General features: G+C 62.2%; 74 protein-coding genes and 6 pseudogenes. 30 read left to right on the top strand and 50 right to left on the bottom strand.

Going from position 1 to position 85,600, the window contains the following annotated elements:
• Window positions 1–71 precede the first annotated feature (71 nt).
• From BGI01S_RS27385 to BGI01S_RS27350, 9 genes and pseudogenes are all read right to left on the bottom strand, one after another.
• Window positions 72–638: a phosphonate degradation HD-domain oxygenase gene (locus BGI01S_RS27385; protein WP_042329506.1), complete on the bottom strand. Its 567-nt coding sequence runs from the start codon at window positions 636–638 to the stop codon at window positions 72–74.
• A 246-nt stretch (window positions 639–884) separates the two neighbouring features.
• A pseudogene (gene phnA / locus BGI01S_RS27380) lies at window positions 885–1,800 on the bottom strand (phosphonoacetate hydrolase); the annotation flags it as partial.
• Between the two features lie 72 nt (window positions 1,801–1,872).
• Window positions 1,873–2,658, bottom strand: a pseudogene (locus tag BGI01S_RS27375) (phosphonate utilization associated transcriptional regulator).
• A 79-nt stretch (window positions 2,659–2,737) separates the two neighbouring features.
• The gene (gene phnV, locus BGI01S_RS27370) at window positions 2,738–3,601 is read right to left on the bottom strand and encodes a 2-aminoethylphosphonate ABC transport system, membrane component PhnV (RefSeq protein WP_042329504.1); all 864 of its coding nucleotides are present in this window, start codon (window positions 3,599–3,601) and stop codon (window positions 2,738–2,740) included.
• A complete protein-coding gene (gene phnU / locus BGI01S_RS27365) occupies window positions 3,591–4,541 on the bottom strand; it encodes a 2-aminoethylphosphonate ABC transporter permease subunit (RefSeq protein WP_042329502.1) in 951 nt (316 codons plus the stop codon). Before phnU ends, phnV begins: the two co-directional genes overlap by 11 nt.
• Window positions 4,519–5,619, bottom strand: a complete 1,101-nt coding sequence (gene phnT / locus BGI01S_RS27360) for a 2-aminoethylphosphonate ABC transport system ATP-binding subunit PhnT (RefSeq protein ID WP_042329501.1) — start codon at window positions 5,617–5,619, stop codon at window positions 4,519–4,521. The genes phnU and phnT overlap by 23 nt, the downstream gene beginning before the upstream one ends.
• Before the next feature lie 112 nt (window positions 5,620–5,731).
• Window positions 5,732–6,823: a 2-aminoethylphosphonate ABC transporter substrate-binding protein gene (gene phnS, locus BGI01S_RS27355; RefSeq protein WP_042329499.1), complete on the bottom strand. Its 1,092-nt coding sequence runs from the start codon at window positions 6,821–6,823 to the stop codon at window positions 5,732–5,734.
• Window positions 6,820–7,137, bottom strand: a complete 318-nt coding sequence (locus BGI01S_RS30415; protein WP_157004272.1) for a hypothetical protein — start codon at window positions 7,135–7,137, stop codon at window positions 6,820–6,822. The genes phnS and BGI01S_RS30415 overlap by 4 nt, the downstream gene beginning before the upstream one ends.
• A gap of 601 nt (window positions 7,138–7,738) precedes the next feature.
• Window positions 7,739–8,494 carry a DeoR/GlpR family DNA-binding transcription regulator gene (locus BGI01S_RS27350; RefSeq protein WP_042329497.1) on the bottom strand — a complete coding sequence of 252 codons (756 nt, stop codon included), beginning with the start codon at window positions 8,492–8,494 and terminating at the stop codon, window positions 7,739–7,741.
• A gap of 230 nt (window positions 8,495–8,724) precedes the next feature.
• On the opposite strand from BGI01S_RS27350, the gene BGI01S_RS27345 reads away from it, so the two are divergent.
• Together BGI01S_RS27345 and BGI01S_RS27340 are read left to right on the top strand one after the other, a co-directional pair.
• Window positions 8,725–10,284, top strand: coding sequence for an ABC1 kinase family protein (locus tag BGI01S_RS27345; protein ID WP_042329496.1), 1,560 nt, complete (start codon window positions 8,725–8,727; stop codon window positions 10,282–10,284).
• A gap of 306 nt (window positions 10,285–10,590) precedes the next feature.
• Window positions 10,591–11,460, top strand: a complete 870-nt coding sequence (locus BGI01S_RS27340; RefSeq protein ID WP_042329494.1) for a DMT family transporter — start codon at window positions 10,591–10,593, stop codon at window positions 11,458–11,460.
• Window positions 11,461–11,635: 175 nt separating this feature from the next.
• Here BGI01S_RS27340 and BGI01S_RS31230 read toward each other — a convergent pair.
• A pseudogene (locus BGI01S_RS31230) lies at window positions 11,636–12,558 on the bottom strand (L,D-transpeptidase).
• A 653-nt stretch (window positions 12,559–13,211) separates the two neighbouring features.
• On the opposite strand from BGI01S_RS31230, the gene nadE reads away from it, so the two are divergent.
• Window positions 13,212–14,036 carry an ammonia-dependent NAD(+) synthetase gene (nadE, locus tag BGI01S_RS27330; protein ID WP_303621174.1) on the top strand — a complete coding sequence of 275 codons (825 nt, stop codon included), beginning with the start codon at window positions 13,212–13,214 and terminating at the stop codon, window positions 14,034–14,036.
• A 108-nt stretch (window positions 14,037–14,144) separates the two neighbouring features.
• Here the strand turns inward: nadE and BGI01S_RS27325 are convergent, their stop codons facing one another.
• The 5 genes from BGI01S_RS27325 to BGI01S_RS27305 form a co-directional block, all read right to left on the bottom strand.
• Window positions 14,145–14,408, bottom strand: coding sequence for an RNA-binding protein (locus BGI01S_RS27325; RefSeq protein ID WP_042329492.1), 264 nt, complete (start codon window positions 14,406–14,408; stop codon window positions 14,145–14,147).
• Window positions 14,409–14,846: 438 nt separating this feature from the next.
• The gene (locus tag BGI01S_RS27320; RefSeq protein ID WP_042329491.1) at window positions 14,847–15,197 is read right to left on the bottom strand and encodes a hypothetical protein; all 351 of its coding nucleotides are present in this window, start codon (window positions 15,195–15,197) and stop codon (window positions 14,847–14,849) included.
• 106 nt (window positions 15,198–15,303) lie between these two features.
• The gene (locus tag BGI01S_RS27315; RefSeq protein ID WP_042329490.1) at window positions 15,304–15,957 is read right to left on the bottom strand and encodes a hypothetical protein; all 654 of its coding nucleotides are present in this window, start codon (window positions 15,955–15,957) and stop codon (window positions 15,304–15,306) included.
• 255 nt (window positions 15,958–16,212) lie between these two features.
• Window positions 16,213–17,874 (bottom strand): S10 family peptidase, encoded by a 1,662-nt coding sequence (locus tag BGI01S_RS27310; RefSeq protein ID WP_042329488.1) that lies wholly within the window; start codon window positions 17,872–17,874, stop codon window positions 16,213–16,215.
• Between the two features lie 218 nt (window positions 17,875–18,092).
• On the bottom strand, window positions 18,093–19,658 hold the full coding sequence (locus BGI01S_RS27305) for a S53 family peptidase (protein ID WP_042329487.1): 1,566 nt from the start codon (window positions 19,656–19,658) through the stop codon (window positions 18,093–18,095).
• 325 nt (window positions 19,659–19,983) lie between these two features.
• On the opposite strand from BGI01S_RS27305, the gene BGI01S_RS27300 reads away from it, so the two are divergent.
• Complete coding sequence (locus BGI01S_RS27300) at window positions 19,984–20,493, top strand: DUF1993 domain-containing protein (RefSeq protein ID WP_042329486.1); 510 nt, start codon at window positions 19,984–19,986, stop codon at window positions 20,491–20,493.
• 61 nt (window positions 20,494–20,554) lie between these two features.
• On the opposite strand, the gene BGI01S_RS27295 is transcribed toward BGI01S_RS27300, so the two are convergent.
• Window positions 20,555–20,875, bottom strand: a complete 321-nt coding sequence (locus BGI01S_RS27295) for a YnfA family protein (protein ID WP_042329484.1) — start codon at window positions 20,873–20,875, stop codon at window positions 20,555–20,557.
• A 137-nt stretch (window positions 20,876–21,012) separates the two neighbouring features.
• Between BGI01S_RS27295 and BGI01S_RS27290 the strand changes: the two genes are divergently transcribed.
• Window positions 21,013–21,186 carry a DUF1289 domain-containing protein gene (locus BGI01S_RS27290; RefSeq protein WP_042329483.1) on the top strand — a complete coding sequence of 58 codons (174 nt, stop codon included), beginning with the start codon at window positions 21,013–21,015 and terminating at the stop codon, window positions 21,184–21,186.
• Window positions 21,187–21,238: 52 nt separating this feature from the next.
• Here BGI01S_RS27290 and BGI01S_RS27285 read toward each other — a convergent pair whose 3' ends face one another.
• Window positions 21,239–21,889, bottom strand: a complete 651-nt coding sequence (locus BGI01S_RS27285) for a LysE family translocator (protein WP_042329482.1) — start codon at window positions 21,887–21,889, stop codon at window positions 21,239–21,241.
• 156 nt (window positions 21,890–22,045) lie between these two features.
• Between BGI01S_RS27285 and BGI01S_RS27280 the strand changes: the two genes are divergently transcribed.
• Both BGI01S_RS27280 and BGI01S_RS27275 read left to right on the top strand, forming a co-directional pair.
• Window positions 22,046–22,513: an Lrp/AsnC family transcriptional regulator gene (locus tag BGI01S_RS27280; protein ID WP_042329481.1), complete on the top strand. Its 468-nt coding sequence runs from the start codon at window positions 22,046–22,048 to the stop codon at window positions 22,511–22,513.
• Window positions 22,514–22,588: 75 nt separating this feature from the next.
• On the top strand, window positions 22,589–22,822 hold the full coding sequence (locus BGI01S_RS27275; protein WP_042329480.1) for a hypothetical protein: 234 nt from the start codon (window positions 22,589–22,591) through the stop codon (window positions 22,820–22,822).
• A gap of 253 nt (window positions 22,823–23,075) precedes the next feature.
• Here the strand turns inward: BGI01S_RS27275 and BGI01S_RS27270 are convergent, their stop codons facing one another.
• Window positions 23,076–23,552 carry an OsmC family protein gene (locus BGI01S_RS27270; RefSeq protein WP_042329479.1) on the bottom strand — a complete coding sequence of 159 codons (477 nt, stop codon included), beginning with the start codon at window positions 23,550–23,552 and terminating at the stop codon, window positions 23,076–23,078.
• 100 nt (window positions 23,553–23,652) lie between these two features.
• Window positions 23,653–24,003, bottom strand: coding sequence for a hypothetical protein (locus BGI01S_RS27265; protein WP_042329477.1), 351 nt, complete (start codon window positions 24,001–24,003; stop codon window positions 23,653–23,655).
• Between the two features lie 162 nt (window positions 24,004–24,165).
• On the opposite strand from BGI01S_RS27265, the gene BGI01S_RS27260 reads away from it, so the two are divergent.
• A complete protein-coding gene (locus tag BGI01S_RS27260) occupies window positions 24,166–24,810 on the top strand; it encodes an HD domain-containing protein (protein ID WP_042329476.1) in 645 nt (214 codons plus the stop codon).
• Window positions 24,811–25,145: 335 nt separating this feature from the next.
• Entirely contained in the window at window positions 25,146–27,158 is a 2,013-nt protein-coding gene (locus BGI01S_RS27255) for a bifunctional DedA family/phosphatase PAP2 family protein (protein ID WP_042329475.1), read from the top strand.
• Between the two features lie 294 nt (window positions 27,159–27,452).
• On the opposite strand, the gene BGI01S_RS27250 is transcribed toward BGI01S_RS27255, so the two are convergent.
• Genes BGI01S_RS27250 through BGI01S_RS27230 form a run of 5 tightly spaced genes read right to left on the bottom strand, consistent with a single transcriptional unit; the run spans window position 27,453 to window position 34,175 of the window.
• Entirely contained in the window at window positions 27,453–27,752 is a 300-nt protein-coding gene (locus tag BGI01S_RS27250; protein WP_042329474.1) for a PAAR domain-containing protein, read from the bottom strand.
• A gap of 52 nt (window positions 27,753–27,804) precedes the next feature.
• Window positions 27,805–28,437, bottom strand: a complete 633-nt coding sequence (locus tag BGI01S_RS29075; protein WP_052400528.1) for a hypothetical protein — start codon at window positions 28,435–28,437, stop codon at window positions 27,805–27,807.
• Window positions 28,438–28,478: 41 nt separating this feature from the next.
• A complete protein-coding gene (locus BGI01S_RS29070; RefSeq protein ID WP_052400527.1) occupies window positions 28,479–29,054 on the bottom strand; it encodes a lysozyme inhibitor LprI family protein in 576 nt (191 codons plus the stop codon).
• 4 nt (window positions 29,055–29,058) lie between these two features.
• A complete protein-coding gene (locus tag BGI01S_RS27235; RefSeq protein ID WP_084585519.1) occupies window positions 29,059–31,800 on the bottom strand; it encodes a lysozyme family protein in 2,742 nt (913 codons plus the stop codon).
• Between the two features lie 59 nt (window positions 31,801–31,859).
• Window positions 31,860–34,175, bottom strand: a complete 2,316-nt coding sequence (locus BGI01S_RS27230) for a type VI secretion system Vgr family protein (protein WP_232624459.1) — start codon at window positions 34,173–34,175, stop codon at window positions 31,860–31,862.
• Window positions 34,176–34,488: 313 nt separating this feature from the next.
• On the opposite strand from BGI01S_RS27230, the gene BGI01S_RS27225 reads away from it, so the two are divergent.
• From BGI01S_RS27225 to BGI01S_RS27200, 6 genes are all read left to right on the top strand, one after another.
• Window positions 34,489–35,286, top strand: a complete 798-nt coding sequence (locus tag BGI01S_RS27225; protein WP_042329472.1) for a sulfotransferase family protein — start codon at window positions 34,489–34,491, stop codon at window positions 35,284–35,286.
• A 143-nt stretch (window positions 35,287–35,429) separates the two neighbouring features.
• The gene (locus BGI01S_RS27220; protein ID WP_232624458.1) at window positions 35,430–36,221 is read left to right on the top strand and encodes a phytanoyl-CoA dioxygenase family protein; all 792 of its coding nucleotides are present in this window, start codon (window positions 35,430–35,432) and stop codon (window positions 36,219–36,221) included.
• Window positions 36,222–36,303: 82 nt separating this feature from the next.
• Complete coding sequence (locus BGI01S_RS27215) at window positions 36,304–36,807, top strand: hypothetical protein (RefSeq protein WP_042329470.1); 504 nt, start codon at window positions 36,304–36,306, stop codon at window positions 36,805–36,807.
• Between the two features lie 443 nt (window positions 36,808–37,250).
• Entirely contained in the window at window positions 37,251–38,561 is a 1,311-nt protein-coding gene (locus BGI01S_RS27210; protein ID WP_084585518.1) for a phospholipase A, read from the top strand.
• Window positions 38,562–39,130: 569 nt separating this feature from the next.
• Window positions 39,131–40,357: a hypothetical protein gene (locus BGI01S_RS27205; protein WP_042329469.1), complete on the top strand. Its 1,227-nt coding sequence runs from the start codon at window positions 39,131–39,133 to the stop codon at window positions 40,355–40,357.
• A 16-nt stretch (window positions 40,358–40,373) separates the two neighbouring features.
• Complete coding sequence (locus tag BGI01S_RS27200; protein WP_042329468.1) at window positions 40,374–42,938, top strand: ATP-binding response regulator; 2,565 nt, start codon at window positions 40,374–40,376, stop codon at window positions 42,936–42,938.
• 40 nt (window positions 42,939–42,978) lie between these two features.
• Here BGI01S_RS27200 and BGI01S_RS27195 read toward each other — a convergent pair whose 3' ends face one another.
• A complete protein-coding gene (locus tag BGI01S_RS27195; RefSeq protein ID WP_042329523.1) occupies window positions 42,979–44,112 on the bottom strand; it encodes a hybrid sensor histidine kinase/response regulator in 1,134 nt (377 codons plus the stop codon).
• A 306-nt stretch (window positions 44,113–44,418) separates the two neighbouring features.
• Between BGI01S_RS27195 and BGI01S_RS27190 the strand changes: the two genes are divergently transcribed.
• Window positions 44,419–45,777 carry an LLM class flavin-dependent oxidoreductase gene (locus tag BGI01S_RS27190; protein WP_232624457.1) on the top strand — a complete coding sequence of 453 codons (1,359 nt, stop codon included), beginning with the start codon at window positions 44,419–44,421 and terminating at the stop codon, window positions 45,775–45,777.
• A 125-nt stretch (window positions 45,778–45,902) separates the two neighbouring features.
• Here the strand turns inward: BGI01S_RS27190 and BGI01S_RS27185 are convergent, their stop codons facing one another.
• The 4 genes and pseudogenes from BGI01S_RS27185 to BGI01S_RS30405 form a co-directional block, all read right to left on the bottom strand.
• Entirely contained in the window at window positions 45,903–46,928 is a 1,026-nt protein-coding gene (locus BGI01S_RS27185) for an aliphatic sulfonate ABC transporter substrate-binding protein (protein ID WP_042329519.1), read from the bottom strand.
• Between the two features lie 156 nt (window positions 46,929–47,084).
• Window positions 47,085–47,924, bottom strand: a pseudogene (locus BGI01S_RS27180) (CmcJ/NvfI family oxidoreductase).
• Window positions 47,925–47,942: 18 nt separating this feature from the next.
• Entirely contained in the window at window positions 47,943–48,698 is a 756-nt protein-coding gene (locus tag BGI01S_RS27175; protein ID WP_042329467.1) for an SDR family NAD(P)-dependent oxidoreductase, read from the bottom strand.
• A 137-nt stretch (window positions 48,699–48,835) separates the two neighbouring features.
• Complete coding sequence (locus tag BGI01S_RS30405; RefSeq protein WP_157004269.1) at window positions 48,836–49,078, bottom strand: hypothetical protein; 243 nt, start codon at window positions 49,076–49,078, stop codon at window positions 48,836–48,838.
• A gap of 262 nt (window positions 49,079–49,340) precedes the next feature.
• On the opposite strand from BGI01S_RS30405, the gene BGI01S_RS27170 reads away from it, so the two are divergent.
• The 7 genes from BGI01S_RS27170 (at window position 49,341) to BGI01S_RS27140 (ending at window position 56,566) form a co-directional block, all read left to right on the top strand.
• Window positions 49,341–49,631, top strand: coding sequence for a co-chaperone GroES (locus tag BGI01S_RS27170; protein WP_042329466.1), 291 nt, complete (start codon window positions 49,341–49,343; stop codon window positions 49,629–49,631).
• A 14-nt stretch (window positions 49,632–49,645) separates the two neighbouring features.
• Entirely contained in the window at window positions 49,646–51,286 is a 1,641-nt protein-coding gene (gene groL / locus BGI01S_RS27165) for a chaperonin GroEL (RefSeq protein ID WP_042329464.1), read from the top strand.
• Window positions 51,287–51,350: 64 nt separating this feature from the next.
• On the top strand, window positions 51,351–52,418 hold the full coding sequence (locus BGI01S_RS27160) for an ABC transporter substrate-binding protein (protein WP_042329462.1): 1,068 nt from the start codon (window positions 51,351–51,353) through the stop codon (window positions 52,416–52,418).
• A 12-nt stretch (window positions 52,419–52,430) separates the two neighbouring features.
• Window positions 52,431–53,294: an ABC transporter permease gene (locus BGI01S_RS27155; RefSeq protein ID WP_042329461.1), complete on the top strand. Its 864-nt coding sequence runs from the start codon at window positions 52,431–52,433 to the stop codon at window positions 53,292–53,294.
• Window positions 53,295–53,319: 25 nt separating this feature from the next.
• Window positions 53,320–54,225, top strand: a complete 906-nt coding sequence (locus BGI01S_RS27150; protein ID WP_084585516.1) for an ABC transporter permease — start codon at window positions 53,320–53,322, stop codon at window positions 54,223–54,225.
• A 42-nt stretch (window positions 54,226–54,267) separates the two neighbouring features.
• Complete coding sequence (locus BGI01S_RS27145; protein WP_042329460.1) at window positions 54,268–55,131, top strand: ABC transporter ATP-binding protein; 864 nt, start codon at window positions 54,268–54,270, stop codon at window positions 55,129–55,131.
• A gap of 58 nt (window positions 55,132–55,189) precedes the next feature.
• Window positions 55,190–56,566, top strand: coding sequence for an LLM class flavin-dependent oxidoreductase (locus BGI01S_RS27140; RefSeq protein ID WP_042329459.1), 1,377 nt, complete (start codon window positions 55,190–55,192; stop codon window positions 56,564–56,566).
• A 250-nt stretch (window positions 56,567–56,816) separates the two neighbouring features.
• Here the strand turns inward: BGI01S_RS27140 and BGI01S_RS27135 are convergent, their stop codons facing one another.
• The gene (locus BGI01S_RS27135) at window positions 56,817–57,473 is read right to left on the bottom strand and encodes a DUF4865 family protein (protein ID WP_232624456.1); all 657 of its coding nucleotides are present in this window, start codon (window positions 57,471–57,473) and stop codon (window positions 56,817–56,819) included.
• Between the two features lie 42 nt (window positions 57,474–57,515).
• On the opposite strand from BGI01S_RS27135, the gene BGI01S_RS27130 reads away from it, so the two are divergent.
• Entirely contained in the window at window positions 57,516–58,367 is an 852-nt protein-coding gene (locus BGI01S_RS27130; protein ID WP_042329458.1) for a LysR family transcriptional regulator, read from the top strand.
• An 80-nt stretch (window positions 58,368–58,447) separates the two neighbouring features.
• Here the strand turns inward: BGI01S_RS27130 and BGI01S_RS27125 are convergent, their stop codons facing one another.
• The 11 genes from BGI01S_RS27125 to catA form a co-directional block, all read right to left on the bottom strand.
• Window positions 58,448–59,146 (bottom strand): amino acid ABC transporter permease, encoded by a 699-nt coding sequence (locus tag BGI01S_RS27125; RefSeq protein ID WP_042329457.1) that lies wholly within the window; start codon window positions 59,144–59,146, stop codon window positions 58,448–58,450.
• Entirely contained in the window at window positions 59,143–59,892 is a 750-nt protein-coding gene (locus tag BGI01S_RS27120; RefSeq protein WP_042329455.1) for an amino acid ABC transporter permease, read from the bottom strand. Before BGI01S_RS27120 ends, BGI01S_RS27125 begins: the two co-directional genes overlap by 4 nt.
• A gap of 95 nt (window positions 59,893–59,987) precedes the next feature.
• Window positions 59,988–60,806 (bottom strand): ABC transporter substrate-binding protein, encoded by an 819-nt coding sequence (locus BGI01S_RS27115; protein WP_042329454.1) that lies wholly within the window; start codon window positions 60,804–60,806, stop codon window positions 59,988–59,990.
• 218 nt (window positions 60,807–61,024) lie between these two features.
• Window positions 61,025–61,810, bottom strand: coding sequence for a 1,6-dihydroxycyclohexa-2,4-diene-1-carboxylate dehydrogenase (locus BGI01S_RS27110; RefSeq protein WP_042329453.1), 786 nt, complete (start codon window positions 61,808–61,810; stop codon window positions 61,025–61,027).
• 91 nt (window positions 61,811–61,901) lie between these two features.
• Entirely contained in the window at window positions 61,902–63,239 is a 1,338-nt protein-coding gene (locus tag BGI01S_RS27105; RefSeq protein ID WP_042329451.1) for an MFS transporter, read from the bottom strand.
• A 271-nt stretch (window positions 63,240–63,510) separates the two neighbouring features.
• Window positions 63,511–63,909: a RidA family protein gene (locus BGI01S_RS27100; RefSeq protein WP_042329450.1), complete on the bottom strand. Its 399-nt coding sequence runs from the start codon at window positions 63,907–63,909 to the stop codon at window positions 63,511–63,513.
• 65 nt (window positions 63,910–63,974) lie between these two features.
• Window positions 63,975–64,751 carry a benzoate diol dehydrogenase BenD gene (benD, locus tag BGI01S_RS27095; protein WP_042329449.1) on the bottom strand — a complete coding sequence of 259 codons (777 nt, stop codon included), beginning with the start codon at window positions 64,749–64,751 and terminating at the stop codon, window positions 63,975–63,977.
• Complete coding sequence (gene benC / locus BGI01S_RS27090) at window positions 64,748–65,770, bottom strand: benzoate 1,2-dioxygenase electron transfer component BenC (protein WP_042329448.1); 1,023 nt, start codon at window positions 65,768–65,770, stop codon at window positions 64,748–64,750. Before benC ends, benD begins: the two co-directional genes overlap by 4 nt.
• 38 nt (window positions 65,771–65,808) lie before the next feature.
• Entirely contained in the window at window positions 65,809–66,297 is a 489-nt protein-coding gene (benB, locus tag BGI01S_RS27085) for a benzoate 1,2-dioxygenase small subunit (protein WP_042329447.1), read from the bottom strand.
• Window positions 66,294–67,652 carry a Rieske 2Fe-2S domain-containing protein gene (locus BGI01S_RS27080; protein ID WP_042329446.1) on the bottom strand — a complete coding sequence of 453 codons (1,359 nt, stop codon included), beginning with the start codon at window positions 67,650–67,652 and terminating at the stop codon, window positions 66,294–66,296. The genes benB and BGI01S_RS27080 overlap by 4 nt, the downstream gene beginning before the upstream one ends.
• 111 nt (window positions 67,653–67,763) lie before the next feature.
• Window positions 67,764–68,699, bottom strand: a complete 936-nt coding sequence (gene catA, locus BGI01S_RS27075) for a catechol 1,2-dioxygenase (protein WP_042329445.1) — start codon at window positions 68,697–68,699, stop codon at window positions 67,764–67,766.
• Between the two features lie 174 nt (window positions 68,700–68,873).
• On the opposite strand from catA, the gene BGI01S_RS27070 reads away from it, so the two are divergent.
• Both BGI01S_RS27070 and galU read left to right on the top strand, forming a co-directional pair.
• Window positions 68,874–69,797 (top strand): LysR family transcriptional regulator, encoded by a 924-nt coding sequence (locus tag BGI01S_RS27070; RefSeq protein ID WP_042329444.1) that lies wholly within the window; start codon window positions 68,874–68,876, stop codon window positions 69,795–69,797.
• 303 nt (window positions 69,798–70,100) lie between these two features.
• Window positions 70,101–70,976, top strand: a complete 876-nt coding sequence (gene galU, locus BGI01S_RS27065; protein ID WP_042329442.1) for a UTP--glucose-1-phosphate uridylyltransferase GalU — start codon at window positions 70,101–70,103, stop codon at window positions 70,974–70,976.
• A 173-nt stretch (window positions 70,977–71,149) separates the two neighbouring features.
• Here galU and BGI01S_RS27060 read toward each other — a convergent pair whose 3' ends face one another.
• Window positions 71,150–73,051 carry a serine aminopeptidase domain-containing protein gene (locus BGI01S_RS27060; protein ID WP_232624455.1) on the bottom strand — a complete coding sequence of 634 codons (1,902 nt, stop codon included), beginning with the start codon at window positions 73,049–73,051 and terminating at the stop codon, window positions 71,150–71,152.
• Window positions 73,052–74,019: 968 nt separating this feature from the next.
• On the opposite strand from BGI01S_RS27060, the gene BGI01S_RS29865 reads away from it, so the two are divergent.
• A complete protein-coding gene (locus tag BGI01S_RS29865; protein ID WP_232624454.1) occupies window positions 74,020–74,493 on the top strand; it encodes a DUF2844 domain-containing protein in 474 nt (157 codons plus the stop codon).
• Entirely contained in the window at window positions 74,490–75,818 is a 1,329-nt protein-coding gene (locus tag BGI01S_RS27055; protein WP_232624453.1) for a DUF3443 family protein, read from the top strand. The genes BGI01S_RS29865 and BGI01S_RS27055 overlap by 4 nt, the downstream gene beginning before the upstream one ends.
• A gap of 58 nt (window positions 75,819–75,876) precedes the next feature.
• Here the strand turns inward: BGI01S_RS27055 and BGI01S_RS27050 are convergent, their stop codons facing one another.
• A complete protein-coding gene (locus BGI01S_RS27050) occupies window positions 75,877–76,557 on the bottom strand; it encodes an OmpA family protein (protein ID WP_042329440.1) in 681 nt (226 codons plus the stop codon).
• A 639-nt stretch (window positions 76,558–77,196) separates the two neighbouring features.
• On the bottom strand, window positions 77,197–77,436 hold the full coding sequence (locus BGI01S_RS27045; RefSeq protein WP_042329439.1) for a hypothetical protein: 240 nt from the start codon (window positions 77,434–77,436) through the stop codon (window positions 77,197–77,199).
• 626 nt (window positions 77,437–78,062) lie between these two features.
• On the opposite strand from BGI01S_RS27045, the gene BGI01S_RS29860 reads away from it, so the two are divergent.
• Together BGI01S_RS29860 and BGI01S_RS27040 are read left to right on the top strand one after the other, a co-directional pair.
• Complete coding sequence (locus tag BGI01S_RS29860; protein ID WP_084585514.1) at window positions 78,063–78,308, top strand: hypothetical protein; 246 nt, start codon at window positions 78,063–78,065, stop codon at window positions 78,306–78,308.
• 92 nt (window positions 78,309–78,400) lie between these two features.
• Entirely contained in the window at window positions 78,401–78,760 is a 360-nt protein-coding gene (locus BGI01S_RS27040) for a hypothetical protein (RefSeq protein WP_042329438.1), read from the top strand.
• A 47-nt stretch (window positions 78,761–78,807) separates the two neighbouring features.
• Here the strand turns inward: BGI01S_RS27040 and BGI01S_RS27035 are convergent, their stop codons facing one another.
• The 6 genes and pseudogenes from BGI01S_RS27035 to BGI01S_RS31440 form a co-directional block, all read right to left on the bottom strand.
• A complete protein-coding gene (locus BGI01S_RS27035) occupies window positions 78,808–79,935 on the bottom strand; it encodes a DUF2827 domain-containing protein (protein ID WP_042329512.1) in 1,128 nt (375 codons plus the stop codon).
• Window positions 79,936–80,072: 137 nt separating this feature from the next.
• Window positions 80,073–80,648, bottom strand: a complete 576-nt coding sequence (locus BGI01S_RS27030) for a hypothetical protein (protein ID WP_255219788.1) — start codon at window positions 80,646–80,648, stop codon at window positions 80,073–80,075.
• A gap of 61 nt (window positions 80,649–80,709) precedes the next feature.
• Complete coding sequence (locus tag BGI01S_RS27025) at window positions 80,710–81,864, bottom strand: DUF2827 domain-containing protein (RefSeq protein WP_042329437.1); 1,155 nt, start codon at window positions 81,862–81,864, stop codon at window positions 80,710–80,712.
• Window positions 81,861–83,021, bottom strand: coding sequence for a DUF2827 domain-containing protein (locus tag BGI01S_RS27020; RefSeq protein ID WP_042329436.1), 1,161 nt, complete (start codon window positions 83,019–83,021; stop codon window positions 81,861–81,863). The genes BGI01S_RS27025 and BGI01S_RS27020 overlap by 4 nt, the downstream gene beginning before the upstream one ends.
• 114 nt (window positions 83,022–83,135) lie before the next feature.
• Window positions 83,136–84,005: pseudogene (locus BGI01S_RS31445) on the bottom strand (YadA family autotransporter adhesin); the annotation flags it as partial.
• 195 nt (window positions 84,006–84,200) lie between these two features.
• Window positions 84,201–85,600 (bottom strand): annotated as a pseudogene (locus BGI01S_RS31440) (hemagglutinin); the annotation flags it as partial.

Here is an 85,600-nt window from a genome sequence, read left to right as displayed (position 1 = left end):
GTGCTTGTACGCGCCGGAACAGAAGACGGCCGGGCTCGCGACCAACCGCGCGCAACCAAAACACCGCTGACTCAGGCACGCGCATCCGCATGCTTACGCATCACCCGCTCGACCAAGCCCAGATAGTGATCGAGGTCCGGCGTCGCGCGATTCTGTTCTTTCGCGCGGTCATCCCATTTACGCAGACGCAAAGCATCTTCCGCATAGGGTTTGCGCAGAAACGCCTCGGCCTCCTCCTTGCTGAAAATGCCGCCCTGCAGTTCCAGACTGCGCACAGAATCGGCGGATAGCTGGCCGAAATACGTCTCGTCGATCGCGCACAGGCAGCGCTTTGCGTCGACGTGCAAACGGATCGGCTCCAACACCGCGTCCGGCAACACCGGCCGCAAGAACGGCAGCGCGAAGTACTGATGCAGATCGTCGATACCCCGCTCGGTCGGCGTATCGCCCTGCAGATTCAGCAAATGCCCAAGGTCGTGCAGAAATGCGGCGGCGACCAGTTCGTCGGCGGCCCCCGCCTCTTCGGCCAGCGCGCCGCTTTGCAACGCATGCTCGAGTTGCGTCACCGGCTCGCCGCTATAAGCCAGCGCCCCATATTGCTCGAACAGCGAGCGGATGTCGTTCAAACTCAATGCCACGCTCTTACTCCCTCAAAATCAAAACGTCTTCAGATTGGAGAAGCTCTTCATCGCTTCCTCAATGCCTTTCCTGTGGCCAGGTCAAAGTCCTCGATCACGCTGGACGGCGTCGGTTCGACCCAGCAGTCAAGCACTTCCCGCACGTTGACCGTGCGCCCACCTGCAATTGGTTGACGAAGCGTGCAATTGCGTCCTGCCGGTTCGTCCACATGCCCAACAACGCGAACGGCCTGCCATTGCCGATGCGAACGGCGTCGCGAACGAACCGAGCGCGCCGTGATGCACGACGTACGGATCGGTGATCGGCAAGATCACGCGCGCCTCTTTCGCGCCGAGCCAGTCGTCCAGCACGTCCTGCAGATAGATCACGTTCGGCTCGCCCGTCTGTGGATCGTGCTTGGCGTTCATGCCCGTGATCAGCGGTCAGGCCAATCACCCACCCGAGCGCGTCGAGCTGCGCCAGGTAGCCGTCCATCGTCGCGAAAAACGCGTTCGCGCCGTCGGTGCCCGGCGCCCATTTGTGCTGGATATAGTCGGTGGTCGACAGATACATCAGGTCGAGCATGCGCGTCTGCGCGAGCCGCACGCCGGCCGCGAACACGAATTCGGACAGCGCCGCGCTGTACACGTCGGGCAGCGGCAAGCCGACCAGAGCAAGCACGTCGTCGATGCCGTTCTCTTCGCGCGACGCCTCGCCCGCCTTTTCCGCCGAGAAACAGACGCCCTCCAGTTGCCAGCCGAGCAGGCGGCGCAGCTTGTCCTTCGCGGTGACCGCGCCGACCGTAGCGCCCGCGTCGGCGGCGGCCGCGAGCAACGTGCCGGCGCGCAGATAAGCCGGATCGTTCATCATGACTTCGGCGCCCGCGCCGTCGTTCGCGTGCGGGTCCCAGAAGTGGTTGCCGCAGATACCGTGCACCGATGGCGGCACGCCGCAGACGATCGACACGTTGTTCGGGTTGGTGAACGACGGCATCACGCAATCACCCCTGAACGCGGCGCCGCCGTCCAGCAGCTTGCCGATGAACGGCGCGACGCCGGCCGCGACCGCCGCGTCGAGATAGGCGAACTCGCAGCCGTCGACGCACACCACGACGGTCGGTTGCGCAGGCAGCCGGTAGCGGCGGCCGTTGACTTCGATCGTGGGTTCGGCTGAGTTCGCCATCGTTGTCTTCCCTGCGTGCCCGGCACGCGTGCAGTCGTCAACGCGTTGCGGGTGCGTTCAATCGCTCGTCGCTCAATCGTGCAGAAGCGGCGTTGCCGGCAACCTCCCGCGGAGGCCGGCGGCCGACGCCGTCGCGTCGCCGGTGGCATTTCCCGCGACATCTTCCGCGCCACCTTGCAAGCACGCATGCGTGCGTTACAAACCGCCGTTCACATGCGCGAGCATCAGCGTCGCGGCATGTCCGGCATCGCGCGACGCGAGCGCCGTCAGAATGGCGCGATACTCGGCCAGCGAGCGCTCCGTCGCATCGGCATCCATCACCCGCGCCGCGCGCCGGCACAGACTTAGCTCGCTCACGAGCCGCCGATACGTCTCATACAGCTTCAGGTTGCCCGACGCCGCCACTAGCGCGTCATGAAACGCGACATCGGCGCGCGCATACGCATCGTGATCGTGCGCGTCGGCAGCGGCGCGCATCGCGTCGAGCCAGTCGCGCAACACCGCGAGCTGGCGAGCGTCGATGCGAGGCGCCAGCATCCGGCACGCCGCTTCTTCGAGTACCGCACGCACCGCATGGATTTCGTCGGCTTCGACCGGCGACACCGTGCGCACGAACACGCCGCGGTTCTTCTCGGTGCGCACGAGGCCGGCCTGCTCCAGCGCGCGAAACGCTTCGCGCACCGGTCCACGCGACACCTGCAGCCGCGTCGCCCAATCGGCCTCGTTGAGCTTGTCGCCCGGCGCGAGCCGCCCTTCGACAATGTGCCGCTCGATCTCGTCGCGCACCAGCGCGGTCAGTGAATGCTGGCGCACAACCTCGATCGGCGCGGCGGAGTCGGTGTGCATATACTCGGTCATTTCGACAACTTTTGCCATATCGATCGATAGCAACGGCATGCGGCCGCCGCACGCCAACACCAACATCGGAAAAAGTTCGTCAGTCCGCCCGGCGGCGAGGGACGCGCGCGGCGATCAACACCAGCGCGGCCAGCGAGACCAGCAGCAGAATCAGCGACAGCGCGGAGGCTGGCAGGTAATAACCGCGCTCCACCTGCCCGACCACGACGATCGGCACCGTCGCGAAACCCGGCGGATACACGGTGAGCGTCGCACCGAGTTCGCCGAGCGACAGCGCGAAGCCGAGCGCGAGACTGGCGCGGATCGCGGGCACCAGCTGCGGCAGCACCACCCGGCGCAACACCATCGACGGCGGCGCACCGAGGCTCGCCGCCGCTTCGCGCAGCACCGTCAGTTCCGGGCGCAACGCCGCGGCTGCACAGCGGTAGCAGAACGGCAGCACCAGCGCGAGCTGAACGAACACGACGATCGCCGCCGAGCTCGACAGATCCACCGGCCGCTTGTGATACGCGATCAGCACCGCGAGCCCGAGCACCACGCTCGGCACGCCGTTGGGCATCATCGCGATGGTGTCGACGATCGCGCCGAGGCCACGCCGGTCGCGTCCTTCGAGCGCCAGCGCGAGCCACAACCCGAGGATCGTGCCGAGCACCGCGACACCCATGCCGACTTCGAGACTGGTGGTGAGCGCATCGAAGTCGCTCGATCCGAGCCGCTCGAACCAGCGCATGCTGAAGCCGTCGGGCAGGATCGTGCCGGACCAATGCGCGGCCACGCTGGAAAGCGCGACCACCAGCACCGGCAGCACGAACAGCCAGAAGCACAGCAGCGCGGCGAATCCGAGAAACAGGCCGCCGAGCATGCGCACCGGCAGACTGTGGCGCACCGGCCGCGCCTTCTTGTGCATGACCGGCAACACGGTCGGGTCGAGTTCAACGGCCATGGCCCGCTCCTTTCACCTTGCGACGGTTGACCTGGCGATACAACGCGTACAGCGACAACGACATCATCAGCATCACGACCGCGCCGGCGGCGGCGGTCGGCAGGTCGAGGTCGACCGTGGCGGCGCTGTAGATCGCCACCGGCAGCGTAATCAGATGCGCGCTGCCGAGCACGAGCAGAATGCCGAACTCGTTGAGCGTCAACAGGAAACAGAGGATCGTGCCCGCCGCGATACCCGGCCACGCAAGCGGCAGAATCACCTTGAACGCGACCATCGTGCCGCTCGCGCCGAGACTGCGGGCGGCTTCGATCAGACGCCGGTCGAGCAGCGCGAACGACGCGAGCGTCGGCCGCACGACGAACGGCGCGTAGAACACCACTTCCGCGAGAATCACGCCGCCGACGCCGAACAGGAAGTCCAGCGGCGGCGCCTGCAGATTGAAGAGCCGCTGCAGGCCGATGCTGACCGAGCCCTGCGAGCCGTACAGAAAGATCAACGTGAACGCGACCAGAAACGACGGGAACGCGACGAACAGTTCGAGAAAGCGTGTGATCAGCCGCGCGCCGGGGAACGGTTTGAAGAACAGGATCGACGCGAGCGCCACGCCGAGCAGCGATGCGAGACCCGCGCTGGCGAACAGGATCCACAGCGTCGTGCCGATCACGCCGCGCGTTTCGGGATTGCCGAAGAAGCTCGCATACGCGTGCACGCTCGGGCCGTGCGCGCCGGTCAGGCTCAGCATTACGAGACGCACGAGCGGATAGACGACCAGCGGTCCGAGCACCACCACCGCGAGAAACAGCAGATGCCATTGCGCCGCGCGTTCGCGCCGCTTCACCGCGGCCGTGTGCGCGGCGGCGCTGGCGCTGCGGCGCGCGTCGGCAGCGGCGTTGGCCGCACCGAGCGCCGCGGACGTATCAGGGGTTGATAAGGACGACATCGTCAGCCTCATAACGCAGGGAAACACGCGCGCCCTTCTCCGGCATCATGCCGTGGGCGCGCTGCATGGTGACGAGCACCGGCTCGTTGGGGAGCGCGTCGAGCACGACCGAGACCGACAACACCGCGCCGTACCATTCGACCGACGCGATCGCGCCATGCAGATGCCCTTCGCCGAGCGGCACGATCCGCAGCGCCTCGGGACGCAAACACGCGACCCGCTCGCGCTCGTTGTAACGCGCGTCGTCCATGCTGAACGCGATCTGCGGCGGCAGCAGATTGGCCGCACCCAGATAACGCGCGACGAAGCCGTCGGCGGGCGTGTCGTACAACTGCTGCGGCGTGCCGAGTTGCGCGATGCGGCCGTCGCGCATCAGCAGCGTGCGGTCGGACAGCACCAGCGCGTCGTCCTGATCGTGCGTCACGCAGACGATCGTCAGATTCGGCAGGCGCTCGTGCAGCGACTTCAGTTCGGAACGCACCGACGCGCGCAGATTGGCGTCGAGTGCAGACAACGGTTCGTCGAGCAGCAGCACGTCGGGCTCGATCACGAGTGCGCGTGCGAGCGCCACCCGTTGCTGCATGCCGCCCGACAATTGCGCCGGCATTACGTGACCGGCGTCGCCGAGTTGCACGAGCTTCAACGCGTCGGCGACGCGTCGTGCGATGTCGCGCGCCGGCGTGCGGCGCGCGCGCAATCCGAACGCCACGTTCTCGAACACCGACAGATGCGGGAACAGCGCATAGCTCTGAAACAGCAGGCCGAGATTGCGCTTATGCGGCGGCACGTGCGTGAGATCGTGACCGGCGACGGTCAGCGTACCGACGAGGCCGTCCGCTTCGATGAACCCGGCGATGAACCGCAGCAACGTCGTCTTGCCGCAACCGCTGCGGCCGAGCACGGTGAGCAGTTCGCCGCGCTGGATGGTCAACGACAGATCGTCGAGCACCGTGCGCGAACCGAAGCGCACCGTCAGATGATCGATCTGCACGCCGCCCGCCGTGTCCGAACGCGCGGCGTCGAGCGCGTCGGGCGAGGCGTCGAGTGCGCCGGGGTGAGCAAGACTGGCCGTATTCACCGGGTTGATCCTCCAACAAGATTGATGCTGATGCGGCGCCTCGCGTTTTCCTGCTGCAAGGCGCCGCCTGATTCTGTGCGTCATTCGATAACCGAATGACGCGTGCCGCGCCTTACTTCGGCTTGACCACTTCGATCTGCTTGCCCGACGAACCGATCACGTCGTTCTTCCAACGCGCGGTCCAGTCCGCCTTCTTCGCCATCACCTGATTCCAGTCCACCGGAATCAGCTTCACGCCCGAGATGGCCTGCTTGACCGTTTCGCCGTTCTTGCCGGCGAGCGGCACGTCGGTGCGGCCCGGAATGCCGAAGATGTCCGGCACCTTCGCCTGCACTTCCGTCGACATCAGATAGTCGATCAGCTTCTTGCCTTCGTCCTGGTTCGGACCATTCTTGATCAGGCCGATCGCGTACGGCAACTGGAAGGTGGTCGGCTGGCCGCCGGGCGCGGCGGCGAGAAACACGGGCTTGAGCGACAGGCCGCCGTTGGCCGCGTCGTCGAGATCCATCTGCAGGTCGCCGTTGGCGACGGCGATTTCGTTGCGCGAGAGCAGCACGTCGAGATAGCCCGTGCCCTTGGTGTGGAACTTCGCGCTCTGCTCGAGCTTCTTCAGATACTCGAACGCCTTGTCTTCACCCATCAGCGACGAGGTCAGGATGATCACCGCCATGCCGTCGCCCGCCGTGGCCGGGTTCGAGTAAGCGACCTTGCCGCTGTAGTCCGGGTGCAGCAGATCGGCGAAGGTCTTCGGCTGGTTCTTCGTGACTTCCGGATTGATCGCGAACGAAAAATAGTTGTTCACGAAGGTCGCCCACGCACCGTTCGACGCCTTGGCGATCGTCGGCACGTTCTTGTAGTTGGCGCTCTGGTAAGCCTGTAGCAAGCCGGCCTGATCGGCCTGCTGGATGAACGGCGGCAGCGTGACGATCACGTCGGCCTTCGGCTGATCCTTTTCGATGGTCGCGCGATTCACCACTTCACCGCTGCCCGCCGTGACGATGTTGACCCTCACGCCTTCCTTCTTTTCGAACGCCGGCAGCACGTCCTTGTAGAGATTTTCCAGGCCGTCGGCGGTGTACAGCACCACCGCGCCGGCTGCGTGAGCCTGCATCGCCGCGCCGCCGAACGTCGCCGCGGCGACCAGCGCCGGCAGCAGCTTGCGTGCGAAGCGAGCGGTGGTGTGAAGGGAATTCGTCTTTGTCATGTCGCTTTCTCCGAAAGGCAAAAAACCAGACGGTCGGGATATCCCGATACCTGTTGTGATTGAACGGCGGCGTGCGCCGTACCGCTTGCGTGTTGCCCGCGGCCAGTCGTCGTGTCGAGATCCGCGAAATACGCGGATTGCAGATTGCCGACAACTTTGCCGCTTCTTCTCCAGCCTGACCCACAGCCCACCGACGACGCTCGCGCTGCCTGCCATGCCTGAACGGGCACGGCAAGGATCACAGGTTTCAGTGACAGCGCCATGACTATTCTGGTGAATTCCAAAAAACGACACAATTCGCCAATAATATCCAACGCGTTCCGTTTGCATTCCGCTTGCATCCCGCTTGCATCCGGTTCGCCGCCCTCGTCTGAACGACGCGCATTCGCGAAGCGCGGACGTGTGGTCGGCCCTGGGAAAACGGCGCGATCCGTTCGAGCGTCGAGCGCGCGCGTGCGCTGTATCGCCCTCGCTGGTGCGCGAAGCAATGCGGTTCAAGCGTGGTGCGTTGGACGCCGCTGGCGATCGCATGCTTCATCGCCGGAACGCCGGGGTCGCGAAATCGTACACGGCGAAAATGACGCTGTATGCATGCCGCGTCGAAGCAGCGGAAATTGCACGCCCGGAATGGCAGCGATCGGCTCGCGCGTGGCGTTGCTGGTGTGGTCCCGGACAACGGCGCGTATTGTGCCCTCCCGCTCGCGATCTTGCAGCGAATGGGCAGTGTTTATCTCGAAGGGGCGCGAGCGCGAGGACGACACGACCAGGATCGTGCCACGCGAAATGAGCCGGACTGCCTGGCCAACGTTGCGTGAGGAACGGCTTGCGCAGCGCTGCACGATTGCCACGATCACGTCAGCGACTCGACCGCGCCCGCCTCCGCACGACGAAGCACGCGGCCTCATCGCAACACCGTCACGCGATCAGAATTTCCGGCCCATGCGCGGTGATCGCCTTGCCGAGCGCGCGCTCGGGTGCCAGCTCGGTCACCAGATAACGCGCCGTTTCGATGCCGTTGATCCGTACCGGCGTCACGCGGCCGAACTTCGAATGATCGGCGACGATCACCACCATGTCCGCGGCGGCAATCATGCGGCTGCGCACTTCGGCGGCCATGCGGCTGTAGTCGGTCAGATAGCCGTCCGGCGAAATCCCGCCCGCGCCGATGAACGCGAAGTCCGCGTGGTATTGCGTGAGCTGATGGACCGTGTCGAGCCCGAAGGTCGCGTCTTCGATATCGGATAGCTCGCCACCGAGCAGCGTCACGCGATTGTCGTTGCGCCGTCCGAGCAGCAGCGCGATGCGCCAGTCGTTCGTATAGACGACGAGCCGATGCCGGTCGAGCAGCGCGCGCGCCACCGCCTGCGTGGTGCTGCCCGAATCGATGATCAGCGACGCGCCGTCGGGCACGAACTCGGCCGCACGCTCGCCGATCGCCCGCTTCGCTCCCGCGTTCGCGGCTTCGCGCGTATCGAGATCGGGTTCGCGCCGGTCGCTCGACAACGCGCCGCCGTGCGTCGTGACCAGCAGGCCACGTCCGGCCAGCGCGTTCAGATCGCGGCGGATGGTCTCGCGCGACACGTTCAGTTCGCGCACCAGCTCGGCGACCGAGAGCGCGCCGGTTTTGGCGACTTGCGCCAGGATGTATTGGTGTCGTTGTTCTGCGAGCATCTGAGGAGGGCCGGCGAGCCGGCACGCTTGAGGTTTCGCCACGGTTGGAGAAGGCCGGCGTATTGTAGTACGCGAGGCGCGGCGCTGCGCCGACCAGCGCGCTGATCGTCATGGGTCCGGCACTCATCCGCCACTCGTTGGGCACTTCCCTGCTAACCTTAGTGCCCTGGCCGCGCAGCGACGCCAAGTCGATGCCTGTCGATACTGCTGGTCCGTCAACCGAACTACCGATGCCGCCACTGTTTCGCCGTCTACTCCTGCTGTTCCACGCGCTGCGTTACGGCGCGCGCCTGATCTGGCTCGCCGCTCCGCCCGAACACAAACTGCACTGGATGATCGAGCTGGTCGGCCGCGTGCATGCATCGGGCCGCAGCCGCGAGAGTCTGCATAGCTTGCTGCCGGCGCTCGGGCCGCTCGCGAGCCGCTTCGCGCAGACCCTCGCCGAACGGCCCGAGCTCGCGAGCGCGACCATGCATGACGCGATCGACGCGATCGATCACATGGAAGTCCCGCTGCCGCCTCGCGAGTCCGAAGAAGCACTCGCGCGCGCATTCGGCCAGCCGCTCGCGACGCTCTTCAGCGCGGTCGATCTGGTGCCAGTGCGCGGCGGCTTCGCCGAGCAGACGCATTTGGCGCGGCTGCTCACGCCGGTCAAAGGCCATCGCGAAGTGGCGATCAAACTCGTGCGCGCCGAGCAGTTGCAGCAGATCGGCGACGAACTCGCGCTGTTGCGCTGGGTCGCGCGCTGGCTGGAAAAGCTTTCCGGCAGCGCGCGCCGCCTGCAACTGCGCGCGCTCGCGCAGAGCTTCACCGACGACATCCTGCGCCGCTTCGATCTGCGCGCCGAAGCCGCCAATCTGAGCCAGACCGGTCATCATTTCGACGGCGACGCACGCATCGTCGTGCCTGACGTGATCTGGGAGCTGTGCACCGCGCACACGCTGACGATGCAGCGCATCAGCACCTTGCCGGCGAACGACCTGCCCGGTCTGCACGCGCATCATGTCAAGCTCGCGCCGCTCGCCGCGCATATCGTCGAAGTCGTGTCCGAGCAGGCCTTCGAGCATGGTTTTTTTCACGCGACGCTCGACGCGCGCCGCGTGCGCGTGAGCATCGAGCCGGACACACTGGGGCGGCTCGTGCTGGCGGAGTTTTCGATCATGTCGACGCTCTCCACCGGCGAGCGCGAATTCTTCGTGCACGGCGCGAGCGCACTGTTCGAGCAGGACTACGGGCGGCTCGCCGACCTGCATCGCGATGCAGGGCACGTGCCGGACGACACGCGCACGGAGATGCTCGAAGCCGAGTTGCGCACGCGCGCCGAAGCGCACTTCGCGGCCGAGCCGCAAGATCGCTCGGCGGGTTCGCTGTTTCATCATCTGCTGCACGCGGTGCAGCCGTTCGCGGGCGCCGTGCCCGCGCGTCTCGCGACCGCGCAGCGTTCGTTCGAGCAGGCGGAGATGCTGGCGCGCGCGCTGCATCCCGGCGTCGATACGTGGAATATCACGCGCCGCGTGCTCGCGGATATCGCACGGCGCGACGTCGATCATCGCGGCTGGATCAAGCGCATCTCGCGCGAGTTGCCGCATCTCGCGCATATGCTGCCGCGCATGCCGCAACTGGCGGTCCGCTATCTTCAGCACGAGCACGCTCGCGCGCGCACGCCGCAGCAGAATGCGCAACTGATCGCGGATATCGGCCGCGAATACCGGCGCACGAGAGCGCTGCTGTGGGCGTGTGTGTTGTGCGGCGGAGTGCTCGGCGCGGGGACGATGTTGTTGATGTGGTGAGGTTGGTGGCGCGGTCAGGCGCGACGCTGGCAGGAAACCGATGTGCTGATGTGCCGACGTGCTGATGTGCTGATGTGCTGATGTGCTGATGTGCTGATGTGCTGATGTGCTGATGTGCTGATGTGCTGATGTGCTGATGTGCTGATGTGCCGACGTGCTGATGTGCTTGGGCCACCCACCGCCTGAAACACGCGACCACGCGATACGAGCCGCCCCCTCTCGCCAGGCTCCCCCCGATTGCAGCTTCGAACAAGACATGTCACCCATTTCCCGCCACGATGGCGGCTTTTCCCGTTAGCTGCTCCCATGCTCGCTTCTCTGATTGCCGCCGTCTTCGTCGTGCTGTGGTCGACCGGTTTCGTGGTCGCCCGCGCGATCACGCCCTACGCCGATCCCAATCTCTTTCTACTCGCACGCTTTGGCGGCACCGCGCTGATCTTCGCGCTCGCCGCCCTCGCCGCTCGCGCGGCGTGGCCGGGCGGCCGCGACCTCGGCAAGCATCTGGCCGCGGGCGCGCTGCTGCAAGGCGTCTATCTCGGCGCCGGTTACTGGGCCGTCGCGCAAGGTTTGAGCGCCGGCGTGATGGCCCTGCTCGGCGCGCTCCAGCCGCTTGCGACCGCCGCCGTCGCGGCCCCGCTGTTCGGCGAACGGCTGTCGCGGCGCGGCTGGACCGGCATGGCGCTGGGTCTTGTCGGCGTCGTGCTGGTGCTCGAACCGAAGCTCGCGGCAGCCGCGCCGCCGTCGCATGGCAGCGCGCCGGGATGGCTGGTCGTGCTCATCTCGATCGTCGCTGTCGGTGCGATCACGGCGGGCACGCTATTTCAGAAGACCTCGCTGGCGAAGGCCGATATCCGCAGCGCGAGCGCGGTGCAGAATTTCGGCGCGGCGCTCGTCGCGGCGGTGCTGGCGCTCGCACTCGGCGAGCATCGCTGGATCGCGTCGCCGACTTTGTGGGCGTCGCTCGCATGGGGCATCGTGATGCTGTCCGGCATCAGCGTCACCTTGCTGGTGTGGATGGTCAGACGCGGCGACGCGGCGCGCGCGACCGCGCTGATGTTCCTCGCTCCGCCGCTCGCCGCGCTCGAAGGGTATGTCGGCTTTGGGGAAACGCTGCTGCCGTTGCAGTTGGCAGGCTTCGGCTTCGCGCTGGTGGGCGTGCTGCTCGCGCGTTCGTGAGCCATGCGTGACGCGCCCGCAGCCGGGACGTTCTCGATCGCGAATCAATCGGCCGTATCCGTCTCGGCTGCCGCTGGAGATCGCCGGTTTAGTCGTCGCGCTCGCAGGCGTGTTGCCGGCGCGTTCGTGAAGCGACGTGCGACGCGCCCGCAGCCGGGACATGCCCGGCCGTGAATCAATCGCCTGTGTCGGCACCGGCCGGCACTTTCGCGCGCGCCTTGCTGCCGGGCGCCGTCGCCCACACCGCCGGCCATTGCGCGCCGAGTCCACCACGACGATATAACGCCCCGCCCACGGCGTGACCTGCCGATCACTCTTCAACACCCAGAGCGATTTACCCGACTCGACCAGCGCCACATATTCGGCATCGAGCACGCCGTAGTGATCGAGAAACGCATTGAGCGACGCGGGTATCCGCACGCAACCCTTCGAATGTCGAATGCCGAGCAGCGATTCGAGCCGGTCGGGATCGGTGGCGTGCATCTGGAAGCGCATCTGCGACACGCCGCCCTTGCCCCAGCCGCGTTCGCCCTGCGCCCAGCCGAGGTCGAAGATCCGCATGTCGCGCTTGCCGTAGCCGCGAATATGGTTTTCGTTCTGCGTGCCCTCGGAGCGGAAATCCATGTTCGCAGGCGTATGTTCGAACACGCCGAGCGGCGTGATGAAATGATCGTATTCGCCAGGCCGGCCGGTCGACACTGGCGCCGCGCCGATCATCTGCCAGTTGTCAGCCGGGGCCGCGCGGAAATAGATGAGGAGCGCCTGCACGTTCGGGTTGCGATCGACCAGCACGACATACTCGCCCGACAGATTGCCCAGCACGTTCGCACCGAGCGTCGTTTGCAGACGATCGGCGTAGGCGCGCTGCTCGGCGGCCGGCACCTTCAGCCGGCGCGTCACGTTGCGCGCGAACACGTCGCGCAGCAGAAATGCGCGGCGCGGATCGACGACGCCGGCCGCATCGGGCGCGGCGAGAGCGGACGCGTTGATGTCGGCAGGCGGAGCGCTTGCCGGTACCGACGGCGATGGCCAGGCTGTAGCTGCTGCGCTCCCGTGAACTGGCGCAGCGAGCGCGGCCGCGCATGAGACGGCGCACATGGCGGCCCCTGATGCGTGCGCGAGACGCCGCAGAGGATGCGAGACGGGAAGTGTCAGCGACGTGAAGCGGAACGTACGAGCAACGCGAGCGATACCAGCAACGCGAGCAACACGGGCGACGCCAGCAACATAAGCAACACAAGCAACGCAAGCAAAACGCCGCACGCGCGCGACGAAGCCCCCGACCGACACACGCAGCGCGTCGCACCAGCGCACGACCGATGCGCAAACCAGGCGGTCCAATACAGGCTGGCCAGGCCAATTTGGGTGGTTCATCGCGTATTAGAGCAAACCTGATTATTATTGACTGCTCGCCGGTTCATGCGGCGCTCGGAACGAGGATATTACTCAGCGCATTGCGTTCTGTCGATAAAGAAACCGTCAATTTGTCAATTCATCGTAATAGCCGGGCTTTTTAACAGTCGACATGGCGTTTAAAAAGAGTAGCAATACGGGATTTAAAGCCAATATTCGGCGATAAAACCCGCGACCGACTGGTCTTTCGTCGCAGCAGAAACTGTGCCGCGGCCACCCCGCTCGCCGTTCGCCATTTATCTGATTGGCACGCGAGCGTTCATTGCTGACAATGCGTAAGCGCGCAAGGAGCTCGACACATCATGACACAACCCGACCCAATCGCCCGCTAGGCAAGCATCGCGGCGGAAATGCATGTCGCCGCCGGGTTTGACGCAGCACGCGAAATCGAGCGCCGGGTCGCTTTTCTCGCGGACTATCTGCGCAGCAGCGGCCTGAAAACATATGTGCTCGGTATTAGTGGCGGCGTCGATTCGACAACGGCCGGGCGCCTCGCGCAACTGGCGGTCGAACGATTGCGCGCCGAGCATTACGATGCGCAATTCATTGCGATACGTTTGCCTTACGGCGAACAGAAAGATGAAGCCGATGCGCAGGAGGCATTGCGCTTCATTCGCGCCGACGAAAATCTCGCCATCGACATCAAACCCGCCGCCGATGCAATGCTCGCCGCGCTGGATGCCAGCGGCGTGTTATTCAAGGACGACGCGCATCAGGATTTCGTGCACGGCAATATCAAGGCGCGTCAGCGCATGATTGCGCAATACGCGGTGGCCGGCGCGCGGGCCGGCGTGGTGATCGGCACGGACCACGCGGCCGAATCGGTGATGGGCTTCTTCACCAAGTTCGGCGACGGCGGCGCCGACGTGCTGCCGCTCACCGGCTTGAACAAGCGCCGCGTGCGCGCGGTAGCCAAGGCGCTTGGCGCACCCGAGACGTTGGCGCACAAGGTGCCGACCGCCGACCTCGAAATGCTGCGGCCGCTGCGCCCCGATGAAGACGCCTACGGCATCCCCTACGACTCGATCGACGATTTCCTGGAGGGCAAGCCCATCAGCGATGCGGCGCGTGACATCGTGCTGCGTTTCCACGAAGCGACGCGGCACAAGCGCGCGTTGCCGTACACGCCGTTCGATTGGCCGGTGCAGGCGGACGGTGAATAAAAGCGGGAAGAAGAGCGGCGTGAAAACGGCCGAGCGTGAGCGGCGTGAACCGCTAACGAGCGCGCGATCCTGCCGCGCGCCGCATCCGGAAAATCCAGCTACGGAGCATTACTGCGCGGGCGGCTCGTCGGAGAACAGGTCGGCGCTCGCTTCGAGTGTCTGGCCGCCCAACTGCTTGCCGTGAATCTGCCGCGCGATCACGTCGCCGACGTAGGGCACGTCCGCGTCCAGTTCGACCGTGGCGTACGCGCCGGGTTTGCCGGCGTCGGTCACCTCGATGTTTTTCGCATAGTGCCCAAGCTCGTGCTTGAGGAACTCCCGCACTTCCTGCTCGCTGCACGACTCCGCAATGTTGCGCACGATCAGATTCATGCGGCCTACCCTCGACGCGAGTGGCGACCCGTGTGTCGATCCACGCTTCGTATGCGCACGGGGCGCAGCGCAGCGCGCTGTTTCGTCTGAGCGGCGGCGATTTCGCGGATCACTACGACGCCGGCGGCGCCCACAGCGACCAATGACAGATAGAAGGCAATCATTTAAATCTCCTCGGCGAATTTCGTCCTGAAATCAGGATAGCCACGGGCAATAGCAAAACGACACGACACGGTATTGAAAAACGGATTGAAAACTCCGTTAATGCACTGTACCCGAATAAGCAGGCTGAGAAAAAGTAAAACATCTGCTCATTTGGCGCAGCGCAGGTCCGCGGGATGCGTCGGCGCCACAACGCCGGTCGCAAAAGCGGCCGCTGCGCGCATCGCGACGGCATCCTGCTCGGGGACGTGCCCAAAGAGTGGGCAGATCGCGCGATCAGTCCAGCGCTTGCACCTCGGCCGCGCTCACCCACCACGCATTCTTGCCCTGCGGGAGTTGAACCAGTACCGCGGACGGATCGTCGACGCCGTCGTCGGCGATCTGACACACCGGCAGGCCGTCGGGCAGATGCCTCACTTCGCCGGCCGCCTGGAACAATGCGATGCGCTGCGCGTTCAACGGCCGCAGTTGCCGGTACACGTCGAAGCTGATGGCCGCGGGCACATCGCCGCGAATCTGCAATGCGTCGGCCTGGCCGCAGCGGATCGGATCGGCGGCGAGCGCGGCAGTACTGCCGAGCAGGCAGCCGAAAGTGAACGCCACTGCGGCAACACGTGAATGGGTCATGGTGACTCTCCGAAAAAAATGAAGGCGGCACGCTGCGAGCGAAACAGCAGCGCGCCTGAATAGGGTGAACGAACGACCGGCACGTCACGGCCGCGAACGGCTCGCCTTAACGCGCGCCGTCGCGTTCGGCGCCGCGCCCGTCGTTGTCGCCAGCGACGACATCGAGGCCGCTGACGTCGCAGGACGTCTGGCCGAAGCCGGAATAAATCGCCGACCACTTGCCGAGGATCGTGGCTTGCGCCTGCGCCAGACTCAGCTTGCCTTCGCAGACGCAGCGCTTGAGCATGACCGCCGCGCGCGCCTTGCGGCGCTCGCCTTCGCGGCCCGCCCAGGGCAGCAGATCGAGGTTGGCAGGCGCATCGGGCGAACCGCCGAGGATCAGCGGCACCCGCCGGTCGAGCGCGAAGGCCGCACCATCACCGGTATCGATACCGCGCTCGGCGAGCATCTGATCCTTCTGCGTCATCCATTCGTCGAACGGCGGCGCCACGGCGTCCGCATAGCCGGGGCGGCAAATCGTTTCGCCTATCGATTGCTGCGTGACACGTTCGTCGAGCATGCCGCTATCTTGCGCGTGCGCATCCGCGACACACAGCGCAAGCATCGCGGCGAGGCTCAGCAGGAGCGCGCGCCGCGGTGTGCGAACGACACGCGCGACGCGGCGCTCGACCATGCGTGCGACCGGCTTCGCGTCGTACGCACTGCGGGTCGGGTCGCTGGAAAAGTGGGTGAAACGCGTGTGTGCAATGCCTGCGTTCATTCGTCGGCGCACCGGCTGCGGCGCGCAATAGTTCAATTCGCAGGTCAATTAAAACACATTCAATATACATACGTACAAAAGCGGCACCGCGCGAGAAGCGTGTGGCGGGGGCGCGCAGGGGGTTGTTGGCGCAAGGGTGAGGGAGCAGTTGGCGTCGTTGGCTTTGCCCTCACCGACATCCGCGAACAACGCCCCCCTCGCCCCGCTCATCCCGCATTGGCCGTCTCACGCAGCCTCGTCTCCAACGCGCGATACTCAGCCCGCTGACGGCTTCGCCACCCGCGCCTGCAAAGCGCGAATGCGGCCAAGCGCGGGCTCGTTGGATACGGTCGAGTCATACATCTGCGCGAGGTCCGCCTTCAGCGCAGTGCGCGAATCGCCGTCGAGATAGATCATGTGCCCCGACGGATAAAACCGCGCGGACAGGTTCTGCCGCACCTGCTGGCTGAGCAGCGGCATCTGCTGCAGATCGAGCACGGTCTGATAGAACGGCGTCACGTAATCGTAGAAGCCGTTCGCCGACAGCACCTTCAGATCCGGATTGAGCGCCATCACTGCGGCAAGGTCGCCGGCCGTGTACAGGATGATGTTGCCCTGCGCATCGAGTCCCTTCTGCGCGCCGGTTGGATCGATGTGGCCGAAATCCCAGTACTTGAATGCCTGATCGTTCAGATCGGTGAACGACGAGTTCGACGTGTACTTCAACTGCTCGTTCAGATACACGTTCCACATCGTCGTATAGACGCCGGTGACCGCCGTCATGGTCGGATCGTTGCCGCCCGAGTTCGGATCGATCTTGCCGGCGATGCCCGTGCCGATCGCCGTCACGCGTCCGTCGTACTCGCCGAGCGCGAGGCCCTTCGATTTCAGCAGCGTGGTCAGGAACAGCGAATTGCCGCGGCTGTCGTACGCGGCGATATCGAGGCTCCATGCGAGCAGCGTCGTTTTGTCGATGCCGGTGTACTCGCTCAGTTTCTCGACGGTTGCCGAGTCGGTGGTCGGAAACTTGCGCAAGGCCGCCAGGTAATCGGTCCGTGCGAATTGCGCGACCTCCTCGGCGAACGCGCCGAGATCGGTCGGCCGCGGCGCGAGGCCGAGCTTCTTGTGGTACCACGCGTCCGCGGCGGCCGTCGGCAATGTGCCGACCGGATTGCCGGATTGCGTGTAATCGAGAATCGACGACTGCAGCGTGATGCCGTTCAGATCCACGCCGTCTTCGTGCAAGCGGTACGCGAGCACGCAACTGCGCGCGGTGCCATACGACTCGCCGAACAGGTACTTCGGTGAATTCCAGCGATTGTTCTTCGTGAGAAAACGCTTGATGAACTGCTTGATCGAGTCGGCGTCCTGGTCGACGCCCCAGAAGTCGCGGTTCTTCTTCGGCGCGATCGCCGCCGAGTAGCCGGTGCCGACCGGGTTGATGAACACCAGGTCGCTGCGGTCCAGCAGGCTGTCCGGGTTGTCCTCCATCGAGTACGGCGCGGGCGGCGTGAAACCTGGCATCGACGTCTTGATGCGGCGCGGCGCGAACGAGCCCAACAGCACGAACACGGACGACGACCCCGGGCCGCCGTTGTAGAAAAAGGTCAGCGGACGCGCCTCTTCCTTCTGATGGTCCTGCGTGAACGCGACATAGAACATCCGGGCTTCCGGCTGCGAACTGCTCGGGTCGACGATCACCAGATGACCCGCCGTCGCCGTGTAGTTGATCTTGCGGCCGCCGATCGTCACCGAATGATGCGTGACCGCCGCGGTTTCCGCGACTTCGGTGACGGAGTCGTCCGGCCCGTTGCCATAGGCGACCGGATCGAAGAACGGGTGATCGCCGGCCTTATGCGCGACGGCGGCCGAGGCGGCTGCGGCTTGAGAGTTGTGCGGCGACTGCGGACTAACGGAAGCTGACTCTGGGTTCGTCATGATCGCTCCATGGGTTCGTTCACGCCTGTAAGTACGTCGTACCCGAAGGCTTGCCTTCGGGGCTTGCTGCAATGGCACCTGGTTCGGTCGCCTGAAGAGGGCGTCATCGAGGCGCCCTCCAGCAAAGCCTGCTTCGGCCATCCCCACGGACCTGACTTACCTGGCGAACCTGCCGTAAGGAAGGACGTAGGGACGGCGCAAGGGGCGCGACTTGCAGACTATAGTGCGGCGGCCACCTTCTGACCATTGGGACTGCCGAGCCCCGTGCAGGCATCCCAACCCGTGGCGGCCGCGAAGCTGCCGTTGTTGCCTTGCGTGATGTCGTTGCACGCGCCCGGCGCCTTGTACAGCTTCGGGTTGACGAAGCCGGCCGGCTGCCCTTTCGCCGCGTTGATCCGCGCAATCAGCGCCGCCCACAGCGGCGCGACCGCGCTGGTGCCGCCGACCACCGTCTGCGTGCCGTCGATCAACACGCTGTAGCCGGTGATCGGCGACGCATCGCCTGCCACATCCGGCACACCGCGCCCGCCGAGCGGCTTCGTGCCGCCGCCCGACGATTTCGCCGACAATCCCTTCTGCCACACCGGCACCGGAAAGGCCTGGCTCACGCCGCCACCGCCCGCGCCGCCCTGCTCACCGTCGTTCCACACCACCTCGTGCGAGATCGACGTGCCGGACGCGGTGAGACTCGTGCCGCCGCAGGCCAGCACATAGGGACTCGACGCCGGGAAATCGACCTGGTCGCCGCTGCCCGAGCCGTCGCTGGAACCGCTATCGCCCGACGCCGCGCAGACCGTCACGCCGAGCGCCGCCGCGGTCTGCAACACGCTGTTGAACGCCTTCATCGACTGGCTGGTCCAGATCGACTCCGGGCCGCCCCAACTGATCGAGATCACCGACGGCTTGTTCGCCGTGTCGTGCACCGCGCGGCTGACCGCGTCGATGAAGCCCGCATCGCTGTTCTGCGTGAAATACACGGCGATGGTCGCGCCCGGCACGATCGCGCCGACGATCTCGATGTCGAGCGTCACCTCGCCGTCCGGCCCGTTCGGGTCGCCGCTCGGATGATTGCCGCCTTGATCCACACCGACCGCTTTCACCGTCGGCGAAGCGACGCCGAGACTCCCGAAATAGGACTTCAGATCGGCGGTGTTATAGCCGCCGCCGAGTTCGATGATGCCGACGCACTGCCCGCTGCCATCGCCTTGCGGAAACTGGTAGAGCGACGCCAGTTGCGGCGGCGTGAAGGACGCCTGATGCGCTTTGGCCGGCACGAACGGCGGCCGGATGCGAAAGTGCGGCCGGGCCTGCGGCCGGTTGTCGAGCCCGAGCACGGCTTCCACCACGCCGTGCAGATCGTCCGGCACGGTGATCGCGCCGGTGCGTCCGCGAAACTGGCCGGCCGAGGCCGTGTGATGCTGATACGTTTCCAGCTTGACCTCGAACGCGCTCTGGAATTGCGCGATCGTGCCGCTCAGCAGAACCGAGCGCGCCGCCGGATCCTCGCGCACCACCGTCAAGCCGTGCGCGGCGGCGAACGCCTTGACCTTGGCGATGTCGTCCGGCGCGGCGCCGTAATCTTTGGCGAGCGCCTCGCGCGACAACGGTTTGACGCCGGGGTCGCCGGCTTCGATACGGCTCATCAGCGCATCGAACTGCGCCTGCTGCCGACGGCGCAGCATCACGAAAACCTCGATCCGCTCCTCCGGATCGCATTGCCCAACTACCTTCGAACCCAGTTCTTCCTTTCGCTCGCTGCCCGGCAACGGGTGCTTGTTGACCATGGTGTCGACTCTCCTGTTAGCGTGACGGCGCGGACCACCCAATGGACCCAGGATGGACCCCGATGGACCGCGAGCACGTCGCGCGCCTGCATTGCCCGACTGCATGACGGACACCCGCAGGTTGCTGTTTCAAGGGTTTCGTCACATCGTCCGACCCGAGCATTCGAACACAGTTCCGGCGCATGCGGCAGTTATCCGAATGGCTAACCCGGCGTTGCATCAATGCGCATCTGGCGGCGCTCGCGCTATGATGCTGCAGCGGCAATCCAGCCGTTACATCGCCTCGCGCGCCGGGCGCGCACGATCGAAGAATCAGAGGAACCCCATGTCAATTTCGATGTATCAAGCATCCCTGCCCGTGCTGATTCGCGGCCTGACGAACCTGCAAGCCATCCTGGGCAAAGCCGAAGCGCATGCCGCCGAGAAGCAGATCGAACCCACGGTGTTCACGAATGGCCGGCTCGCGCCGGACATGCTGCCGCTCACGCGCCAGGTCTATATCGCGAGCGACACCGCCAAGGGCTGCGCCGCGCGTCTGGCCGGCGTCGAAGCGCCGAAATTCGAAGACGTCGAACAGACCTTCGACGAACTGCAGGCCCGCCTTCAAAAGACGATCGATTATCTGAAGGAATTCAATGCGGCGCAGATCGACGGCTCGGAAGAGCGCGCCATCACGCTGAAAATGCGCACGGGTCCGATCGAGTTCACGGGGCTGTCGTATCTGCTGGGTTTCGTGCTGCCGAACTTCTATTTCCACGTCACGACCGCGTACGACATTCTGCGTCACAACGGCGTCGAACTCGGCAAGCTCGACTATCTGGGCGGCATCAAGTAACGAATGGGCGTGCAGGGATCGCGATGCGTGCGAGCCCTGCAGCGCGATCCCTGAACGCTGGCTAAACGCGCGGCTGGAACGCGATGACCGCCATGCCCACCAGTGTCAATGCCACGCCGGCTGCGTCCCACAACGTGGGCCGCACCTTGTCGACGCACCACAGCCACGCAATCGCCACCGCCACGTACACCCCGCCGTAAGCCGCATACACGCGACCCGCGGCGGTGCCGTGCAAAGTCAGCAGCCATGCGAACAGCGCGAGGCTCAGTGCGGCGGGCAATAGCAGCCACACGGAGCCGCCCTCCTTCAGCCATCGCCACGGCAAATAGCAGCCGAGAATCTCGGCCACGGCGGTCACCACATACAGCAGGAAAGTTTTCATCGAGAGTGGAAGCAGGTGGTTGTGCCGCCACGCACGAATGCGTGGCGTCCTATTGGCTTTATTAACACAATCACTTTGCTACGCGGGCACGCGGCGTGCGACATTCCCGCTACCCTATTCTTGAACGGCTATTGGTCATGAGCGTCGCGTCACCCTGTATCGACATCTGCAAGTCCGACAGCAAAACCGGTTTTTGTATCGGCTGCATGCGCACGCGCGACGAATGCAAAAGCTGGAAAAAGATGAAGGACAAGCATCGCCGCAAGATCATCGAGGACCGTCCGCGCCGCGAGCACAAACTGAAAAAGTGAGCGGCTCGCGGGAGTATGGCGGATCGTTGGAGGAGCGCTGAGGGCTCCCCTGTCAGTCCAGTGAAAGCCGCAGCGCGAAGCCGATCAGCGCGGAGGAGAATGCCCACCGCTGCAAGGTCTGCGCAAGCGGATGGGCGCGCATCCAGTCGGCGATCCGCGCGGCGCCGATCGCGTACAGCACATCGAAGCACGCGCCAATCGCGAGCAGCACCACGCCGAGTTCGATCATCTGCCACGCGACCGGGCCCGCTTCCGGGCGCACGAACTGCGGCAACAGCACCGAGCAGAACAGCAGCGCCTTCGGGTTCAGCAGATTCGTCAACAGGCCTTTGACGAACGCGGCCCGCAACGGACGCGCGCCGGCGTGCGCGGTGCCCGCCGCGCCGCTTTCATTGCCGCCCTCGGGCAGCGCGAAAACCGGCGAGCGGAAGATCTGGATCCCCACCCACGCGAGATACACCGCGCCGCCATAGCGCACCACGTCGTATAGCCACGGCGCGTTGCGCAACAGCGCCGCCACGCCGCAAGCGGAGAGCGTCACGTGCGCGGCCCGCGCCAGGCCAAGACCGCCGGCGGCCGCGAAACCGCTGCGCATGCCGCGTCCAATGCTGGTTTGCAAAACCAGCGCCATGTCCGGTCCGGGCACCGCGTAGACCACGACCAACGCGGCGATGTAGACGGCCAGCAGGTGTGCGGAAATCATCGGAACCTCCTGTATTCGAGACCTCTATGTTGCTATCGTGGACGGAGGGTTTGCTGGCGAATTTCTGGGCCGCATGGAGACAATTTAGTGGAATGCGCTAATATTGGTGCCTAAGGCCACGCGTTCCCCTCACTCACCGCAAGCCGTTTCCCAGTCATGACAACCGAGCTCGACAAGACAGACCGCGCGATTCTCGCCGCGCTTCAGAACGATGGCCGCATGTCGAATGCGCGGCTCGCCGAAACGGTCGGCCTCAGCGAAACGCCGTGCGCGCGCCGGCTCAAACGCCTCGAAAGCGACGGCTACATCGACCAGTACCGCGCAATGCTGTCGCGCTCCGCGCTCGGTTTCGGCGTCGTCGCGTTCGTCTACGTGCGCTTCGCGGTGCACGACCGCACGGTGGCGACGCGCTTCGAGCGCGAAGTGCAGGCCATCCCGCGCATTCTCGCGTGCCACAACGTGTCCGGCAGCGCCGATTACATCCTGCAAGTGGTCGCGCGCGATCTCGACGATTACGGCACCTTTATGCGCGACGAGATGCGCAGCCTGCCGGGCGTGACGTCGGTGGAGTCGTCGTTGTCGTTGCGCGAGGTGAAGGCCAACGGCGGCTTGCCGCTATCCTGAACGCGGACGTGGCATAGTCACCCCTTTGAGACGGCGCAAGCCGACCAGACGAAACCAGACGATCACGGAGTTTTCATGGAACACGAGAAGGCGCGAGCCGAAGAATCAGCCGCGATGGAGCGCGTACTGACCGCGACCAAACGGGTGCAGACGGCCTTTGCTTCGCTGCAATCGCAATTCCCGCCCGCCGGCAGCGGCAAGCCCTCCCAGTTCGCGTTGCAAACGTTCGATGCCGCGTTGCAGGAACTGGAAGATGCGCAAGCCGCGTTCGACGAATTGCTCGGCGATCTGCTCGACGGCAATCGCTGAGCGCGGAAGGCGGCCGCTCGGCTGGCGGCGAGCGGGGGCTTTGACGCAATGGGCGGCGCTTGCGTGTTTGTAGCGCGTTGCTTTGCGCGGGTGCACGTGCTCTGCGCACGGCTCAGATGCTTAGCGCCAGCGGCAGCGCTGCCGCCATGAAAAAATGCTTCGTTAAACGAAGCATTCCGCTATCGAACCTCGCACGCGCATAAGCGCCACTATTGCCGAACACAGGAACAGCCGACAGCCAGCACAGCCCGAGTCAACGCGCTTGTGTTTCGATAACCGGCTCGCAGCGAATCGGAAAGTTGACCGAGTTCGCGATGTAGCACTTCTCGTGCGCCACGTGATGCAGATGCGTGGCCTGTTCGACATCGTCCCCCGCCCGAATCACGACGCGCGGGCGCAGAACGATCTGTGAAAAGCGGCCTTGCTGCGCGCTGTCGAGCATGGTGCCTTCGGCATCGTCACGATAGTCGAGCACCACGATGCCGGCATCCGCGCACAAATGCAGATACCAGAGCTTGTGACACGCGCAGGCCGACGCGACCAGCAGGTCCTCCGGGTTCCAGCGGTTGGCGTCGCCGAGAAAAGCCGCATCCGACGAACCCGGAATGGCTGGCTTGCCGCCTGCCGTAATCACATGATCGCGACCGTAATCGCGGTATCCGGATGTGCCGCTTCCGCGATTGCCCATCCATTGCACCGAGACTTTGTATTTGTGCTCGCCGTACGCCATCACCGCTCCTTAGTCGAAGAAACACCCGGCTGCCAGGACGTGCATTTTATACGCGGTGTGCGCGGCAACGAGCCGAACCTGTGCGCGCGCGACGCATTCGCTACCGACGCGGCGCCGCCCTGCCGGTCACGTTCGGCGCGCGCGGATCGGGGTTCATATCCAGGCTCGTGCCGTTTGCGCGCATGTTGTTGAGCGCCGGCCCCGAGTTGATGCGGCCGGTCGCGCCGGCCGGCGTTCCTGCCGACGTGCCGGTGCCCGGCATCGGACTATTGGGCTTCAACCCCGTGCCCGCCCCCATTCCCGGCGCGACGCCCGTCTGATTCGCGCTGCCTCCCGGTGCGCCGCCCAGGTCGACGCCGGCGTTGCCCGACTGCTGCGCATCGGCGGCGCCCGCGATACCGATCAACAGCGCCGCCATCGACATCGCAATACTGCCCGTTACGATCCTCATAGCCCACTCCGTCACATCATTGGATTGCCAGCGCGCTGCCCGCACAGCGGAGCGCTCAACACGTAAGACGGCGCGCGCGCTGCTTCGTTCACGCGCGCACAATCGGCGGCCGGCTCGCGATGCGCGATAATCGCCAGCTTTTTCTTCACTCGATCCAAGCCGATGACGACCGCCGCCTTCGCCCCCTTCCAGGACCTCGCCCGCACCCTGCAGCCGCACGCTTTCGACGACAACGGCGACGGCTCGCACGACACCTCGCATCTGCAACGCGTCTGGAAGAACGCGGCGACCATCCATGCCGAGGAAGGCGGCGATGCGCAGGTGCTGTTCGCCGCGACGCTGCTGCACGACTGCGTGGCCGTTGAGAAGAACTCGCCGTTACGCGCCCAGGCGTCGCGGCTGTCCGCCGATAAAGCGGCTGGCGTGCTGAGGTCGCTCGGCTGGCCGGAGGCCCAGGTCGAGGCCGTCGCGCATGCGATCGCGGCGCACAGTTTTTCGGCCGGCATCGCGCCGGCCACGCTCGAAGCACAAAGCTTGCAAGATGCCGACCGGCTCGACGCGATCGGCATGCTGGGCGTGGCGCGCTGCTTCTACGTAGCCGGACGGCTAGGCCGCGCGCTCTACGACCCGGCCGATCCGCACGCGACGCAACGGCCGCTCGACGATACGCGCTACACGCTCGACCATTTCCAGACCAAGCTGCTGAAACTGGCGTCCGGTTTTCAGACGGCGACCGGCGCACGGCTGGCTGCGATTCGGCACGCGCGCCTGCAGCGTTTCGTCGATGAATTCGCCGATGAGATTTGAGCTTGAGGGCCTTGAACATGTGTAGCGCAAGAGGGATGAAGCAAGCCTGACGACGCTCCGCGTTATGCGGAGGGTCACGGTTGCCAGACAATCCGCCTCGGCTCGGCATGGCCTGACCCGGCGAAAAATTTCACGCCGCCGACCCCCGGCGCGCGCATCGTCTTTCTCCAGACGACTTGCGGATGAGCCCGCCGCGATCCATACCGCACGCGCATTTACGCTGACGGGAGTCGACTTCGACATCCGCCACACGTCGGCCGATTTCTAAAAAGGAATAAGAGCGCCCCCGTGCGCGTTATGATCGATCGTTACGCCAGAACGGCCGATCGAGCACGATGGAGCACGCCTACATCCACCTCCTGCATCAGCTAGCCGGCCACTCGGCATGGATGCTCACGATCGTCTTTCTGGCGGCCTTTCTCGAAGCCATTGCGGTGATCGGCACGTTCATTCCCGGCAGCACCGCGATGTTCCTCGCCGGCGCGTTGACCGGCACCGGCTCGCTGAGCCTCGGCTGGGTATTCGTGTGGGCAATCGCGGGCGCTATCGCCGGCGATGGCATGAGCTTCTGGCTCGGCGGACGCTACAAGGAACGGATCGTCCAGCTCTGGCCATTCCGCAAGCACCCCGAACTGCTCGACGCGGGCCAGCGCTTCTTTCTCAAACATGGCGCGAAGAGCGTCGTGCTCGCGCGTTTCATCGGACCGTTGCGGGCCATCGTGCCGGTCGTCGCGGGCATGCTCGGCATGCCGCCGCTGCGCTTCTACGCGATGAACGTGTTGTCCGCGCTGCTGTGGGCGCCCGCCCATATCCTGCCCGGCGTCGTGTTCGGTGCGTCGGTGCTGCTGGCCGGCGCGGTGTCGTTCCGGCTCGTCGTGATTCTCGCGCTGCTGGTGTGCATCGTCTGGCTGAGCTTTCGCGGCGCGGGCTTCCTGCTGTCGCACGCGAATGCGTGGTCGAGCGCGGCGGGCCGCCATCTCGGCAGTTGGGCGTGCCGGCATCCCGGGCCGCTCGGCCGGGCCGCGCGCAAGATGCTCGATCCCGACACGCCCGACGCGACGCACATCCTCGTGACCTCGCTGGTGGTGCTGGTGGCCGGCGCGCTTTTCTTCGGCGTCCTTGGCGATGTCCTCAGCGGCGATCCGCTGACGACCGTCGATCAGTCCGTCTATCACTTCCTGCAATCGGTGCGCACGCCGTGGAGCGACACCGTCTTCGCGAGTCTCGCGACGCTCGGCAGCGGCATCACGCTGACAGCGCTGATCGTGATGGTCGTGGTGTGGATGCTGTGGGAGCGGCGTTGGCGCACCATCGGCTACTGGCTTGCCGCGGTGGTGTTTTCCCAATTGCTGATCTTCGCGCTGCAGTTCGCGATGCACCGTGCGCCGCCCGAGGAACTGATGACCGCGCACTATGTGTTTCCGAGCAATCACGTCGCCGCGACGGTCATCGTGTACGGCTTTCTCGCGTTCCTGCTGGCGCGCCGGGTCGGCAAGCTGGAGGGCGTGCTGGTGGCGGCGGCCAGCACGATCGTGGTGATCGTGGTCGCGCTCGCGGGGGTGTACTTCGGGCGCTACTGGCTGTCGGATGCGATCGGCGGCGCCGCGCTCGCGTATGCGTGGGTGGCGATCGTCGCGCTGACGGCGATGTGGCGCCATCCGCAAGCGCCGCCGTCGCGGACGTTCATGCCGATGGTGATGCTGGTGGTCGTGCTGGTCAGCGTGGGCGCGCAGCTCGGTGTCAATCCGGCGATGCCGCCTGTCAGCGCGCAGCGCGTGCCGCCCGTGCTGGTCACGCAGTCCGAGTGGACGCTCTCCGTGTGGAAGCGCCTACCGTGTTATCGCTCGGATATGGGCGGCGACCGCAAGGAACCGATCACGCTGCAATGGGTATCGGACCTCGATTCGATCCGTGGACGACTGCGCGCGCAGGGATGGGTCGAGGGCACCGACGTGTCCGCGCACAGCCTGCTCTCGCTCGCGTCGCCCGATGTCGCGGCTGTATCGCTGCCGGTCCTGCCGAAGCTCAACAACGGTGTGCCGTCGTCGCTGGTCTTCATGCGTCCCGGCGACACGCGGGCCGAGCGCGACGTGCTGCGCTTCTGGCCAAGCGGTTATGCGGTGGGGAATGGGACGTCCGCGACGCCGCTGTGGGTGGGTGCGCTCGCGCATGAGCGGCTTTCGCGACCATCGTGGCCGATCAATATTCTGCGGGTGGACAGGCAGGCGGCTACCTCCGCTTCGTTCGATGGGCGTGGGCCAGGGGGTGCCGAATTTGGGGCGGCGGTTCTGGCCAAGGTGGATTGTCATGGCGTACCGGTGTCGTTGCTTGCGTCGCCGGTGGAGTGAGGCGGTTGGGCAAGGCGTTTAGCGTGCCGGCAGGCACGATGCGCGTTCGTTGCATCAACTAACAATTCGCCTTGCGTTCAAGGTGTTATCGCGGTTGGCCAGGAGTTGTCCACAAGGTTATGAACGGTTTTTGTGGATAAATACGGGTTGTCCGAAGGAGTGCGGACTGGCGATAACCCAGGCTTTTCGTCGTCATCTTGACAACCTGGATGTGAGTCGTTACCTGGGTGCCCTGATGACTCATTGCTAGCGAACAGTCAGCACTTCGGAGATTGGCTCGACACCGAGGCGCCGCTACGCGCACACGCCTGACCGTCTTTGTGACGCGAACAGCAACGGCCTGGGATCGCAATTGCACACGCACCGATCGTAGCTCAGCGCTTCCTGGCGACCATTGACCCCTTTGCTGAAAACCCGCTCGCCCACACAACCGATATACCCAGTCGTGCCGCACGCCGGGCACACGACCGGATCGCCCTCGTAAGCTATCGCGCGGCCGTCCAGCTTATCGGCGCGATGTGCTATCACGGTCCCGCCGGCGGTACTCTTATCGCCGTCGCAAATGGTGTAACGCAGGGTGTAACGCAGGCTCATTTCCGTTTTCCTTAACGCAGTCTGGTGAGTAGCTCGCGGGCGTGCCCAATGGCTACGGCGCCTGTGAGAAGGGGACCCAATGCCATTGTTCAAACTCAGGATCGAACACGGCAATCTGTCTGCATGCATTAGGATCACCGTGCTTTAGCTCAATCAAACCGAGGGCGCGCCCGGCAACCTGATGCAGACGCTGACTGTCCCAGTTCAAAAGCTCCCGGTGAGTCTCCTGCCAGGCGAACAGCCCCGCAAGCTCACGTATCCGTGAATACTCCGCGAGGATGACGGGGTTCACTTCGAACGTCAGCGGAACGCGTGCCCAGTGGTGCATCAAACGGCTAACCCTGGCGGGTCTGCCCGAGGGGCGCACGAGAATACCGCTATCGAACCAAGGCCATCCCAGGTGGACGTCGGCGATGAGTCCGAGTCGGTCGGCATCGCGAAACACTCTCCAATCGACGTCGGACGCGGGCAGCACGTCATAGAACCAGCCGCATATCGCTGCGTGAGCCGCTTCGATCATTGCGTCGAAGGAGGACAGAAAGCACACGACTGCCTGACCCTGCTCCGTTTTTTCGGTGACCAGACAGGGATCGCCATCATCGTCTTCAAAAAAGAGAACGTAAACCGGCAAAGCCCTGAAGAACGAAAGTCCGCTGCGGTCATGCCGGATACCGGGAATCAGCAAGGTCGTCCTCCATTCTGTGAGTTGCTTCGCGTGCGCCGAATTCAGTAGCGGTAGAAAGTTTGCCTGGCCATGCAATCCTTCTTCTCTTCGCTGAATCGGGAAGCCGCTAACTTGCAGTTTTCCGTCACGTATGAATTCCAGTCCTGTTCATCGTCGACCAGCGCCCTGGCTGCGAGCTTGTCAATAAAGCGGCCTCTGTTGCCACTTTCATAGTATTTTGCAACCACATCGACAGCATAAAAAAAATCGTCCAAGCCAGTGCCCGACTCCAGATATTGCAACTCTCTGGTACGGTTTTTTGTTATTCCATCCAGACAGGTCCATTTATCTATTCCCGATTCTTCTCCGGGGCTAGTCACATCATAGGCACCCTGGCAGGTCTTTTCTTCGTATGCGAGCCATGCTCTTTGAGCCTTCAGCAGAGTTTGCGCGTCTCCACCCTGAAGTCTGGACGCGAGCATTTTATAAGCGCTATTCAATTGCCTGTCCGACACCTCAAAGTTACTTCTTGCGCACGTCTCAAGCTCCCGAGTTATTTTGCTGGTGCAAAGCGTGCTGGCACCAGCGAGGCTCGAAAATACCCAAAGAGCAAAGAGCATAAAAATACGCATTGTCATCTATTCATCTCCAGCAGTTGCAATTCATTCCCTTTTCAAATAGGACTGCTTCGTCCTCGCGGCGGCTGATCAGTCCTCCCTGTCCGGTTCCTGCCCAAAGTGCTTTCATCGCTCGCAGCTGAACGGGTATGTCCGCCAGGTTCTCGGACGCGACATCGCTCCTGATCGCTCTCATTTGCGCCCGAGACTTTTGATGCGGCTTGTCCTCCATGCCCGGGCCACGATTGATCACCAGATCGAGAAGTGCACCCGAGCAGTGAGGGTGGAGATTCGATGCGCCGGGAAAGGCGTCAACCGTCTGTTGCGCATATCGTCGCTTCATGACCATTGCCAACCGTAACGCCATATCCACGGTGACAGGTATATCTGCCAGCGAAGGTTGTATGTGCCGGGCATGATCTCCCTGTTTTCCAGCCGCTTCCTGGAGCCGGGTGATCTGTGCGGGCGAAAAAATGCCGTTCAGATCCGTTTCAATCTGGGCATGACTTTGTTGCCCTAAATCGTACCCATAGCCCAGCGTGACGCCACTTGACTGATCGCCGCCTGGAACATACGGGCGATCCTTATATCCTTCTTTCGAAAGAATAAAATGAAAAGCCTCGTGCGAGATCCTGAACGTACCTTCCGTCGTCTCGAACTCGACCACATCGGATTTGCACGTGGGAGGACATCCGCCGAAGTTCGCGATCAAACCGATAGGGTGAATATGATGCACGGTCGCACTGCCCGGGAAGCCCGCGACCTTACCCTTCACCTCGTTCCACCATTGCAGCTTGCGGATCCGCTGCAACTCGACCTGCCAGTTGTCCCGGGCGTTTCGCATCAGCGGCGTGATTGCGTCCCAGCGCGACATGTCACCGCCCCACTCGCTTTCGTAGCGAAGGATCACATGTGAGAGTGCCTGCGCTAGCCAGGGCGTGCGCAGCGCAGCCTGCATGGCTCTCGCCGTGACCTTGCCAGCACAATTCTGCGGTTTGGGCTTTTTACTGGCGCCGTTGTTCGGAGACGGAGCCAGCATGGCAATCGTATGTTCCAGCTTCTGCAACAGCGGACTGCCATTGACTGCCGCAACAGATGGCTCGAATTCCTTCTGTTCCCTCCAGTCGGCTGCGCCAGTGAGGACCAGGTTGCGCCTGAAGGCATCCGCGATATCGATGCCGGTGGCGTCCACCTTCTCAAAGCCGGGCCATGCCCACGGGCTCTGCCACTGTGTACCTGGATGATTCTTTTCGCAGATCCAGCCAGTGGTGGGTTGTCCATCCGAATTGCCGAATTTGACCCGCCACCAGTGCGTCCTGTCATCGTCGGCAGCCTTGTCCCCCACACTCAATCCGTCGAGTTGACTGCGCGGATACACCAGCGCAAATGCGTTCGCCGGGTCGGCGACGTTCTGCAGACTAAGCGGAAAGCGGCTCCAGGCGGGTGTTGTCGACGTCGCGGTGGCAAGCTTCTCGCGCTCGATCCAGACGGGTGGCCCATCGGGCATGAGCAGGGTCGTGGTTGAATCCCGATATCGCGGTTGCACCTTGACCCACGGACCGCTGACCGGACTGTCCGTCGTCAAATCGGCCCGGTACAGGGGATGCAGACGACACAACTTGCGATCCGCCGGCGCGATGTCTGTCACCAGCTTCGCGCCCGCGTTTATCACCAGAAGTGTCCGCTGATCGATGGGTAGCGGTGCCGCGCGCGCACGGCTTTTTTCCAGAAACGCGCTGAAGCCTTCGTCGGCGAATACTTCGAGATGCAGGAGCTGACGCTTCGGTGTAGGTGGCAGCGGGGTCGCGCGTTCGTAATCGTGATACTCGCCGATCTGCCCGAGCGGTGTCCCGGCCTTGACGAATACCGGAGTCGGCGGAATCACCACCTGCCCTACGGAGTCCGGTTCCTTGATCCCCTGCAAGTTCGGTTTGTACAGCCAGCCCCAGTCGTTTTCAGGCGTGACAGTCGCGCTATCGCCTTCAGTTTTCCACGGCACGTTCCGGCCTTCCCACCCGAACTCGCCGCCGTTGACGGGGCTGACCATATGCCCCGCCGTGATGGTCTTGATGTGTACCCACTGGCCGCGCGTCTCGCTAATGACGACTTCACAGCCTTCCGCGAGGAAGCCGGTCCGCTCACCCGCCGTGAAGCTGCCGCCTTTTTTGCTCGCCTTTGGCTCCGTCCAGACGAACGCACCAGCCGCCCCCGTTGCGCCTCCGTCTGGCGCGGCCAATTGGCGATCTCCGGGCTGAACCCGGAATGCATCAATGTTTAGCCACCACCACGGACGCTTCAGCTTCTCATCCCCCAGATAGGTTGCCCAGTCCGCCGTGTGCATGTAGAGACTGTAGATATCGTGTGACTCGTCGGCTGGCTGCGCGTCCGCGCTGTTGGGCGCAGGCGGCAGCGTCAACGTGTGGCGCACCAGCACGAAGCCTGTCGAGTACATCGCCCACTTGCCGTCTTTGAATTGCAGGTGCGGATAGGCGCCATCGATCTTGTAGGCGACGATATGCCCGTCCGCGATGCAGCGCACACCGTCCTTCGTCCCGAACATGCCCGCGGCGTCATTCAGGTGAATACCGCCGTGCGGAAAACCGTTGACCCCCAGCGGGAAAAAGCCGTCATCCATTCCGGCCAGTGCCTGATAGTAGATCTGTGGGCTTGTCACTTCCTTGTTGTCCCTATCCGGAAAGGGGTAGCGCCACGTCAGCGGGGTGGTCGCCGGGGTCGGTACCGGATGTGGATGAGCTTGTGTGGGCATGCTTGTAGGGTGGAATACTGGCAATAGTCGATAGGTACGCCGGTTGCGACGCCGCAGTGTCAGCCGGAGAATCGCGAACCATGAGCACCCGTATCCGGCAGATCGGTTGTCCGAGGGAGCCCGTCCTTGACCATTGCCGAATCCGGCTCGTTCTTCTGGAACGACAGTGCCTTCTCTATCCAGTCGCCGGTTGTGGCGTTCGTGATGCCGTGGGGAGTGATACGGACATATGAGCCGCCCGCGCCGATCCAGACCTCCTCTTTCGCCGATAGGACGAGCTTGCCGTTCGAGCTGGTTAGCTTGATATCTTTCAGCGCCGACATATCGAGTTCGTCGCTCTGTGCCTGAATCTGGACTTTCCCTCGTGCTGCAAACAGCTTGACGCCGAGCGTATGGGCGAACAGCGACACCGTGCTTTCCGCCATCATGACGATGCTCTTCAGCGCGCTCACGTTGAAGCCTGCGCCGGTTGTCACGTTCACATCATTACCCGCGCCAATCGATACGCGATCAGGCGTCGAAACAGCGATACCTTTAGGCGAAGACAGCAGCATCACGGCTTCCTTCAGGCCGTTCACGCTGTTCTTCAACCATTCGCTTTCGGCCTTCAGATCGGCGATCTCCGCCTTTGCCGTATTTGCCAGATCGGCCAATCTTCGCGCCTGGACCTGCAATTTGTGGAACTGCTGCACGGCCTCGGTCATGTCGGCATGTTTGCCGTTGGCCTGCTGCCGGATATCGCTGGACAGCATCAGCCCGCCACCCGCGCGTACCGCACCCTGCTCATCGGTGCGCAACTCAAAGCCACTGCCGCGATGCTCACGTTTGTGGTTGACGATGTGGCCGAGGGTCAACTGACTACGGCCTGAATGCTCGGTCGAGAACCTGACGTGTTCCTCGCCTTCCCAATCTTCCAGATCAAATTCATTGCCGCTCTGTGTATAAATACGATTACGCGACATCAGACGGTCCTGATTGGTAATCGGATCGACCTGCTGGCTGTTGTGATGGAATGCGCCGATATAAGGCTTGTCCGGATTGCCTTCATGGAAGCAGATGATGGCCTCTGTGCCGTCCAGCGCGGGGAAGTGAAAGCCGGTCTGCAACGCACCCGCGAACGGTTTCGCGAGCCGCAGCGGGACGCTTTCTGCGCCCGCCGGCCAATCACCAAAATCGCAATCGAAGCGCACCACGTAGTAGCCCTGCTGTGTCAGGTACGCATACTTGTAGCGGCCGGGCGAGGTGACGCGGGCGCTCAGGGTGCCGCTAATCTTCGGCCACCGGTCGTCCTCGATCTTCAGACGGAAACGCCGGTCTGAGGGAATTGCCTTATAGGTGTTGCGATAGGGCTTGTCACGCGCGCCGGTATGCGTGACCTCGACGATTAGCTGGCCGTTAGGCGCATCCGGCAGATCCGTATCCATGCGCAGAACGCGACCGACACATAAGCCATAAATATTGCTTTCGCCTTCATAGACGACCTGCCATGCAAACGCCGCTTCGTGACGCAACTGCGCTTCCCATTGCGCACCCGCATTGTCCAGATGATGCGTGCCGTAGATATACCGCTGGCCGAACGTGGTGGTGTCTTTCTTCGCGACGTTCGCGTCGGCCCTGAAGCGTTCCCATGCCTGCTCCGGGTTGTAGTCCGCAACCACGTATGACTGGGGAACCATCTCGGTATGCGTGCGCAGGATCGAGACTGATTCGTCGCCCGTCATCAGCCCCGACAGTTCCCGATTCCGCGCCGTCAAGGCCGGTTGATAGATGTAGTGATCGATGTCGTCACCGAACACCACCACATCGCCATGCTCGCCCGCCACGATGTAGCTATAGATGCCTTCCTTCTGCATCAGGATATTGATGTAATTCCAGTCGCCAATCTGGTACTGGAATCTGAATTTGTGTTGCGGATACCGACGGCGTAGCCTGAAATTGAATTGATGACCCTTCAGGCCATTACGCCGCAGGATCGTTTGGATGATGTCGGGCGCACGCTGGTTCTGATACGTCTGCGTCGTGCGCGCCGTGAGACAGCCGACATGCGGTTCAACGACAATCTCATAGCTGCTCAGATCCTTCGTCGTCTTCGTGTGCGAGAACCGCCTGATACGCCCCCGGAACCGGCGCGGCTCGCTGCCGTCGTCGGGCGTCATCGTGAATCTGGCTTCATGTCCGAGGATTACGTCCCGCGTCAACTTCAATGGGTGCGTCGCAACGATTTCGATACGATAGGGCTCACCCATTCTCTCAACGAGGCAGAAGGACAACACCGAGATACCCGTCAGTTGTTCCTCTCCCAGCACTTCCAGGAAGTACTTCTCATGGTCACCACTGCGCTGAAGCGTATTCAATTGCTCAATTGCCGAACTCACCAATGACTCTCCTCTCTTCGATCTGACTCCCATCCAATCTATTGAACATTTAAGTCCGTATTGAGGTCAACCAGATCAAATCGAGACAAGCGTGGTTTGACAATTAATTACCCATTTTTCTCGTCTTCTATTAATGCTGCATACTTCAGAGTAGTGATCTTATTTTCGATATTGAATGAAGCGATTTAGATAACTTCGATTCCGTACATCACCTAGCCCTCACACGTTCCCCAACCACCCCGCCATCCCCCCGTCAGTTTCGCGCCACCTTCGCTATGTATGCTTGGACTCATGCGATCACCGGGAGCGAGACATGCCATCCTTTCCGCTGTTCATCGTCGGCTCGCCCAGGTCCGGCACGACTTTTCTGTGCTCCGTTCTCAACGTGCACCCGCTTATTCAATTGACCAACGAATGCCGTGTCTTCGCGCTCCTCAAAGACACGCTGGAGGTCGGCAGCTATCGGCCGGACCTGCTGAGTTCCGCATGCCGCGAACGCTTCAACCGTTTCAGTCGACGCACGCTCGGCGCGTGGATCGAGCGCTTCTATCGCGAGGAACTCGAGATCACCGCGCCGATCTGGGGCGACAAGCATCCTTCCTATGCGGACCCGACCGTGCTGTCCGGCCGACTCGGTTCGATCGAGCATCTGCCGCGCTCCGGTTCCTGCCTTCGGCTGATCCGCGAGTTGCTGCCGCAGGCCCGCTTCATTCACATTCACCGCGATCCTCGCCAGGTCGCCAATTCGCTGCTCCACAAACATTGGATCGGATCGATCGACGAAGGCGTGCGCGTCTGGGGACAATACGTCGGTGAGATCATCGACTTCTTCGACGAACTCCCGGACGAATCCGCATTGACCATTCCATATCGCGGGCTGATCGAAGACCCGCTCGCGACGGGTACGAGTATCGGCCGCTTCCTCGATCTCGCGGACGCGTCACCGATCAGCGACTTTCTGATTTCCCAGCGTAAGGCACCGACGCCGTTCAGCGATCCCGTGACCGATATCGCCGATCTGTACGTGATACCCGGCGAGCCGGCCGGCGACGGCAAACTGCTGGCACTCGCAGGAAGCGCGGCGACGCATCTCGGCTATGCGGCCGCATAAACCTGGCATCCCTACATATTTTTTTCGTTATCGAGAACCGCCCCACCCCACTCGCGCGCAGCCCCCAACACCGGCATCTCCAGGAAAAAGCTAAGATAAGCACTGGCCCTCCTCGGCCCGACAACGACATCAAGGAGACAACCGTGCAACGCTTTTCCGCCGAACAGCTCGATGACTACGCAGCGACCTTCGAGCGCGACGGCATGGTCATCCTGCGGCACCACTTCCCGAAGTCGACGCTGCTGGCGTGGCGCGACGCGTTCGCCCCGCTGCTCGCCGAACGCATTGCTTCGAAAGCGACCGCCGTGCGCGGCGAAAACCGGCACTACATCACGCTGCCGTTCGCCGGCGTGTTCGCCGATCAAAGCATCTTCTGCGATCCCGATGTGCTGGGCATCGTCGAGCGGGTCGCGGGCGACGACCCGGTGATGTGCCAGCTCGCCACCGACACGCCGCTGAATGGCTCGACGTATCAGGACATTCATCGCGACACGCCGGCTCTCTTCGACGGCCTGCCGGAAACGCCTTCCTTCCAGTTGGCGGTCAACTTCCCGCTGTGCGACGTCACGCCGGAAAACGGTCCCTTCGAGACCACGCTCGGCACGCATCGGATGCGCTCCGAGGATGCGCTGAATGCGTGGCGCGAAGGTCGCCTGCCATTGCATGCGATCCCGATGGAACTCGGCGACGTGATGATCCGCGACGTGCGCGCGCTGCATCGCGGCACGCCGAACCGCACCGACGAGCCTCGTCCGATGGTCGTCATCGGCTACAGCAGGAGCTGGTATTTCCGCCCCGAGGTGCACATCGACGTGCCGGTCGACGTCGATCGGCAATTGGGGCCACGCGCGAAGCGGCTGCTACGCTACATGCCACGGGTCGGTCAACTGGACGGTGCGACCACGCCCGAGCAGTACCGCAAGTTCGCCTACTGACCTGCCCGCAACCCGCCTCGGCGCGCCGCGCAAAGCGGCGCGAAAGCGGGCGAGACAACGACAGCCATCTGGAGAAGCGTGCATGCCCCCACGCCCCGATCCGCTCTTCGCCATTGCCGAGCGGTTGATACTGAGCCTGTACGACGGCGGGGTCTTGTCCCCCGCCGTGCTGGAGCGTGTGATCGCGTCGGTCGGCGCGGCTCGCTGGGACACCGCCGCGGACTCGCGCGCGAAAGACGACCGATCGTTACGGGAAATCGTCGTCTCGGTGATGATGCCGGGTAATGCCCTCGACCAGGTCGATCAGGATTTCGCGGCGGTGATCGAACATATCGTCGGCGTGACGAAGGAAACCGCGCGGCCTTCGAGAGGCGGCGACCGGCGGACGGCGGATAAGTCGCGCAAAGCCGCTGCGCCCCCGCCAGCCGACAGCAGCGACGAGGCCGACTCAGAGCTGCTCGAACAACTGGCCGGGACGCGCGGCGCGTCGGCCAGAAAGACGAAGCCGACCCGCGCCGCCAACACTACAAGGCCTGGTGCCGGCTTTAGTCCGCTGCAAAACGCAACGCCGCCGAAGAAGCGCTGACGGCGTCGCCCGGGCGCTTTTCCGTCACCCCGACGCGCGGGCATGTCATGCCTCGCGAACATCGCGCCGTTTCATTCGTTGCAGAAATGCAACGGCGATCCAACCGGACAGCACGCGGCGGCTACCCGAGTGTCCTCCATGCCACACGATTTTTTTCCACTAGCGCAATGGACGAATCCGAATGGCAGAATGGCCCGATATCGACGGCCGGAGAAGACTCCAATAGATCAATCGATAATCGTCGCGGGAGCGGCGTCGGCGTTTACGAAGCTTCGGCGTATTGCAATTTGAAAGCGAAGCCGTCCAACATCGGCATCCATTGTCCCTTCTGTCAGCCACTACGCCCGCCCTAATTTTTTTACCCAATTGCCCGCTTTGACGTTATCGTCTCACTGCAACCTGAATTCGTAGATCAATGGGAGTTCCGCGTGTGGAATCGATTGATGTGTCGAGTAAAGAAAGGCCGCAAGTCCATCGTCGGCGGCAAAGACTCTTACGTATCCGGGTTATCTCTAGGTCTCAGCGCGCTGGTGTTGTGTGCCGGTTATCCGGCGTGCAGCTACGCCGGCGTTTCGGTCCTGCGTCCACCGCGTGAGGCGCTGTCCAGCGCGCCGCTCGAAGTCACGATCCTCTATTCCGGCGACCAGCCGGATGCTCTGGAATTCAACGTTCCCGCGCAATTGAAAGTCGCCGTCAGCAACACCGACGTCATACCGACGCCGGTGATGCTCACTCGCGATAGCGGCGCGCCCTCTCACATCAAACTCGCAACGGGCGATCTCAAGGCGGTCCGCTATAGCGGCACATGGCCGTCGTGGGCGCGCGGCGCAATGAAGATCGACGTCCCGGAACTGGATGTTTCGCCTTCGTTCGTGTTGCTCACGCGTCCGCCGAAATCCGGCAAGACGACGGAAGTGGCGTCGGCGGACGGCGCGCATGGCGACGCGTCGAGTATCCCGGATCAGTCCGCGAGCACGATTGCTGTGTCGCCGAAACCCGTTCTCACGAATGCGGCGACACCCCAGGTGAATAGCTTTCTGAGCCGTTTCTCCGCATTCGAACCGATGTATTTCGCCGATGGTTCGAATGGAGAGAACCTCGCGCGATTTCAGTTGAGCTTCAAATTCCGCGTAGTCATACCGGATGATCCCCGCTCGCGAGGCTTCGTCGATAACCTGTATTTCGGCTATACGCAAACCTCGTTGTGGGATCTCGGCGAGTACTCCGCACCGTTCCGCGACACCAGTTACATGCCTCAATTGTTTTACTCTCTGGATGACACGGGCTGGAAGAGTTCGTGGTTCAGCAAGATGGGATTGATGACCGGCTTCGGTCACGAATCGAATGGGCGCGACGGTCCGGAATCGCGTGGCATCGACATTCTCTTCGTGCGGCCCACGTGGGACTTTGGCGATCTCACGAGCTATCACCTGACCGTGTCGCCGAAGTTCTACTACTACGTGCACATCGCGGGCGAGAACCACGATATTGCGGACTATCGCGGCTATGTGGATCTCTTGCTCAAATACGGCAGTCCCGATGGCTGGCAACTGGCCGCGACGCTCAGAAAAGGGATGAAGAGCGGTAAGGGAAGTATCGATACGGAGTTCACCTATCCGCTGGCGAAGTTGATCAATAGTTCGTGGGGCGGGTACATTTGGCTCGGGTTCTTTACAGGTTATGGCGAGGATATTCTCGACTACAACCAGCATCGGTGGATTGCGCGAGTCGGGTATGCCATTACGCGGTGGTGAGTGGGTGACGGCGGCGGTGACGTCCGGTCAGTAAAAAAAGAAACGGTCGAAGCACGAATGCGACGACATGAGTGAGAGTGCGCGAACGAAGGGCCGCCAGAAGAAGCGGCCCTTCGCATATGTGCGGCAGGGATCGCCGCCGAACGCCCGTAATCCGTGCCAGCCCGGACGAATGCGTCGAGTCGGTATTACAGTGTGGGACACGCGGATCTCGCCGCCGCCCTCCGTGTCCGCGCAAACGGGACCCCCACATGATTGTCCGGTCATGCATTCCGTTTTAATCGCACTGCCGCTCGATTTGATCGCGGCGCATGTCCCGTCTCCGGCATGTGGAAAAAATGCCGACCGGCGACAGCACCGACGCGCCGCGTCTAGTCGATTCCTCTCCGCATTCCAGTTCATCGATAACGACTCCGACGAACAGGCTCACTCGACAGCCGACTCATGCTGTGTAAACGAACAGACGGGCACACACCACCACTTTTCTCTAGAGTTGAGATCGCCCGTCATTTTTCGACTGACGACACTGCGCTGTTTTTGCAGCGTAATTTCAACCAATGGGACCACCAATGAAAACTTCTCTTCTCAAGGAAGTGTCGACCCAACCCGAACAGCACGCCGCGTTGAATTTGCATCTGAATAGCGCGCCGCTGGCGCTAAAACATACCAATCACCCGGAACAGATCCGGGATAATCTGCCCGGGGGGCATGGCGGGGTGGGCTTTCTGTTTCACGCGACGGACTGGGATACGCTTTCATTTTCTTTTCATAACGTCAAACACAGAAATGCGGCGTTTGAAGAGGAGCTTTGGAACACCAGACCTTTTATTGCGTCGCCTATCTATTCGGGATCTCAGGTCATTGGGGCGAATATCGCCTGTCCGGTGCCGCTTGAAATGTGGCTCGGCAGTCCGCGCGGCATCAAGCGATTCCGCGAAACGCAATTCTTCCCGGCGCTGGAACTGGCGAGACAGGCCGGCCTGAACATGGTGGCGATGGGTGCGTCCACGCCGTATGCCTGCAACTATGGCGCCCTGCCGCGACATACGAAGCCGCCGCACATCACCACGGGTCATGCGGCCACGGCGGCAATGCTGAAGGACTGGGCCATCCATTGCTGTACCGAACTCGATCTCGACTTCGGCAAGTCCCGGCTCGCGCTCTTCGGTGCGGCCGGCCAGCTCGGCACGACGGTGGCTAAGTACCTGCTCTACAAGGACGCGCCGAAGGAGCTGATTCTGATCGACCTGCCGGACAAGGTGAACCTGCTCACCGCGCAGGCCAAGGAACTGCTGGCGTCGGATCTGCTGGGCAAGTCGCGGGTGTCGGTGCATACGTTCAGCCCGGATACCCCGTTGCCGCAATTCGACGGCGCGATCCTCGCGAGCAGCACCAGCGTGCCCTACCTCACCGCATCCGACCTGCGGCGCGCGCAGTTCTGGATCGACGACTCCCATCCGCGGGCGGCGAGCGTCGAAGCCGAACTCGCGTCGCGCGACGAGACGCTATATATTGAGTGCTTCGCCCGTGGTCCCGCCGGACTCGACACCACCTTCCCCTTCAGGCTGCCGTCCGCCCGCGATTGCTACACCTGTTTCGCCGAAGGCTATTCGGCCTGGCAGGAAGGGATCGCTTCCGATTTCATCATCGGCAGCCCGCCCGTGTGGTCGGTCTCGTATACTCACAGTCTCCTGAAGAAGTACGGGTTTTCGGTCGGTCCTTTCCACCGGAAAAACGGCTCGCCGATCAACCTCGGAACGCAACAACGCAGCAACCCCGAACTGATGGGGTCGTAATGTCAACGGAGGCCTGATGGCGGTATCGCGCGAGAGCATGCGGGATATGCTGGAACGAAGCAGGTTTGCAATTCGATGGGGCGGCGCACTCGGCCTCCTGTGCCATCCCATCTATTACTTCGTGTGGACCTATGTCCTGCCGCAGCCATACGACAATCTTCTGCTCCGATTGAGCGCGGCGCTCGTCTGTATTCCATTGCTTTTTCAGGCGTACTGGCCAAAGCGGTTCAACCATTTCCTGCTGATTTACTGGCATTGCGCGCTGATTTACGTATTGCCGTTCGTTTGCACATTTCTTACGGTCAGGAATTCATTCTCCACCATGTGGATGATGACCGAAGTCATGATGGTCTTCATTCTGGCGCTTTGTATCGACAATCCGTTTCTGCTGATGGCCTGTATCGGCATTGGTGCCTTGTCCGGGTCACTGGCCGCAATCGCAACGTCGCCCGTGCCAATCGTGCTCGACGTGGAAGACCGGTCCAATCTCGCGGTCATGCCGGTGGTCGTTCTGTGCAGCATGGCCTTCAGCCACGCGATCAGCAAGGGCCGCATCTTCGTCGAGAAAAACCGCGCTTTGCAGGCGCTCGCGGGTTCGATCGCGCACGAGATGCGCAATCCGCTCGCCCAGTTGCGGCACGTTCTGGACCGCATCGAAGACGCGCTGCCCGCCACAACCGGGGCCAATCCGGCGCCCGCGTTGTCGCATGAAAGCGCCGCGTCGCTGTACGGCCATCTCGCGCATGGCCAGTTGTCGATCGAGCGCGGCCTGCGCATCATCGCGATGACGCTGGACGAAGTAAGCGCCAAGCCGATCCGCCCGGACCGGCTGATCTATCTGAATGCGGCGGCGACCACGCGTAAGGCGCTGGAAGAATACGGCTTCGACGACGACAAGGCGCGCGCCAGAGTCCGCCTCGTGGTGAAGGAAGATTTCGTCTTCAAGGTGGACGAAACGGTTTATCTGTTCACGCTGTTCAATCTGATCAAGAACGCGCTGTATCACATCGCCATGCATCCGCAGGCGACGCTGACGCTCACGGTCGACCAGCAATCGGTGATCGTGCGCAATACGGGCGCGGGCATTGCGCCCGAAATCCTGCCGCATCTGTTCGAGCCGTTTCGCTCGGCGGGCAATCCGGGCGGCACGGGGCTCGGGCTCGCGTATTGCCAACGCGCCATGCGTGCGTTCGGCGGCAGCATTGCCTGCCAGGCGGAAGTGGGCAGCTTCACGGAGTTCACGCTGCGCTTCCCGCCCGTGTCGAAGGACGAAGTCGACGACTACGAGCGCCGGATTTTCGAGCGCGCCGCGCCGGTCTTCAAAGACAAGCGCATCCTCATCGTCGACGACGACGCCGGTCAGCGGGCCCGAACCCGTCTCGCGCTGACGAAGGCGGGCGCCTATGTGAGCGAAGCGGAAAACGGCGCGCTCGCGCTGACGACGCTGCGTGAGTCGTCGCCGTACGATCTCGTGCTGATGGACATCAGCATGCCGGTTCTCGACGGCTATGCCGCCACCGAACGCATTCGCGCCGATCACGCGTGCCCGAATCGCAGCGTGCTGATCGCCGCGTACACGGCGGAGCCCGGCAATGCGGTGCGTGTGCATGCGCGCCGCGCCGGCATGGATGAAATCATCAGCAAGTCGGCCGGCGTGCAGGCGTTGATCAGCGCGTTGCAGGCGCTCTTCGAAAACGGCAATCGGCATCATCTGAGCCAGCTCTCCGACGACTTCGCCGGCAAAGCGATCCTCGTGGCCGACGACGACACGTACAGCAGACTGGTCGCCAAGGCCTATCTGGAGCGCTGCGGAGCGACCGTGCTGGAGGCCGGGCATGCACAGGCCGTGCTGGCCTGCTTGCAGAAAGACGGCGTGATCGACGCGATCCTGATGGACATGAACATGCCGGGCATGAGCGGCATCGACACCGCCGCGTCGATACGCGCGCGGACCGACGCGTATGCCGGCGTGCCGATCATCGCGTTGACGAGCCAGTCGGATACCGAATCGGTGCACGCGTGCCGCGCCGCCGGCATGAACGAAGTCATCATCAAACCCGTGCAGGCGGGTTCGCTGTACGCGAGCCTGACGAGGCAGTTCGCGGCGCAACAGGCAGCAGACGCCGCGGCTGCGGCGGCCGCGGCGGCGGAACAGCCTTCGCCGGCGACGTTGACGCTCCCCGCCGACCAGCTTGCGCCGATCCAGGACGACGAACTGCTCGACGACGAGCACCTCGAAGAACTGGTCGCGCTCGATCTGCTCGACGAATCGTTCCTCAACGGCATCGAGCAGATTCGCGCGCTGGTGACGCGACTCACGACCAGCGTCGCCGCGCTCGACATCAAAACGACGCACGGCGCGTTGCACGTGCTGCTCGGCGTGAGCGGCAATATCGGCGCAAAGGCGCTGCATCGCTTCACGCGGCAACTCTATCCGCGTGTGATTGCCGGCGAATGGCCGACCGAGCCCGACTGGCTCGCGCAACTCGGCATGTTGAGCGGGCGTTCAGCCGACGCGCTGCACGCGTATTACGTGTCGGCCAAAGCACGTCGCGATCATCGGGATGTGCTGAGCGATTAGCTGCGTGAGCTGCAAGCACAGCATGAGCGACGCGCCGGCTTCATTGCGCGTCGTTTTGCAACCGCCCCTTCGGCGCGGGAAAGCCCATCGTGACCGTGGTCCCCTCGCCGAGCGCGGAGTCGATCCGCAAGTTGCCGCCGAACGATTGCATGATGCGGTTGCAAAAGATCATGCCCATCCCGTGACCGCCCGAGCCCGCGTAAGTCGTGACGGGGTCGAGCAGCAGACGCGCCTTGATCTCCGGCGCGATGCCGGGGCCGTTGTCGCGCATGCGGATCTCCGGCTCGGGGCTGTCCACCACTTCGAGGCGCAGCGACGGCGCGGCCGTGCCCTCCAGCGCGCGCAACGCATTCGACAGTAGCGACGACAATACGAGCGCCACGCAATTGGGCATCGCCCGCACGACGAAATCGCCCCGCACGTCGACGTCGATCCCGTCACGCTGCGACCCGACGAACGGGTACGTATCGAGCAGCGTGGCGATCAGGCGCGTCGCCCTGACCTCGCGGATGCCGGCCTCCGACACGGACTGCTGACCGCCGCTCCGGTGCACCGTCTCCCAGAACGACGAGATCAGCGTCAGGCAATACTGCGCGTTGTTCAGCATCGATCTCGCCGCGTGACCGATCTCCTGCTGACGCTGCGGATCGTATTGCTCGGCCACGTCCGTTTCGACGGAACGCGCGAACAGCGAGATCGTCGCGAGCGGCGTATTCAACTCGTGCGCGAGGAACGCCAGCGTCTCGTCCATTGCCAGCAGTCGCTGTTGACGCGTTTCCCGCTCGGCGTAGCGTGCGATCGCCTGATGCAGCACCTCGCGAACCTTCTCCGTGCGCAGCGGCTTTTCAAGGATGCGGAAGACCTCGCCGGTATTGACCGTGCGCAGCAGCATGTCCTTGTCGGCATACGCGGTCACGAGTATCCGCACGATTTGCGGATACTCGTGCGCGACCTGGCGCAGCAGGTCGTCGCCGTCGCGGCCGGGCATCCGGTAGTCGGTCACCAGCACGGCGATCTCCGCGCCGTGACGGCCCAGCACATCGATCGCCTCGTCCGCGCTCTGCGCGACGTGCACGCTGTAGTCCGCGCGGATCGCGCGCGCGAAGTGATTGCGCGACATCTCCTCGTCGTCGACGAAGAGAATGGAAAACGGGGGCTGCGGGGTATCGCTCATTGCATTCTCGGCGGATCGCGGCAGGTCGAAATTGAACCGGGCCAACTCTGCGGTAATAAACACGGCGCGCGTCAGGACCATCGGTAAAGCTCGTGCGCATCAGGGTCTCCACTGCTCATACGCACACTCGCACGGTCCGGTGACGCTGCGATTCTGGGCATTGTGCCCCAACTCCCGGCGCTTAACGCAGCTATGAATAGATGGTTAGCACCAATTCTTGCTTCGATGCCACGGACCCGCCCCTTACCATCGAACGACTATGCCCGGCGCGTCGCCGGCCAATTCATTTCTATCAGCGAGACCCGGTTGAATACTTCCCCGCCCCGCCGCCTGCATCTGAACGTCAACATCCTGCACTCCGGGTTCGTGCCGTCGGCATGGCGGCTTCCGGATGCCGATCCTCGTGCCTTCATCGACGTCGCCCACTACGTGCGCGTCGCGCAGATCGCCGAGGCGGCGAAGTTCGACGCCGTGTTCCTCGCCGACAACGCGTCGATCGCGGATCAGATCGACTTCCGCCCGATCACTGCACTGGAGCCGACCGTGCTGCTCGCCGCCATCGCCGCGGCGACGACGCATATCGGCGTGATCGGCACGGCGTCGACGAGTTACAACGAGCCATATAACATCGCGCGCCGGTTCGCGACGCTCGATCACGTCAGCGGCGGCCGCGCCGGCTGGAATGCGGTGACGACCGCCGATCTCGGCTCGGCCCGCAATTTCGGCCGCGATACGGTGCCCGTGCATGCGGAACGTTATGCACGCGCGGCCGAGTTCACGTCGCTCGTGAAGGCGCTGTGGGACAGCTGGGAAGACGACGCGTTAGTCGGCGACAAAGCGGCGGGACGCTTTATCGACACCTCGAAGGTGCATCCGGTCGCGCATCGCGGCGAGTGGTTCAGCGTCGCCGGTGCATTGAATCTGCCGCGTTCGACGCAAGGTCATCCGGTGCTGATCCAGGCGGGCGGCTCGGCGGACGGTCGCGAACTGGCCGCGCGTCATGCGGAGGCGGTGTTCTCTGCCGCGCAGTCGTTCGACGAATCGGCGGCATATGCGCGCGATCTGAAGTCGCGCGCAGCGGCTTACGGCCGGGGCCCGGAGGCGATTCGCGTATTGCCGGGACTGACGACGATCATCGGCGCGACCGAGGCCGAAGCCTTGCGTCGCCGTGACGAACTGGTCGATCTGATTCCGTGGAGTTACAGCCTCAACCGGCTCGCCGGCACGCTCGGCGTGGCAGCCGACACGCTGAAGCTCGACGAGCGCCTGCCCGACGATCTGCCGTTACCGGGTGGCGGCAACGGCAACCACACGTTCTTTCACGCGACCCTTGCGCAAGCGCGGACGCACGGCTACACCGCGCGTCAATTGATTCGAGCGCTGGCCGGCGGCGGCGGACATCGTGTGGTGGTCGGCACGCCTGAGCAGATTGCCGACGATATCGAACAGTGGTTCAAGGGCGGCGCGGCGGATGGCTTCAATCTGATGCCGGATGCGTTGCCCGACGGCTTGCAGGATTTCGTCGATGGCGTCGTGCCGATTCTGCGGCAACGTGGCATTTTCCGCAGCGAATACGAGGGACGCACGCTGCGCGATCACTTTGGATTGCAACGTCCCGTGAGCCCGCATGCGAGTGCGGACTCAGGGCTTACGGTGAACGCCTGAACGCGCTTCGGGCGTTCTGGCGAGCGAGCCTTGACGGTGGTCGTCGCCGGTTCGCTCTCAACTGCAAGCGAACCGCCGGCCCGGTGCTCGAATCGACACGGGCCGTGTGTGTGTCTTGCGTCGACTCATCCTCCGGACGCGGCCGCCGTCGTCGAACTGCCCGCCGCTTCAGCCCGCTTCGTCGTGAAGTTCCAGCGTAGCGCCGTCGTCGTATCGACCGGCGCGGGCAACAGTCCTGCGCGATAGAACGTGTCGGCGATCTTCTGCTGCTCGCCGAAATTCTGCGCATCCACCGCACGCACCGCATAGCTGCGCCGACCATTCGCACGTTCGATCGTCGGTGCGTCTAGCCCCCAGATCGGCGCGAGCAACCTGGCCGCATCGCCGGGATGAGCGCGAACCCATTCCCCTGCCGATGTCAACTGTGCAAACAGCGTGCTGATCACCTCGGGATGCGCCGCCGCGAAACTGCTCGACGCGAGGTAGTACCGCTGATACGACGCGAGCCCTTCGACGTTGGCAAGGATGCGCACGTCCGGCGTTTTATCGACCGATGCGACATACGGGTCCCACGTGATCCACGCATCCACGCTGCCGCGCTCGAACGCGGCGCGTCCATCGGCGGGCGTCAAATAGCTGATGCGCGCGTCGGCCGGCGTCAGGCCCGCTTTGGCGAGTGCGGCCAGCAACAGATAGTGGCTGCCCGCGGCCTTGGTCACCGCGATGCGTCGGTCCTTCAGATCGGCAAGCGCATGCAGCGGCCCGTCGCGTTTCACGATAATGGCCTGCGCGCCAGGCGACGGCGCTTCCTGCGCGACGTACACAAACCTTGCATGCGCGGCTTGCGCGAACACGGGCACGGTATCGGCGACGTCGGCGCTGAAGTCGACCGCGTCCGCATTGAGCGCCTCGGTCAGCGGCAGGCCGCTGGCAAACTCGTTCCACGTGATGCTCACGCCCAGCGGCGCGAGCGCCTGTTCGAGCGAGCCGCGCGCTTTCAGGACCGTGATGAGCGTCGACGACTTCTGGTAGCCGATCCGCAGTTTCACCGGCGTCGGTGCATTCGTGGCGGTTTGCGCGTGGGCAGCGCTCACGACGAGCACTGACGTCAACGCCGCACGGGCGAGCAAACGAAAGATAGAAAATGTCACGGGGCGATATTCCGGGCTGGTCAATCCGATAAGACTTCGATCGTAGCAATGCCGAACCGCACGGATAAGCGAGCGTTTTAACTATGCTTAGCAGGCAAACGCATAACGGCCGACACTGCAACCGCACCGCCGCCGCCCCGCTGCGCGCGCGTGAATTCAGAAGAACAGCAGCGAGCGCAATTCGATGCTTCGGCGCGCGGGCGCATCTGCTGGGGACATCGGATCGTCGAATGCCGAATGCGCGCTCAGTCGCGCAATCGGATCGCCGGCAGAATCGTAGATCTTCAGCAGCAGGTATTCATCGGGCGTCATGTGCGGGAAGTAGTACCAGCGGTGCCGCGGATTGAACACGAGTGCATAGGTCTCGCCGACCTTGTCCGGATAGACGAGATCCGACGCGACAAGATCGTTGAGCGCGATGCTGCGCGAGTCGCACAGCGCGAGCGGCGACGATTGCACGGTCTCGCCGATCGGCCGCCACAGGTTGACGATCGCCACGCGGCCTTGCAACAGACGCTCCGCCTCGCCCACCGGCAGATGATCGCGCACGCGGCGCGGCCCCGACACGAATGTCTGATCGTTATGGATGTACTTGACGGGTTCGCGCACGCCTTCGGCGCGTTCGGGCTTGCCGTCGCGCAGCGTGTGATCGAACACCACCACGCGCCGCGCGCCGGTGGCCTGCTTGAGCAGCGCTTCGGCCTCCGCATAGTAGACCGCTTCGATTTATGCGGCGTCGGAGAAATCGCTAAGGGCGCTCGCGTGCCGATGCAATTCGAAGCCGTTACGGTCGAGCGACAACGCGCCGGGCGGCGGCGCCACGCGCGCATTCGCAATCCGCACGCGATGCGGCCGGTACACGCCGCTGCGTTTCGGCACACCCGGCGGCGGCTCGTACTGGTAGGAAACGGGCCTCTCGCCGGTGAATTCCAGGTAGTTCAGTTCCGCCTCGATCGTCGTGGCCGACGCAGGCGTATCGATGACGATATCGCTCATGTTCACGTCCTCCTCACGTTAAAACGATTCATTGAAGGGCCGCAGGTCGATTTCCTGCGACCACGCGCTGCGACCCTGTCGATGCAACTGCCAGTAAGCCTCGGCGATATCGGCTGGATCGAGCAGGCCATCGGAACCGCGTTCGGCGACCCGCTGCGGCGACGACGTGCGCAGACGCTCGCCGTCGATGCCGCCGTCGACCACCACATGCGCGACGTGGATATTGCGCGGGCCGAACTCGCGCGCGAGGCTCTGCGTAAGAGAACGCAAGCCGGCCTTGGCCGAGGCAAACGCCGCAAATGGCGGACGGCCACGCAGCGACGCGGTCGCGCCGGTGAACAACAGTGAGCCGCGACCGTTTGCCAGCAACGGTTGCAGCGCCGCGCGAGCGAACAGAAAGCCGCCGAACGTCGTGACGCGCCACGCCGCTTCGAACTGCTCCGCGCTGAGTTCGAGCGTCGGCGCGCGCGTCGCGCCGGCCGCGTTGAAGATCGCGACTTCGAGTGTGCCGCGCTCGCCAAGCTGCCGCGTAATCGCCGCCAGATCGCTTTCGCTGGTGACATCGCCGGGCAATGCGAGCGCGTGGCCGCCGGCGCCGCGAATTGCGTCGACGAGCGCGTCAAGCCGCTCGCGCGAGCGGCCCGTCACCGCGACGGTAAAACCCTCGCGGGCGAAGCGGCGCGCGAGCGCGGCCCCGAGTCCGGCGCTCGCGCCGACACCGGCTATCCACGCAAGACGCGTGTTCTCGTGGTTCTGCTCAACGGGCTCGGTCATCGGAATCTCCATGGCATGCAGCCGCAACACGCGGCGCGTGTTTCAGCGTAGGCGATCGCCGTGCGCGATGGAAATAACGAATCGTGGAATCGAATCGCGGAAAATCTTGCGGCGAAATCAGACCGTCGTTCAGACTTTCATTCGCGTGCGATGTCGAGCGGCACGACGAACATCCCTGCTGTGTATTCCATATGAAAGTACCCACATCGCGCGTAGGCCGCGATGCGTTCGAGCCGCTCCGGCGAATTGCTGCCGTGCGCCGACGCCGCCATCGCCTCATATGAGCGCAAGCGCGCCGCCGACACATGCGTTGCCCAATGCCGCAGAAAAGTACGCGGGTGCCGGACTCCGTCCCAGATAGCTGCCGCAGAACTGGCCATGATGCGCGCTCCATCGATTCAATGCTCTCCAAACCAATCTAGTCATCAGGACAGCGAATCGCAAACAAGCTTTTCTGGAATGGTTTTCGCGCAATCGTGCAGATCGCCGCAGAGCGCCAGGCTCATCGACGTAAAGAACAAACTCCGATATCGATCCGAGGATTCGTTATTGGAGCGCATCGCGGCACGTTCCTATACTCGATCCCGGTCAGCACTCACCTGCGACGAGTGCCAAATCTTCGACAACCACCGAATTCGCCTTATGAGCCTACGTCCACTACACGACCGTCTGATCGTCAAACGTCTTGATCAGGAAACCAGAACAGCGTCGGGGATCGTGATTCCCGAAAGCGCCGCCGAAAAACCCGACCAGGGCGAAGTGATCGCCATCGGACCGGGCAAGCGCGATAGCGACGGCAAGCGTATCGAGCCCGATCTGAAAGTCGGCGAACGCGTGTTGTTCGGCAAATACGCGGGCCAGTCGGTGAAGGTGGACGGTACCGAACTGCTGGTGCTGCGCGAAGAAGACGTCGTCGCCGTCGTCACTCAATAAAGGGAGCCTGGAACATGGCAGCAAAAGGAATCATTTTCAGCGATGTCGCGCGCTCGAAACTCGTCGAAGGTGTAAACATTCTCGCTAACGCAGTCAAGGTGACGCTCGGACCGAAGGGCCGCAACGTGGTGCTGGAGCGCAGCTTCGGCTCGCCGGTCGTGACCAAGGACGGCGTATCTGTCGCGAAGGAAATCGAATTGCCGGATCGCGTGCAGAACATCGGCGCGCAACTGGTGAAGGAAGTCGCATCGCGCACCAGCGACGCGGCCGGCGACGGCACGACCACCGCGACCGTGCTCGCTCAGGCCATCGTGCGCGAAGGTCAGAAGTATGTGGCCGCCGGTCTGAATCCGCTCGACCTGAAGCGCGGTATCGACAAGGCCGTGATCGCGGCGATCGACGAATTGAAGAAGATCAGCAAGCCAACCACCACGAGCAAGGAAATCGCCCAGGTCGCGACGATCTCGGCGAATGGCGAAGAATCGATCGGCCAGCGGATTGCCGAGGCGATCGATCGGGTCGGCAAGGAAGGCGTGATCACCGTCGAAGACGGCAAGTCGCTCGACGACGAACTCGACGTGGTGGAAGGCCTGCAATTCGATCGCGGCTACCTGTCGCCGTATTTCATCAACGATCAGGAGAAGCAGGTCGCGGTGCTGGACAATCCGTTCGTTTTGCTGCACGACAAGAAAGTTTCGAACATCCGCGAGCTGCTGCCGGTGCTCGAACAGGTCGCGAAAGCGGGCCGTCCGTTGCTGATCATTGCCGAAGACGTGGAAGGTGAAGCGCTTGCGACGCTGGTGGTGAACAACATTCGCGGCATTCTGAAAACGGTGGCCGTCAAAGCGCCGGGCTTCGGCGACCGCCGCAAGGCGCTGCTCGAAGACATCGCGATCCTGACCGGCGGCCAGGTGATCGCCGAAGAGACCGGCCTGACGCTGGAAAAAGCGACGCTCGCCGAACTGGGCCAGGCCAAGCGCATCGAGGTCGGCAAGGAAAACACCACCGTGATCGACGGCGCGGGAGAGCGCGGCAATATCGAAGCGCGCGTCAAGCAGATTCGTGCGCAGATCGAAGAAGCCAGTTCCGACTACGACCGCGAGAAGCTGCAGGAACGCGTGGCCAAACTCGCCGGCGGCGTGGCGGTCATCAAGGTCGGCGGCGCGACCGAAATCGAGGTCAAGGAAAAGAAAGACCGCGTCGACGACGCGCTGCACGCGACGCGCGCGGCTGTCGAGGAAGGCATCGTGCCGGGCGGCGGCGTTGCACTGATTCGCGTGCGCAAGGCGATCAGCGGACTCAAAGGCGCGAACGCGGATCAGGACGCCGGCATCAAGATCGTGTTGCGCGCGCTCGAAGAACCGTTGCGCCAGATCGTGACCAACGCCGGTGTGGAGGCAAGCGTCGTGGTCGCGAAGGTCGCCGAGGGCAGCGGCAACTTTGGCTACAACGCTCAGACCGGCGAGTATGGCGACCTCGTCGAATCGGGCGTGCTCGATCCGACCAAGGTCACGCGCACGGCGCTGCAAAACGCGGCATCGGTCGCCGCGCTGCTGCTGACCACCGACGCCACCGTGCACGAAGCACCGAAGGATGCCGCTCCGGCGACGCCCGCGGGCGGACCGGGCGCGCCGGGCGCCGGCTTCGACTTCTGACCTTCCTGCCTGCACCGGCGTATTCATCCGAATACGCCGGTCGATCTCGTTCACCACGGAAACCATGCGCTATTTCAAGCTACTGAAGTCCCTGGCGGTCTGCGCCGCCCTGGCTACCGCGACGCTTCACGCGTATGCCGACAAGCCGTCCGTCATCCGGATCGGCGTCGCCCAGCAAGGCGCGGGCGATCCGCCCACGTTCGGCGGCTCGCCCGCTGCGACCGTGCAATTGCAGCAGTTGCTCGAAAAGGAATTCGCGGCGGACGGCATCAAGGTCCAGTGGCTTTTCTTCAAAGGCGCCGGGCCGGCCGTCAACGAAGCGATCGCCGACAAGTCGCTCGACTTCGCGTTTCAGGGCGACCTGCCCTCAGTGCTCGGGCGGGCCAACGGTTTGAAGACGCACATCCTGCTGGAGTCCGGCGTGCGTGTCGGCATCAAAATCGCCGTGCCGCCGGACTCGGACATCCGTACGATCAAGGACCTCAAGGGGCGCCGCGTCGCCCTCTTTCGCGGCACTAACCTGCAGCTCGTCGCCGACAATGCACTCGCGGCAAACCAGCTCGACGAGCGCGATCTGCGCGTGATCAACCTCGATGTGGCGAGCGCACTCGCGGCGCTGGCGTCGAAAGGGATCGACGCGTCGTTCAACGATTACCACGTCTACAAGCTGCGCGATCAGGGCCTGGCAAAGGTCGTGTACGAATCGCAGACCGACGGTCCGCAATTCACGCGGCAATCGCATCTGCTCGTGCTCGACGACTTCGAGCACGCTCATCCCGACGTCGTTCAGCGCGTGGTGAATGCTTTCGTCAAAGGCGCGCAGTGGTCGTCCGACGAAGCCAACCGCGACGCGCTCTTCAAGCTGTGGGCGCAAAGCGGCGTGAGCTACGCATCGTGGCAGGCCGAGTTCGCGCAACAGCCGCTGAAGGACCGCAACACGCCGCTGATCGACCCGTTCATCGTCGCGCGTTACAAGGCGGTCGCTCAGGATGCGCTCAGGTTGAAACTGATCCGCCAACCGGTCGACGTCGATCACTGGTTCGAACCGCGCTATCTGGACAATGCCCTGCATGCGCAAAAGCTCGATCGCTACTGGACCCGCTACGACGCGGCCGGTAAGCCGCTCAGCTAACGGAGCCCGACCATGAGCGAGACCGCGATTCCACTCGCGCCATCGTCCGCGACGTCTGCCGCCGACGACACGCACCGACTTCCCAAAGCGCGCCGTAGCGGCGAGCGGCTGCGTCATATCGCGTGGCGCCTTGCGCCGTGGCTGCTGCCGGCCGCGTTGCTCGCGCTCTGGACGATCGGCTGCGAGCGCGGCTGGATCGCGCCGCAGATTCTGCCGCCGCCCGGGCGCGTCTACGAGACGTTCGTAGAACTCGCGCAGAGCGGCGACCTCGCGCGTAACACGTTGATCAGCCTGCAGCGCGTGCTGGTCGGGTTCGGGGTCGGCACGCTGGTGGGCTTGGCGATCGGCGCGGCGCTCGGTCTGTCGCGCACGCTAGAAGCGTACGTGCTGCCCGGCTTCAACGCGCTCGTGCAGATTCCGGTGCTCGGCTGGTTGCCGTTTCTGCTGCTGCTCGTCGGAGTCGGCGAACCGCTCAAGTACATCCTGATCGCGCACGCCGCGCTCGTACCGGTGACGCTCAGCACGTTGCAGGGTTTTCGCCAGTCGCCTCCGCATCTCGAGGAAGTGGCGCGCGGCTACGGCTATACCCCGTGGCAGCGGATCGTCCACGTGGTGTTGCCGGCGGCCGTGCCGACGCTCGCGACCGGCGTGCGGCTCGGCTTCACGAAGGCCTGGCTGGCCTTGGTCGTGGTCGAACTGGTCGCGTCGTCCGAAGGGCTCGGCTACCTGATCGTGTACGGGCGGCAACTGTTTCAACTCGATCTGGTGATGGCGGCGGTGGTCGTGGTCGGCGCGATCGGCTTCATCGTGAACCGTCTGCTCGATTCTCTCGAAGCGCGTCTGCGGCGCGGGCAGCCGTCCGCGTTTCGCGAGTGAAGCCGCCGCGAGGCAAAGGAACTTCATGAGCTTTCTGTCGAAACTTCATTTACGCAGCGCACACGCGGGTTTGAAACGAGGCGGACCGCCGCCGTGCGGTTGCGAGTTGCCGCCGCGCAGGAAGACCGCCAAGGCAGTCAAGGCCGACAAGGTCGCGACGGTCGTCGATCGACGCAGGGGCGCGTGGCGCGGCGCGGTATTGCCGCTTGTCGCCATCGCGCTCTGGTCCGTCGTGTCGGCGCTGCACCTCGTGAAGAGCGGTCTGCTGGTGAGCCCGCTCGAAGTGCTGCAAACCGGCTGGCAGCAAACGATAAGCGGCGCGTTGCTGCGGGCGCTGTCCGCATCGCTCGCACGCGAGGCGAGCGGTTTTGTCATCGGCACGGCGGGCGGTTTGCTGCTCGGCAGCCTGCTTGGTTTTTCGCGGCTGGCGCGCCGGATGGTCGGACCGAGCTTCGATACGTTCAAGCAGATTTCGTTGTTTGCATGGATACCGCTGATCTCGGTGTGGTTCGGTTTGGGCGATGCGGCCAAGGTCGTGTTTCTCTCGCTGGCCGCGCTGCTGCCGGTGACCGCGCACACTTGCGACGGCATTCATGCGGTGCCGCGCAGCTACATCGAAGTGGCCCGCGCGTTCCGCTATTCGCGCCTGCAACTGATCGCCTATGTGATTTTCCCCGCTGCTTTACCGTCGATCTTCACCGGCATCTATCTCGCGCTGATCTATTCGTGGCTCGCGACGCTCGGCGCCGAATATCTATTGGTGTCGGGCAGCGGGATCGGCAATCTGCTGATCGACGGCAGCGAGCAGTTCCGGATGGATCTGGTGCTGTTCGGCATCATCGTGGTCGGCCTGACCGGCTGGGCCCTCAATGCGCTGGCTCGCGCGATCGAACGGGCCGTGTTCGCGCGCCGTCCGGCACGCACATCGTAAGGCATGCAAAACATGTCCGATCACTCTCACAGGACCCCTCCCATGACCCTTGCGACCTCGGAAGGACTCGATATTCGGCACGTCCGCAAGCGTTATGTCCAGCATGGCACGACGCTCGATGTGCTCGACGGCATCTCACTGCGCGTGCGCCCCGGCGAATTCATCAGCGTGCTCGGCGCGAGTGGTTGCGGCAAGTCCACCTTGCTGCGACTGATCGCCGGTCTCGACACCGACTACAGCGGCGAAATTCTCGTCGCCGGTGAACGGGTGCGCGACACCTCGCTGCAGCGCGGCATCGTATTTCAGGACCACCGGTTGTTTCCGTGGCTCACCGCGTCGCAGAACATTCTCGCGGCGCTGCGTAACGCACCGTTGACGACAAAACAGAAGCGCGATGCTGTCGCCGAACACATTGCGCTCGTAGGGCTGACGGGCTTCGAGAATGCGTACCCGCACCAGTTGTCGGGCGGCATGGCACAGCGCGTGGCTATCGCGCGCGGGCTGGTCAACCGGCCGCGCGTGCTGCTGCTCGACGAGCCGTTCGGCGCGCTCGACGCACTCACGCGCGCACGTCTGCAAAACGAATTGCAACGCATCTGGGAACAGGAGCGCATCACGATGATTCTCGTCACGCACGACGTGGACGAAGCCGTGTATCTCGGCGATCGTGTCGTGACGATGGCGCCGCGCCCAGGCCGCATCAAGCGCATCGTCGACGTCGCGTTGCCGCGCCCGCGAGATCGCGGCGATGCGCGCTTCATTCGCCTGCGCGATGAAATCGTCGCCGACTTCGGCGAACCCGGCGACGTACGCCATGACTCACACGATTCGCACGGCGGCCACGATGGCCTGGCGTCCGCGCCGGTCGCGCATCCCCCGATTACAGAATGGCGTCTCGCGTGGTGACGCGCGGCCCGGCCTTCGACACGAAGCATAAAAACAGCGGCATTCCACGGAGCAAACGATGAGCGAAAGCAGCGAGAGCAAGCGGCAGATCCGACTAGGCGCGTTTCTGATGGAGACCGGCCACCATATCGCCGCATGGCGCCACCCCGACGCGCATGCGGGCGGCGGCCTCGACTTCCAGCACTATGCGCAGCTCGCGCAGATTGCGGAGCGCGCGAAATTCGACGCGATCTTCTTCGCCGACAGCGTCAGCGTGCGCGACACCAACCTGCCCTCGCTCGCACGCACCGCACGCGCCGATCACTTCGAACCGCTGACACTGCTGTCCGCGCTGTCGGTGGTCACGCAGAACATCGGGTTGATCGCGACGGTGTCGACCACGTTCAATGAGCCCTACAATCTGGCGCGCAAATTTGCGTCGCTCGATCATCTGAGCGGCGGCCGCTCGGGCTGGAATCTCGTGACGTCGAGCACCGAGTCCGAGGCGCTGAACTTCAGTTTCGACCGGCATCCGGATCACAGCGAGCGCTATGAGCGCGCGAAAGAGTTCTACGACGTGGTCGCGGGACTCTGGGATAGCTGGGAAGACGACGCGTTCCTGCGCGACAAGGAAAGCGGCGTGTACTTCGATCAGGACAAGCTGCACGTGCTGAACCATCGCGGCAAGCACTTCAAGGTGCGCGGACCGCTGAATGTCGCGCGCTCGCCGCAAGGCTGGCCGGTCGTCGTGCAGGCAGGCGCGTCGGAGGCCGGCAAGGAACTCGCCGCGCAGACCGCCGAAGTCATCTTCGTCGCGCATCAGACGCTCGAAGAAGCACAGACCTTCTATCGCGACATCAAGAGCCGGCTCGCGCGCTATGGTCGTCAGCCGGAGCACCTGAAGATCATGCCGGGCATTTTCCCGGTGATCGGCAAGACCCAGCAGGAAGCACGCGACAAATTCGACGCGTTGCAGGAACTGATTCATCCGACTGTCGGCTTGTCGTTGCTCACCAACATGTCGGGCGGCATCGATCTGTCGAAGTATCCGCTCGACGGCCCGTTCCCCGAACTGCCGGAAACCAATGGCGGCAAGAGCCGGCAGCGTCTGCTGCTCGATCTCGCGCGACGCGAGAACCTGACGATCCGCGATCTATATCTGCGCATTGCGGGGGCGCGCGGGCATCAGCAGGTGATCGGCACACCCCAGAGCATTGCGGATCAATTGCAGCAGTGGTTCGAGGAAGAAGGCGCGGACGGCTTCAACATCATGTCGCCGTGGCTGCCTGGAGGCTTGAGCGAATTCGCCGAGCTGGTCGTGCCGGAATTGCAGCGACGCGGACTGTTCCGCACCGAATATGAGGGGCGCACGCTGCGTGAAAATCTCGGACTGCCGCGGCCCGTGAATCGCCATGTTCTCGCGGAACGAGAACAGGCAGCCGTGGCCGTTCGCTAGCTAGTGCGTTGCCGGTCCGCGCCGCGTTATCCGATGAGACGTAGCGCGAACGCGGCGCCCCCTGCCAGAGCGAGTATCAGCAACGCGCCGAACATGCTGCCTGCGAGCCACGCGGCGAGCGCATGTCACGGATTCAGTTCGAATCCGCCAGGTCGAAAGCCGGATCGACACGTGGTCGCATCGGGACGGGTACTATCCGCATCGATACAGCGATGCAGAGCCGGCCTGCAAGCGTCGATCCGATCACTCATCATGCGTCTCCCGCAGGCAGCGTATCGAGCAGCGGCCGCGCAAGATGGAGAACCTCGTAGCGGGTGCCGCCCTCGCTCGCAGCCGGCTCGCCTTCCGTCAGCACGATCCGCGTGAACCGCCAACGCTGCGTATCCACGCCGACGACAGCCGCGACCGTCCCAGGCTGCGCAGCGATCCGTCTGTTCCGTTCGGTTTCGCTCGCGAACGCGGCGCTCAGATCGGCGTCGACGGGAATGTCCGCTTCTTCTGCGAGGGCGAAGCGGGCCTGCTGTCCGTGTCCTCTGCACGCGTCGAGCGCGAACCGCGTCCGAATGCTTGCTCGCCCGAACATATCCGTCACGCTCCGATAGCGGCCGCTCGTCAGAAAGACGCGAAATGCTTCGTCGTCGCGCCATAAATAGAGCGACGAATAATTGTTCCCGATCGCCCCGAAGCGCCCCGCTTCGCGCAACAGAAATCCCTTGAAGTACAACTGCCCGGCGCTGTCCCACAGTGGACCTCGGGCCTTCGCCCGTGCGCGGATCGATTCGAGATCGTAGTCGGCGGGCAAGCGGTGTTCATAGTGCGCGAGGATCATGATCGGGACCTGTCTGAACGTGTTGAACGAGATCGGTCCAACGACGATAGCAAGCGGTTGATGATTTGAAAACGCCATGAAAGAATATTTCAGCGATATCAATTTCCAATGGCAAAAAAAATGAAAGCGCTCGACATGGAAGCGGTGCAGGCCTTTGTGATGGTGGCCGATCTGAGCAGTTTCACTCGCGCCGCTGAAGCCCTGGGCACGACGCAATCGGCGGTCAGTCTGAAGATCAGGCGGCTCGAAGAAGGATTGGGGCGGCGTCTGCTCGAACGTACGCCGCGACTCGTGCGTCTTTCGGCGGACGGCCACACGTTCCTGACCTCTGCCCGTTCGCTCGTGGCGGCGCATCAGCACGCGCTCGGTTCGTTCGACGCGGAACAACGGCGACTCGTAGTAGGTATCAGCCATCACATTGTCGGCGCGGAACTGCCGCGCCTGCTCAAGCAGATGAGCGCCGCCGAGCCGCATTGCGTGATGGAGATGCGCGTGTCCACATCGCGCGCGATCCTCGAAGAGTTCGACAGCGGCGCGCTCGACGCGGCAATCGTGCTACGTCACGACAAACGGCGGCGTGGCGGCGATGTCATTCTTGAAGAGAGTTTCGGCTGGATCGCATCGCCGGGCTTCGAGCATCGCACCGGCACACCGCTGCGTCTCGCGACGCAGGCCGAACCATGCAGCGTACGCAGCATGGCGATTACCGCACTCAACCAGGCGGGGATCGCCTGGACCGAGGTCTTCGTCGGCGGCGGCATCACGACAATCGGTGCCGCCGTGCTGGCGGGACTCGCCGTGGCGGCGCTCGGGCGTCGAGTGGCGCCGCCCGGCACGATCGATATCGGCTCGGCCCTCGGTCTGCCTCCGCTGCCGTCTCGCACCGTGATGTTGTATTCGAATCTGACCGATCAACAGGCGCGCCGTTCGTTGAGGACGTTGTCGGCCGCGATCCGGTCGACGGCGGGTTGATTACCGATTTATCAGCACGGCTAACGTTCAAGGTTCGACTGGCCTGAATCGTTGTCCCGCCACATGACACTATGAAGCGCCTATCGACGCGCGTCGGGACTCGCACCGGATGCACCAGCGAGCAAGCGCGTGGCGCCCCACTGAAACGCGCCGCACAACACGAGATACACCAGACCGACGAACAGGAAAATCTGCGCCGGATAGACCATCAACCGGCTATTCACCTGATTCGCGAGAAACGTGAACTCCTGCACGCCGACGATATACGCGAGCGACGTGTCCTTGATCAACGACACCCACTGATTGACGAACGACGGCGTCATCGTGCGAATCGCCTGCGGCAGCAGCACATGGCGCAATGCCTGGCCGCGCGTCATGCCGAGCGACAACGCAGCCTGCCATTGCCCATCGCCTACCGCGACGATGCCCGCCTGCACCGAATGAGACAGATACGCGCCGCCGATCAGCGCGAGCGCGCAGACCACGGTCGCGAGTCCGGGGACGTCGATGTGCAGCAGCACCGGCATCAGAAAGAACGTCCAGAAGATCAGCATCAGCACGGGAATCGCGCGAAAGAAACCCACGACCGCGAGCAACAGCATATGGACTACGCCGCGCGTCATCACGAGCGCAATGCCGCCTGCCACGCCGAACAGCGCCGACAGCAGTGCCGAGGTCAGCGTCAACACCACGGTAAGCGCAATGCCGCCAAGCGGGCCGTTGGGGAATGCGCCGGTCAGCAGATAGCGCAGAATAGGCAACCAGTCTGCTGCATTCATGAGTGCTCTCCGCGCTGGATCCGCAAGCCGCGCGCGCTAACGCCTCCGCGCCGCTGCCAGATCAGCAACGCAACTTCGATCGCGGCGATCGCCACAATATAAAGTACGGTCGCCATGCCGAACGACTGGAACGTCTTGAGCGTTTCCGTCTCGACCTGGCGCGACGAATACGAAAGCTCCGCAAGGCCGATCGCCATCGTCAGCGACGAGTTCTTGATGACGTTCATGTATTGCCCGGCAAGCGGCGGCGTCGCGATCCGCACCGCTTGCGGCAAGATCACATGGCGGAAGGTCGCGAAGCGCGTCAGACCAAGCGCGGCCGCCGCCTGATACTGGCCGTCGCGCACGCCGCGCATCCCCGCGCGGAATTCCTCGCCAATGAAAGTCGTCGAATAGCACGTGAGGCCGAACCAGCCGGCGACGAATTCGAACGTCGGCCAACTCAGCGTGAGCGGTCCAAGCGCGATCGTGTGGGGTGTATTGAGCCAGTTCATCACGCTGTCGGGCAGCAGCATGGCCGCGCCAAAATACCAGAACAGCAGTTGCACAAGCAGCGGCGAGTTGCGGAACACCAGCACGTAGCCGGAGGCCGCGCGGCGCAACGCGGCATGAGTGGCGCTGCGCGCGAGCGCCAGCGCAAAACCGAGCAGCGTCGCGCATAGGATCACCGCGACCGATAGCGCCAGTGTCATCGCGAAGCCGTGCCATATCCACGCGACATAGCGAGGTTCGAGCCACGCGTTCATCGTCATCATCCAGAAGCTATTGCACTTACAGAAACAAAACGAACCGGCCCGCCGTCACGAAGACGGCAGGCCGGACAGTGAGCGCGGGAAAACGCTCAGCTCTTTTGCGGATCGCCGATCTTGAACAGACGTGGCAACGGCGCCTTGCTCGACGGACCGAACCACTGATCGTAGATCTTCGCGGCGTTGCCATTTGCCTCGAGGCCCGTCAGCGTATCGTTGACTACGCTCAGCAGACGCGCTTCGTTCTTCGGCACGCCGACGCCCTCATAGTCGTTCGAAATCGTGAACGGCGGGATCTCGTACTTCTCCTTGTCGGGCACGTTGGCGAGCAAAGCGACCAGCTTCGGGCCGTCCTGCGTGATCGCCTGCACGTTGCCCGCACGCAGCGCGGCGAACGCGAACGGCGTGTCGTCATAGGCGACGATGGTCGCCGCCGGGAACTGCGCGCGGACCTGCTGCTCGTTTGTCGTGCCCTTGTCCGCGCCAATGCGCAAACTGCCCAGTTGCTGCGGCGAATTCAACACTCCCTTCTTCGCGATGAACTGCGTGCCCGACGCGAAATACGGCGTGCTGAAATCGATTTCCTTCTTGCGCTCGTCGGTGATCGTGAAATTCGCGAAGACCAGGTCGACCTTGCTCGACTTCAGAAACGCAATGCGATTGGCGGGATTGGTCGGCTGAATCTCGAGCTTGACGCCGAGTTTCGCGGCGACGGCGCGTGCGTAGTCGACGTCGAGCCCGACGATCTGATTCGTCTTCGGATCGACGAAGCCGAACGGCGGATTGCTGTCGAAAGTCGCGACGCGCAACACGCCGGCTTTCTTGATGTCGTCGAGTCGATCGGCGTGTGCGACGCCCGACAAGGTCAGCAGCAAGCCGACTACAGCGGCGCTGCGAGTCCAGATTTTCATATGCGAGTCCCGTGGTTATCCAGTCGATGCTTCTAATGATTCGAGCAGCTCCGTGCTCTTGGCGGCGACTGTAGCAGCGCGGGACTTCGCGCCGAACCAACGATTTGTCAGGTGCTAAGTCGGCACTGTCATAACGGCGCGGTGGCGCATCGACAAAATGCCGGACAGACCCGGGACAGTCATAGCGGATATCACCTCATACCCGAGGCTTTCAGACTTCAGCCAATGCCGCCGCCTGCGACGTACATGATTTGCCCCGTCACATACGAGGACTCCGGCGCCGCCATAAAGCAGATCGCCGCGGCGATTTCTTCCGGAAGACCGAGCCGGTTTTGTGGCGTATCGCGCATGCTTTGCGTGTAGATATCCTTCATCCACCCCTGCTCCTGCACGGAAAGCGGCAACGGGTTGCGCGGCGTCGCGCGCACTCCGTTGTCGATAGCACCGGGCGACACGCAATTGACACGCACACCGTATTCGGCCAATTCCATCGCCATGCACACGGTCGCCGCATGCACGCCACCTTTGGACGCCGAATACGGCACGCGATGAATTCCGCGCGTCGCAATCGATCCAACATTGACGATAGAGCCTGTACCTTGCGCTTTCATCACCGGAATGACGGCCCGGCATGACCAAAGGGTTGGCCAAAGAGAGCGGGCCACCTCTCTTTCCATCTCCTGCGGCGCGTATTCCCAAAACGGCTTAGCCCAGATCGTCCCACCAACGTTGTGAACGGCCACGTCTATTCGCCCATACTGCTCCAACGCGGCATCGACCATCCGGTTCGCGCCCGCGTGCGTCTCCAGATCAGCGGCAACGCTAATTGCAGCCCCGCCGTTCAGCGCGATTTCCTGCTTCACGAGTTCACATTGTTCGTGTGCCCGGTCGACCAGTATGAGTGCCGCGCCTTCTCTGGCCAGACGTAAGGCCGTGGCCCGGCCAATTCCTTGCGCCGCGCCGGTGACGAGAGCCACCTGGGCATTGAAGCGATCATTAGACATGTTGTTGATTGGAGCGTGTCGTTAAGGAGCGCGAGAAGCCAACGGAAAAGACGCGTGGCACGCGAGGGCCACGCGTCTCGAAGCGAACGACTCAATGCGCTATGGCGAGATTTCCGTCAACGACGCGAGTTGTCGTGCGAATCGCGATGACAGCCAGCAGCGCCGCAGCAAGCGGAACCGCCAATGCCAGATAGAAACCACCGGGGCCGCCGAAACCAAGCACCGTTCCACCCACCGCGGAGCCGGCAATTGCGCCGACCCGACCCATGCCGATAGCCCAGCCGGTCGCGGTGGCGCGCAACTCCGTCGGATAGGCACCGACCACCAGATAGTTCAGCGCGATCTGTTGACCGCCAATGCCGAGACCCGCTGCGCCGGCGAGCACAAAAACAAGCCCCCATTCAGTTCCCGCGTAGGCCAATCCGGTAGAAATCGCAATGCCCAGTGCGAGCAGCACAATCAACAGTTTGCGTGTGCTGACCCGCGGAAGCAGCATCGAAAGCGGAATCGCACAGACGATGAACACGGCATTCACGATTACCGTGCCCATCGGCGCCTGTGCTGCCGGCAGACCCGCTGCTTTCAACACGGTGGGCAGCCACGACAGAAACATGAACCAGGCCACCCAGTTGCACAGGTACACGGCCCAGATGGCGACCGTATTGCGCGCATTGCCGTTCGCAAACAGGGCGGCCACGCTTGCCCGCGTCACGGACTCGGGAACCTGAAATACCGCGTCTGCCGGCAATGGGACAATCAATATACGCTGCAAGATCTTGCGCACACGTGACTCGCTCTGGTTCCGCTCCCGGCTCACCAGGTAGTGAAGGGATTCAGGGAGCGTGAAGAACAGCACGACGAGGAGTACCAGCGGTGCACCTCCGCCCACGAGGAATACGCCTTGCCAGCCGATCACCGGCATCATGCGCGCGGCAAGCAGTCCGCCGAGCATTGCCCCGGCGGGCAGTCCCAACAGCACGCCGGTCATGATCGAGCCGCGATGGCGCGCCGACCCGTACTCTGCTGCGAGCGCGAGCAGAACCGGTGTGCAGCCGCCCATGCCCAGCCCCGCGACGAAGCGCAGTAGCAGGATGTGACTGGTGCTGGTTGAAAACGCGGTGAGCAACGACGCGATGCTGAAGACGGCTACGCCGCCAAGCAGGGCCGGACGACGGCCGATTCTGTCTCCGATCAGACCAAGGGTCATCGCGCCGATTGTCATGCCGAGCGTGCCCGCAATCAGGATCGGCGCAAGATCGCCAGCTCGCAAGCCAAACGCCGCGACGATTGCCGGTCCAGTGTATGCAATCGCCTGGGTATCGAACCCATCGAACAGTGCAGTCGCAAAACAAAGAATGAAAATGGCCCATTGATAAGGCTGAAGCGGCTGCCGATCAATGAGCGATGAAATGCTGAGGGGCGGGTTCAAAGATGTCTCCTGCTTGCGCGAGCGCGTAGGTTTTGCTTTTTATCGGTCGGCGACCTCGTTGCAGACTATGGGAGTTGGCATGCATCCGTCCAATACTGATTGGGATGAATTTCATACCCGCAGTGCATAGTCGCCCGGCGGCCGGCAGATGTATTGCGTTTAACCGTCTTCACTTGCAAACGCGCGAACAGGCGAATGTTCGACTTTCAATCCCGGCGTTCAACGCGTGTGCCACACCGAAGCCTTCCTCCGACACGCGATTGTTGCTGGGTTAGTCAGGCAATACGGCCACGGCCTTGATTTCGACGATGTAGCCTGGCGCACCGCCAAGCATGTGCGCGCCCACGGCCGTCCACGCCGGCAGCGGACCGGTAGTGAGGTAGCGGTCGCGTACCTGCATGAACAATGACAGGTCACGCATGTCGGTATGAAACGTGGTCAAGTCCACCACGTTGCTAAGTGATGCGCCTGCAGATGCCAGCACGAGCTGGAGATTCTCGAAGGCCTGCACCATTTGTGCTTCGCGCCCTTCGACCAGCTGCATAGCCGCGTCACGGCCAATCTGGCCGGAAACGTAAATCGTGTTGCCGACCTTGACCGCGGGTGCGTAGCGTATTTTCTCGTACACCGCTTCCATTCCGGCAGGGATAATGGCTTCCGGTCTGTTCATGCAATTCGTCTCCTGTGAAGTCTTCTTTTGATCGCTGCCCGCGCAATGGACCCGGCATTGATCGGTTAGCCGGTGTCCCCGCCTGCTACCGGCAATACCGTCCCGGTGATATAGCCCGCCTCGTCCGAAGCGAGGAAGAGGATCGGCGCGACCTGTTCGTCGATGCTGCCGTAGCGCTTAAGAAAGGTCGATTCGGTGACCTGCTTCACCGCCTCGCCCATCCACGCCTTTTCCTGCTCGCTGTCACCCGCGGTATTGCGCGGGATACGGCGCGCAGGCGCATCCGTCCCGCCCGGCGCGGTGGCGACGACACGGATGTTGTGCTCCGCGTACTCCATCGCCAGCGACTGCGTCATCGCGTTGACCCCACCCTTGGCCGCCGAATACGGTACGCGGCGAATGCCGCGCGTGGCATTCGAGGAGACATTGACGATGGTGCCGCCACCACGCGCGAGCAGGTGTGGCAACACAGCATGGCACGCGTACAGCGTAGGCATTAGCGAACGGCGTATTTCCGCATCGATCTGCGCGGGTTCGAACTCGGCGAAAGGACGCATCCGGATCGCGCCACCGACACCATTGATCAGGATGTCGATGCCGCCGAACCGCCGCACGGCAAAAGCCATCGCCGATGCCGCACCGTCGTACGTCTCGAGATCGGCGACGAAGCCTGCCGTCTCCGCACCACTCGCTTCGGCCGCCACTTCGGTGACGAAGTCAGCGCGATCGACGAACAGCACCCTGGCGCCTTCGGCAGCCGCCCGCAGCGCCACGCCGCGGCCGATGCCCTGCGCGGCGCCGGTGACGACCACCACCTTGCCGGCGAATCGTTGGGAGTTCATGCGGTCCTCGCTGCTGCGTTGGGGGTGAACTTCTCGTAGTGAAAGCAATTGGGCTTTACGCCGGTGTCGTCGAAATGCTTACGCACCGCGTCGACCATCGGCGGCGGCCCGCACAGATAGACGTCGACATCGCCATCGTTCAGCGCCTCGGCCGGCATGTGTTGCGTCACCCAGCCCTTGCGGGGATGCGTCGAATCGGCGTCGGCCACAACCGTGCTGAAGGTGAAGTGCGGCAACTTCGCCACGTACGCTTCGATGGCATCGACCTGAACCAGGTCGAGCTCTCGCGTCACGCCATAAATCAGGTGGACCCTTTGCTGCGACCCGGTGCGCGCCAGAACTTCCAGCATCGACAGAAAGGGTGCGAGGCCCGTGCCGCCGGCCAGAAACAGCAAGGGCTTGTCTCCCGCTCGCAGATAGAAGCTGCCAAGCGGCCCGGTCAGCTCCAGCTTGTTGCCCGGCTGGGCGGCATCGAGCCAGGTGCTCATCACGCCGCCGGTGATTCTCTTGATCAGAAAGCTGATTTTCGAATCACCCGGTGCCGACGAAAACGAATACGAACGATGCTGCCCGCTGCCTGGCACATCGATGTTCACGTATTGACCCGGCAAAAACACCGGCGCCGTCGCATCCACGTCCAGTTCGAGCACGACGGCCGCATCGCCGTGCGATTCGACCTTCGATACCGTCGCGGCAAACCGGGTCTGTTCAGTCTTGCACGCGCTCGACGATGCGGGCACCGCAATCACGCAATCGCTTTCCGGCACCATCTGACAGGTGAGTACGAGGCCGCTCTCCTTCTCGTCCTCGCTGAGCGCATCTTCGATGTAGTCGTCGCCCAGGTCGTAGCTGCCGCTTTCGGCGCGGCATTTGCACGTGCCGCAGACGCCATCGGAGCAATCCATCGGCAGGTTGATCTTTGCGCGAAAGGCGGCATCTAGCACCTTCTCGCCCGCCTTGCAGGTGACGAAGCGGGTCACGCCGTCTTCGAAATTCAGTGCAACGTTATAGCTGGACATCTTGCCTCCTGTACTCTCATTTCCACCGATGCTCGATATCAAACGTGATAAATGTCGAGCACCTGGCGGATGTAGTCGTCCTTGAGCACGATCTGCTTGTACGAAATGAGCAGTTCGTCGTTGATCCTGCGCAGCGTCACGAACATCGTGCCGAAAAACTGGTCGGTGGTTTTATAGCGATGACTGAGCGTGTTGAAGTTGTAGCGCACGTCCACTTCGTTCTCGCGCTCGGCCATCACTTCCACATTGGTGACGTTGTGACTGGTGCGTGGTTCCGGCATCGAAGCGCCGCTTCGCTCTGTCTTGATGCGGAACACGCGGTCTTCCAGACCACCGCGGTCCGGGTAATACATCAACGAGATCTGGCTCTCGTGGTCGTCGGTGAGCTGGTCGTCGTCATCCCACGCCGGCATCCAGTAAGTGACGTCGTCGGTGTAGCAGGCAAGCCATGCGTCCCACTGGCGGTCATCGAGCAGACGAGCCTCGCGGTACAGCACGGCGCAGATTTTCTGGTAATCGAAGCTCATACCAGCGCCTCCGCCTGTTCTTTCTTCAGTGCGTCGCGCATCACATGCGCCCAGTATTCGTGCTGACACACAAAGAGGCCTTCGTCTTCGCTACGCTCGCCCGAGATCAGCGGCTTGAGCCCCATACTTTTCGCATTCGCGTCGGGGCCTTCCACCCACAACGGCGCGCCGCGCGAAAGGTCGTTCCACAGCGCAGCGGTACCCGCATATCCCGCCTGGCAGGCGCGGAATTCTTCAAGATCATCTGCGGTGCCCATTCCCGAGACATTGAAGAAGTCCTCGTATTGGCGGATGCGGGTAGCACGGTCGGCAGCGCTCTCGCCCTTCGGTGCAAAGCAGAAAATGGTGACTTCGGTCTTGTCTACGCTGATTGGACGTACCACGCGAATCTGGGTACTGAACTGGTCCATCAGAAACACGTTCGGATACAGGCACAGGTTGCGAGTCTGATTGACGATGAAATCCGCCTTGACTTCGCCGACGCGCGCCTTGATTTCGTCGCGCCGCTCATAGACCGGGCGAACTTCCGGGTTCATCGTCTTGGTCCACAGCAGAATGTGGCCGTGCTCGAAGCCGTACACTCCGGCCACCGACTTGCTCCAGCTGTTCGCGTCCACGGCCTTGGTACCGTCGACCTTGCGCCGGTCCATCGTCGCGGCGTAGTTCCAGTGCACGGTGCTAACGTGGTAGCCGTCGCAGCCGTTCTCCATCTGCATCTTCCAGTTGCCGTCGTAGATGTACGAGGAATTGCCACGCAACACTTCGAGTCCGTCCGGCGCCTGGTCGACGATCTGATCGATGATGACCTTGGTCTCGCCGAGGTAGTCTTCCAGCGAAATCGCGTCGGCGTTGAGGCTGCCGAACAGGAACCCGCGATAGCTCTGGAAACGTGCGACTTTCTTCAGATCGTGTGAGCCGTTGGTGTTGAATTGCACCGGGTATTCAGTGGTTTTCACGTCCTTCACTTTCAGCAGCTTGCCGGTGTTGGCGAAGCTCCAGCCGTGGAATGGGCAGGTGAACGTCCCCTTGTTGCCGTGCTTTTTCCGGCACAGCATCGCGCCCTTGTGCGCGCAGGCATTGATCACTGTATGCAGTTCGCCGCTCTTGTCGCGCGTGATTACTACGGGCTGACGGCCAATCCAGGTCGTGTAGTAGTCGTTGTTGTTCGGAATCTGACTTTCATGCGCGAGATAAACCCAATTGCTTTCGAAGATATGCTTCATCTCGAACTCGAACAGATCGGCGTTCGTGAAGATATCGCGGCGGCAACGGAATACGCCGTTTTCCCTGTCATCCTGAACGGCGGTGTGCAGCAGTTCATTCAACTGCCTGGCTTTGTCGATAATTGCGGACATGTGTACTCTCCTACGCGTGCTCCAGCTATGGAGTACGCGCATCGGTGTCGAAAGAATCTTGCGGAGAAATGAGCGGCAGCAGCGGTACGACTGAGCAGCCGCGTAGCGCGATTACGCCGTGGCGGATGCGCGTAGGCGATTGACGAGTTGGTTATCCCTACCCTGAACCAGCGGAGTCAACGCGATGTTGAACTCGATTTCCTTATACGCGTCGGTCTTCATGCCCAGTGCAGTACCGCCGATCTTTTCGACCACTGGCGGAATCAGATCTTCGCGAGTGGCGTACGCAAAATCGTCCCAAATCAGAGGATCACCCTCGATGTTGATTTGCGTGGTCAGCTTGCGGTATTTGTCGGTGGTAACAAAGAAGTGGACGTGGGCGGGACGATTGCCGTGGCGACCGAGTACATCCAGCAACTGCTGGGTCGCGCCCTGCGGTGGGCAGCCGTAACCGACCGGCATGAGCGTACGGAATTCGTATTTGCCATCGACAGCCGTGCTGACCGCACCGCGCAGATTGAACTCGCTTTGCGCGCCGGTCGGGTCGAAGTGCGAATAGAAGCCTTTGGAGTTCGCGTGCCAGCATTCGACCACCGCGCCTGCAACCGGTTCGCCGTCCGGGCCAGTCACCGTGCCTCGAATGACCAGCGGCCCTGCGTCCTCGTCGGGGTTGACGTCGATTCTGGACACGGCGTCGCGCAACGGAGCACCAGCGACGTACAGCGGACCTTCAATGGTACGCGGCGTGCCGCCGGTGATTTCCGCTGCCTTATCCGCTGCGTCCATGCGAATGTCGAGAAATTTTTCCAAACCGAGACCCGCAGCAAGCAAGGCCGCTTCGCCATCCCGGCCGAGTTTGTTGAAGTAATGAACGCCGGCCCAGATTTCGTCGGGCGTTATATCGAGGTCGTCGATGGCCTTGAACAGGTCGCCCAGCAGCCGACTGACAATCTGCTGGACGCGAGCACTGCCGTCCTCGCTGCCGACGTTAGCAGCAGCCTTCAGCAGGTCTTGCGCTTCCTTCGTATCGAACACTTTGACGTTCATGTCTGCTCCTGAGTCTCTATTTTTCGTGGGGTTAACCCTTGGTTTAGCACCCCTCTAAATATGCCTGGGAGGTATAATCTGGTGTCGAAACAGGGTGTGAATGCAGAATAATGGACGCCGGAACGCGCCGTCCAACACTGATTTAGTATCGGGTTATATCCGGGAGGTATGGAAATGGAATTGCGCCATCTTCGCTATTTCGTCGCGGTAGCCGAGGAACGCAATTTCACGCGGGCGGCACAGCGACTGAACATGGCCCAGCCGCCTTTGAGTCGGCAGATACAGCAACTCGAAGAGATCCTGCAGGTGCAACTCTTCCAGCGCGACTCGCGTCCCTTGAAGCTGACAGAGACGGGCAAGTTCTTTTACTCTCATGCCGTCCAGTTGCTGGCTCAGACTTCCGAACTTGAATCGATGACACGACGCGTGGGCAATATCGAGCGCAGCCTCTCGGTCGGTTTCGTCGGCTCGACGCTGTATGGAATGCTGCCAAAAATCATTCGGCGCTTCCGCGACGAGAATACGACCGTCGAACTCAGCCTCCACGAGATGTCGACGATGGACCAGATCAGGGCGCTGAAGGATGGTCAGATCGATGTAGGGTTCGGCCGTATCCGGCACGAGGACGTCAACATCCGCCGGGTCATTCTTCGCGAGGAGAAGATGATCGTTGCGTTACCGGAGGGCCATCCGCTTTCCCTGATCAAACCCGTCCTCGGTCTCAGCGACCTGGTCAACGAGACGCTGATCATCTTCCCGAAGGCGCCACGGCCCAGTTACGCGGATCAGGTGCTATCCGCATTCGAAGACCGGGGTCTCAAGCCTCGCCGGATATATGAAGTACGGGAATTGCAGATAGCACTGGGCCTCGTAGCAGCAGGAGAAGGAATCTCTGTCGTTCCGAGTAGTGTGTATGGTCTGAAGCGGGACGATGTGAGCTACAAGGAACTCGACGACCCTACCCTCGTCTCGCCCATCATCATGAGCATGCGTGCACTGGACGAGTCGCCGGACATTCGGGAAATGCTCGAACTCATCTATCGGCTATACGAAGAAGAAAGAATAAGCTACGCACCCCGTAGCGATTCTGGACGATGAGTTCGCGATACCCGCTGTCCAAGCTCTATTCGAGTTAGCGCTGACGTTCTTTAACACTTGCGCGACCTCATCGTCGCTAGAATGACTCGCGACTTCATCGCCCCCAGCTAGAGTTATCACATCTGATTCAGGGCGTACATGTCCTGCTTTCAAGCGCTTATTTCGCTGGTGCGTTTCCCTTTTTTGCAACGGCGCATCCGTACGGTGCAAGTCGCCGCGGCCACGTGGTCGAGTCTCGTGCCCGGAGCGTTACGATTTCAGGCAATGTTGGCCTGAGAGAGCATCCATGTCATTTCACTTCGTATGCTAAAAATTACAAAAGCAGTTTTTCCAGTAGCAGGTCTTGGCACGCGGTTCCTTCCCGCAACGAAGGCGAGCCCGAAAGAAATGCTGCCGATCGTCGACAAGCCGCTAATCCAATATGCGGTCGAAGAGGCGATGGCGGCCGGCATCACCGAAATGATCTTCGTCACGGGCCGTAGCAAGCGTGCTATTGAAGATCATTTCGACAAGTCCTATGAGATCGAAGCCGAGCTGGAAGCGCGCGGCAAAGACAAGTTGCTGGAACTCGTGCGCAGCATCAAGCCGAGCCATGTCGACTGCTTCTACGTGCGTCAGGCGGAAGCGCTGGGCCTCGGTCACGCGGTGCTGTGCGCGGAAAAGATGGTGGGTAATAACCCGTTCGCCGTGATTCTCGCGGACGACCTGTTGTACGGCACGCCGCCGGTGATGGCGCAGATGATCGAGGTGTTCGACCACTATCACAGCTCGGTGATCGGCGTCGAAGAGATCCCGCCGCAGGAAACCGGGTCGTACGGCATCGTCGACGGTAAGCAATGGGAAGACTCGATCGTCAAGATGTCGGGCATCGTAGAGAAGCCGAAGCCGGACGTGGCGCCGTCGAACCTCGGTGTGGTGGGCCGCTACGTGCTCAAGCCTCGCATCTTCGACCACCTTCGCTCGCTCAGGCCGGGCGCGGGCGGCGAATTGCAGTTGACGGACGCCATCCAGTCACTGCTCGCCGACGAACAGGTGCTCGCGTACAAATACCGCGGCACGCGTTTCGATTGCGGCAGCAAGCTCGGCTATCTGAAGGCAACGGTAGAATTCGCGTTGCGCCATCCGGAAGTGGCCAAGGATTTTAGTGAGTACCTGGATGATGTCATTGAACGCGTCTGACCGAATCTGCGAGGCCTGATTAACAGTGTTTGACAACACACTTGTCCAGATACTGGTACCGTGGTCATCGATGGGGCGTCCTCCCACGCCTCATCGTAATGGTCATGTAGTTTTAGATAGCGCGCTTAACCAGCGCGCTTTTTTTACCTCTCGTCATCTGCGGAGGCATCCTCTCAATTGCACGCCCCGTTCTGGGCCGATGCCATCTTTCGTCTTGGCCCAGCATCCTTATCGCAAGAAAGGCGTGCGGCTTCAGCCTTGCGCTCAGACCAGTTAATCAAGGTCTGAACGCAAAGATCCATCACAGCAGTTCTTCCGGACATTCCGAACAGTGCATGGTCGAGTTGCGCGACCGTTTCGACGCGAACATGTCGCCATTCCTTGAATGCCTGATGCGCCAGTCCAAAGTGGCGGTGCAACTCATTGATGCCAGGATCGAATTCGCCATAGACCAGCAACGTCCCCACGCCGCGCCGATTCAGTTCGTGCATGACACCGCGTTCAGTAGCGACGCCGGGTCGCCAGCCGAGCCGTTCCGCGATCTGTATCGTCGGCAGGCGGAATCGCGCAAAGAGGCCTCTCGCCAGGGTCCTCACGATAGGACGCAGATCGCGCCGCTCGCGTAGCAACCGCGTCCATTTTTGCCAGTTGCGTGCCGAGACCAGATAACCGCGAGAAGAATTGAGCCGCTGCTTTGTCGCCTCCGCTAACGTCATTCCAGCGGGCCAGACGAAACGTGGCAGATTTATCGCGATGACCCCGCCCAGCGAGGTCGCCCTCGTAGCCGCATGCAGCGACGCATAGGCCCCGGAGCATATGCCGAAAGCGACGACCTCCTGATGCCCTCTAGCGGTTAGCCAGTTTGCCGCCGCGACGATGTCCGTGACCGTCTGATCCGAATACGGAACGCTCGACTGGTCGTCCGGCCCCTGCTCGCCACTGTCGCCGACACCGCTCACGTCGACCCGTAGCGTGACGACGCCATGGCGCGCCATCTCTCTCGCGAGACAGACGGCGAAGCGGCCATCTGCCATGCGTGGATTGGCGGCCGTATTGGCGATCAACACGGCCGGCGCGCCAGGCCGCACGGAACCCGTTTCGGCGGGACTGCACAGCGTCCCCACCAGTCGGTCGGGACCGATCAAAACCAGTTGCTCCTCCGCGCCTTCAGCGGCAGCGTTGATTGACGCATCCTGAGCGGCACACTCCGCGACTGCGTCCGGACCCGGTCGTGCGTTCAGCACAGGCCCCTGGGAACGCGCGATGATCCAACGCGTCGTTGAGTCGATTGCATCGAGCGGCAACCGCGAATGGAGGCTGTCCAACATCAGTCTCGACCATTCCGGAAGCCTGGCGGTCGCGACTTCGATGCCGCGAGCGAGCAGAGCCGCCTGGAGCGGCGGGCTCTCGCCGTAGTCGGTGTCGACGAGCAGCACAGATCTCGCCAACGAACTCGCGTTGTTTGCGACATCGCACAAATTGGCTGCTTTTATTTGGTCCACCAGATCAGGCGGGTAGCAATGGCCCAACACATTCATGTAGGGTTCCTCACCAACCGACCGTTGGACAACCGGAGGAGCGGTATCGAGCCATCCCTTCTGGACCAGCGACAATTCCCGAAGGTAGGCGCGTCCTCGCACTACGGGCGCAAGCGCTACCAATGCATCGACGTGCGGTACCGCATCGGCGCCCTTCCCCGCGGCAGCCAGCATCGCAAACATTGCGCCCGCGCGCACGCCTAGCAAAGTCACGTCGGACGTATTCGCATGCGTGCGCAGTACGTCGATTGCACTTCGAATGCTCGCCAGCGTCCGCGAAAATCGATCGTTATCACTATCGTCGCCGGCTGAGTCTCCCGCGCATGGATAGTTGAACCGCAAAACCGATATGCCTTCGCGCACCAGACGTTCCGCCAATGCACGCGACAACTTGTGGGTCCATAGGGCTTCATGCCCAAGCGGCTCACAAAGAACGACACCGTACCCGGTATGGCCTTCATACAGCCATCCCACGCAACCATCGAACTGTATCGGCTTCACCTGGTATCCCTCACACGACTGATTGTGTTTTTGCATTGACAGCGCACACCTCGATTAAAACTGGCAGAGGCGTGTCCTATTCTGGATGCGTGGATTTGTCGGAGGCTAAGGGCCGCTTTGCCTGCGCCGTCTCTTGTCGATCCCCGCACATATCGCGAATTCCTGAAGTATTTTTTTGGGGCGTCGATCGACCGAGCTTTATCAACCCGTGCTTCCCTTGTAAATGAGGAAACGAGGAAACGAGGAAATAGGTAGTTATTGCTAATGCCGGTTTTTTGGCAATGGAAACATTCGCCAAGCGAAAAGTTTTTCTAACTCAGCGCTTCCGTCCCATTGCCGTCTCCGAAAGAGAAGTCGCGACACGCATCCCAAACTTTCTCTACGACGAGCCGCTCATGGTGCGTGGCTTCGCCGTGTGCGACTGAATAATACCAACCGGCGCGAGCATCATCACCGAGATCGTTAGATTATTGTCAATTTAGTAATCTGGCGCACACAACCGTCTATAAATCGTATCCGGAATGCATTTTTCAATATAACGAATTTATCGGCAGATACGGATTTTCATCGACGATGGAGAATAAAAGTACACTTCGTTACCGCACTGCAAACAGTGGCGTTTTTTCTGGATTTCCGGCATTTATCGAAACAGAAAATCTTTTCCGCCGCTCTCCGCAATCACTCAATTTATGCAACTTTGCGGCGGTGGAACGCGCCAGGATGAAACCGTTCTCTACGAGAATCGGATTGCCAGTCCGCTTTCTCGCTTCCTGTATTCGACCCGGCTCTGTCTTGCGGCGTCCTTCTCCCTCTCCTCGCTGACAACGCTCCTCCGTCGAGGACACCCTCGCCACCAGGAGAACGCATCAAGATAAGGCTCATTTTCGGTTCTGTTCGATCAATCGAAATGCCACCTTCGAACTGACAATGGCGCAGACGCAGCGGTGCTGAGAGGCTCGACGAACTTCCTGACCGTCTGTGGAGTTTCGCACGCCGGGGGATGAGTGAAAATCAGCAGCATATTGTGGGCCGCAGTAGTGGCACCGGCACTTATGGGGACGACACTGGCGCATGCCTCGCTCGGCGGCACGCCGACATGGCCGGTCGAACCGACCAATCAGGGAACAAGACTGGTCCAGCGCGCGAGCGCAAGGTCAGTTGAATATAGCGTCAACGAAAACACGCTAGCGTATGGCACGGTGGTCCGCGAATACGTATCGCAGACAGGCACCGTATTCGCCGTCGTGTGGCATGGTCCCCGGATGCCTCCTCTAAATACGCTGCTAGGCAGCTATTTCCCCGCGTATCTGCAAGGACTTGCGGCCATCCACGCAACGCAAGGCGGTGGCTACGGTCCCGCTACTGTTCAACAGAACGAACTCGTTATTCACACCGGGGGGCATATGGGTGCCTTCACGGGTCGCGCGTATTTGCCTCAATCGCTCCCACAGGGGACGAGCGCGGAAGACTTGCAATGAAAAAAACAGACACAATGCGAAGATTCGCGTGGGCAATCGTTGCGATGCTCGGAATCAGCCTCAGCGCGTGCGGCGGTAGTGGAGGCGGCGGATCTTCCGCGTCGACAACTGGCGACACAACCACCCATGCTCCGGCAAACGCTCCCGCCGGCACGACAGGCGTCACATCGGCGAGCACACCGGAACCTTCCGCGATACCGACGGCGAATGCCGCACTTAATACGGTACCGGTTCTCGTCTCGTCCACGCCATTCGCCGTACGCAATTTCCCCATGGTGAACGTGACGATCTGCACGCCGAAAACGAACGCCACGTCGAACTGCTCGACTATCGACAACGTGCTGATCGATACAGGATCTTTTGGCTTGCGGCTTTTTGCTTCCGCGGTGCCGGCCGCCACACTTTCCACGCTGCCGACGCAGACCGGACCCTCAACCGGCAGCAGAATCGCGGAATGCACGCAGTTCGGCAGTGGTTATACCTGGGGTACCGTGCGCAATGCGGACATCGGTATGTCCGGTGAGATTGCGCAGGATGTGCCGATCCAGGTGATTTCCGACCCATCGCTTACACAGTCCGCGCCCACTGACTGTCAGCAAAGCGCCGCGCTCTCCACGCCGTTGAGCCTGGGCGCCAATGGAATACTTGGCGTTGGAGTGAATCCACGCGATTGCGGCGTCTCATGTACAAGCGGTGACCAGAGTGGCTTCTACTATGCGTGCGACAGTTCTGCGTGCACCGCGGTTACTCAGGCATTGAATCAGCAAGTTGCGAATCCAGTTCACTTCTTTGCGGTGGACAATAACGGCATCGTGTTGGAGATGCCGCAGGTGGCCGCGAACGGAAGCGCGTCGGCATCCGGCACTCTGGTGTTTGGGATCGATACGCAAAGCAACAACATGCTTGCCGGAACCGGTGCAACGGTATTGACGACCGATCAGTACGGGAATTTCAACGCAGCTTACAACGGCGCCACTTTTGCCGGGAGCGCGTTCTTCGATTCAGGCTCGACCGATCTGTTCTTTCAGGATGCGAGCATTGATTTGAATAGCCTTCGTTTCTATGTCCCCGGTAGCACCTTATCGCGCGCGGTGACCATCACGGGACAAAACAACGCCACAACGTCTATTAATTTTACTGTCGCTAATGCGCTGGCACTGCTGACTTCTGACAACTACGCGTTCAACAATCTTGCCCACTACATGGCCGGCACATTCGACTTTGGAATCCCGTTTTTCTACGGACGACATGTGTACGTCGGGATCGCGGGGACGTCTTCAAGTGGCGGCGGCACAGGACCGTACGTCGCGTACGTGTCCAATTGATAGTCGCGGCACCCCAACCCCGTACGGAGAGTTAGGGTGCCAGTCCGCCTGTCATCCTCTATTGGGTCAGATGGATTTCCACGCGGCGGTTCTGCGCGCGGCCGCCTGCGGTATTGTTTGACGCAATGGGATTGGCCGAGCCTTCGCCTCGGGTGACGTAGTCCGTGGAACGTAGACCGTGACTCTTCAGGTACTGCTCGACGCTGTCCGCGCGGCGCTTCGACAATTCCAGGTTGCCCCGGGAAGAGCCTGTCGAATCCGTATAACCTTCCACCGTCACCTTTTTGAACACTGTGTCCTTGCTGGCAGCCAGCAATGCGTCCAGCCTCTCGGTTGCCGCAGCAGTCAATGTCGCGCGGCCGGTGTCGAAGTTAGTGTCGCCGCTGAGATCGAATCTTTCCGGGACGACTGGCGCAGCTACCGGAACCGCGGCGGCAGCCGGCTTCTCCGCATCCGAACTGGCCGGCGCCTCGCATCTGAAAGTGAAAATGCGGTTGTCGCTGGAACCCAACTGATCGATTTTCTCGACCGGTTGGATCTGCTTATCGCCACAAATACGTTCGGCCTCCTTTCTGCACGTATTGGCACCTCCGAAGATACCTTGGCATTCAACCCGATACGTCCTGACGCCATCGTTCGAATCAATCGAATAAGCGTTGAACATCGGCCCGGACGCACTCGAACATCCTGCAATCAGTGAAACGGCAAGCAGCAGGCTTGGGGCAGTTAGTTTTGTCATCGCTATCCTTGGTGCGGTTCGTGTTGCTATGGTTATATCGTTCGGGAAGTTCGCGGAGGTGTTCTTTCTACAGGACGTAACTCGCCGGGTTACTCTTCTCGCAGGCATTTGCGGCATTTTCGGTTAGATAGGGGAACCACGGTTACCGGTTCCCCTTGTCTCTTCGTGAAAGCAAGATTGCGTTGACAGAACCCAAGCGTAACCGCCTAGCCCGCTGACTTTGCACCGCAGCCCGAGACTGCATCGCCCGCAAAGTTTTCGGAAGCTTGTGACAATACGCCATCGATGAAAGTATGGGCGCGATTCTCCGCGTACTCAATCGCTTCGGCCTCGGATACAAACACCAGGCGCTCGGAAAAGCGTCCGACACTTGCGTCAGCGCGACTCCCGCAACAGACAGTCCACGAAACCTTATATCGGGGCCCGACTCCGTGTAACGACAGCGTGATGGTTCGGCTAGTGCGAATTTCGATGACATAACCGCGATACGGCGTATAGGATTGGCGGGACATCGCTATTCCTCTAATTAACTGCCGGCTGTCCAGACATCTGCGTCGGCCGGAAATTCCGGAAGACGATGCAGGGGCCGAAAACATCAAGGGCCCGTACTCTTTCCTGCGCCTTGCAGTTCTAACTATCTCAGCCCGCCGCGCCGACGCCGAAAAAGTCGTCACCGTACGAATCGTCGCCGATCGCGCGAAGCACGTCGCGAGCAAAATCCTGAGCAACTTCTTCGTACTCCGGGGTTCCGGGCGACAGTGTGTTGAGATTCGGCTTCCCGCGAGCCCTGCGGATGGCAGCCACAGTCAATCTCAAAGCGTAAACTTCTGCCCACATCGGATGGGATGGCCCAAACGGGCAGTTGTCCTCGTTTTCCATGTCGATATTCTCGATCGAATAATAGAAGCCTTATAAAGCGTGCAGCATGAAACAAATCATTGCCGGCTGCCAGCGCCGTTAACAATGGTTGACCGCGATTTAACCAAATTCAACAAAGACGCCCGTTTCGCCGAATGCAGTAGCGTCAAATAGTTATCTCGTGCAGTGAAGCCGTCGGTCGATAAAAAGTACCGACCTGCGTTCACGCGACTGCGAAGCGGGCTTAGCTTCTCCGGAACGGTGCAGTCGCTTCCGCTTCTGACCTTTGTTGACAGTCTTGGCAGTCGATCATCGCTAGGATTGACACCGAGGAGACGGTCGTTCGAACGACCTTTCCCCTTCTCTCCGGAAAGGCAGGAAGGCTTCGACCGTCCCTGACCGCTCGCTGCGGCCCGCGTCTCCAAACCACTGAGTGCTCCGGCTCCTCAACAGACCTGTCGAGGACGAACAACTGACTCATCCAAAACACCGTTGGTCTTGCAATGATACGCAGCAGCCGGCCAGGTGTCCTGATGCTTTTGCTCCGTATTTCACGAGACGCGCGCGGGATTCAATCTGCTGTGCACTTTCACGAACCGCACGCGTCTGAACATCAGAAGATTTACCGGTCTGCGAAGGAAATAGAAATGAGCGAAACATTGTGGTGTGTCCACATCGTCGAACTGAATGATTTCATCGCAACTCCTTCAAAAGATGCAGCCGAGGAGGAGTCGGCCGCTATCAACGCGCACATGAACAAAGCCGCGAACCACACGAACGCTTCCAAGTGTCGAGCCGTGGCAACCAGATGGCCATTTTCTCCAGCTAGTCACATGCGATCGCTGGAGGTTGATTGGGAGGATCTGGAACGTATGCCGCACAGGCTGCGGTGATCTATCCGTCGCGTCGCAGCAGCGGCGTGGCATGCACAGAGAAATTCGATCGCCCAGCACATATTCACATGAATCGTCTCCGATCAAAACAGATGCTGCTGCCGATGAGCACAGCCATAGCGCAACGCATTTCGCTAGAGAACCACCTTTCGCTGGAAACACTTCGCTCGGGCGCGGGTGGAGAGCATCATTTCAATGGCATGTGCCAGGCGGCCTGTATCGCAAGCCTTCTGTGCGAGGCCGGCTATGGAACGGCGAGAGAAGGATTGTTCGGCGAGGCCGAAAGAGTACTGCTCGACTGTCGTAGAGCCGGCATCGAAACGGAGAACTGGCGTTTCGATGGCAAATCCTATCGCATACTTGCGGAGGTCTTGACGCTCCACGATAAGCAATTGTCTATCACGCCGGTTCGCGAGTTGATTCGGGCAAACGAGCGCCTGAAAACCTCATAGCGCAGACACCGCGCAAGAAGCAATGAACCGGCAACGAACCGCAACCGCTAGCGGATCGGCCTCGCCATCAAGTCTTCAAGCAGCGCACCATACGTCGCGACCAGTTGCCGGTCCTCGGGCAAAAAACGCGCAATCTCTGTACGCTGCCGCTCGCGATACCACGCTGCGTGCGCGTCATGCATGTCGATCGCTTCGCTCAAGCGGCGCGCGCCCTCCTCCACGTCATTGCCGTGGTAGTAGTAACCCAGGTCCGCGCAAAGATGCGCATTGTGCACCAGCGCATAGCCCTGCCAGCACACTTCGAGGTAGAAGTAGTTAAGCGGATTTTCCAGTTGATGCGAAACGACGATATCCGTGTTTTCCGCCAGAAAGATGGGCGTTTCGTGGCGTCCGAGAAAGACCGCTTTATGGTCACGCACGATATCGAGCTGGTTCATCAATGAAATGAACTCGAGACTGTCCCGCGCAATTGGCTCCGCGTTCGTCACCTGTAAAACGGCGATGCTGTCAGGCCGCCGCCGATAAGCGAGTTCAGCTATGAGCGCCGGATACAGGCAGAACTTCACGATGTTGATGTTCGGCTCCATCACGCTCAGCCGCTTTGCACCTTCATGCGACCGGTATTCGCCGGCATGAGGCATGTTCTTGACGCGCTCGTCGAGAAACATCGGGCTCCATACGAATGGCACGACCCGCCCCGTCTGCCGGCGCAAGACTTCAAAGTACGAGCGGCTAATATTGTCGACCTGTGGAATGATCCAGATATCGTCGTAGTGTTGATTGACGAACAGGTTCGCCCCCCACATCGGCTTGCGGAACAGCACCGACTCCATCGCGTGCACATACTCGAAACCACAGCAATACGACACCAGCCGCACGCCTCGCTGCTTCAGATAAGCCGTCTGCGTCCCATCGATCTGGCCGCCGAGTTCGATCAACAGGTCGATGGAATCTTTCGCGGCATCGAAAGACAACGTGGGATAACGCAGCTGGTCCCAGGGCAAAGCCGGTGTAATCGGCACTTGCGTCGTGTTGACCAGCACTACGCCGGCTACTTGCGGACAATGCCGCAACGCCTCGGCGAGAAAGGCTGCATTCTGCTTGATGCCGTTGTTCCATAGCGTTTCGGCCTCGTGATGCAGGCCGATCGTAATGCCGATGCGCAATTTGTTCATGACGTGACGATTGCGGCTGCATTGCCAGCCGCGTTTTTCAATGACCACTGCATGTAGACTGCCAGCGGGACACTCTGCGTTTCGTTAAGCGTCCAGCCGCCCTTTGGAATCCTTCACGCCTATCTATCGGCGGGCGATTACCTGATCGGCGCCGCCGCCCCCGCCGAGAACTTCACATAGCGGCGAATCACGAGACAACTCGCCTGTTGATCGATCAGCGACACCGACGAGCCCAGGTCCTTCGCGTCGGTGTAGACCATCATATGGGGGAGCAGTTTCGTTGCCTGATAGCCGACCAGTTCTTTGCGCGCGAGCGCCGGACAACTGACCGGCGCAACCGAAATACGTTCCGCCGACACCGAGCACGAACCATCGGCCTCGGGCACGCCGGTTATCGACATCGCCGCGTTGGCGCCCGGAAGTTCCAGTCCGATCAGCGAGAACACCGTACTCGCACCGGCCCGGGTCCGATCCCAGTCGAACAGCACATCGTTATTAGTGGTCCCCTGCACGCCGAGTGCGGACAGCGCAGTTAGCGCGGGCATGCATTGCCTGACCCCGACCGCATTGGCCGCATAGACCAATGAATTGCGCGGGCCCGCGCCTTCTGGCGGAGCAAGCACCCCTTGGCCAAAAGCGACCGAGGTCAGCAGCAGCGAGCCGGTCAGTGCGAGCCTACCGGTCGCGCGAGTTATGGTGCGAAACGGATTCATAGTGAAACTCGACCCTGGTGGCGATATAGGTGCAACGTCGCGTCGGAAAAGCGGCACATGCTCACGCATTCTCGTACAGCGCCGCAATCGCGTCGCTATAAATCTGCACATTGGCGTCGCTCTCGGGATCAAGTTGCGCGAGGAACGCATGCGCGTTCTGCCGGTACGCGTCGAAGTTGGCATCGTGGTCGCGGTAAGCCTGCTGCAACGCGCGCCCGCCTTCCTCGCAATCGAACTCGTGATACCGATACCCGCAATTGCCGATCAGATGTGAGTTGTGGACCAGCGGATAGCCGCCATACAGCGCCTCGTAATACACATAGTTCTGCGCATTTTCCCAATGATGGCTCACCACGACATCGACGTCCGCGGCCACGACCCGGCAAAACGGAAAGCGCCCTTCGAACGAGGTCAGCCCGTGTTTGACGATATCCAGGCTGTGCGCAAAACCGCTGAAGCCAACATGCTCCTTCATATGGAACGTGTTGTAAGCCCAGACGTGTTCGAGCATATCGGGGTCGGCGCGGTGGGCGGCTTCGCACGCCAGAAGCGGAATGAAGCCGGTCTTCACCATGCAGATATTCGGCTCGAAAATGCCCGCGCGCCAGCGCCGGCGCCCAGGCCGGTAGCCGAAACTGACGCCTTCCGGCAGCCGTGCGGCTTCGCGCTCCAGCACGAGCGGACTCCACAGATGCGGCATCACCCGCACCGGACAACGGAACGTGCTCCTGAAATAAGGCACACAGGTCGTCTCATACTCCGGCAATGTCCAGACCTCATGATAGGGTGCCCCAGTCAGCAGCAACCCGGACGACTTGTCGAACACCATCCGCTCGATGTCGATCACATAGTCATTGCCGACCCGCATCGAAACGATCTTGCCGCCGCGCTCGCGAAACGCCACCACCCACTCACGCGCAAGCTGGGCGCTCATCTCGATCATGACATCGAGCGTCGACGCGGCTTCTTTCATATCGATGAGCGGCACGGGCGAGTCGGCGAGAAAGTTCTTCGCGTCCGCGGGCTCGCCGTCACCACCGCCCGCCACGAGGAACGTCGCCTCGACGAGCGGTGAGCGCATGAGCAGCATCACGAGAAAGATGCAGTTCTGGTAGATGCCGTTCTCCCAGACGGACTGCTCGCCCTTGCGAACAAAGATCGAGACGCCGACGCGGAGTTTGCGGTGGAGGGACGACTGGCTTCGTTCAATGTTCATGTACGGCTCGCGGCGTGGCCTGCAAAGTTGGCGTTGCGGCACAGATGCAGCAACCTGGCAGCGTAAGCGTCGAGATTGTGCTGGCTGAATGGATCGACTGCATCGAAGACTCGCCGCGAACGGGCACGGTAGTCGTCAAGACCATCGTCGTGTTCGAGCGCCGCGCGTTGCAGTTGCGCCGCGCCTTGCAGTGCCTCGAAGCCCGCATAGTAATAGCCCGCCTCCTTCAGCCACGGGGAATTGTGGATCAGCGGATAGTCGCCATACAGCGCATCCATATAGCTGTAGTTCTGGTCGTTTTGCCACTGATGTGCGACCACTGCATCGGCATGCTGCACCATGAAACCGACGACGTCGTGGCGCCCGTGAAAGATCGCCTTGTGCTCTCGCACCAGATCGAGCGAGTTGGCAAAATACAGCATTGTCGGATGATCTTTCAGATGCAAGGTATTGAGCACATGCATCATCGCGACGCCAGTGCGATCCGCGCGGTACGCTTCGTCGCAAATCAACATGGGGATGCTCGACGTCTTCACCACCGAAATATTCGGCTCGAAAATCGCGACTCGCAGACTGGCGCTCGCGCCGTCCGCGTCGACGTTCCTGCCTCGGTAACCGTAGCGCAGCCCCGTCTGCTCCGCGACTTCCCGCACGCGCGTTTCAACGAAATGCGGATGCCAGATAAACGGCGCTTCATACACGTCGCAGCGATGCAGGGTGCGCATCATCGGCGCGAAGGCCGCGTCTTTCGGCAACAGCCAGATTTCGTCACAACGGTCGGGCCGCGCCGCATGAGTCGGCTTGTTGAAGACAGCCGGCTCCGCGAGGCCGACGAACGGCTGACCACAGCAGTGAAAGACTACCTTCTTGCCGCGAGCGCGCATCAGGTCGAGCCATTGGACGTCGAGCGCGCCACCCATTTCGACGATCACGTCGACTTCGTCGGTCGCTTCACGCATCGGCATGATGCGCAGATCCCTCGAACCCAGGTCGACCTGCGGCGGCATGGCGAGCTGATCGCCGACATCGATCAACACGACGGATCGCACGAACGGCAAACGCTGGAACAACTCGGCGAGAAAAATGACGTTCTGTCCCAGGCCGTTCTGCCAGATGTTCTGCCCCGTGTGAGTGACGACTGAAATTCCGATACGCATATCCTGTTTCTACCAAGCAATAAGACGGACCCCCGCTCGTCGCGAGGGTCCGTCCGTTCGCCGCCTCAAAGAAGCGGCCGGTCAGACATTCCAGATGTCCGGGTCCAAAACGTGTTACCAGGAGTAGCCCATGCCGGCGTTAAACAGGACGTGATTGCCACCGCTCGTAGCGCTGACGCCCATTTTAACGATCGTGTTCTGGGTGATCCGGGCACTACCGCCAATTGCCAAGGCCGAGTATCCACCATAGTTGCCGAGTCCGGCGCTCAACTGGAACGTCTTGCCCTGCTCCACCTGCGGCAAGCCGGCCAACGCGCCTGCCATTGCCACGCCCGAGTACGCGTTACGCGCCACGGTGTTGATATTCTGCTGAAGCCCTTGCAATTGCGCAACGTTGGCTGCATCCGTCGGATTCACGCCCGGCGCGACGTTGGTAATGGTTCTCTCATTACCCTGCGAACCGACCGACACCGTGTTGGGCTCGCTGGCAATCGAACCGGCTCCCAATGCCACCGAGTTCGCCGCCGACGCGACCGCGTTGGCGCCGATCGCCGTCGCGTTCGACGCGGTTGCCTGCGAGCTCGGACCCGTCGCGACCGCGTAATTGCCGCTTGCCTGCGAATTGCCGCCGATCGCAACAGCTTCAGTGCCCGAGGCGCTTGCCGCATTACCGGTCGAATTCACCGCCACGTACCTGGAGCTGGTCGAAATATTGGTAAAGGCCGCTTGCGTGATCTGCTTGTACTGGCTCAACTGCGAAGCGAGATCGAAAAGCTGGCTGCCATTCACGGCGTCCGTGCTGGTGGCGGTCACCGCACCCGCGGCGACGTTAGTCAGCGCGACCGCCGTGGCTGCGCCGACACCGCCGAGCGTGACGCTCGTGTGCGCCGCGTTGTCGTACTGCACGGCGTTGCTCGCCACCGACGCAACCGATTGCAGTTGGCTCACGTTCACCGCATCGGTCGGCGCGCTACCGGCTGCGACGCCAGTGAGCTGACGGGCGCCCGAGGTGCCGGTGAAATCGACGGTCGTTCCGCCGGTGCTGGCGCCGACCGTGATCGTGCCGTTGCCCGGCGCGCCGCCGACCTGTTGCACCAGACCGATCGTGCCGTTGGCGATACCCGTCGACAGCGCCGTCACGTTGCTGGTGGTCGTGATCAGGGTCGTCGACAGCGAGGCGACGTTGCTGTTCGTCGTGATCAGGCCGGTCGACAGCGACGCGACATTGCTGTTGGTCGTGTTGAGGCTGGTCGACAGCGACGTGACGTTGCTGTTGGTCGTATTCAACCCGGTCGACAGCGAACTGAGGCCCGTCGAAGTCGACGTCGACAGGACGCCCACCGTGCTGTTGGTCGTGCTCAGGCCGGTCGACAGCGACGTGATGCCGGTCGCCGCCGACGTCGACAGCGACGTCAACTGGCCGAAGTTCACCGCGTCGGTCGGATTCGCACCGTCGGCCACGTTCGTCAGCGTCACCGGCGTCGTCGCACCCGCGCCGCCGAGCGTCACGCTCGTGTGGGCCGGATTGTCGTACTGGACCGCATTGGCCAGACCCGTCGACAGCGAACTAAGGCCGGTCGCGGTCGAGGTCGACAACGAGCTGAGGCCCGTCGAGGTCGACGTGGACAGGCTGCCCACCGTGCTGTTGGTCGTGCTCAGACCGGTCGACAACGAGCTAACGCCCGTGGACAACGAACTGGCCGTCGTCGAGACCGTCGTCGAGAGGCTACCCACGGTGCTGTTGGTCGTGCTCAGGCCGGTCGACAACGAGCTCAGGCCGGTCGACGTCGAGGTCGACAACGATCCGAGGCTGGTCGAGGCCGAGGTGGAGAGGCTATCCACCGCGCTGTTCGTCGTGCTCAGGCCCGTGGACAGCGAGCTGACACCCGTCGACAACGAGTTCACACCCGTGGACAACGAGCTGGCCGTCGTCGAAGCCGATGTCGACAGGCTACCCAGCGTGCTGTTGGTCGTGCTCAAACCGGTCGACAGCGAGCTCACGCCCGTGGACAACGAGCTGGCCGTCGTCGACGTTGACGTCGACAGGCTATCCACCGCGCTGCTGGTCGTGCTCAGACCCGTCGACAGGGAGCTGACGCCCGTCGACAACGAGCTGAGACCGGTCGAAGTCGAAGTCGACAGCGACGTCAGTTGACCGAAGTTCACCGCGTCGGTCGGATTCGCGCCGGCGGCCACGTTGGTGAGCGTGACGGGCGTCGTGGCACCCGCGCCGCCGAGCGTCACGCTCGTGTGGGCCGGGTTGTCGTACTGGACCGCGTTGGACAGACCGGTCGACAGCGAGCTAAGACCCGTGGACAACGAACTGGCCGTCGTCGAGGTCGACGTCGAGAGACTATCCACCGTGCTGTTGGTCGTGCTCAGGCCGGTCGACAGCGAGCTCACGCCGGTGGACAACGAGCTGGCCGTCGTCGAGGTCGACGTCGACAGGCTGCCCACCGTGCTGTTGGTCGTGCTCAAGCCGGTCGAAAGCGAACTCACGCCTGTGGACAGCGAGCTGGCCGTCGTCGAGGTCGACGTCGACAGGCTATCCACCGTGCTGTTCGTCGTGCTCAGGCCGG

This window comes from Paraburkholderia ginsengisoli NBRC 100965 (genome assembly GCF_000739735.1).
Taxonomy (GTDB): domain Bacteria; phylum Pseudomonadota; class Gammaproteobacteria; order Burkholderiales; family Burkholderiaceae; genus Paraburkholderia; species Paraburkholderia ginsengisoli.
This window is presented reverse-complemented; position numbering and strand designations above follow the sequence as displayed.

What these genes read in the sequence shown, in the direction of transcription:
- BGI01S_RS27140 (WP_042329459.1), top strand. Translation starts at nt 55,190, where the DNA reads ATGAGCGAAAGCAGCGAGAGCAAGCGGCAGATCCGACTAGGCGCGTTT.
- BGI01S_RS27160 (WP_042329462.1), top strand. Translation starts at nt 51,351, where the DNA reads ATGCGCTATTTCAAGCTACTGAAGTCCCTGGCGGTCTGCGCCGCCCTG.
- BGI01S_RS27305 (WP_042329487.1), bottom strand. Translation starts at nt 19,658, where the DNA reads ATGGTCAACAAGCACCCGTTGCCGGGCAGCGAGCGAAAGGAAGAACTG.
- BGI01S_RS27150 (WP_084585516.1), top strand. Translation starts at nt 53,320, where the DNA reads ATGAGCTTTCTGTCGAAACTTCATTTACGCAGCGCACACGCGGGTTTG.
- BGI01S_RS27120 (WP_042329455.1), bottom strand. Translation starts at nt 59,892, where the DNA reads ATGAACGCGTGGCTCGAACCTCGCTATGTCGCGTGGATATGGCACGGC.
- BGI01S_RS27325 (WP_042329492.1), bottom strand. Translation starts at nt 14,408, where the DNA reads ATGAATCTGATCGTGCGCAACATTGCGGAGTCGTGCAGCGAGCAGGAA.
- BGI01S_RS27100 (WP_042329450.1), bottom strand. Translation starts at nt 63,909, where the DNA reads ATGAACAGACCGGAAGCCATTATCCCTGCCGGAATGGAAGCGGTGTAC.
- phnS (WP_042329499.1), bottom strand. Translation starts at nt 6,823, where the DNA reads ATGACAAAGACGAATTCCCTTCACACCACCGCTCGCTTCGCACGCAAG.
- BGI01S_RS27055 (WP_232624453.1), top strand. Translation starts at nt 74,490, where the DNA reads ATGAAAAAAACAGACACAATGCGAAGATTCGCGTGGGCAATCGTTGCG.
- BGI01S_RS27280 (WP_042329481.1), top strand. Translation starts at nt 22,046, where the DNA reads ATGACAACCGAGCTCGACAAGACAGACCGCGCGATTCTCGCCGCGCTT.
- BGI01S_RS27260 (WP_042329476.1), top strand. Translation starts at nt 24,166, where the DNA reads ATGACGACCGCCGCCTTCGCCCCCTTCCAGGACCTCGCCCGCACCCTG.
- BGI01S_RS27250 (WP_042329474.1), bottom strand. Translation starts at nt 27,752, where the DNA reads ATGAGCCTGCGTTACACCCTGCGTTACACCATTTGCGACGGCGATAAG.
- BGI01S_RS27020 (WP_042329436.1), bottom strand. Translation starts at nt 83,021, where the DNA reads ATGCGTATCGGAATTTCAGTCGTCACTCACACGGGGCAGAACATCTGG.
- BGI01S_RS27145 (WP_042329460.1), top strand. Translation starts at nt 54,268, where the DNA reads ATGACCCTTGCGACCTCGGAAGGACTCGATATTCGGCACGTCCGCAAG.
- BGI01S_RS27170 (WP_042329466.1), top strand. Translation starts at nt 49,341, where the DNA reads ATGAGCCTACGTCCACTACACGACCGTCTGATCGTCAAACGTCTTGAT.
- BGI01S_RS27045 (WP_042329439.1), bottom strand. Translation starts at nt 77,436, where the DNA reads ATGGAAAACGAGGACAACTGCCCGTTTGGGCCATCCCATCCGATGTGG.
- BGI01S_RS30405 (WP_157004269.1), bottom strand. Translation starts at nt 49,078, where the DNA reads ATGGCCAGTTCTGCGGCAGCTATCTGGGACGGAGTCCGGCACCCGCGT.
- BGI01S_RS27270 (WP_042329479.1), bottom strand. Translation starts at nt 23,552, where the DNA reads ATGGCGTACGGCGAGCACAAATACAAAGTCTCGGTGCAATGGATGGGC.
- BGI01S_RS27310 (WP_042329488.1), bottom strand. Translation starts at nt 17,874, where the DNA reads ATGACGAACCCAGAGTCAGCTTCCGTTAGTCCGCAGTCGCCGCACAAC.
- BGI01S_RS27125 (WP_042329457.1), bottom strand. Translation starts at nt 59,146, where the DNA reads ATGAATGCAGCAGACTGGTTGCCTATTCTGCGCTATCTGCTGACCGGC.
- BGI01S_RS29860 (WP_084585514.1), top strand. Translation starts at nt 78,063, where the DNA reads ATGAGCGAAACATTGTGGTGTGTCCACATCGTCGAACTGAATGATTTC.
- BGI01S_RS27030 (WP_255219788.1), bottom strand. Translation starts at nt 80,648, where the DNA reads ATGAATCCGTTTCGCACCATAACTCGCGCGACCGGTAGGCTCGCACTG.
- BGI01S_RS27050 (WP_042329440.1), bottom strand. Translation starts at nt 76,557, where the DNA reads ATGACAAAACTAACTGCCCCAAGCCTGCTGCTTGCCGTTTCACTGATT.
- BGI01S_RS27295 (WP_042329484.1), bottom strand. Translation starts at nt 20,875, where the DNA reads ATGAAAACTTTCCTGCTGTATGTGGTGACCGCCGTGGCCGAGATTCTC.
- catA (WP_042329445.1), bottom strand. Translation starts at nt 68,699, where the DNA reads ATGAACGTCAAAGTGTTCGATACGAAGGAAGCGCAAGACCTGCTGAAG.
- BGI01S_RS27300 (WP_042329486.1), top strand. Translation starts at nt 19,984, where the DNA reads ATGTCAATTTCGATGTATCAAGCATCCCTGCCCGTGCTGATTCGCGGC.
- BGI01S_RS27290 (WP_042329483.1), top strand. Translation starts at nt 21,013, where the DNA reads ATGAGCGTCGCGTCACCCTGTATCGACATCTGCAAGTCCGACAGCAAA.
- BGI01S_RS27175 (WP_042329467.1), bottom strand. Translation starts at nt 48,698, where the DNA reads ATGACCGAGCCCGTTGAGCAGAACCACGAGAACACGCGTCTTGCGTGG.
- BGI01S_RS27130 (WP_042329458.1), top strand. Translation starts at nt 57,516, where the DNA reads ATGAAAGCGCTCGACATGGAAGCGGTGCAGGCCTTTGTGATGGTGGCC.
- BGI01S_RS27025 (WP_042329437.1), bottom strand. Translation starts at nt 81,864, where the DNA reads ATGAACATTGAACGAAGCCAGTCGTCCCTCCACCGCAAACTCCGCGTC.
- BGI01S_RS27285 (WP_042329482.1), bottom strand. Translation starts at nt 21,889, where the DNA reads ATGATTTCCGCACACCTGCTGGCCGTCTACATCGCCGCGTTGGTCGTG.
- BGI01S_RS27200 (WP_042329468.1), top strand. Translation starts at nt 40,374, where the DNA reads ATGGCGGTATCGCGCGAGAGCATGCGGGATATGCTGGAACGAAGCAGG.
- BGI01S_RS27135 (WP_232624456.1), bottom strand. Translation starts at nt 57,473, where the DNA reads ATGGCGTTTTCAAATCATCAACCGCTTGCTATCGTCGTTGGACCGATC.
- BGI01S_RS27040 (WP_042329438.1), top strand. Translation starts at nt 78,401, where the DNA reads ATGCTGCTGCCGATGAGCACAGCCATAGCGCAACGCATTTCGCTAGAG.
- BGI01S_RS27210 (WP_084585518.1), top strand. Translation starts at nt 37,251, where the DNA reads ATGTGTCGAGTAAAGAAAGGCCGCAAGTCCATCGTCGGCGGCAAAGAC.
- BGI01S_RS27275 (WP_042329480.1), top strand. Translation starts at nt 22,589, where the DNA reads ATGGAACACGAGAAGGCGCGAGCCGAAGAATCAGCCGCGATGGAGCGC.
- BGI01S_RS27035 (WP_042329512.1), bottom strand. Translation starts at nt 79,935, where the DNA reads ATGAACAAATTGCGCATCGGCATTACGATCGGCCTGCATCACGAGGCC.
- BGI01S_RS27350 (WP_042329497.1), bottom strand. Translation starts at nt 8,494, where the DNA reads ATGCTCGCAGAACAACGACACCAATACATCCTGGCGCAAGTCGCCAAA.
- BGI01S_RS27205 (WP_042329469.1), top strand. Translation starts at nt 39,131, where the DNA reads ATGAAAACTTCTCTTCTCAAGGAAGTGTCGACCCAACCCGAACAGCAC.
- BGI01S_RS27155 (WP_042329461.1), top strand. Translation starts at nt 52,431, where the DNA reads ATGAGCGAGACCGCGATTCCACTCGCGCCATCGTCCGCGACGTCTGCC.
- galU (WP_042329442.1), top strand. Translation starts at nt 70,101, where the DNA reads ATGCTAAAAATTACAAAAGCAGTTTTTCCAGTAGCAGGTCTTGGCACG.
- BGI01S_RS27070 (WP_042329444.1), top strand. Translation starts at nt 68,874, where the DNA reads ATGGAATTGCGCCATCTTCGCTATTTCGTCGCGGTAGCCGAGGAACGC.
- phnU (WP_042329502.1), bottom strand. Translation starts at nt 4,541, where the DNA reads ATGTCGTCCTTATCAACCCCTGATACGTCCGCGGCGCTCGGTGCGGCC.
- benD (WP_042329449.1), bottom strand. Translation starts at nt 64,751, where the DNA reads ATGAACTCCCAACGATTCGCCGGCAAGGTGGTGGTCGTCACCGGCGCC.
- BGI01S_RS27215 (WP_042329470.1), top strand. Translation starts at nt 36,304, where the DNA reads ATGCCCCCACGCCCCGATCCGCTCTTCGCCATTGCCGAGCGGTTGATA.
- BGI01S_RS27340 (WP_042329494.1), top strand. Translation starts at nt 10,591, where the DNA reads ATGCTCGCTTCTCTGATTGCCGCCGTCTTCGTCGTGCTGTGGTCGACC.
- BGI01S_RS27265 (WP_042329477.1), bottom strand. Translation starts at nt 24,003, where the DNA reads ATGAGGATCGTAACGGGCAGTATTGCGATGTCGATGGCGGCGCTGTTG.
- BGI01S_RS27080 (WP_042329446.1), bottom strand. Translation starts at nt 67,652, where the DNA reads ATGTCCGCAATTATCGACAAAGCCAGGCAGTTGAATGAACTGCTGCAC.
- BGI01S_RS27235 (WP_084585519.1), bottom strand. Translation starts at nt 31,800, where the DNA reads ATGCCCACACAAGCTCATCCACATCCGGTACCGACCCCGGCGACCACC.
- benC (WP_042329448.1), bottom strand. Translation starts at nt 65,770, where the DNA reads ATGTCCAGCTATAACGTTGCACTGAATTTCGAAGACGGCGTGACCCGC.
- BGI01S_RS27115 (WP_042329454.1), bottom strand. Translation starts at nt 60,806, where the DNA reads ATGAAAATCTGGACTCGCAGCGCCGCTGTAGTCGGCTTGCTGCTGACC.
- benB (WP_042329447.1), bottom strand. Translation starts at nt 66,297, where the DNA reads ATGAGCTTCGATTACCAGAAAATCTGCGCCGTGCTGTACCGCGAGGCT.
- BGI01S_RS27110 (WP_042329453.1), bottom strand. Translation starts at nt 61,810, where the DNA reads ATGTCTAATGATCGCTTCAATGCCCAGGTGGCTCTCGTCACCGGCGCG.
- BGI01S_RS27195 (WP_042329523.1), bottom strand. Translation starts at nt 44,112, where the DNA reads ATGAGCGATACCCCGCAGCCCCCGTTTTCCATTCTCTTCGTCGACGAC.
- BGI01S_RS27225 (WP_042329472.1), top strand. Translation starts at nt 34,489, where the DNA reads ATGCCATCCTTTCCGCTGTTCATCGTCGGCTCGCCCAGGTCCGGCACG.
- BGI01S_RS29070 (WP_052400527.1), bottom strand. Translation starts at nt 29,054, where the DNA reads ATGACAATGCGTATTTTTATGCTCTTTGCTCTTTGGGTATTTTCGAGC.
- groL (WP_042329464.1), top strand. Translation starts at nt 49,646, where the DNA reads ATGGCAGCAAAAGGAATCATTTTCAGCGATGTCGCGCGCTCGAAACTC.
- BGI01S_RS27255 (WP_042329475.1), top strand. Translation starts at nt 25,146, where the DNA reads ATGGAGCACGCCTACATCCACCTCCTGCATCAGCTAGCCGGCCACTCG.
- BGI01S_RS27345 (WP_042329496.1), top strand. Translation starts at nt 8,725, where the DNA reads ATGCCGCCACTGTTTCGCCGTCTACTCCTGCTGTTCCACGCGCTGCGT.
- BGI01S_RS27060 (WP_232624455.1), bottom strand. Translation starts at nt 73,051, where the DNA reads ATGCAAAAACACAATCAGTCGTGTGAGGGATACCAGGTGAAGCCGATA.
- BGI01S_RS27315 (WP_042329490.1), bottom strand. Translation starts at nt 15,957, where the DNA reads ATGAACGCAGGCATTGCACACACGCGTTTCACCCACTTTTCCAGCGAC.
- BGI01S_RS27320 (WP_042329491.1), bottom strand. Translation starts at nt 15,197, where the DNA reads ATGACCCATTCACGTGTTGCCGCAGTGGCGTTCACTTTCGGCTGCCTG.
- phnV (WP_042329504.1), bottom strand. Translation starts at nt 3,601, where the DNA reads ATGGCCGTTGAACTCGACCCGACCGTGTTGCCGGTCATGCACAAGAAG.